Annotated in this window: 95 protein-coding genes, 1 tRNA gene, 1 rRNA gene and 1 pseudogene (1 of these 98 running past the window's edge); 23 read left to right on the top strand and 75 right to left on the bottom strand. The window is 62.7% G+C overall.

The features are described from left to right. From OPU96_RS15940 to OPU96_RS15925, 4 genes are all read right to left on the bottom strand, one after another. On the bottom strand, positions 1–47 hold the 5' portion of the coding sequence (locus OPU96_RS15940) for a glycoside hydrolase (protein ID WP_498559335.1). It extends 2,128 nt beyond the left edge of the window; only the first 47 of its 2,175 coding nucleotides appear in the window; it begins with the start codon at positions 45–47; its stop codon lies beyond the left edge, outside the window. Between the two features lie 215 nt (positions 48–262). Further along, entirely contained in the window at positions 263–3,322 is a 3,060-nt protein-coding gene (locus OPU96_RS15935) for an efflux RND transporter permease subunit (RefSeq protein WP_192298492.1), read from the bottom strand. Further along, positions 3,319–4,389 (bottom strand): efflux RND transporter periplasmic adaptor subunit, encoded by a 1,071-nt coding sequence (locus OPU96_RS15930; RefSeq protein WP_498559334.1) that lies wholly within the window; start codon positions 4,387–4,389, stop codon positions 3,319–3,321. The genes OPU96_RS15935 and OPU96_RS15930 overlap by 4 nt, the downstream gene beginning before the upstream one ends. Beyond that, positions 4,386–5,468: an efflux RND transporter periplasmic adaptor subunit gene (locus tag OPU96_RS15925; protein WP_192298494.1), complete on the bottom strand. Its 1,083-nt coding sequence runs from the start codon at positions 5,466–5,468 to the stop codon at positions 4,386–4,388. Before OPU96_RS15925 ends, OPU96_RS15930 begins: the two co-directional genes overlap by 4 nt. A gap of 121 nt (positions 5,469–5,589) precedes the next feature. On the opposite strand from OPU96_RS15925, the gene OPU96_RS15920 reads away from it, so the two are divergent. After that, positions 5,590–6,750 carry an AAA family ATPase gene (locus OPU96_RS15920; RefSeq protein ID WP_305391860.1) on the top strand — a complete coding sequence of 387 codons (1,161 nt, stop codon included), beginning with the start codon at positions 5,590–5,592 and terminating at the stop codon, positions 6,748–6,750. Between the two features lie 134 nt (positions 6,751–6,884). Here the strand turns inward: OPU96_RS15920 and OPU96_RS15915 are convergent, their stop codons facing one another. From OPU96_RS15915 to OPU96_RS15865, 11 genes are all read right to left on the bottom strand, one after another. After that, entirely contained in the window at positions 6,885–7,739 is an 855-nt protein-coding gene (locus OPU96_RS15915; protein WP_305391859.1) for a transporter substrate-binding domain-containing protein, read from the bottom strand. After that, a complete protein-coding gene (locus OPU96_RS15910; RefSeq protein ID WP_192298497.1) occupies positions 7,736–8,512 on the bottom strand; it encodes an amino acid ABC transporter ATP-binding protein in 777 nt (258 codons plus the stop codon). The genes OPU96_RS15915 and OPU96_RS15910 overlap by 4 nt, the downstream gene beginning before the upstream one ends. Continuing rightward, the gene (locus OPU96_RS15905) at positions 8,509–9,168 is read right to left on the bottom strand and encodes an amino acid ABC transporter permease (protein WP_498559333.1); all 660 of its coding nucleotides are present in this window, start codon (positions 9,166–9,168) and stop codon (positions 8,509–8,511) included. Before OPU96_RS15905 ends, OPU96_RS15910 begins: the two co-directional genes overlap by 4 nt. Then, the gene (locus tag OPU96_RS15900) at positions 9,149–9,814 is read right to left on the bottom strand and encodes an amino acid ABC transporter permease (RefSeq protein ID WP_065941074.1); all 666 of its coding nucleotides are present in this window, start codon (positions 9,812–9,814) and stop codon (positions 9,149–9,151) included. Before OPU96_RS15900 ends, OPU96_RS15905 begins: the two co-directional genes overlap by 20 nt. A 286-nt stretch (positions 9,815–10,100) precedes the next feature. Further along, a complete protein-coding gene (locus OPU96_RS15895) occupies positions 10,101–10,883 on the bottom strand; it encodes a MetQ/NlpA family ABC transporter substrate-binding protein (RefSeq protein WP_192298499.1) in 783 nt (260 codons plus the stop codon). Between the two features lie 144 nt (positions 10,884–11,027). Then, the gene (locus OPU96_RS15890) at positions 11,028–11,948 is read right to left on the bottom strand and encodes a sigma 54-interacting transcriptional regulator (protein ID WP_192298500.1); all 921 of its coding nucleotides are present in this window, start codon (positions 11,946–11,948) and stop codon (positions 11,028–11,030) included. 49 nt (positions 11,949–11,997) lie between these two features. Then, the gene (locus tag OPU96_RS15885) at positions 11,998–12,579 is read right to left on the bottom strand and encodes an alpha/beta hydrolase (protein ID WP_192298501.1); all 582 of its coding nucleotides are present in this window, start codon (positions 12,577–12,579) and stop codon (positions 11,998–12,000) included. Positions 12,580–12,895: 316 nt separating this feature from the next. After that, positions 12,896–13,297 carry an ExbD/TolR family protein gene (locus OPU96_RS15880; RefSeq protein WP_124526239.1) on the bottom strand — a complete coding sequence of 134 codons (402 nt, stop codon included), beginning with the start codon at positions 13,295–13,297 and terminating at the stop codon, positions 12,896–12,898. A gap of 1 nt (position 13,298) precedes the next feature. Then, entirely contained in the window at positions 13,299–14,021 is a 723-nt protein-coding gene (locus tag OPU96_RS15875) for a MotA/TolQ/ExbB proton channel family protein (RefSeq protein ID WP_192298605.1), read from the bottom strand. Between the two features lie 51 nt (positions 14,022–14,072). Then, positions 14,073–14,885 carry an energy transducer TonB gene (locus OPU96_RS15870; protein WP_192298502.1) on the bottom strand — a complete coding sequence of 271 codons (813 nt, stop codon included), beginning with the start codon at positions 14,883–14,885 and terminating at the stop codon, positions 14,073–14,075. A gap of 240 nt (positions 14,886–15,125) precedes the next feature. Next, positions 15,126–15,977, bottom strand: coding sequence for a LysR family transcriptional regulator (locus OPU96_RS15865; protein WP_498559332.1), 852 nt, complete (start codon positions 15,975–15,977; stop codon positions 15,126–15,128). 108 nt (positions 15,978–16,085) lie between these two features. Here OPU96_RS15865 and OPU96_RS15860 point away from each other — a divergent pair, with 108 nt between their 5' ends. Then, entirely contained in the window at positions 16,086–17,255 is a 1,170-nt protein-coding gene (locus tag OPU96_RS15860; protein WP_498559331.1) for a CynX/NimT family MFS transporter, read from the top strand. A 98-nt stretch (positions 17,256–17,353) separates the two neighbouring features. After that, positions 17,354–18,289, top strand: coding sequence for a LysR family transcriptional regulator (locus tag OPU96_RS15855; RefSeq protein ID WP_226456689.1), 936 nt, complete (start codon positions 17,354–17,356; stop codon positions 18,287–18,289). Here the strand turns inward: OPU96_RS15855 and OPU96_RS15850 are convergent. Then, entirely contained in the window at positions 18,180–19,274 is a 1,095-nt protein-coding gene (locus OPU96_RS15850; RefSeq protein ID WP_226456688.1) for a fatty acid desaturase, read from the bottom strand. The two genes, OPU96_RS15855 and OPU96_RS15850, sit on opposite strands and share 110 nt — an antisense overlap. A 100-nt stretch (positions 19,275–19,374) precedes the next feature. On the opposite strand from OPU96_RS15850, the gene OPU96_RS15845 reads away from it, so the two are divergent. After that, positions 19,375–20,379: an AraC family transcriptional regulator gene (locus OPU96_RS15845; RefSeq protein WP_498559330.1), complete on the top strand. Its 1,005-nt coding sequence runs from the start codon at positions 19,375–19,377 to the stop codon at positions 20,377–20,379. 123 nt (positions 20,380–20,502) lie between these two features. Here the strand turns inward: OPU96_RS15845 and OPU96_RS15840 are convergent, their stop codons facing one another. Together OPU96_RS15840 and OPU96_RS15835 are read right to left on the bottom strand one after the other, a co-directional pair. Then, a complete protein-coding gene (locus OPU96_RS15840; protein WP_305391854.1) occupies positions 20,503–20,868 on the bottom strand; it encodes a response regulator transcription factor in 366 nt (121 codons plus the stop codon). Positions 20,869–20,906: 38 nt separating this feature from the next. Then, positions 20,907–21,593 (bottom strand): Crp/Fnr family transcriptional regulator, encoded by a 687-nt coding sequence (locus OPU96_RS15835; protein WP_226456684.1) that lies wholly within the window; start codon positions 21,591–21,593, stop codon positions 20,907–20,909. Between the two features lie 83 nt (positions 21,594–21,676). Between OPU96_RS15835 and OPU96_RS15830 the strand changes: the two genes are divergently transcribed. After that, complete coding sequence (locus OPU96_RS15830) at positions 21,677–22,204, top strand: Mpo1 family 2-hydroxy fatty acid dioxygenase (RefSeq protein WP_226456683.1); 528 nt, start codon at positions 21,677–21,679, stop codon at positions 22,202–22,204. Positions 22,205–22,331: 127 nt separating this feature from the next. On the opposite strand, the gene OPU96_RS15825 is transcribed toward OPU96_RS15830, so the two are convergent. From OPU96_RS15825 to dibA, 6 genes are all read right to left on the bottom strand, one after another. After that, entirely contained in the window at positions 22,332–23,312 is a 981-nt protein-coding gene (locus tag OPU96_RS15825) for a sulfate/molybdate ABC transporter ATP-binding protein (RefSeq protein ID WP_463985073.1), read from the bottom strand. Between the two features lie 3 nt (positions 23,313–23,315). Beyond that, positions 23,316–24,188, bottom strand: a complete 873-nt coding sequence (gene cysW, locus OPU96_RS15820; RefSeq protein WP_226456682.1) for a sulfate ABC transporter permease subunit CysW — start codon at positions 24,186–24,188, stop codon at positions 23,316–23,318. A 13-nt stretch (positions 24,189–24,201) separates the two neighbouring features. Further along, positions 24,202–25,020, bottom strand: coding sequence for a sulfate ABC transporter permease subunit CysT (gene cysT, locus OPU96_RS15815; protein WP_192298513.1), 819 nt, complete (start codon positions 25,018–25,020; stop codon positions 24,202–24,204). A 198-nt stretch (positions 25,021–25,218) separates the two neighbouring features. Continuing rightward, complete coding sequence (locus OPU96_RS15810) at positions 25,219–26,229, bottom strand: sulfate ABC transporter substrate-binding protein (RefSeq protein ID WP_226456681.1); 1,011 nt, start codon at positions 26,227–26,229, stop codon at positions 25,219–25,221. Positions 26,230–26,303: 74 nt separating this feature from the next. Further along, complete coding sequence (gene oscA / locus OPU96_RS15805) at positions 26,304–26,486, bottom strand: sulfur starvation response protein OscA (RefSeq protein ID WP_003170956.1); 183 nt, start codon at positions 26,484–26,486, stop codon at positions 26,304–26,306. A gap of 317 nt (positions 26,487–26,803) precedes the next feature. Beyond that, the gene (gene dibA / locus OPU96_RS15800) at positions 26,804–28,717 is read right to left on the bottom strand and encodes a phosphodiesterase DibA (protein WP_498559329.1); all 1,914 of its coding nucleotides are present in this window, start codon (positions 28,715–28,717) and stop codon (positions 26,804–26,806) included. Positions 28,718–28,883: 166 nt separating this feature from the next. On the opposite strand from dibA, the gene desA reads away from it, so the two are divergent. Then, positions 28,884–30,068, top strand: coding sequence for a delta-9 fatty acid desaturase DesA (gene desA / locus OPU96_RS15795; protein WP_192298516.1), 1,185 nt, complete (start codon positions 28,884–28,886; stop codon positions 30,066–30,068). Between the two features lie 188 nt (positions 30,069–30,256). Then, entirely contained in the window at positions 30,257–31,258 is a 1,002-nt protein-coding gene (locus OPU96_RS15790) for a GGDEF domain-containing protein (protein WP_226456679.1), read from the top strand. A gap of 136 nt (positions 31,259–31,394) precedes the next feature. Here the strand turns inward: OPU96_RS15790 and OPU96_RS15785 are convergent, their stop codons facing one another. The 4 genes from OPU96_RS15785 to gabD all read right to left on the bottom strand — a co-directional run bounded on the left by OPU96_RS15785 (position 31,395) and on the right by gabD (position 36,111). After that, positions 31,395–32,603, bottom strand: a complete 1,209-nt coding sequence (locus OPU96_RS15785; RefSeq protein ID WP_192298518.1) for an HDOD domain-containing protein — start codon at positions 32,601–32,603, stop codon at positions 31,395–31,397. An 86-nt stretch (positions 32,604–32,689) separates the two neighbouring features. Beyond that, the gene (locus tag OPU96_RS15780) at positions 32,690–32,941 is read right to left on the bottom strand and encodes a hypothetical protein (protein ID WP_498559328.1); all 252 of its coding nucleotides are present in this window, start codon (positions 32,939–32,941) and stop codon (positions 32,690–32,692) included. Between the two features lie 264 nt (positions 32,942–33,205). Then, on the bottom strand, positions 33,206–34,483 hold the full coding sequence (gabT, locus tag OPU96_RS15775) for a 4-aminobutyrate--2-oxoglutarate transaminase (RefSeq protein ID WP_226456673.1): 1,278 nt from the start codon (positions 34,481–34,483) through the stop codon (positions 33,206–33,208). 185 nt (positions 34,484–34,668) lie between these two features. Next, positions 34,669–36,111, bottom strand: a complete 1,443-nt coding sequence (gene gabD / locus OPU96_RS15770; protein ID WP_017734500.1) for an NADP-dependent succinate-semialdehyde dehydrogenase — start codon at positions 36,109–36,111, stop codon at positions 34,669–34,671. A gap of 371 nt (positions 36,112–36,482) precedes the next feature. Here gabD and OPU96_RS15765 point away from each other — a divergent pair. After that, positions 36,483–36,559, top strand: a tRNA-Arg gene (locus OPU96_RS15765). Between the two features lie 57 nt (positions 36,560–36,616). Here OPU96_RS15765 and OPU96_RS15760 read toward each other — a convergent pair. The 3 genes from OPU96_RS15760 to OPU96_RS15750 all read right to left on the bottom strand — a co-directional run bounded on the left by OPU96_RS15760 (position 36,617) and on the right by OPU96_RS15750 (position 39,367). After that, entirely contained in the window at positions 36,617–37,210 is a 594-nt protein-coding gene (locus OPU96_RS15760) for a hypothetical protein (RefSeq protein WP_305391845.1), read from the bottom strand. After that, the gene (locus OPU96_RS15755) at positions 37,207–37,779 is read right to left on the bottom strand and encodes an RNA polymerase sigma factor (protein WP_498559327.1); all 573 of its coding nucleotides are present in this window, start codon (positions 37,777–37,779) and stop codon (positions 37,207–37,209) included. The genes OPU96_RS15760 and OPU96_RS15755 overlap by 4 nt, the downstream gene beginning before the upstream one ends. A gap of 76 nt (positions 37,780–37,855) precedes the next feature. After that, entirely contained in the window at positions 37,856–39,367 is a 1,512-nt protein-coding gene (locus OPU96_RS15750; protein WP_498559339.1) for a vWA domain-containing protein, read from the bottom strand. A gap of 805 nt (positions 39,368–40,172) precedes the next feature. Between OPU96_RS15750 and OPU96_RS15745 the strand changes: the two genes are divergently transcribed. Further along, entirely contained in the window at positions 40,173–41,441 is a 1,269-nt protein-coding gene (locus OPU96_RS15745) for a M10 family metallopeptidase C-terminal domain-containing protein (protein ID WP_498559326.1), read from the top strand. A gap of 84 nt (positions 41,442–41,525) precedes the next feature. On the opposite strand, the gene OPU96_RS15740 is transcribed toward OPU96_RS15745, so the two are convergent. From OPU96_RS15740 to OPU96_RS15720, 5 genes are all read right to left on the bottom strand, one after another. Then, positions 41,526–42,176, bottom strand: a complete 651-nt coding sequence (locus OPU96_RS15740) for a DUF799 domain-containing protein (RefSeq protein WP_498559325.1) — start codon at positions 42,174–42,176, stop codon at positions 41,526–41,528. Then, complete coding sequence (locus OPU96_RS15735; RefSeq protein WP_192298535.1) at positions 42,173–42,535, bottom strand: DUF4810 domain-containing protein; 363 nt, start codon at positions 42,533–42,535, stop codon at positions 42,173–42,175. Before OPU96_RS15735 ends, OPU96_RS15740 begins: the two co-directional genes overlap by 4 nt. Before the next feature lie 29 nt (positions 42,536–42,564). Beyond that, the gene (locus tag OPU96_RS15730) at positions 42,565–43,236 is read right to left on the bottom strand and encodes a CsgG/HfaB family protein (RefSeq protein WP_192298536.1); all 672 of its coding nucleotides are present in this window, start codon (positions 43,234–43,236) and stop codon (positions 42,565–42,567) included. A 44-nt stretch (positions 43,237–43,280) separates the two neighbouring features. Continuing rightward, the gene (locus OPU96_RS15725; protein WP_226456637.1) at positions 43,281–43,862 is read right to left on the bottom strand and encodes a hypothetical protein; all 582 of its coding nucleotides are present in this window, start codon (positions 43,860–43,862) and stop codon (positions 43,281–43,283) included. Positions 43,863–43,933: 71 nt separating this feature from the next. Further along, on the bottom strand, positions 43,934–44,437 hold the full coding sequence (locus tag OPU96_RS15720) for a hypothetical protein (protein ID WP_498559324.1): 504 nt from the start codon (positions 44,435–44,437) through the stop codon (positions 43,934–43,936). A 154-nt stretch (positions 44,438–44,591) separates the two neighbouring features. Between OPU96_RS15720 and OPU96_RS15715 the strand changes: the two genes are divergently transcribed. Together OPU96_RS15715 and OPU96_RS15710 are read left to right on the top strand one after the other, a co-directional pair. Further along, a complete protein-coding gene (locus OPU96_RS15715) occupies positions 44,592–45,203 on the top strand; it encodes a hypothetical protein (RefSeq protein ID WP_226456634.1) in 612 nt (203 codons plus the stop codon). A 3-nt stretch (positions 45,204–45,206) separates the two neighbouring features. Next, positions 45,207–45,794 (top strand): hypothetical protein, encoded by a 588-nt coding sequence (locus tag OPU96_RS15710; RefSeq protein ID WP_498559323.1) that lies wholly within the window; start codon positions 45,207–45,209, stop codon positions 45,792–45,794. Between the two features lie 1,145 nt (positions 45,795–46,939). Here the strand turns inward: OPU96_RS15710 and OPU96_RS15705 are convergent. The 21 genes and pseudogenes from OPU96_RS15705 to OPU96_RS15605 all read right to left on the bottom strand — a co-directional run bounded on the left by OPU96_RS15705 (position 46,940) and on the right by OPU96_RS15605 (position 79,170). Then, positions 46,940–47,539: a hypothetical protein gene (locus tag OPU96_RS15705; RefSeq protein WP_498559322.1), complete on the bottom strand. Its 600-nt coding sequence runs from the start codon at positions 47,537–47,539 to the stop codon at positions 46,940–46,942. Continuing rightward, positions 47,536–48,324, bottom strand: coding sequence for a signal peptidase I (lepB, locus tag OPU96_RS15700; RefSeq protein ID WP_192298542.1), 789 nt, complete (start codon positions 48,322–48,324; stop codon positions 47,536–47,538). The genes OPU96_RS15705 and lepB overlap by 4 nt, the downstream gene beginning before the upstream one ends. Positions 48,325–48,333: 9 nt before the next feature. Further along, on the bottom strand, positions 48,334–48,636 hold the full coding sequence (locus tag OPU96_RS15695) for a hypothetical protein (protein ID WP_192298543.1): 303 nt from the start codon (positions 48,634–48,636) through the stop codon (positions 48,334–48,336). Positions 48,637–48,720: 84 nt separating this feature from the next. Then, positions 48,721–51,309, bottom strand: coding sequence for an autotransporter family protein (locus OPU96_RS15690; protein WP_498559321.1), 2,589 nt, complete (start codon positions 51,307–51,309; stop codon positions 48,721–48,723). 616 nt (positions 51,310–51,925) lie between these two features. After that, a complete protein-coding gene (gene pgaD / locus OPU96_RS15685) occupies positions 51,926–52,408 on the bottom strand; it encodes a poly-beta-1,6-N-acetyl-D-glucosamine biosynthesis protein PgaD (RefSeq protein ID WP_498559320.1) in 483 nt (160 codons plus the stop codon). A 2-nt stretch (positions 52,409–52,410) separates the two neighbouring features. Further along, a complete protein-coding gene (pgaC, locus tag OPU96_RS15680) occupies positions 52,411–53,751 on the bottom strand; it encodes a poly-beta-1,6-N-acetyl-D-glucosamine synthase (protein WP_192298546.1) in 1,341 nt (446 codons plus the stop codon). 2 nt (positions 53,752–53,753) lie between these two features. Then, the gene (gene pgaB / locus OPU96_RS15675) at positions 53,754–55,751 is read right to left on the bottom strand and encodes a poly-beta-1,6-N-acetyl-D-glucosamine N-deacetylase PgaB (RefSeq protein ID WP_226456626.1); all 1,998 of its coding nucleotides are present in this window, start codon (positions 55,749–55,751) and stop codon (positions 53,754–53,756) included. Positions 55,752–55,763: 12 nt separating this feature from the next. Then, positions 55,764–58,244, bottom strand: a complete 2,481-nt coding sequence (gene pgaA, locus OPU96_RS15670; RefSeq protein WP_498559319.1) for a poly-beta-1,6 N-acetyl-D-glucosamine export porin PgaA — start codon at positions 58,242–58,244, stop codon at positions 55,764–55,766. Positions 58,245–58,533: 289 nt separating this feature from the next. Then, positions 58,534–60,030, bottom strand: coding sequence for a YdgA family protein (locus OPU96_RS15665; RefSeq protein WP_226456624.1), 1,497 nt, complete (start codon positions 60,028–60,030; stop codon positions 58,534–58,536). 147 nt (positions 60,031–60,177) lie between these two features. After that, on the bottom strand, positions 60,178–60,810 hold the full coding sequence (locus tag OPU96_RS15660) for an NADH:ubiquinone oxidoreductase subunit N (protein WP_192298550.1): 633 nt from the start codon (positions 60,808–60,810) through the stop codon (positions 60,178–60,180). A gap of 94 nt (positions 60,811–60,904) precedes the next feature. Continuing rightward, positions 60,905–62,347, bottom strand: a complete 1,443-nt coding sequence (locus tag OPU96_RS15655; protein ID WP_498559318.1) for an efflux transporter outer membrane subunit — start codon at positions 62,345–62,347, stop codon at positions 60,905–60,907. Next, entirely contained in the window at positions 62,344–63,216 is an 873-nt protein-coding gene (locus OPU96_RS15650; protein ID WP_192298552.1) for an efflux RND transporter periplasmic adaptor subunit, read from the bottom strand. The genes OPU96_RS15655 and OPU96_RS15650 overlap by 4 nt, the downstream gene beginning before the upstream one ends. Then, positions 63,213–63,422 (bottom strand): DUF1656 domain-containing protein, encoded by a 210-nt coding sequence (locus OPU96_RS15645; protein WP_010214247.1) that lies wholly within the window; start codon positions 63,420–63,422, stop codon positions 63,213–63,215. Before OPU96_RS15645 ends, OPU96_RS15650 begins: the two co-directional genes overlap by 4 nt. Further along, the gene (locus OPU96_RS15640; protein WP_226456621.1) at positions 63,419–65,497 is read right to left on the bottom strand and encodes an FUSC family protein; all 2,079 of its coding nucleotides are present in this window, start codon (positions 65,495–65,497) and stop codon (positions 63,419–63,421) included. Before OPU96_RS15640 ends, OPU96_RS15645 begins: the two co-directional genes overlap by 4 nt. Further along, complete coding sequence (locus OPU96_RS15635) at positions 65,494–65,904, bottom strand: MarR family winged helix-turn-helix transcriptional regulator (RefSeq protein WP_192298554.1); 411 nt, start codon at positions 65,902–65,904, stop codon at positions 65,494–65,496. The genes OPU96_RS15640 and OPU96_RS15635 overlap by 4 nt, the downstream gene beginning before the upstream one ends. Positions 65,905–66,053: 149 nt before the next feature. Further along, a pseudogene (locus OPU96_RS15630) lies at positions 66,054–66,587 on the bottom strand (Fic family protein); the annotation flags it as partial. Between the two features lie 186 nt (positions 66,588–66,773). Beyond that, positions 66,774–67,019 (bottom strand): DUF2789 domain-containing protein, encoded by a 246-nt coding sequence (locus tag OPU96_RS15625; RefSeq protein ID WP_192298555.1) that lies wholly within the window; start codon positions 67,017–67,019, stop codon positions 66,774–66,776. A 116-nt stretch (positions 67,020–67,135) separates the two neighbouring features. After that, a complete protein-coding gene (locus OPU96_RS15620) occupies positions 67,136–68,650 on the bottom strand; it encodes a TolC family protein (RefSeq protein WP_192298556.1) in 1,515 nt (504 codons plus the stop codon). A gap of 41 nt (positions 68,651–68,691) precedes the next feature. Continuing rightward, the gene (locus OPU96_RS15615) at positions 68,692–76,479 is read right to left on the bottom strand and encodes an Ig-like domain-containing protein (RefSeq protein ID WP_498559338.1); all 7,788 of its coding nucleotides are present in this window, start codon (positions 76,477–76,479) and stop codon (positions 68,692–68,694) included. A 138-nt stretch (positions 76,480–76,617) separates the two neighbouring features. After that, positions 76,618–77,460 carry a sulfotransferase family protein gene (locus OPU96_RS15610; RefSeq protein ID WP_442962223.1) on the bottom strand — a complete coding sequence of 281 codons (843 nt, stop codon included), beginning with the start codon at positions 77,458–77,460 and terminating at the stop codon, positions 76,618–76,620. 108 nt (positions 77,461–77,568) lie between these two features. Next, on the bottom strand, positions 77,569–79,170 hold the full coding sequence (locus OPU96_RS15605; protein ID WP_498559317.1) for a glycosyltransferase family 39 protein: 1,602 nt from the start codon (positions 79,168–79,170) through the stop codon (positions 77,569–77,571). A gap of 201 nt (positions 79,171–79,371) precedes the next feature. On the opposite strand from OPU96_RS15605, the gene OPU96_RS15600 reads away from it, so the two are divergent. Together OPU96_RS15600 and OPU96_RS15595 are read left to right on the top strand one after the other, a co-directional pair. Further along, on the top strand, positions 79,372–79,959 hold the full coding sequence (locus OPU96_RS15600; RefSeq protein ID WP_226456618.1) for a phage tail protein: 588 nt from the start codon (positions 79,372–79,374) through the stop codon (positions 79,957–79,959). A 170-nt stretch (positions 79,960–80,129) separates the two neighbouring features. Then, positions 80,130–80,438 carry a hypothetical protein gene (locus tag OPU96_RS15595; protein WP_226456617.1) on the top strand — a complete coding sequence of 103 codons (309 nt, stop codon included), beginning with the start codon at positions 80,130–80,132 and terminating at the stop codon, positions 80,436–80,438. On the opposite strand, the gene OPU96_RS15590 is transcribed toward OPU96_RS15595, so the two are convergent. From OPU96_RS15590 to OPU96_RS15575, 4 genes are read right to left on the bottom strand one after another with little or no spacing between them, the layout of a single operon-like run. Then, positions 80,414–80,929: a GNAT family N-acetyltransferase gene (locus tag OPU96_RS15590; protein WP_192298562.1), complete on the bottom strand. Its 516-nt coding sequence runs from the start codon at positions 80,927–80,929 to the stop codon at positions 80,414–80,416. The two genes, OPU96_RS15595 and OPU96_RS15590, sit on opposite strands and share 25 nt — an antisense overlap. A gap of 16 nt (positions 80,930–80,945) precedes the next feature. After that, positions 80,946–83,042 carry a site-2 protease family protein gene (locus tag OPU96_RS15585; RefSeq protein WP_498559316.1) on the bottom strand — a complete coding sequence of 699 codons (2,097 nt, stop codon included), beginning with the start codon at positions 83,040–83,042 and terminating at the stop codon, positions 80,946–80,948. Next, positions 83,042–84,361 carry an efflux RND transporter periplasmic adaptor subunit gene (locus OPU96_RS15580; RefSeq protein ID WP_498559315.1) on the bottom strand — a complete coding sequence of 440 codons (1,320 nt, stop codon included), beginning with the start codon at positions 84,359–84,361 and terminating at the stop codon, positions 83,042–83,044. Before OPU96_RS15580 ends, OPU96_RS15585 begins: the two co-directional genes overlap by 1 nt. Then, positions 84,358–85,068 carry an efflux RND transporter periplasmic adaptor subunit gene (locus OPU96_RS15575; protein ID WP_498559337.1) on the bottom strand — a complete coding sequence of 237 codons (711 nt, stop codon included), beginning with the start codon at positions 85,066–85,068 and terminating at the stop codon, positions 84,358–84,360. Before OPU96_RS15575 ends, OPU96_RS15580 begins: the two co-directional genes overlap by 4 nt. Before the next feature lie 224 nt (positions 85,069–85,292). On the opposite strand from OPU96_RS15575, the gene OPU96_RS15570 reads away from it, so the two are divergent. Together OPU96_RS15570 and OPU96_RS15565 are read left to right on the top strand one after the other, a co-directional pair. Further along, positions 85,293–87,458, top strand: a complete 2,166-nt coding sequence (locus OPU96_RS15570) for a PA5441 family protein (RefSeq protein WP_498559314.1) — start codon at positions 85,293–85,295, stop codon at positions 87,456–87,458. Next, positions 87,455–88,159, top strand: a complete 705-nt coding sequence (locus OPU96_RS15565) for a DUF3142 domain-containing protein (RefSeq protein WP_498559313.1) — start codon at positions 87,455–87,457, stop codon at positions 88,157–88,159. The genes OPU96_RS15570 and OPU96_RS15565 overlap by 4 nt, the downstream gene beginning before the upstream one ends. 72 nt (positions 88,160–88,231) lie before the next feature. Here the strand turns inward: OPU96_RS15565 and OPU96_RS15560 are convergent, their stop codons facing one another. From OPU96_RS15560 to OPU96_RS15505, 12 genes are all read right to left on the bottom strand, one after another. Beyond that, on the bottom strand, positions 88,232–88,801 hold the full coding sequence (locus OPU96_RS15560; RefSeq protein WP_192298570.1) for a hypothetical protein: 570 nt from the start codon (positions 88,799–88,801) through the stop codon (positions 88,232–88,234). A 149-nt stretch (positions 88,802–88,950) separates the two neighbouring features. Continuing rightward, entirely contained in the window at positions 88,951–91,401 is a 2,451-nt protein-coding gene (locus tag OPU96_RS15555) for a TonB-dependent siderophore receptor (protein ID WP_498559312.1), read from the bottom strand. A 92-nt stretch (positions 91,402–91,493) separates the two neighbouring features. Then, positions 91,494–92,444: a FecR domain-containing protein gene (locus OPU96_RS15550; protein ID WP_498559311.1), complete on the bottom strand. Its 951-nt coding sequence runs from the start codon at positions 92,442–92,444 to the stop codon at positions 91,494–91,496. Further along, complete coding sequence (locus OPU96_RS15545) at positions 92,441–92,950, bottom strand: sigma-70 family RNA polymerase sigma factor (RefSeq protein WP_226456610.1); 510 nt, start codon at positions 92,948–92,950, stop codon at positions 92,441–92,443. The genes OPU96_RS15550 and OPU96_RS15545 overlap by 4 nt, the downstream gene beginning before the upstream one ends. Positions 92,951–93,024: 74 nt before the next feature. Further along, the gene (locus OPU96_RS15540; protein ID WP_498559310.1) at positions 93,025–94,470 is read right to left on the bottom strand and encodes an efflux transporter outer membrane subunit; all 1,446 of its coding nucleotides are present in this window, start codon (positions 94,468–94,470) and stop codon (positions 93,025–93,027) included. After that, a complete protein-coding gene (locus OPU96_RS15535) occupies positions 94,467–95,525 on the bottom strand; it encodes an HlyD family secretion protein (RefSeq protein WP_498559309.1) in 1,059 nt (352 codons plus the stop codon). The genes OPU96_RS15540 and OPU96_RS15535 overlap by 4 nt, the downstream gene beginning before the upstream one ends. 14 nt (positions 95,526–95,539) lie before the next feature. Beyond that, positions 95,540–97,075, bottom strand: a complete 1,536-nt coding sequence (locus tag OPU96_RS15530; protein ID WP_305391826.1) for an MFS transporter — start codon at positions 97,073–97,075, stop codon at positions 95,540–95,542. A gap of 276 nt (positions 97,076–97,351) precedes the next feature. Beyond that, positions 97,352–98,272: a LysR family transcriptional regulator gene (locus tag OPU96_RS15525; protein WP_192298577.1), complete on the bottom strand. Its 921-nt coding sequence runs from the start codon at positions 98,270–98,272 to the stop codon at positions 97,352–97,354. Between the two features lie 53 nt (positions 98,273–98,325). After that, complete coding sequence (locus tag OPU96_RS15520; protein ID WP_192298578.1) at positions 98,326–99,174, bottom strand: ABC transporter permease; 849 nt, start codon at positions 99,172–99,174, stop codon at positions 98,326–98,328. 13 nt (positions 99,175–99,187) lie between these two features. Beyond that, the gene (locus OPU96_RS15515; RefSeq protein WP_192298579.1) at positions 99,188–100,039 is read right to left on the bottom strand and encodes an ABC transporter ATP-binding protein; all 852 of its coding nucleotides are present in this window, start codon (positions 100,037–100,039) and stop codon (positions 99,188–99,190) included. Between the two features lies 1 nt (position 100,040). After that, complete coding sequence (locus tag OPU96_RS15510; protein WP_498559308.1) at positions 100,041–101,066, bottom strand: ABC transporter substrate-binding protein; 1,026 nt, start codon at positions 101,064–101,066, stop codon at positions 100,041–100,043. 14 nt (positions 101,067–101,080) lie between these two features. Further along, entirely contained in the window at positions 101,081–101,974 is an 894-nt protein-coding gene (locus tag OPU96_RS15505; protein WP_305391823.1) for a TauD/TfdA dioxygenase family protein, read from the bottom strand. 332 nt (positions 101,975–102,306) lie between these two features. Between OPU96_RS15505 and OPU96_RS15500 the strand changes: the two genes are divergently transcribed. The 5 genes from OPU96_RS15500 to OPU96_RS15480 all read left to right on the top strand — a co-directional run bounded on the left by OPU96_RS15500 (position 102,307) and on the right by OPU96_RS15480 (position 108,922). Then, positions 102,307–103,017 carry a GntR family transcriptional regulator gene (locus tag OPU96_RS15500; protein WP_498559307.1) on the top strand — a complete coding sequence of 237 codons (711 nt, stop codon included), beginning with the start codon at positions 102,307–102,309 and terminating at the stop codon, positions 103,015–103,017. A 349-nt stretch (positions 103,018–103,366) separates the two neighbouring features. Beyond that, the gene (locus OPU96_RS15495; protein WP_226456603.1) at positions 103,367–104,125 is read left to right on the top strand and encodes a DUF3050 domain-containing protein; all 759 of its coding nucleotides are present in this window, start codon (positions 103,367–103,369) and stop codon (positions 104,123–104,125) included. Further along, positions 104,122–105,069, top strand: a complete 948-nt coding sequence (locus OPU96_RS15490) for a diiron oxygenase (RefSeq protein ID WP_498559306.1) — start codon at positions 104,122–104,124, stop codon at positions 105,067–105,069. The genes OPU96_RS15495 and OPU96_RS15490 overlap by 4 nt, the downstream gene beginning before the upstream one ends. Further along, positions 105,066–108,443, top strand: coding sequence for an amino acid adenylation domain-containing protein (locus tag OPU96_RS15485; protein ID WP_498559305.1), 3,378 nt, complete (start codon positions 105,066–105,068; stop codon positions 108,441–108,443). Before OPU96_RS15490 ends, OPU96_RS15485 begins: the two co-directional genes overlap by 4 nt. A 20-nt stretch (positions 108,444–108,463) precedes the next feature. After that, entirely contained in the window at positions 108,464–108,922 is a 459-nt protein-coding gene (locus tag OPU96_RS15480; protein WP_226456600.1) for an SRPBCC family protein, read from the top strand. A 37-nt stretch (positions 108,923–108,959) separates the two neighbouring features. Here the strand turns inward: OPU96_RS15480 and OPU96_RS15475 are convergent, their stop codons facing one another. Then, positions 108,960–110,840, bottom strand: coding sequence for a methyl-accepting chemotaxis protein (locus tag OPU96_RS15475; RefSeq protein WP_192298587.1), 1,881 nt, complete (start codon positions 110,838–110,840; stop codon positions 108,960–108,962). A 280-nt stretch (positions 110,841–111,120) separates the two neighbouring features. Here OPU96_RS15475 and OPU96_RS15470 point away from each other — a divergent pair, with 280 nt between their 5' ends. The 3 genes from OPU96_RS15470 (at position 111,121) to OPU96_RS15460 (ending at position 115,196) form a co-directional block, all read left to right on the top strand. Continuing rightward, positions 111,121–111,636: a sigma-70 family RNA polymerase sigma factor gene (locus tag OPU96_RS15470; protein ID WP_498559304.1), complete on the top strand. Its 516-nt coding sequence runs from the start codon at positions 111,121–111,123 to the stop codon at positions 111,634–111,636. Continuing rightward, a complete protein-coding gene (locus OPU96_RS15465) occupies positions 111,633–112,616 on the top strand; it encodes a FecR domain-containing protein (protein WP_498559303.1) in 984 nt (327 codons plus the stop codon). The genes OPU96_RS15470 and OPU96_RS15465 overlap by 4 nt, the downstream gene beginning before the upstream one ends. A gap of 93 nt (positions 112,617–112,709) precedes the next feature. Continuing rightward, positions 112,710–115,196 (top strand): TonB-dependent siderophore receptor, encoded by a 2,487-nt coding sequence (locus tag OPU96_RS15460; RefSeq protein ID WP_498559302.1) that lies wholly within the window; start codon positions 112,710–112,712, stop codon positions 115,194–115,196. 72 nt (positions 115,197–115,268) lie between these two features. On the opposite strand, the gene rrf is transcribed toward OPU96_RS15460, so the two are convergent. Continuing rightward, positions 115,269–115,343 (bottom strand): 5S ribosomal RNA (gene rrf / locus OPU96_RS15455); the annotation flags it as partial.

Raw genomic sequence — 115,343 nt, 5'->3', positions numbered from 1 at the left:
GAGATGAGGAATGTACAGAGCAGCAAAAGGTGACGATGCCAGTTCATTTTCTTCGACCGTTTGAGGTGAAGGTCGAGAGGGTAGAACACTGCACAGCCTCAAACGACCGCAGTCAATATTTCAGGAGGTTTCCCACAAGCCAAAAGGCATGCGCAGACCCAAATGTGGGAGCGGGCTTGCCCGCGAAGGCGGTGGATCAGTCAGCACACTTCTAACTGACAGACCGCTTTCGCGGGCAAGCCCGCTCCCACATTTTTTGACCTTATTCGGCCTGTTGCTCCTGTTTCGGCTCGCGGATCTTGTACCAGGCCACATACAGCGCCGGCAGGAACAACAGGGTCAACAACGTGGCAATGATGATCCCGCCAATCATCGCGTAGGCCATCGGCCCCCAGAACACTTCGCGGGCGATGGGGATCATGCCCAGGCTCGCCGCCGCCGCCGTCAGCAGGATCGGTCGACGTCGATGTTCGGTGGCCTCCACCACCGCATCCCACGGGGTAAAACCCGCCTGCTCATATTCATCGATCTGCGTCACCAGGATCACCGAGTTGCGGATGATGATGCCGATCAGCGCGAGGATGCCGAGGATCGCCACAAACCCCATCGGCGTGCCCGTGGGGATCAGCGCCAGCACCACGCCGATCAGCCCCAGCGGCGCGACGCTCGCCACCAGGAACATCTTCTGCACGCTGTGCAACTGGATCATCAGGAACGTCGCCATCAGGAACAACATCAACGGCACCACGCTGGCAATCGGGCCTTGGGCCTTGCCGCTTTCTTCCACGGTGCCGCCGGTGGCGACCTTGTAGCCCACCGGCAAACCGGCGCTGAATTTTTCGATGGTTGGCGCCAGCTGTTTGACCAAGTCGGTGGGCTGCATCTCATCGCGCACCGAGGCCTTGATGGTGATGGTCGGCTTGCGGTCGCGGCGCCACACCAGCGGTTGCTCCAGCTCATAGCGCACGGTGGCGAACGCCAAAAGCGGGATAGAGGTGCCGTTGGGCGTGACGATCTGCAGGTTCTGCAAGGTTTCCGGCGTACCGCGCTCGGCGTCTTCGGCGCGGCCGACCACATTGATCAGGTAGATGTCGTCGTGCACCTGGGTCACGGACGCGCCACTGACCACGCTGTTCATCAGTTGCGCGACGTCTTCCGAAGAAAACCCCAACTGCCGCGCCTTGTCCTGGGCGATGTCCACCCGCAGCACTTTGCCTGGCTCGTTCCAGTCGTAAATGATCTCGCCCAGGTGCGTATTTTTGTCCAGTAAGGTCGCCAGCTCGATCGCGTGTTTGCGCACCTGGTCAGTGTCTTTGCCCGACACCCGATACTGAATCGGCCGCCCCACCGGCGGGCCCATTTCCAGCGGTTGCACAAAGCTGCCGATACCGACGAAGTCGTCGCGCAGGCGCTTTTGCAGACGCGCGATCAGGGCGCCGCGCTCTTCCAGGCCTTTGCTCACGATCACCAACTGCGCGTAGTACGGGTTCTCCAGTTGCTGGTCCAGCGGCAGGTAGAAACGGATCGCGCCCTGGCCGATATAGGTGCTCCAGCGGGCAATGTCCGGGTCGTCCTTGATGATCGCCTCAAGACGGTCCACGGCGCGGCGGGTCTCATTGATCGAGGCGTTTTGCGGCAGGTTGAGGTCAACCAGGATCTCCGGGCGGTCCGACGATGGAAAGAACTGGTTCTGCACAAACTGCATGGAAAACACCGACGCCACGAACAACGCCACGGTGATGCCGATAGCCCACCAACGGTTGCGCATGGCCCACAGCATGCCGCCGTTGAACGCGCGGCCAATCCGCCCCGGCTCGGCATCGTGGGGTTTCACTTTGGCGCTGAGGATATGCACGCCAATCACCGGCGCAAACAGCACCGCCACCACCCAGGACACCAGCATCGCCACGGCAATCACCGCGAACAGGGTGAAGGTGTACTCGCCCGCCGAACTGGCATTGAGGCCAATCGGCACAAAACCGGCGACCGTCACCAAGGTGCCGGTGAGCATCGGAAACGCCGTCGACGTGTAGGCGTAAGTCGCCGCCTGTTCCTTGGTTTCGCCTTTTTCCAGGCGCGTGATCATCATCTCCACGGTGATCATCGCGTCGTCCACCAACAGGCCGAGGGCGATGATCAACGCGCCCAACGACACACGCTGCATGGTGATGCCGCTGTATTCCATGAACACGAACACCAGCGCCAGCACCAATGGAATCGAGCACGCCACCACCAGCCCGGCGCGCAGGCCGAGGCTGATAAAACTCACCACCAGCACGATGATCACGGCTTCGAACAACGCGCTGGTGAAGCCGCCGACAGCCTCCTCCACCACTTCGGCCTGGTCAGACACCTTGTGCACGCCGACGCCCACCGGCAGGTCGGCGGTCAGCTCATCCATGCGCCCGTGCAGGGCCGCGCCAAACGCCTGGATATTGCCGCCCTTCTGCATGGCGATGGCCAGGCCGATTGCCGGTTGGCCGTTGAACCGGAACAGCGGCCGCGCCGGGTCGACGTAGCCACGGCTGATCTCGGCGATATCCGCCAGCCGGTAAAAACGATCGTTGAGCCGCAGATTGACGTCGGCCAGGTCCTTCTCCGAGGCGAACTGCCCCGAAGTGCGCACGGAAATCCGCTCCGGCCCGGCCTCGATCACCCCGGCGGGCGTCACCGCGTTCTGCGATTGCAGGCTCTGCACCACTTGGCGCTGATCGATGCCCAGCGCGGCGAGTTTGCGCGTGGAGAAGTTCAGGTAAATCACTTCGTCCTGCTGGCCGATCATCTCGACCTTGCCCAGCCCCGGCACCGAACGGATCTCGGCGCGCACCTGCTCGACGTAGTCGCGCAACTGGCGCATCGACAGGCCGTCGCCGGTAAACGCGTAGACCGAGCCGAACACATCACCGAACTCGTCGTTGAACGACGGCCCCTGCAAACCCTGGGGAAAGGTGCCGCGAATGTCGTCGATCTTCTTGCGCACCTGGTACCAGATTTCCGGGATGGCCTTGGCGCTGGTGGTGTCCTTCAAGAAGACGAACACCGTGGACTCGCCCGGCCGCGTGTAGCTTTTCACGTAGTCGAGGGAGTCGAGTTCCTCGAGTTTTTTCTCGATGCGGTCGGTGACCTGCTTGAGGGTTTCTTCCTGGGTCGCGCCCGGCCAGCGGGTCTGGATCACCATGGTTTTGATGGTGAAGGAAGGGTCTTCCTCGCGGCCCAGGTTCATGTAGGAGAACACGCCCATCAGCAGCGCGACGAACATCAGGTACCAGACGAAGGACTGATGCTTGAGCGCCCAGTCGGATAAGTTGAAGCTGCCTTTCATCGCGGGCTGTCCTCGTCGATTTTGACTTTCTGCCCGGGTTTCAGGCTGTTCACGCCGGCGGTGACGATACGTTCACCGGGCTGTACGCCACCGCTGAGCACGGCGCTGCTGGCGTCACGGCTGATGACGCTGACCTCACGCGGCTGTACGGTCTGGTTCTGGGTGTCGAGCAGCCAGATGCGGCTCTTGCCGTCGACCTGCTGCAAGGCGCTCAGGGGCAGTTCGATACGCGGCGCGATGGCGCTGCTCAAGGTCACGCTGATTGCTGTGCCGAGGCGGAACGCGGGCGGCGTCTCGGCCAGGCTCAGGCGCGCGCGACGGGTGCGGGTGGCGCTTTGGGCCTGGGGTTCGATCTCGCGCACGATGGCGGTGGTGTTGACGCTCGGGTCCAGTTGCCCGGCAACCAGGAACACCACGTCATGGGGCAGCCGTTCGGCGAGGCCTGCGGGCAGGTCGATCACCGCTTCCTTGATGTCCGGGCGCGCCAGGGTCACCACTTGCTGGCCGGCGCTGACCACCTGGCCGGCCTCGGCGCTCCACGCGGTGACGATGCCACCGTGGTCGGTGCGCAACTCGGCGTAGTTGAGCTGGTCCTTGGCCTGGTTGACGGCGGCCTGGGCTTGATCGAGGGAGGCCTGGGTGGTTTTCAGGTCGGTCTGGGCGATGTCCAGTTGGGCCTGGGCGCCGACGCCACGGTTGAACAGTTCCTGCTGGCGCCGCGCGTTGGCCTGGGCATTGATGTATTGCGCCTGCACGCGCGCCAGGTCGCCTTGGGCGGCGCGCAGTTGGTTTTGCTGGTCGGTGGGGTCGAGGACGGCGAGCAAGGCGCCCTTCTCCACCTCTGCGCCGACATCCACGGCACGCCGGGCGATACGGCCGGGCACACGGAACCCCAGGTTGCTTTCATAGCGGGCCTGGATAGTGCCGGCGAAGCGGCCGAGGGTTTCCTGGTCTTCGGCTTTCACTTCCATGGACAACACCGGGCGCACGGGCTCGGGCGCGGGTTCCTGCTTGGAGCACGCCGCCAGCAACAGGCTGGCGGCGAGTACGGCCGTCAGGTGCTTCATGGCTGGGCTCCTTGCTGGGCGATCTCGACGAGCATGCCGGGGTGCAGCAGTTGCCCACCGGCTACCACGACTTTTTCGCCGCCCTTGAGGCCGTCGCCGATGATGACTTTGCCGGTGAGATACCGCGCCACGCTGACCTTGTGCAACTGCGCCTTGCCGTCGCCGTCGACCAACCAAACAGCCGGTTCGTTGAGGTCTTTGGTCAGGGCTGACCAGGGCAACTCGATGCTGGGCCTGGCCGGGCCACTGGCGGTGGCGCTGACCACCGAGCCGAGTTGCATGCCCTTGGGCAGCGCCTCCAGGGCAATCTTCACCTGAACGGTGCCGGTGTTGGCGGCCACGGCCGGGGTGACTTCGCGGACTTTGCCTTGGGCCTTGATGCTGGGGTTTTCCAACAGGCTGACAGTGATCGGCGCATCCGGCGGCGGCTCCATCAGCAGCGATTCATACACGTTGAACACCGCATCGCGTTCGCCGTCGCGGGCCAGGCTGAAGATCGGCACGGTGGCCTGCACCACTTGGCCGACTTCGGCCTGACGCGCAGTGATCACGCCCGGTGCCTCAGCGATCAACGCGGTGTAGCCCAGTTGTTCGCGGGCGTTGGCCAATTGGGCTTGCGCGGCGGCCAGGGCGCTTTGGCTGCTGCGCAGCGCGGCCTGGGCGGCGTCGTATTCGCTGCGGCTGGTGTAGCCCTTGGGCAGCAGCTTTTCCTGGCGCACAAAGGCGGCGGCCGTCTGCTTGACCCGCGCCTGCTCGGCCACGACCTGGGCCTGGGCGGAATCAACGTTGGTCTGCAAATCCTTGGGATCGAGCTTGGCCAGCACCTGCTTGGCGCTGACGCGGTCACCCACGTCGACCATGCGCTGGATGATCTTGCCGCCGACGCGGAACGACAGGTCGGTCTGCACACGGGCCTGGATGTCCCCGGTGAGGGTGACCGCTGCGGCGAAATCCGCCGGTTGCACGGTTTGGACAAAGACCCGTGAATGCTGTTTGGGCTCGGCCTTTTCCTCACCGCAACCGCTTAACAGCGTCAGTAGGCCAAGTCCGAAAATACAGGTGCAAATACGACCGCCCATGCAGGCTCCTTTGCGTGATGCGATAAACCAGATGTGTATGCGACTGTGAGCTTAGTTGAGGGTTCCTAAACTGCATGCAGGCTCCCATACTCCAGCGGTTCCCCCCATTGATTGAAGACCCATGCTCAAGACCCTCGCGGTGGCCAATTACCGCTCGATCAATAAATTGGTGGTGCCCCTGGACCGCTTGAATCTGATCACCGGCCCCAATGGCTCCGGCAAGTCCAACTTGTACCGCGCCCTGCGCCTGCTGGCCGAAACCGCCCAAGGCGGGGTAATCAATGCACTGGCCCGTGAGGGCGGGCTGGATTCGACCTTCTGGGCCGGGCCGGAGACTATCACCCGACGCATGCGCAACGGCGAGGCGCCAATAGAGCCCACCGTGCGCCATAAGGTCAAACGCCTGCGCCTGGGATTTGCCGCCGAAGATTTCAGCTACGCGATCTCCCTGGGCCTGCCGGAACTGACCCAGTCCTATTTTTCCATGGACCCTGAAGTAAAAAAGGAATGCATCTGGGCCGGCCACGTCTACCGCCCGGCCAGCCTGCTGGTGCAACGTTCCGGGCCAATGGTGCGTGCCCGCGACGGCCGCGCCTGGGATGTAGTGGCCCAACACACGCCGAATTACCACAGCCTGTTCGATCAGGTCGGCAGCCTGCGCGGCTCGCCGGAAGTGCTGTTGCTGCGCGAAAGCATTCGCGGTTGGCGCTTTTATGATCACTTTCGCAGCGACGTGGACGCGCCGGTGCGCCAACCGCAACTAGGGACGCGCACGCCGGTGCTGCACCATGACGGGCGCGACTTGGCGGCGGCGTTGCAGACCATCCGCGAAATCGGCGACCCCGAGGCGTTACAGAACGCGGTCAGCGATGCGTTTCCCGGCGCACGCCTGAACATCCAGCCGTTACAGGGCGGGCGTTTTGCAATTGAGTTTTATCAAGAGGGCTTATTGCGGCCGTTGTCGGCGGCGGAGTTGTCCGACGGCACCTTGCGTTATCTGCTGCTGATTGCTGCACTGCTGACGCCACGGCCACCGACCATGATGGTGCTGAACGAGCCGGAAACCAGCTTGCACCCGGATCTGTTGCCGGCGTTGGCGCGCTTGATTATCCAGGCGTCGCGCCAGTGCCAGGTGTGGGTGGTGTCCCATGCCAGCCGGTTGATTGCGGCGTTGCAGCAGGATGAGGGGTGCAATTCGATTGTGCTGGAGAAGGTGTTGGGGGAGACCCAGATTGTGGGGCAGGGGATTCTGGATGCGCCGGCTTGGCATTGGCCGGAGTAAGTTGTGACTGGGAGGGCCTCTTCGCGAGCAAGCCCGCTCCCACATTTGACCGAGTTCTTCCTTTGGAATGCGGGAAAATGTGGGAGCGGGCTTGCTCGCGAAAGCGGTAGTTCAGTCACCACAAAAGCAAAGGATCAACCCTGCCACTTGCCCCCTTCAACAATCACGCTCTCAGGCTTGGTGTCATCGCTCAGCTCTTTACGCACATATTGGTCATACAGCTTGAGCAGGAACTTCTCCTCACCCAACTTCGCCAACTCGGCATTCACCCAGTCACGCAGCTCAACGTTGCCCTTCTTCACCGCCGGCGCAATCGGCGCTTCATCGCCGAGCTTCTCTTCCAGCACGCGGTAACCCGGGTTCTGCTTGGCCCAGCTGAACAGCACCAGGTTGTCTTGCGCATAAGCGTCACCACGACCCGCCGACAACGCTTGCAGCGACTCGGAGTTTTTCTCGAACTTGAGCAGTTTCCAGTCCGGGTGGTTCTTGGTCAGCCAGATGTCGGCGGTGGTGCCGGTGGTCACGATGGTGGTGCGGGTCGCCAGGTCATCCAGGCTTTTCACCGCGCTGTCGTTGGGCACCAGGGCCTGCACCGCGACTTTCAGGTTGGGGTTGGTGAAGTCCACCGCCTCCTTGCGCTCCGGCGTCACGGTCATGTTGGCGAGGATCAGGTCGACCTTGTCGCTTTGCAGGAACGGAATGCGGCTGGCCGGCTCGACCGCGACGAATTCCACCTTGTTTTCATCGCCCAGCAGATCCTTGGCGAATTGGCGGCCGATGTCGGTATCGAAGCCAACGTAGCGTCCGGCTTCGTTGACGAAGCCGAACGGCGGCTTGTCGGTGAACACGCCGACGATCAGCTTGTCGCGCGCCTTGATCTTGTCGATGTAGCTCGCGGCAGCGGCGACGGGTTTGGCCGGCTCTTCGGCCTTTTTATCGCAGCCGGCCAGTACGGCGACGGCCAACAGTGGCAGCAGTAGTTTTTTCATAGCAGCTCCAGTTCCTTGGTTTTCTTGGGCAGTGTTGAGACAAAGGAGAACTTCTCCAGGAACTGCTGCGCGCGTGCGGTTTGCGGGTTCGTAAAGAATTCTTCGGGGGTGTTGTGTTCGAGGATGCGCCCGGCCTCCATAAACACCACGCGGTCGGCGACGGCGCGGGCGAAGGCCATTTCGTGGGTGACGATCAGCAGGGTCATGCCATCGCGGGCCAGGCCCTGGATCACTTCCAGCACTTCCTTGACCATTTCCGGGTCGAGGGCAGCGGTGACTTCGTCAAACAGCATGACTTGCGGGTTCATGCACAACGAACGGACGATGGCGATGCGTTGCTGCTGGCCGCCGGAGAGCTGGCGCGGGAAGGCGTCGCGCTTGTCGGCCAGGCCGACGCGTTCGAGGAGTTTTTCGGCTTGCTCGCGCGCTTCGCGGGGGTCACGTTTTTGCACTTTCAGCGGGCCGAGCAGGATGTTGTCGAGCACGCTCATGTGCGGAAACAGGTGGTAACTCTGGAACACCATGCCGATGTCCTGGCGCACCTGGCGCCAGTCGGTGCTTGTGTCCAACAGCTCGTTGCCGGCAAAACGCAGGCTACCGCTGTGGGCCACTTCCAGCCCGTTCAGGCAGCGCAGCAAGGTGCTTTTGCCGCAGCCGCTGGGGCCGAGGATCACCACGACTTCGCCGCTGCGCACACGCAAGTCGATGCCCTTGAGCACCTGCGTTTCGCCGAAGAATTTGTTGAAACCCTGAAACTCGATCAATGCGCTCATGCTTGGGCCCAGCGCCGTTCCAGCACCTTGGAGGCGGCCGACAACGGGTAGCAGATAAAGAAGAAAAACAGAAACAGCACGCCGTAAATCAACACGGATTCGTAGGTGCGTTCGATGATTTGCTGACCGACCTTGATCACGTCCACCACGCCGATCAGCACCGCCAGGGAACTGGTCTTGATGATGCGCGTGTAGACGTTGATGGTCGGCGGCGTCATGCGCTTGAGCGCCTGGGGCAGCAGCACATAGCCGTACAGCTGCGGGCCTGACAGGCCAATCGACAAGCCCGCCTCTCGCTGGCCACGGGGCAGCGAATGCAACGCGCCGCGCACCACTTCGCCGACTTCACTGGCCCCCCACAGCGACAGCACCAGCACCGCACACCAGAAGCTCGGAATGCTCAGGCCGAAGAAAATCGGCAGGCCGAAAAACAGCAGGTACAGCCACACCAGCACCGGGATCGCGCGAAACAGCTCCAGGTACACCCGCAACGCCGCGTTGAGCAGACGCTTGTTCAAGCTGCGCAACACGCCATACACCACGCCGCCGACGGTGCTGAAGGCGATGCTCAAGAAGGAAATCGACAGGGTTTGCGCAGCGCCCTTGCCCAGTTGCGGCAACGACACCCACAGCAACTCAAGACCCGAACTGGCCATGCTGGAGCCTCCTTTCCAGGCGGCTGAGCAGCAGCGACAGCGGCAAGAACAGCAACACGCAGATCAGCGTCAGCACGGCGAGCATCTCGTAGGTCTTGTAGTAGAGCGCGATGTAGCTCTTGGTGGTGTAGAGAATCTCTGGCACCGCCACGGCGGACACCACGGTGGTCTCCTTGAGCAGGAAGATGAAATTGGCGAACAGCGCCGGCAGGCTGAGAATGCCGGCCTGGGGCAGGATCACGTGGCGCAGCAGTTGCCAGTCGGACAGGCCGATGGACTTGCCCGACTCGATCTGCGCCAGCGGCACCGCTTCCACCCCGGCACGCAGTACTTCGGTGAGGTAGGCGCCGCCGAGGAACGTCATGGTGATGATCGCCGCCCAGAACCCGGAGATATTCAAGCCCAGGGCCGGCAGCGCGAAGTAGACGAAAAACAGTTGGATCAGCAGCGGCGTGTTGCGCGCCAGCTCCACGTACAGCGCCACCAGGCGCGACAGGTACGGCGTGCGGAACACCAGCAGCGCAGCGTTGATCAGCGCCACCAGCAGCGAGGTGGCAATGGCGATCAGGCCGACTTGCAGCGTCACCCCGACGGCGTTGAGAAACGCCGGCAGGGTGCTGAGGATAAACGCGAAATCGAAGGTCATCGGAAGTCCAAAACGCCACAGGGGTAATGCGGCGTGCGCGGTTCGAGCCGGCGTGGGTAACGCCGGGTAGCGCAGACTTTAAAGGTATAAAAAAGAAATTTTAAATACCCAAATAGCATATTCATATCACGCAAAAAGCTAACCCTTGCAAACCTACACAAATCCCCTGTGGGAGCTGGCTTGCCTGCTCCCACAGCTTTGATTGCATTCCAAATTTCAGGCAATAAAAAACGCCGACGCTGTAGGAGCCGTCGGCGTTGAAACCTTGAAGGGGTTTTGGGCTACATCAGAACGCAGGCACTACCGCGCCGTTGTACTTTTTCTCGATGAAAGCTTTGACTTCCGGGCTGGTCAGGGCCTTGGAGAGCTTCTGGATCGCGTCGCTGTCCTTGTTGTCCGGGCGAGCCACCAGGAAGTTCACGTACGGCGACTTGGCGTCTTCGATGATCAGCGCGTCCTTGGCCGGGTTCAGACCCGCTTCCAGGGCGTAGTTGGTGTTGATCAGGTCCAGGTCAACCTGGTCCAGCACGCGTGGCAGCAGGGCCGATTCCAGCTCCTTGAATTTCAGGTGCTTGGGGTTGTCCTTGATGTCTTTTGGCGTGGACAAGGCATTGGTCGGGTCTTTCAGGGTGATCACGCCGGCTTTCTGCAGCAGCAACAGGGCGCGGCCGCTGTTGGAGCCTTCGTTCGGGATGGCCACGGTGGCGCCATCTTTGAGCTCGGAAATGTTTTTGATCTTTTTCGAATAACCGCCGAAGGGTTCAACGTGCACACCAACCACGGTGACCAGGTTGGTGCCCTTGCCCTTGTTGAAGTTTTCCAGGTACGGCAGGGTCTGGAAGTAGTTGGCGTCCAGGCGCTTCTCGGCGACCTGTACGTTGGGTTGTACGTAGTCAGTGAAGACTTTGATTTCCAGGTCCACGCCTTCTTTGGCCAGGGTTGGCTTGACCAGTTCGAGGATCTCGGCGTGCGGGATCGGGGTGGCAGCAACCACCAGCTTCTCGTTGGCCTGGGCGAAGCTTGCAGTCAGGGCAGCCGTCAGTGCGGTAAACAACAGAACCTTTTTCATGCAGTGTCCTTAATTCCGGGGCGTCGGTGACGGCCGCTTGTTATGTGGTGTGCCAGCGATGTGCTATCGCGGCGTGAAGCGGACAATACCTAGATTTTTTATTCCCGAACAATATCTTTTATTCACGTTGATATTCCATTTTGTTCATGTAGCTGCTTTTTGAGATAGAAAGTTGCGCAAGCTTTCCCGTTCAGCGGCGCTGGCGTTATTGAAAATCCGCTGCACCTGCTCAAGGGGCGATCCGGCCACGGGCAGATTCAAATGCTCGGGCAAGATCTCGTCGCCACTGCTTACCAGCAAGGCAAAGTGAATGACGTTTTCCAGCTCGCGGGTATTGCCCGGCCAACTGTGTTGTTCCAGCACCTGCTGGGCCGCATCGCTGATCAGCGGCACCGGCAGGTCCAGGCGCTGACTGTAGATGCCGAGAAAATATTCGGCCAGGGACAGGATGTCGCCAACCCGCTCGCGCAGTGCTGGCAACTCCAGCTGGCCTTCGCTCAGGTAATGGAACAGGCGCTCATTGAACTTGCCCGCCGCCACGGCCTGGGCCAGGTCGATGCTGGTGGCGGCCACCAGGCGCACATCCACCGGGCTTGGCTGATGGGCGCCGACGCGGGTGACTTCGTGGTTTTCCAGGGCGGCGAGCAATTTGACCTGGATCGGCAGCGGCAAGTCGCCGATCTCGTCCAGATACAAGGTGCCGCCGTTGGCCGATCCGAACCAGCCGGCCCGGCTGCTGGCCGCGCCGCTGTGGGCACCGGCGGCGTAGCCGAACAGCTCGGCGTCGGCGTAGGTCGGGCTGATCGCACCGCAGTTGACCGACACAAACAAGCCGCCGCGATCGCTGCCACGGTGGATATGCCGCGCCAGCAACTCTTTACCGCTGCCGGTCTCGCCGCGAATCAACACGGGCAAGGCGCGGGGCGCGAGGCTTTCGAGGTCTTCGCGCAACTGGCGCGAGCGTGGGTCGACAAACACCAGCGCCTTGGCGCGGATGCTCAACGGGCTTTTATCGGCGTCGGGAAAGGTCAGCAATGGCTGGCCGTAGGTTTCATGCAGACTCATGGCAGGCTCCCGCCCCAGATCCACTCAGGGACGGGGCGTTGAAAAGTGTTCAGGCACTGCGCCGGGCGTGGTGCTCGAGGCGGCTTTGCAGACGATAGAGGTAGGCGAAGCCCTGTTCCCAGCGCTGGTGGCCGGACTTCACGTTGATATGCCCGGCGCCCGCGAGGATGCCGGCTTCGGCGCCCCAGTGACGCGCCAGCTCCAGGGCCCGCGGGGCGCTGACAGCGGCGTCGTTGTCGGAGCTGACCACTTGGCTCGGAAACGGCAGCAGGTCAGTGGGAATCGGCGCGAAATTACGCAAGGCAGGCGAGCAGGCAGGCCGTTCGACATCGGCCGGGGCCACCAGCAAGGCACCGCGCACCTGGCGCAAGAACTGCACCGGGGCAGTCGCAGCCCAATGCGCCACGGTGATGCACCCCAGGCTATGGGCGATCAGGATCACCGGCGTGCTGTCGGCGGCGATGGCCTCGGCCAGCGCGGCCACCCAGTCTTCACGGCGCGGGGTCAGCCAGTCGGCCTGTTCCACGCGTGCACTGTTGGGCAGGCTGTTCTGCCAATGACTTTGCCAATGATCTTCTGGCGATCCTTGCCAGCCCGGCACGATCAGATAACGAATCGACTCGCTGTGCATGGGTGTGCCCTCCTGCAGCGTTTAACGTTGTAGGACAGTATAGGGACGAGGTTTATATTCGTTAAGGAATAAGAAGCTATTTATTAATAACCAAAAACTTAAACCCAATAAAGATCCAAATGTGGGAGCGGGCTTGCTCGCGAATGCGGTGGGTCAGCGATGAGGATGCCGACTGGCACACCGCATTCGCGAGCAAGCCCGCTCCCACAGGGGCCCTCATTCCAGGCTGGCGTTTGTGTTGCTGGTTAAATTCCAGGCAAAAAAAAGGCCGCACCCTGCCAAGGAGACGGCCAAAAACTTGTCGAGGCTTTTGCAATCAACGGGCGGTAATCACCGACAACTTGGTAATGCCCGCGCGTTCGATCGACGCCATGGCTCGCGCCACTTCGCCGTAGTTCACACCATCGTCAGCCTGCAGTTGCACCCGCACATCGGGGTCCTTGGCTTTCGCCGCCTGCAGGTTGAATTCCAGCAGGTCCGGCTGGATTTCGTCCTTGTTGATAAACACTTTACCGGCGCCGTCGATGCTCACCACCAGCGGGTCCTTCTGCTCCACCGGGGCCACGGCCTCGGTCTTGGGCAGGTTGATCGGGATCGCGTTGGTCAACAGCGGCGCGGTGACGATAAACACCACCAGCAGCACCAGCATCACGTCCACCAGCGGCGTGACGTTGATCTCGCTCAGCACCTCATCACTGTCTTGCGTGGAGAAGGCCATCTCAGGACGCCTCCTTCACTTTCTGCGGGTTGCCGGCCGCGGTTTTGTTCAGGGTCGGGTGCAGCAGCACGCGGAACGAATTTTTCTGCGCCAGGCTGTAGAAGTCGTGGGCAAAGTCGTCGAGGTCCGCAGCCGTCAGCTTGAGACGGCGCAGGAAGTAGTTGTAGACCAGCACCGCCGGTACGGCGACGGCGATACCTACACCCGTGGCCACCAGCGCGGCACCAATCGGGCCGGCCACGGTTTCGAGGCTGGCGGAACCGGCGGCACTGATGCCCTTGAGCGCTTCCATGATGCCCCACACGGTGCCGAACAGGCCGATGAACGGCGAGGTGCTGCCGATACTGGCGACCACGGCCAGGCCGGTCTCCAGGGAACGGCGCTCACGCACGATCTGTTGGCGCAGGGCGCGTTCGAGGCGGTCCTGGTGGTTGATGGCCTGGCTCAGGTCGGCAGCGTGTGGCGTCTCGCCCACCTGGATCGCGGCGTAACCGGCCTGGGCCACACGGGCTGCGGCGCCGGGTTGGGTTTCTGCCAGCTCGGCAGCTGAGTCGAGGCTCGACGCCGCCCAGAACTGTTTATGGAACTTGCGATCCTGCGCCTTGAGGCGACCGAACTGCACGCCCTTGAGCAGGGCCAGGCCCCAGGTGGCGACCGAAAAAACCACCAGCAGCCAGATCACCGCGCTTTCGATGGATTCAAGTGGAGATGCTAATGCCATGATGTCTTCCCTCTGTGCAGGTCGCGGCGTGTGCAACACACCGCAGCCGAATAGTTAGTGAATCTTGAAATCGATCGGGACGCTGACCCAGCCGTTCTGGGCGACGTCGCCCTGCTTGGCCGGTACGAAGCTCCAACGTTTCACCGCAGCCAGCGCGGCGTCGTCGAGTTGCTGGCGACCGCTGCTCTTCTGGATCTGGATCTCACCCGGCTTGCCACTGGCCAGCACCTGCACCCGCAGCAACACCGTGCCTTCCCAGCCACGGCGCTGGGCCAGTGACGGGTATTCGGGCGCCGGGTTCTTCAAATACGCGGCGTTGGCCGAAGCGGGCGTTACCGGCGCCGGTGCCGGTGGCGCAGGCGGCGCGGGCGGTGCCGGGGTCGGGGGTGCGGGCGGCGGCTCGACCGGTTTGGGGGCGGGCTCAGGCTTGGGCACCGGCTTCGGCACGGGCTTGGGTTTTGGAATCGGCTTTTTCGGCGCCGGCTTGGCGGCCAACTCATCCACCACGGGCGGCGGTGGCTCGACCACAGGCGGCGGCGGTGGTGGCGGCACAGGCGGTGGCGGTTCGACCACCGGCGGCGCCGGCTGGGAAAATTCGATGGTCATCGGCGGAATTTCCGGCGGCACGATCGGCAGCACCGGTGTCGGCTTCTGCGCCACCCAGTAGATCACCGCAGCGTGCAGGGCCAGCACCAGCAAACCCAGCAGAATGCCTTCGCGACGGCTGGAGAAACGCTTGGGGGTTTGCTGCGTGCGCAGTTGCCCCAGCGGCGCGCGATGCGGCCGGCCAAGGTCGACCAACTCACCACCCGGTGCCTGGCGCCATTGCGCCTCGTGTGCACTGGCGGCGGTCTGGACATTGCCCATGGATTCACTCCCTACGGTTTTCAAACAAAAAACCGACGGGCCTGCGTTGGAAGGCCGTCGAGGACTGAATCATCGGGGCCAGACGCTTATCTCTTAAAGTAATCTTTAAAGTTATACATAGACCGAAACTGCATAACCGAACCGGACTGAAACGCCAAACCCTCGCCGTTCGTGGCCTGGCGCCGAGGTGCGTTTTTTCAATGCTTTACAGGCATACAAAATATTCAGCAAAGGCATGACTCAACACGGGCTGTTTGCACATAAATCGAACAACTCGCTCTGTAGACACTGCCCCGCCGCCCCCAGGCCGCTGCGCGCATACAACGCCAGGCGCACGCCCTGCACCGCCGGCAGGCCGCTGTCCTCACCCAGGATCTGGTGCCCGGCCTGCACCACCCGTACCGGCAGCAAGCTGATGCCCAAGCCCGCCGCCACCGCCGCACACACACCTGCCAGGCTGGCGCTGGAATAGCCGATGCGCCAGCGCCAGCCGCCGACTTCCAGGTGTTGCAGCATCTCGTTGCGGTACAGCCCGCCCACCGGGAACGCCACCAGCGGCAGCGGCTCGCGGTCCAGGCACGGCATGCTGCGGCTGTCGACCCAGCACAATGGCTCCGGCCACGAGGCCAGGCAGTCATCGCTGTCGCCCATTTGCTTGACCAGCAGCACGTCAAACTCACCACTGCGGTATTGGCGCTGCAACTCGGGGCCAAGGCCACTGGTGACTTCCAGGCGCACCCGTGGATACGCCCCGACAAACGCCGAGAGCAGCGGCAGCAGGCGCTCGGAGGCGAAATCCTCCGGCACGCCCAGGCGCAGCACGCCGTCGCTTTGCTGGTTGATCAGCACGTCGGCGGCCTCTTCATGCAGCGCCAGGATGCGCCGCGCATAGGCCAGCAAGCGCTCACCCTCGGTGGTGGCGACCACGCGGCGCTGATCGCGGTCGAGCAACTGGCAACCGGCGAAGTCCTCCAGGCGGCGGATCTGCTGGCTTACGGTGGATTGGGTCAGGTGCAGGCGCTCGGCGGCGCGGGTGAAGTTGCCGCAGTCCACTACGGCAACAAAGCTGCGTAACAACACGGGATCGAACATGGCGCTCACCATTCAACTTGCCACTGATTGGCATGGTTATATTTAATTTCAGAATACCTGCGGCGCTGCCCATACTCACGCCTCATTTACCTGCCGCAAGGGCGCCGCATGACCCTCAATAAATCCTTCGCCGGCTGGGGCCTGCTGATCGTGTTGGGCCTCAACCTGCGGCCGATCCTCAGTTCCATCAGCCCGTTGCTCGGCGAAATCCGCCTGGCCACCGGCCTGAGTTTCCAGAGCAGCGCCCTGCTCACCAGCCTGCCGGTGATTTGCATGGGCCTGGTCGCACTGGTCGGCGTGCGCGTCGAGGCGCAACTGGGCGAGCGGCGCGGCATCGCGTTGGGCCTGATGATGATTCTGCTGGCGTGCCTGGTGCGCTGGCTGATGGGCCAGGGCGCGGCGCTGCTGGTGACGGCGTTGGTGGGGGGTGCGGGCGTGGCGCTGATCCAGGCGTTGGTGCCGGCGATGATCAAGCGCGAATTCCAGCACCGCGTGCCAGTGGCGATGGGCGTGTATTCGGCCTCGTTGATGGCCGGCGGCGGTTTGGCGGCGCTGCTCAGCCCGCTGGTGGCCACGCAGTTCGGCGCTTGGCAGGCGGGGCTCGGCGTGTGGCTGCTGCCCGCGCTGGCGGCGTTGTTGCTGTGGGCCTGTTTGCCCCTGGGCGCGGCGAAAAGCGCCAGGCACATACCGGCGTTCAAGGGCCTGCGCAACCGCCGCGCCTGGCTGCTGGCGTTGTATTTCGGCTTGGTCAATTGCGGCTACATGAGCCTGGTGGCGTGGTTGCCGGCGTTCTATCAGCAACTGGGTTGGGGCGTGCTGCCCAGCGGTTCGTTGCTGGCGTTCATGACCATCTTCCAGGTGCTCGCCGCGCTGTTGATGCCGGTGCTGGCGCAACGCGGCATCGACCGGCGGCCGTTGCTCGGCATCAGCCTGCTGGCGCAGACCATCGGCTACCTGGGGCTGATCATGGCCCCGCTGCAATTTCCCCATGTGTGGGTGGCGCTGTGCGGCTTCGGCCTGGGCGCGTGTTTTGCCCTGAGCCTGCTGCTGACCCTCGACCATCACCGCGACCCGCGCCAAGCCGGGCAACTGGCGGCCTTCGTGCAGGGCGTGGGCTTCCTGATCAACGCGGTGTCGCCGTGGATGACCGGCTGGCTGCGCGAACTCAGCGGCAATTTTGTCAGCGCCTGGGTGGTGCTGACCGTCACCGCCGTGGCAATGCTGGTGGTGACGCGAGTGTTCAGCCCGGCCACCTACCGCACGGCAGCCGCTCTATAGATATGCATTTAAGATCTAGATAAAACAAACATGCTTCATTGACGGAATAAGCGAGCCCCTTAAAATCCCGGTTTCCCCTCTTGGACGCCGGGCGCCCCATGGATCTTCGCCAACTGCGCTACTTCATCGCGCTCAACGAGCACCGCAGTTTCGTGCGTGCCGCCGACGCCATGGGCATCACGCAACCGGCGTTCAGCCGCAGCATCCAGGGCCTGGAGCAGGAGTTCGGCTGCGTGCTGGTGGACCGCGCCCACAAGGAGCTGCGCCCCACCCCCGAAGGCCAGGTGGTGCTGCAACATGCCCTGAGCCTGGTGCAAGGCGCGGCGTTGCTCAGCCACGAAGTCACGCGCATGACCAAGCTCGACGCCGGTGAAGTACGTTTTGGCAGTGATGGGGCGGCGGCGGTCAATCTGGTGCCCCAGGCCCTCGCGCGGTTTATCACCACCTACCCCAAGGTGCGCAGCGCGTTGCAGGTGGATAACTGGGAAAAACTCGGGCGTAGCCTGAGCCGCGAAGAGATCGAGTTTTTTATCGCCGATGTGCGCCACTTCGAGGCCGACCCGAACTTCCAGACCCGGGCCCTGACACCCCGGCGCAGTGTGTTTTTCTGCCGCGCCGGGCACCCGTTGCTGGCCAAGGACAGCCTGTCCACCAACGACCTGTTCGGCTACCCGCTGGCCACGCCGCTGATCGCGCCGGGCATTCGCAAACTGCTGGCCAACCTCAGCGGGCGTATCGACTTTGTGCCCGCCATCGAGCTTGAGCAGTTCTCGACACTGGCGAGCATCGTGCGCCAGTCCGATGCGATTGGCCTGGGCGCCGAAGAAGCCTTCGTCGAAGCGTTCGCCAGCGGCGCGTTGCAGGTGCTGCACTGGCGCAACCTGCCCCACGCCCTCGACAGCCTGAGCAACCGCTGCGGCGTGATCAGCCGCGCTGGGGTGCGCTTGTCGCCTGCGGCGAAGGCGTTGATCGAGACGCTGCAGGCGGTGGAAAGCCAAGCCGATTGGCCCGCGCAAACGTCCCGAAATCATTGAAGCGTACGCCCATCTGCGCCATGACCTGATGCGCGACCCTGGCGGTCAGTTGGCGGATGTAAAACGGCTCCTTGACCACAAAATGGTGGATGCCGTGGGTGCTGCCGAAGTTGAAGCAGAACGCCTGCAGCGGCCACAGCCACCACGGGTTCAGCACCTGGGTCTGCTGGATCACGTTGCCCGGCTCCACATCGCCGTAGTAGTGCATGTTGGAGCTGACAAAGTGCAGGCAAAAGGTGCGCAGCACGTTGGGGCCGATGATCACCACGGCGGCGATGTCGATCACGTGCATCATCTGCAAGGTGCCGGCCGACCACTCGATGGGCGCCCCCAGCAGGCTGGCGATGCCATTGGCCGCGTGAAAGCCGAGGAACACATACCACGCGCCCCAATGCAGCAGCGCCAGCGGTGCGTAGACCAGCAGCGCGCGCTTGAGGATGCTGAGTTTGTGCTTCCAGGTTTTGGCCCGCAGCATTCGGATAAACGCCGACATGACGTTGTCACCGACCATCAACAGCCGCGCCAGCCCCCAGGGTTCACCGTTGGTGATGGCGCGCTCCTCCATGTCGGCCTCGGTGCCGGAGACCTTGTGGTGGTTCAGATGCAGATGACGGCGGACCCACGGGTTGATCGTGCTCGGCCGCGCCAGCCAGACCAGGCCCATCATCAGGTTGTGGGGGATGCGCTGCTTGCGAAAGTACATGCTGTGGATCAGGTCGTGTTCCAGCTCGTGGGTCAGCGAGGCGAGGAACGCATTGATCAGCAGGCACGCCCACCAAGCCACGTGACCGCTGATGTAGAGCGCCGCCGAGCCGAGCATGCCGAGCAACGCAAAGGCCAGGATGCCGGCGCCCAGGGCGTCCTGATGCAGCAGCCAGGGGTGCTGCTGGCGCAGGCGCACGCCTTCGGCCAGCACTACGTCACGGATATGCGCCGCACGCTGTTGTGCGTTCATCTGTTGGGGACTTGCAGAAGTACCGTCCATGCTTCCATCCTCTGGTTATCGATGGATGCATCCTGGCCCATGCGGTCCCCCAGGGCATCAGCTCCACACGCCAACCTGTTGACCGCAAGCGCCAATCACCATGCCCGAAGCCACTTCCCTCGCCAGCTGGACCCGCGCCCTGCGCAAGCAACTCGACGCCCTCGGCCTCGACAGCGCCGCGCTGTGCATCGCGGCCGGGATCGACCCGCAGCTCATGGACGATCCCAATGCGCGCTACCCGCTGTCGGCCACCACACGCCTGTGGGCGCTGGCGGTGCAGGCCAGCGGCGACCCGGCGATCGGTTTGCGGGTGTCGCGGTTTGTCAGCCCCACCACCTTTCACGCGTTGGGCTATGCGCTGGTGGCCAGCGGCAGCCTGCGCGAGGTGTTCGAGCGCATCGTGCGGTATCACCAGGTGGTCAGCGATGCCCTGACCCTGGAGCTGAGCGGGGATGGCGAACGCTACCGTTTTCGCCTGCTGCAACCGCAGGGCAGCCCGGCGCCGGCGTTCGAAGCCATCGATGCGTTTGCGGCGATCTATGTGCGCACCTGCCGCAATCGCCTGGGGCGTGACTATGCACCGCTCGCCGTGTACTTGCGGCGCCCGCAGCCGGCTGACCCCACGCCGTGGCACACGGTGTTTCGCGCGCCGGTGTTTTTTGCCGCCGAGGAAGACCGCCTGGAATTCGCCGCCCAGGACTTCGACAGCCACCTCGACGACGCCAACCCCGAGCTGGCCGAACACAATGAAACCGTGCTCAAGCGCACCCTCGCGCAACTGCAACCGCTGACCTGGGAGCGCAGGGTGCGCCGGGTGATCGAAGCGCAACTGCCCGACGGCGAGCCGAGCGCGGAGCGGGTTGCCCAGGCGTTGCACTTGAGCCTGCGCAGTTTGCAGCGGCATCTGGCGGATGAAGGCTGTCGGTTTGATGCGCTGCTCAACGAGTGCCGGGAGAATCTGGCGTTGCTGCACTTGCGGGACCCGCAATGCTCATTGGCGGAGATCAGTCATTTGCTCGGGTTTGCCGATACCAGCAGTTTCAGCCGCGCGTTCAAGCGCTGGACGGGGGTGACGCCGGGGCAGTTCCGGGATGGGTTGCGGTAGCGGGACTTATGGGGGGGTTGAGGGCCTCATCGCGGGCAAGCCCGCTCCCACATTTGATTGCATTCCAAGGTTGGAACCCGGTCAGCTGTGGGAGCGGGCTTGCCCGCGATGGCGCCAGTACCGTCAACGCCCACGATCACGCCGTAACACGTTGCGCACCCGCGCCACCAACGCCTTGGCCGCGAACGGCTTGAGCAAGTAGTCATCCTCATGCAGTTCCAACCCGCGCAGGCGGTCTTCAATTCCACCGGGCGTGGTCAGGAACAACAGCGGCGTGTCGCCCTTCTGGCGAATCGACTGCTGCAACTTCCAGGCATTCAGCCCCGGCAGCATCACATCCAGGATCACCAGATCGTACTCGCTGCTTTCCACAAAGCGCTGGGCCGCCATGCCGTTGGCCGCGACTTCCACGCTGTAGCCCGCCTCGTTCAGGCCCTGGGCCATCTGCTGTGCCTCATCGGATTCATGTTCCACTAACAGCACGCGCATAACACACCTCGATTGATCAGGCCTGCAGGCTAACACCCTCAGGTGTGAGCCGCCTCCCGCAGGCGCTCGGCGTCGAGGATTTCGATTGCGCCGTAGCCCAGGCGCACGATGCCCCGGGCCTGCAGGTCCTTGAGCAGGGCGTTGGTGGTCTGGCGTGACAGGCTGAGCATCGCGGCGAGGTCTTCCTGGGGCAGTTGCACGCTGCGCCGTGAGGGCTCGATGTCGCCGTAGCCCGCGACCATCATCAGCAAACGATGGGCCAGGCGCACCGAGGCGGGCATCAGGCTCAGGTGTTCCAGGCCGATAAAACTCAGGCGCAGTTTCTGGCTCATCAGCAAGGCCAGGTCGCGCCAATACCGAGGGTTTTGCTCAAGAATGCCGAGCAGCGCCTGCTGCGGCACCTGCAACAGCGTGCACGGCCCGACGGCGCTGGCGTCGTGGGTACGCGGCAGGCCGTCGAACAGGCAGATTTCGCCGAACCAGAACGGCGACTCCACCAGGCTCAATACCGCCTCCTTGCCGTGTTCGTTCACCGCGCTGATGCGCAGGCTGCCGTCCAGCACCGCATACAGGCCGCAGGGCGGATCACCGCGCTTGAACAGGCATTGCCCAGCTACCAGCGAGCGCAATCGGGCGTGAGCCAGCAAGCTATGCTGAAACGCTGTAGGCAGGTGGCTGAACCAGTGACCGGCGGCGAGCCGCGCGTGCCATTGAGCTGCGTCCATGGGAACTCCAGAGATTGTCGCCCAGCTGACAGTCAGGCAACGACTGACAGAGCATGATCAAACATCCTACAGGAGGAACAAGAATGAAAAGCCTCGTCGAGCATCTTAGCCAATACGCCGCCTACCACCGCGACCCACGCAATATCGCCAGCCACTTTATCGGCATCCCGTTGATTGTCGTCGCAGTGGCCGTGCTGCTGTCACGCCCGGAATGGGCGGTGGCTGGGCTGTGGATTTCACCGGCGGTTCTTCTCGCGTTGTTCAGCGCAGTGTTTTACCTGCGCCTGGAACTGGCGCTGGGTGCACTGATGACGGTGCTGATGGGCTTGTCGGTGTGGGCCGGGCATGTGCTGGCGGCGCAGAGCACAGCGGTGTGGCTCGGCAGCGGCATCGGGATGTTTGTGGTGGGCTGGGTGATCCAGTTTGTCGGGCACTACTACGAAGGCAAAAAGCCCGCGTTTGTGGATGATGTGTCGGGGTTGATCGTCGGGCCGTTGTTTGTGGTGGCCGAGTTGGCGTTTCTGCTGGGGCTGCGCCATGACCTCAAGCAGCAGATCGAAGCACGGTCGGGCCCTGTGACGCGCCGCGATCTTGAGCCGAGAAAGGTCTAGATGTGGGAGCGGGCTTGCTCGCGAAGGCGGTGTATCAGTACCAACTGCATTGACTGACACACTGCATTCGCGAGCAAGCCCGCTCCCACAGTCTGGTCCCATTCCAGATTGGGCCGGCGGCGGGTTCTTAGGCTTTTTGCCAGACCTTGGGCTTGAAGAACAGGGTCTCGCCACGGGCCAGACCCGTGAGGCTGTCGTGGTCTTTAACCACTTCAGCTTCGATCAGTTCGCTCTGGCCTTCCACTTTCAACGTTACCCGCGTGGTCGCGCCCAGGGGGCGGATGTCGCGCACTTCGGCGGCGTGGTGGTCTTCCAGTTCATGACGCGACAGCGACACTTCATGCGGGCGGAACAACACATGATTGTCTTCGCCCAGGTGCAGACGGTTCGAATCACCGAGGAAGTGATAGACGAAATCGCTGGCCGGGTTTTCGTAGACGTCGCCCGGTGAGCCGATCTGCTCGATCACGCCCTTGTTCATCACCACGATACGGTCGGCAACTTCCATGGCCTCTTCCTGGTCGTGGGTCACGAACACCGAGGTCAGGTTGATGTCTTCGTGCAGGCGCGCCAGCCAACGGCGCAGTTCCTTGCGCACCTTGGCGTCGAGGGCGCCGAAGGGTTCGTCGAGCAGCAGCACTTTGGGCTCCACCGCCAGGGCGCGGGCCAGGGCGATACGCTGGCGCTGGCCACCGGAGAGTTGTTCCGGGTAACGATCCGACAACCAATCCAGCTGCACCATGTTCAGCAGTTCGTGGACCTTGCTGGCGATCTGGCTTTCGTTCGGGCGCTGGTTTTTCGGTTTCATGCGCAGGCCGAACGCCACGTTGTCGAACACGGTCATGTGCCGGAACAACGCGTAATGCTGGAACACGAAGCCGACGTTGCGATCACGCACGTCGTGGCCGGAGACGTCTTCACCGTGGAACACGATGCTGCCGTCATCCGGGGTTTCCAGGCCGGCGATGATGCGCAGCAAGGTAGTCTTGCCGCAGCCGGAGGGCCCGAGCAACGCCACCAGCTCGCCACTCTGGATGTCCAGATTGATGCTGTTCAGGGCCTTGAAGGCATTGAAGTTCTTGCTGACATTACGCACTTCGATCGACATGACTTATTCCTCACCGGCACTTTTGCGCAGGCGGTTGATACGGTTCTCGCTCCACTGCTTGAGCAGCAGGATAAAGAGCGCCAGGATCAGCAGCAGGCTGGCCACCGCAAACGCGGCAACGTGGTTGTATTCGTTATAGAGAATCTCGACGTGCAGCGGCAGGGTGTTGGTGACGCCGCGGATGTGGCCGGACACCACCGACACCGCGCCGAACTCGCCCATGGCCCGCGCGGTGCACAGCACCACGCCGTAGATCAGGCCCCATTTGATGTTCGGCACGGTAACGTGCCAGAACATCTGCCAGCCGTTCGCACCGAGCAGCCGCGCGGCTTCTTCTTCCTGGGTGCCCTGCTCTTGCATCAGCGGGATCAGTTCACGGGCCACGAACGGCACGGTGACGAAGATGGTCGCGAGCACAATGCCGGGCAAGGCGAACACGATCTGGATGTCATGCTCCTGCAACCACGGGCCAAAGAAGCCCTGGGCGCCGAACATCAGCACGTAGACCAGGCCCGCAATGACCGGCGACACCGAGAAAGGCAGGTCGATCAGCGTGACCAGGATGCTCTTGCCACGGAACGAGTACTTGCTCACGCACCACGCGGCGCTGACGCCAAACACCAGGTTGAGCGGCACCGAGATCAATACGGCGATCACGGTGAGTTTCAACGCCGACAGCGCGTCGGGTTCAAGGATCGCGGTGAAGAACGACCCCAGGCCGTTCTTCAGGCCCTGGGTCACCACGATCAACAGCGGCAACAGCAGGAACAGCACAAACACCAGCCAGCCGAGGCCGATCAGGATACGTCGTGACGTCGCGCTGCCACGGCGGGCGGCGTTGGCCGAAGACGCGGCGGAAATAGACGATTGGGACATGTTCCGCGCCTCCTTATGGACGTTCGATGCGCCGCTGCAACAAGTTGATCAGCAGCAGCAAGACAAAGGAAACCACCAGCATCAACACCCCGATGGAGGTGGCGCCGCGGTAGTCGTATTGGTCGAGCTTGACCATGATCAGCAGCGGCAGGATCTCGGTTTTCATCGGCATGTTGCCGGCGATGAAGATCACCGAGCCGTACTCACCGACGCCACGGGCAAACGCCAGGGCAAAGCCGGTCAGCCAGGCGGGCAGCAATGCCGGCACCAGGATGTAGCGGAACACCTGCAACGGCTTGGCGCCCAGGCAGGCGGCGGCTTCTTCGACTTCGCGGGGGATGTCGGCCAGTACCGGCTGCACCGTGCGCACCACGAACGGCAGCGTGACGAACGTCAGCGCCAGGGTGATGCCAAGGGGGGTGTAGGCGATCTTGAAGCCCAAGTCAGCGGCGAACTGGCCGACGAAGCCGTTCGGCGTGTACAGCGCGGTCAGCGCGATACCGGCGACAGCTGTGGGCAAGGCGAACGGCAGGTCGATCATCGCGTCGATGATCTTGCGGCCGGGGAAGGTGTAGCGCACCAGCACCCAGGCCAGCAGGGTGCCGATCACGCCGTTGATCAGCGCGGCGTACAACGCGGTGCTGAAGCTCAATTGCAACGCCGCCAACACGCGCGGTGCGGAGATGATGTTCCAGAACTGATCCCAGGTGAGTTGGGCGGCGTGTACAAACATCGCCGCCAGGGGGATGAGTACGATCAGGCTGAGGTACACCACGGTGTAGCCCAGCGTCAGCCCGAAGCCGGGTATGACGGGGGAGATACGACGCGACATAAGAGTCCTTGGTTAGCGGGGAAGATACCACTGTAGGAACAAGCCTTCTGTGGGGCTGGCTTTTCGGTGGAAGCTGGGCTTGCCCGCGATGCAGGCACCTCGGTGTGTCAGTCACACCTTGGTGATGCTATCGCAGGCAAGCCAGCTCCCACACAAGCCAGATCTCACAGAAAAACGGGTTACTACAGGTAGTGTTGCTTACTGCGCCGTGTAGATCTGGTCGAACACGCCACCGTCGTTAAAGAACTTCGGCTGGGCAGTTTTCCAGCCGCCGAAGTCTTTGTCGATAGTCACCAGGTCCAGTTTCGGGAACTGTTGGGCGTATTTGGCGGCGACTTTGGCATCGCGTGGGCGGTAGAAGTTTTTCGCCGCAATCTCCTGGCCAGCCGGGCTGTACAGGTGTTTCAGGTATTCGGTGGCGATCTCGGTGTTACCCTTTTTCTCGGCGTTCTTGTCGACCACGGCAACCGGTGGTTCGGCAAGGATCGACAGGGATGGTACGACGATGTCGAACTTGTCGGCGCCGCCGTCTTCCTTGAGTGCCAGGAAGGCTTCGTTTTCCCAGGCCAGCAACACGTCACCCTGACCGTTGTTGACAAAGGTGATGGTCGAACCGCGAGCGCCGGTGTCCAGCACAGGCACGTGTTTGAACAGCTCTTTCACGTATTCCTGGGCCTTGGCTTCGCTACCGCCGGTTTTAAGGCCATAGGCCCAGGCGGCGAGGAAGTTCCAGCGGGCGCCGCCGGAGGTTTTCGGGTTCGGGGTGATCACCGACACGTCTTTTTTGATCAGGTCGCCCCAATCCTTGATGCCTTTGGGGTTGCCCTTGCGCACCAGGAACACGATGGTCGAGGTATACGGGGTGCTGGCGTCCGGCAGGCGGGTCTGCCAGTTTTCCGGGAGGGTCTTGCCTAGCTTGGCGATTTCGTCGATGTCACCGGCCAGGGCCAGGGTCACGACGTCGGCACGCAGGCCGTCAATCACGGCGCGGCCTTGCTTGCCCGAACCGCCGTGGGATTGCTGGATCTTCACATTGTCGCCAGGGTGAGCCTGCTTCCAGTAGCTGGTGAACTCAGCGTTGTAGTCCTGGTACAGCTCACGGGTCGGGTCGTACGAGACGTTGAGCAACTCGTAGTCCTTGGCAACGGCGGAACCGGCAAACACGGCGCTGGCCAGGGCGGCCAGGGCATAACGGCGAATCGACGACATAGAAGCTCCTGAAAATTCTGGGTGTTGGCTTTTTCTTATAAGTGCGGGTCTAGCATGCGAATCGCCGTTGCTGCTCAGCTCGGTTTGTTACCCGGGTTCTGCAGGCGGAATTTTTCTTTGCGTTCGATCTGTACCACTTGCGCGTTGTGCACAGTGATTTCCACCGCGCCGAACCGCAGATCGCGCAACGCGCTCTGGATCTCACGCAAAATGGCTGCTTCGTCCTGGCCGTCGACGCTACGTAGAGATGCGCTCATGGTCTCGCTCCTGAAATGAATAGTGCCTCGCAGTGGCGGCACTGCTTGCGGCGTGAGAGCGATAGTAGATAAGCGCAGATATTCTTAAAAATACTATTTAAGAATGTTTATATAACCAGAAAGAATTTTCTGCTGGGACGTGGGGTTGCGCGGGACTTTCAGGCGTCGACACTGGAATCAAGCCTTGTATAGAGCCCAATGTGGGAGCGGGCTTGCCCGCGAATGCGGTCTGTCAGTGACAGATGTGTTGTCTGATCCACCGCTTTCGCGGGCAAGCCCGCTCCCACACAAGCCCGCGCCCCCAGTTTGACTGTATTTCAAGTCTGGATCGGGGGGGCGCGTGACCAATCGATTTGGTCAGCCGGCACCGGCCGGCCAAACCAATAGCCCTGCCCCATATCGCAATCCTCGGCCAACAGAAACCGCGCCTGCTCCACCTGTTCGATCCCCTCGGCATGCACTTGCATGCCCATGCTTTTCGCCAAGGCAATCACCACGCGCACGATGGCGGCATCATCCTCATCCCATGGCAACCCAGCGACAAACCCCTGGTCGATCTTGAGCTTCTGCACCGGCAGGCGCTTGAGGCGCAGCAGTGAGGAATAGCCGGTGCCAAAATCGTCGATGGCCAGGCGCAAACCCAGTTCGCGCAGGCGGTGCAGTTGCTCCAGGGCCACTTCGGGGTCTTCCATCACTGCGCTTTCGGTGACTTCCAGCTCCAGATACGCCGGGTCCAGGCCAGTTTCGTGCAGCACTTGGGCGACCTGGTCGTACAGCTCGCGCCGGGCGAACAGGCGGCTGGAAACGTTGACCGCGATAAAGCTCAATGGCACGCCGTCCGCCAGCCATTGGCACATCTGGCGGCACGCCTGGTCCAGCACCCAGGCGTCGATGTCGGCGATCAGCCCGGTGCGTTCGGCGATGGGGATGAAATCCCCCGGGGGCACCAGGCCGCGTTCGGGGTGTTCCCAGCGCACCAGCGCTTCGACGCCCACCAGGCGGCTGTCTTGCAGGTTGTGCACGGGCTGGTAGTAGACGCGCAACTCGTGCTGGTCGAGGGCGCGGCGCAACTCGCTGGCGATTTCCACGCGGTTTTGCGCGTGGGCGGTGAGCTCTTCGGTGTACAACGCGTAGCTTTCGCGCCCGGCGCTCTTGGCCTTGAACAGCGCGGAGTCGGCGTTGCGCAGTAGTTGTTCGGCGCTCAGGGCGTCGCTGGGGAACACGCTGATGCCAATGCTGGCGCTGATGAACAACTGGTGGCCGTCGAAGATGAACGGTTGTTTCATCGCATCCAGCATGCGTTGCGCCACGCCGGCGGCTTGCGCGACCTGTGGACAACTTTCCGCCAGCACCGCAAATTCGTCGCCGCCCAGGCGCGCCAGGGTCACACCGGGGCCGAACAGTGCCTTGAGCCGTTCGCCCACCTGTTTCAGCAGTTGATCGCCGACGGCGTGGCCAAGGCTGTCGTTGATGATCTTGAAGTGGTCCAGGTCCAGCAGCAGCAAGGCACAGCCACGCTTGTGCACTTGCGCCGAAGCGAGCGCCTGCTCGGCGCGGTCGGTGAACAGCAGGCGGTTGGGCAGGTCGGTGAGAGGGTCGTGGTGCGCCAGGTGGGCCAGTTCGCGTTCGGAATGCTTGATGGCGCTGATGTCGGAAAATACCGCGACGTAGTGGCTGACATGGCCCTGATCGTCCTGCACGGCGCGGATGGTTTGCCACTGTGGATAAATCTCGCCGCTTTCGCGTCGGTTCCAGATTTCCCCGCTCCATTCGCCGGTGCGCCCCAGGGTATGGAACATCTGTTGGTAAAAACTCGACGAATGGCGCCCGGATTTGAACAGGCTCGGCTGCTGCCCCATCACATCTTCACGCCGGTAGCCGGTGATCTCCATGAAGGCCCGGTTCACGTGCACGATCAGGCCCTTGGCGTCGGTGACCAGCACACCTTCGCGGGTGCAATCGAACACGGCGGCGGCCTGGCGCAGGCGTTCGCGGTTTTCCTTGAGGGGTTGATCCTGCAGGCTGGTGCGGTCGAAGCGCCGGCAGATCAGGTAAATCGCCAAGGCGCTGAGGGCCACCCATACGTAGCCGCGCATCTGCATCCAATGGCTCAACTGGCTCGGTTCATCGAGAAAGTTGATCAATACCTGGCGACTGAGCTGGAGCCAGGCAATGGAAACCAGTAGGTATACCAGCCCTACGCGTAGGGCACCTCGGTATGAAAACAGCATATGCTCAGTAATCCTTACCAAAAAAACAGAATCGTCCTACAACCGATGCGGATTATAGAGTAAGAAACATCCAGTCACTCCTATCTGAAAGGGCGGCTGGTTTTCTCTGTGGGCTTAGTGATAATGCGTGAGCTGTTTTTTTCTTTATCTGAGGGCCATACAGCCTATGTGGTACAACGGTTTTCTTGACTTGTCAGCCTGGCAACTGGTGGCAGTCACTCTGTTGATGACCCACGTGACCATCGTTGGGGTCACCGTCTATCTACACCGTTATTCAGCCCATCGTTCCCTGGAACTCAATGGCGGCCTGAAACACTTCTTCCGCTTCTGGCTGTGGCTGACCACGGCGCAGAACACCCGCGAGTGGACGGCCATCCACCGCAAGCACCACGCCAAATGCGAAACCGTCGATGACCCGCACAGCCCGGTGATCAAGGGCTTGTCCACGGTATTGCGCAAAGGTGCCGAGCTGTACCGCGCCGAAGCGGAAAACCCCGAGACCCTGCGCATCTACGGCAAGAACTGCCCGGACGACTGGATCGAACGCAAACTTTACACCCCCTACCCGCTGCTGGGTGTGGCGATCATGGGCGTGATCGATCTGCTGCTGTTCGGCACCATCGGCATCACCATCTGGGCGATCCAGATGATGTGGATCCCGTTCTGGGCCGCCGGTGTGATCAACGGCCTGGGCCATGCCGTCGGCTATCGCAATTTCGAATGCCGTGATGCGGCGACCAACCTGGTGCCGTGGGGCATCATCGTCGGTGGCGAAGAGCTGCATAACAACCATCACACCTACCCCAACTCCGCCAAGCTATCGGTGAAGAAGTGGGAGTTCGACCTGGGCTGGGCCTGGATCAAAGTGTTCAGCTTCCTGCGCCTGGCCAAGGTGCAGCGCGTGGCACCGATTGCCCACCGGGTCGAAGGCAAGGGCCACCTGGACATGGACACCGCCATGGCGATCCTCAACAACCGCTTCCAGATCATGGCCCAGTACCGCAAGTTGGTGATCGGCCCGCTGGTCAAGCAAGAGCTGGAAAAGGTCGATCATTCGGTACGCCACCAGTTCCATCGCGCCAAGCGCTTGCTGTCGCGCGAGACCAGCCTGCTGGATGAGCGCCATCACGTGCGCATCCAGAGCATGCTGGAGCACAGCCACGCCCTGACCGTGATCTACGAGAAGCGCCTGGCGCTGCAACAGATCTGGCTCAAGACCAGCAGCAACGGCCACGATATGCTCGCCGCGATCAAGGAATGGGTACACGAGGCAGAGGCCAGCGGCATCCAGTCCCTGCGCGATTTTGCCCACCAGTTGAAGACCTATTCGCTGCGTCCTGCGGCAGCCTGACGGTGCAGTGGGAGGGCCTGCCCTCCCACGTATCGGCTTTTTGGCGTCATTTACCGGGCACCGGCAATCGGTGCTGTTGACGGAACTTCACTGCAATTCCCCTCTCTCAATGAACACTTCGCCATCATGGTGGCCCCTTGTAGTGACCGCTGCTTCATCCTGCGGCGCGCCCAGAGAGAGTTGTGCCGATGGTTCACGAAAAGCCCTATCTGCCCGATACCCCCACCACTGAACCGCCCCTTCCGACGGCGGCGGCAACCCTGCTGGCGCTGGTGCATGCCCAGGGTGAAGTCGAGCGGCTGAGCGAGCGCGAGCAGCTGTTGAGCTCGCTGCTGGTCAGCGTCAACGCCGTGCTGTGGGCCATCGATTGGGAAACGCGCCGCGTGCTGTACGTGAGCCCGGCCTATGAGCGCGTGTTCGGGCGACCCGCCGGATTGCTGCTGGCCGACCATCGGGAATGGCGCAACAGCATTCACCCCGAAGACCTCGACTACGCCGAACACAGCCTGGCCCGCGTGCTGGAACAAGGCACCGTGGAAGACCGCGAATACCGCATCATCACCGCGGACGGGCAGATCCGCTGGCTCAGCGACAAGTGCTACATCAACCAGCAGGTCGAGCCCGGTAAGCCGGTGATCGTGGTCGGCATGGCCGAAGACATCACCGAAAAGAAGCAGCTGGAACTGGAACTGCACCGCCTCGCCACCACCGACGTGCTGACCCAGAGCAGCAACCGCCGGCACTTCTTCGAATGCGCCAACCAGGCGTTCGACAGTGCCTGCGCCCAGGCCGCGCCGCTGGCGTTCCTGCTGCTGGACATCGATGACTTCAAGGACATCAACGACACCTACGGCCACCTGGAGGGCGATCAGGTACTGCGCCGCATCGCCGAGAGCGGTCGCGGGGTATTGCGCCGTGGCGACCTGTTCGGGCGCATTGGCGGCGAAGAATTCGCCGCCGTACTGCCCGGTTGCGCGCCAGAGATGGCGTTGCAGGTGGCCGAGCGCCTGGGCAGGGAGATTCAGGAGTTGAGTTTCAACTATGAAGGCCAGGCATTCAGCGTGACCGTCAGCCAGGGCTTGGCCAGCCTGGACGAACAGGACTCGACCCTGGACAGCCTGTTCGCCCGTGCGGATGCAGCGATGTATGAGGCCAAGCGCCAGGGCAAGAATCGCGTCGTCGCCAGCTAGACACAGATCCAACGGTGAAGCAGATCCAATCTGGGAGCGGGTTTGCCCGCGATGGCGGTGGGTCAGCTAAAAATTTGCTGACTGACACACCCTCATCGCGGGCAAGCCCGCTCCCACATTTGGATCTCACTGTTCTCTAGGCCTTGCGCACCCGCGTCAGCTCCGACAGGCCCATCTTGAGCAACCGCGCGGTCTTGCCATTGGCCAGTGCTTCCAGCCCTTCATGCTCGGTCAGGCGCGCCATCTGCGCCGCCAGGTTGACCACCAGCGCATCCCGCGCATACACCCCGCCTTCCAGCGAATAGATCGCCGCGATCAACTGGCGCAATTCATGGGGCAAGCGCCAACGCGCGCGCAGTGCCGAGCCATAGGCGGCGCCGAAGGTGTAGAGCGACTCGCCAATCGCCTCGTCGTCCAATGCCCCGCCTCCCTGGCGCCAGTCCTCCAGGCAGCGCAGCAGCGCCAGGTCACCGAGCCGATGCAGCAGGCCGGCGGCATAACAGCGCTCGTGATCGAGTTCCAAAAGGCGCGCCAGGCGTCGGGCGAAGTCGGCGGTGTCCTGGGAAAACTGCCAGTGCCGTTCGGCATACGCCACCAGCCCCGGGTCGCCCAGCACCACGTTGTGCTTGAGGGCCAGGCCGAGAATCAGGTTCATGCTTTGCCCCGCCGCCAGCTTGTGCAACGCCGCTGGCAAGGTCTGTACCGGCGTGCCGTGATGGCCAGCGCTGTTGGCGGCGGCGATCAGCACAGCGGTGATTTGCGGGTCCGTGCGCACCAGGTCTTCCAGGCGCTTGAGATCCAGGCCGTCGGGGCCAAGGCTCTTTTGCACTGCCGCTTTCACATCAACGCGCAGCGGCGCGCCATCGCAGGCGTCGCGACGACGCTCCAGGAACACCGGCAACGTCATGCCCGGCGCCAACGGCGGGATCTCGCAATACACGCTCTCGCCTTCATTGAGCAGCAGGTCCTGCAGGCGCTGGGTCAGGCTTTCCATGTTCAGGGGTTTGGTCAGGTACGCCGTGGGCGCCAGGGGCAGGGCTTCACGCACGCTGGCGGTGTCATTGCGACTGCTCAGCAGAATGAACGGCAGCGCCGGCGTACGGCGCTGCTGACGCACGTGGCGCAGCAGACTCAGGCCATCGACGCCCGGCAGCTCCCAATCGGCCAGGATCAGGTCGTAGGCCTTGTCCCGCAGCAGCGTAGCCGCTTGCAGACCATCGGCACACACGTCCAGCCGTGCGTCACAGCGCACGTTCAACAACACTTGCTTGAGCAGGTCCAGTGACCAGGGGTCTGCTTCAGCGATCAACACTCGGGGTACAGCGGGTAGATCAACAGCCGTCATCCTGCACGCTCCATCGGCAATGCTTGCACCTTAGTCAATGCGCACACGTACGTACAATGAACGTGGCTAAAAACCACCAACCCCATTCAAGGCATCGGCTTGAAAACCGGCTTTCGCCTCGGCCCCGTCTTGAGCGAATCATTCAGCGCCATGATGCGCCCCGTATCCCATTCAGCTTGCATCGCATGGTAGAGGCCAGGATCGATGCGTGACTGATGCAACCTGAGGGCTTCGGACATTGCTTCTGCAATACGCTCGATGACGAGCCCCGGTTTCTCCACACCACAATGCTTGCGACCGAACTCGATCAACTGCTGGCGATCCGGATAGGTCTTCACTTTGTTCAGCTTGATCGCCAGGGTGATCTGCGCACGGATCGGCGAGGGATTTAAGGTCTATCCGCTTGTCGACCACTTCCAGCGCCATGCCCAACGCTGAAATGCCCCTGAACACGGTATTCATCGCCACATTCTCCCCCGCCTCCAGATCAATGATCGTCTTGCGGTTGTAATGGACATTTCAACTGCCTTGCGTCAGCTAAATCTGCAGGCAAAAAAAACCCGCCGAAGCGGGTTTTTTCTGTCGATCAAGTCAGCGTCCGCTTACAGCTCGGAGAAGCACTCTTCGATGATCGCCAGGCCTTTGTCCAATTGCTCGTCCGGCGCGGTCAGCGGGACCAGTACGCGCAATACGTTGCCGTAGGTACCGCAGCTCAGCAGGATCAGGCCCTTGTCACGCGCCTTGGCCACCACGGCAGCCACGGCCGCAGCGTTTGGCTTGTGGGTGTCGCCGTTGTCGAACAGCTCGACCGCGATCATCGCGCCCAGGGCACGTACGTCGCCGATCACCGGGTACTTGGCCTGGATGGCTTTCAGGCCAGTGACCAGACGCTCGCCAACGGCCTTGCTGCGGTCCAGCAGGTGCTCTTCTTCGAACACTTCCATGACCGCCAGCGCAGCGGCGCAAGCGATCGGGCTGCCGGCATAGGTGCCGCCCAGGCCGCCTGGGGCGATGGCGTCCATGTATTCAGCCTTGCCGCACACACCGGCCAGGGGGAAGCCACCGGCGATGGATTTGGCGAAGGTGGTCAGGTCGGCAGCAACGCCCATCTGTTCCATGGCGAAGAACGTGCCGGTACGGCCGGCACCGGTTTGCACTTCGTCGGCGATCAGCAGGATGCCGTGCTTGTCGCACAGTTCGCGCAGGCGCTTCATGAAGGATTTTGGCGCGACGTAGAAACCGCCTTCGCCCTGCACCGGCTCGATGATGATGGCCGCGATGTCACGCGGCTCGGCATCGTTCTTGAAGATGCGTTCGATGCTGGCGATGGAATCGTCGTCGCTCACACCGTGCAGTTCGTTCGGGTACAGCGCGCGGAACACGCCGCCTGGCATCAGGCCCATGCCGGCCGAGTACGGCACGACTTTACCCGTCAGGCCCAGGGTCATCATGGTACGGCCGTGGTAGGCGCCGGTGAAGGCGATCACGCCAGCACGGCCAGTGGCGGCACGGGCGATCTTGACAGCGTTTTCAACGGCTTCGGAACCGGTGGTGACCAGCAGGGTTTTCTTGGCGAAATCACCTGGCACCTTGGCGTTCACTTTCTCGCACACTTCCACGTAAGGCTCGTAGGCCAGTACCTGGAAGCAGGTGTGAGTCAGCTTGTTCAGTTGCTCGGTCACGGCAGCGATGATTTTCGGGTGCACGTGGCCGGTGTTCAGCACGGCGATACCGCCGGCGAAATCGATGAACTCGCGACCTTCAACGTCGGTCACGGTGGCATTCTTCGCGGAGTCGGCGAAGATCGGGTGAATCTGGCCAACACCGCGCGGTACAGCGGCTTCGCGGCGTTTCATCAGGGATGCGTTGGTCTTGCTCATAAAGTCCTCATTCGCCACTCATCGGGTGGCGGGGTCCAAGGAATACGTGACGGGGAGGCAACTGCGGCAGCATGCGATGATCGACTGCCACAGCGTTCCCGGCCACTACGAATAACGTCTTGAAACACGCAAAGGGTCAGCGCTCTCGTGCCCTTTGCGTTTGCAGCAATGCCTTGCCGGGCGGGTCAGATGCCCAGGCAGAGGTATTTGATTTCCAGGTAGTCCTCGATCCCGTACTTGGAACCTTCACGGCCCAGGCCGGAGGCCTTGATGCCGCCGAACGGCGCCACTTCGTTGGAGATCAACCCGGTGTTGACGCCAACCATGCCGTATTCCAGGGCTTCGGCCACGCGGAACACACGGCCCAGGTCGCGGGCGTAGAAGTACGAGGCCAGGCCGAATTCGGTGTCGTTGGACATCGCGATCACTTCGGCTTCGTCTTTGAAACGGAACAGCGGCGCCAGCGGGCCGAAGGTTTCTTCCTTCGCCACAGCGGCATTTTTCGGCACGTTGGTGAGGATGGTCGGCTCGAAGAAATTGCCTTCCATGACCTTGCCGCCCGCCAGCAACGTAGCGCCTTTGCTCAGGGCATCGGCGATGTGTTCCTGCACCTTGGCCACAGCCTTTTCGTCGATCAGCGGGCCGGTGGTGGTGCCGTCTTCCAGACCGTTGCCGATCTTCAACTTGGCTACCGCCACTTTGAGTTTTTCGGCGAACGCGTCGTACACCGAATCCTGAATGTACAGGCGGTTGGCGCAGACGCAGGTCTGGCCGTTGTTGCGGTACTTGGAGATGATCGCGCCTTCGACGGCCTTATCCAGGTCGGCGTCGTCAAACACGATGAACGGCGCGTTGCCGCCCAGTTCCAGGGAGACTTTCTTGATGTCCTTGGCGCATTCGGCCATCAGCTGGCGACCGATTTCGGTCGAGCCGGTGAAGGACAATTTACGCACGATCGGGTTGCCGGTCAGCTCGCCGCCGATGTCGCCAGCGCTACCGGTGACCACGCTCAGCACGCCTTTCGGAATACCGGCACGGTGTGCCAGTTCAACCAGGGCCAGGGCCGAGAACGGGGTTTGCGAAGCGGGCTTGATGACCATGGTGCAACCGGCGGCCAGGGCCGGGCCGGCTTTGCGGGTGATCATCGCAGCCGGGAAGTTCCACGGGGTGATGGCAGCGGTCACGCCGATCGGCTGCTTGATCACGATCAGACGCTTGTCGGGCTGGTGGCCGGGAATCACGTCGCCGTAGATGCGCTTGGCTTCTTCAGCGAACCACTCGATAAAGGACGCGGCGTAGACGATTTCGCCCTTGGCTTCGGCCAGCGGCTTGCCTTGTTCGAGGGTCATCAGGCGCGCGAGGTCGTCCTGGTTTTCGATCAGCAGTTCGAACCAACGACGCAGCTTGTTCGCGCGCTCCTTGGCGGTCAGCGCACGCCAGGCCGGCAAGGCGTTGTCGGCGGCTTCGATGGCGCGACGGGTTTCCGCGGCGCCCATCTTTGGCACGGTGCCGAGAATCTCGCCCGTGGCAGGGTTGTTGACCTTGATGGTCTGACCGTTGTCCGCATCGACCCAAGCGCCATCGATAAAGGCTTGCTGGCGGAACAACTGGGCATCTTTAAGCTGCATGTCGGGTTTCCTTAACAGCACCGCGCGCACGCGGAGCGAATTAGAGTTGTTGAAAGGCGCCTTGTGGGCTGCCGTCAGGGAAATCAGCCCCAGCGCGCGGACTCAGGTGAAGCGCACGCGGGAGACAGAGCGTTTGAAATCTCAAACGAATCCTAGGATCAATGGGGGTACAGGGCAATAGTCTGTTCGAAAAAAAGAACGAAAACGGCGCTTTTGCCGAAACTTTCGGATCAGCGTGATTGGGCAGGGTTCCACCGCAATGATCGGCGGTGCCCGGCCCAGGGCGTCAGCGCGCGGATTTCCTACGTTCCAGCGGCCAAAAACCAGCATGGACGCCCAAGGGCGACATGGGTATGATGTCGCCCGCACAAGCATCCGTAGCTCAGCTGGATAGAGTACTGCCCTCCGAAGGCAGGGGTCGTGGGTTCGAATCCCGCCGGGTGCACCAGATACAGACAAAAAAGCCCCAGCTCCAACGACCTGGGGCTTTTTTGTGGGCGTTGAGTCAGCGCAGTTTCAGCGCCTCCAACCGCGCCGGCAAATCCTCCTCGGGAAAGCGTTCGTGCAACGCCAGCAGCCTCTCATCTGCCGCTCTGCTCTGCCCCACCGCCCGCAACCGCACAATCTCCCGCAACCCCTCCTCCAGCGAAGGCAACGCCACCGGCGCACGTTTGCTGAGTTTGGCGGGGGACTCGTCCGCCATCGAGCCCATGACCTGCGCACTCTCGGCCTGTGGCGCAGCAGCCATCCGGGCCACCGGCGCCGGGGCGGACATCATCGGCGGTGGTGGGCTGGCGACCTCTTCGTGGAGTGCGGAGAAGGTCGCGGTGGAGATTTCCGGCTGCGGCACGGGCGAGCGCATGACCACGCCGATCATCAATGCCAAACCGGCGACGGTGGCGAATGCCATTTGCCAGCGTGGTCGTTGGCAGGCGTGCAGCCAGCGTTGCCACAGGCTCGGCTGTGGTGCCGGGGCTTCGCGGCGGGCGGTGGCGAGGATGAAGGCGTCGAGGGACGCGGGCGGTTCGCCGGTGCTGTGTTGACGCAAGTGCTGGATGAGCACGTCGTCAGAATCCTGGGGGTGTCGAGAGTCGGTCATGCGGGTATCTCCTCGGCCAGCAACCGGCGCAGTTTCTGCTGGGCGTAACGCAGGCGGCTTTTTACGGTTTCCAGCGGGGCTTTGGTGAGGGCGGCGATTTGCGGCACTTCGAGGTCGCCGTGCAGGCGCAGCAGGAAGACTTCGCGCTGGTCTTCGGGCAGGTCTTGCAGCGCGGCGTCGAGGCGCGCCTGGTCGCGGCTCAGGCTCAGTTGTTGCTCGGGGCCGGGGCTGGCGTCGGGCTGGGCGTGCAGCTGTTCGTCGTAGCTGTCGTGCAGCGGGTTGTGGATGCCGTGCTTGCGCCAGTAATCGATCAGGCGGTTGCGGGCAATCTGAAACAACCACGTACGAAAACTCGCCCTCCCCTGTGGCTGGGTAGTGCTGCGGATCAGGCTGAGCCAGGTCTCCTGGTAGATTTCCTCGGCCAGTTCGGCTTTGTTGCTCAGGGACACGAGGAATCGGTACAGGCCCTGGCGATGTCGCGCGTACAAGGCCTCGAACGCGGCACTGTCACCGGTCCGGTAGCGGGCCAGCAGCGATTCGTCGCTGGGCAGGTCATCTGGAACGGCCATGTCGATGGCGAACTCCTTTCTGAAAGTCGACGGTGAATCAAGTGTGGGAGGAAGCAACCCCCTCCCACATCGGGCATCAATGTTTGAGGCTTTGCGCCAATTCCACCAATTGCACGAACTCATTGCGCAGCCCGAACGGGTCATCGCCCCGTGCCGAGCGGGCCAGTGCAACGATGTCGTGCAGGCGCATGCTGCCAGTGTAGCGACCATCTCCCTTGAGCTGTTGGGCGAAGGCGGCCACGGCGGCGGCGAAGCGCAGGTCATCGCTGGCCTGGACGGGTTGAGCGCCGATGGGGCGCTCGATCAGTTGGCTGTCACCGCCCGCGGCGGGTTTGTAGCGCACGCGCAGCATCGCCAGTTCAACGGTTTTGCTTTCGGCCTTGGGCTCTGCGGCATAGCGCAGCGGCTCCAGCCAACCCTTCTCGCCCTTCGGCACAATTTCGTACAGCGCAGTTACGGTATGCCCTGCACCCACTTCTCCGGCGTCGACCTTGTCGTTGTTGAAATCCTCACGCTTCAGGGCGCGGTTCTCATAGCCGAGCAACCGGTATTCGCTGACCCGTGCCGGATTGAACTCCACCTGCAATTTCACATCCCGCGCCACCACGGCGAGGGTCGAGCTGAGCTGGTCGACCAGCACCTTGCGGGCCTCGCGCAGGTTGTCGATGTAGGCGTAGTTACCGTCGCCGGCATCGGCCAGCTGTTCCATCAGGTGTTCGTTGTAGTTATCCACACCGAAGCCCAGGGTCGTCAGGGAAACCCCGCTTTTGCGCTGGAGCGTGGCCATCTGCTTGAGGCTGTCGAAGTCGCTGACGCCTACGTTGAAGTCACCGTCGGTGGCCAGCAGGATGCGGTTGATGCCGTTGTCGATAAACCCTTCGCGAGCCATCTGGTAGGCCAGTTCGATGCCCGAGGCGCCCGCGGTCGAGCCGCCGGCGGTGAGTTGCTCGATGGCATTGCGGATCTTGGCCTTGTCGCGGCCGGAGGTAGGCTTGAGCACCACGCGGGACTCACCGGCGTAGACCACCAATGACACGCGGTCCTGATCGCGCAGTTGATCCACCAACAATTTCAGGGTGCTTTTCACCAGCGGCAAACCTTCGCGGCGGTCCATGGAGCCGGACACGTCCACCAAAAACACCAGGTTGGCTGGCGCCAGGTCTGCCACGGCGCGGTCGGACGCCCGGATGCCGATGCGCAACAACTGGGTGTGCGGGTTCCACGGCGTCGGGGCGAGTTCGGTGGTCACTCCAAAGGGTGAGCCATCGGTGGGTAATGCGTAACGGTAGGGGAAGTAATTGACCATTTCCTCCAGTCGCACAGCCCCCTCGGGCGGCAGGCTGCCCTGATTGAGGAAACGTCGTACGTTGGCGTAACTGCCAGTGTCCACGTCAGCGCTGAAGGTCGAGACGGGCATTTCGGCGACCCGCTGCACCGGGTTGTCCGGCAGGCGTTCGTACTGCTCCCCAGGCTCGTTACGAGATGGATTGACCCGCTCGTCACTCATCATCAACGGCGCCGCCATCGGCGCTGGCGCCACACCCTTGACCAGTGCGCCTTCGAGGCGTGCCTGCGCGACGCTGGGCATCACCGTCGCGGCTTCTTCGTGGGGCGTGGCGGTGTCTTGGGACGTGGGCACGCCACAGCCTGCCATTGCCATGCAAGAGGTGATGGCAAGGCCTTGTGCGACAGGGCGCAGGAGCGGCAAGAAAAGACGGGGCATGGCGGCTGAACCTCGGGGGTGAATGATGTGTTCACTCCTTCAGACGCAACCGGATCGGGGCTCGGGTTAAACATAGAGGATTTTTCTTAAACCAGCGCTCGGGAATGGCGCTGTCCTGTAAGTGCGTGTGTGGTTCTTTTGTTGTCCATCGGACGCGATCAGGAAAAACCCCAAGACAAACAAAATAGGAACCCGCTCTGCCCCGCCTCATCTGCAAAAAAACAGACGCCACAGCTCACTGCAACAACTTACGACAGCATCGGATAAACCACCATTGGGTAACACTTGAGCGATTGGCAGTGGTTTTCAGCGGTGAGAACTTGGTCCTGCGCAAAAGGACTTTGCCTACAGACTTTCACCAAGGAAAAATCAAGCAGCGTGTGACGGTAACACAATGAAAATACATTCTGGCGTGCCTACTTTTTTCGCTCCCTACAGTGCACCTCCAAGGCCACAACGTTTCTTTAGGCCCTTCTCTATTCCGCCGATTTTTCGCCCCTTTATCCGACCATTTGTCACTCACCCCTGGCTGCGACCTTTTAAGCCCCCAATGCCTCGCCCAATGCTTCGCCCGACCCCTCTGCCCGAGAACAGGCCCGTGCGTCCCGAGCGCCTTACGCTTCCCCCAGGCCCCGACAAACCCAGCCCCCACACCTGGGATGGCAAGGACATGACTCAACGGCCAAATGACCCTCACATCGCCCGGGTGAACAAACGCTCCTACGATAATCAGCAGATCATCGAGCAGCTCACACGCAACGTGCCGACGTGGCAGGACAAGAACCAGAACAACACCACCGAAATTTCAGTTTCATTCAACCCAGGCGGGTTCAACGAGTACCAGAAACAGGAAGCACGACGCTCTTTAACCTCTTGGAGTGATGTCGCCAACCTGCAATTCACCGAAAACGGAGGGCCCTCCGAAGGCCGGGTGACGTTCGGAATTTCAAACCGGGTCCGCACCGCACAGGGCACATATCCGACACCCTATGGAGGAGGCGGTGGCGCAACGCTCTACAACTCCCGCATGGCCACACGCACAGTGATGACCCACGAGATCGGGCATGCCCTCGGCCTGAAACACCCCGGCAACTACGACGGCAGCGCCTCGGAAAGCCAGCGCGTGTATGCCCAGGATTCCACCGCCCACACCGTCATGAGCTATTTCGGCGATCAGAGCAGTGGCAAACAGCTCGGCGCCAAGCCCCTCGCACCGATGATGGATGACATTGCCGCGATCCAGAAAAAGTACGGCGCCAATTATCAGACCCGCAAAGAAGACAATACCTACGGCTTCAATTCCAATACCCAGCGGGATTACTACACCCTCAATTCCGCACAGGACCGGATGATCGCCTGCATCTGGGACGGTGCCGGCAATGACACCCTGGACGTATCCGGCTACAGGTCCAACCAGGTCATCAATCTCAAGGCCGGTGCTTTTTCAGACATTGGCGGGCTCAAGGGCAACGTGTCCATCGCCAGGGGCTGCACCATCGAGAACGCCGTCGGCGGCGCAGGCCACGACGCGTTGATCGGCAATGAAGCCAACAACCGGCTCACCGGGGGCCTGGGGGCGGACCAGATACGTGGCGGCGACGGCGCGGATACCTTCGTCTACAACGACGCCCGTGACTCCACCCCCGAACAGCCCGACACGCTCATGGACTTCACCAGCGGCACCGACAAGATCGATGTGTCCGGCGCCCTGCAAAAAGCCCGGGTCTCGGGACTGAATTTTGTCCAGGCCTTCAGCGGCAAGGAGGGCGAAACGCTGCTGACGTATGACCAAGCCACCGGCAAAGGCAGTGTCTCCATCGACCTGAATGGCAATGGCCGCGCCGATCTGCTGATCAAGACGCATGGGCAGGTCAAACCCGAGGATATTGTTCAAAGCGACGTACGCAGCCGTAATCGCTGGAACAATCGACATGGCTGAAAACGCCGAAAAAACGCCATCCACAACGACAAAGGCCCTCCCCGATCATTGCCGGGAAGGGCCTTTGCCTGCGGTGCCGAGGGTTTAGTCAGTACCGTACTTCGGGTTACGCGGACCGTACAGGATCCCCGTGCGCTGGCCCGGCGACAGCAGGCGCGCGCTGGTGATGCCGGCAATCGGATGCGCCGCGTCGGTGGAGCTGTTGATCACCTGCTTGACCGCTGCCGTGATCAGCATGCCCACCAGGCCGCCGCCGTTGTTGTTGCCTTCCTCGCTGGAGGCCCGCGCCGAGCCGGTCCACAGGGTGGTGCCGGTGCGCAGGTCGACCAGTTTGGCCGAGGCCGTCACTGCCGTGTCGCTGGTGATCAGCATGTACTTGGTGCCGTACTCGGTAACGGTGATGTACAGCGCCGCGTCCGCACCGAAGATGTCATGCAGCTTGGTCGGTGGCAGTGCCTGGATGTCGTTGGCGGTGGTCAGGCCGTTCTGGCGGAAGGTTTCGTCCACCAGGGCAATCGGCAACACGTAGTAGCCGGCTTCGGCCAACGGGTAGGTGACTTGCGACACCAAGCTGTAGGACGCCTGCACTTCCGGCGACTCATTGAGCGGCGGCAGCACCAGGATCGACTTGGGGCGCGACTGTTTGTACGCGGTGTAATCGATGGTCTTCGGCGCAGCGCAACCGCCGAGCAAGGCCAAGGCCAGCAGGGCGCCGGTGAGTTTCAACAGGCTCATTTGGTGGCGACTCCGGTCTTGGCGTTTTTCAGCAGGAAGTCCATGTACGACGCGGACTCGGGGAACAATGCCTTCTCGGTGCGAAACTCCTGCACCATCTGGTCATCCTTGCCCATGCTCAGGTACAGCATGCCCAGGTGGGCGTGGTAACCCGGCGGGGCCTTGCGGCCACTGGCGTTGATCTTTTGCAGATCCCGTTCCAGCGCCTCGACCTGTGCTTCCTTGGGCTCGCCCTTGAAGTACTCGTAAACCTGCGGCTGGTAGCTTTCCCATTGATACAGGGGCTGGGGCGCCGTGTGGCACCCGGCGACTACTGCGGTTGCTGTCAGCATCAGCGCCAACTTCACTGCCTTGCTCATCCGTGTACTGCTCCTTGAGGTGTTGCTGATCAGTTGCGCGGGTTCCAGGCGCCGGCGTTGATGCCGTCCACCAGGCGGTTGATGGCTTCGCGCATGGCCAGGTCGAGGACCTTGCCATTGAGGGTGGAGTCGTAGCTGGCGGTGCCACCGAAGCCGACCACTTCACGGTTGGACAGCGCGTATTCACCGGCGCCCTGGGTGGAATACACCACTTCGGAAGTGTTGATGTTGACAATGTTCAACGCGACTTTGGCGTAGGCCACTTGCGTCTTGCCGCGGCCCAGGATGCCGAACAGCTGGCGGTCGCCGGTTTCCTTGCGGCCGAACTCGGTCACATCGCCGGTCACCACGTAGTCAGCGCCCTTGAGCTTCTGCACCGTGCCCTTGATCGCGGCTTCCTGGGAGATTTCGCCCATGTTGTCGCGGTCCAGCACGCTGAAGCGGTTGGTCTGTTGCAAGTGGGTGATCAGGATGGTCTTGGCCTGACCACCGAGGCGGTCGACGCCATCGGAAAAGATGCCGCGCATGTAGCTGGAGCGGTTGTCGAACTTGCCTACGGCGATCGGTACACGCACGCCTGAATAGGCAACGTTGGCGCTGGCGACTTGCTCCACCGGCAGCGCGCGGTTGCTCTCGGTGGCGCAACCGGCCACGGTCAGAAGCGCTGCGGCGGTCAGCAGGATTTTGGACAGTGCTTTCACAGGGTGCTCCTAGAGTGAGAAATCAGCAGGTGCAGCAGGTAAAACTAGCGGGTGGGGATGTTGCGGATGTCGTTGACGATGTCGCGGCTGTAAACACGGAAGTAGAAGCCTTCGACACTGGAGTTACTGTTATTGGTCACCAGGGCGCCCATGGTCTTGTACTGCTCGAAGTTGCCGATCACGCCGCCGGGCACTTGGTCATAGAGGGCCTTGGAAAAGTGAAGAACCTCGGCGCCGTTCTTCTTGACCGTGACCTTGTAGCTGAAATCGACACTGAGCAGCAGTTTGTTGTCGTCGACGATCAGTGTGGCGAGCCCGCCTTTCGAATCCTGGATATGCCGCGTGTAGACAATGCTCATATCCAGCAGATAGTCGGCCTTGTCCTTGCTGGTGGCGTAGCGACCTGCTTCGAGCAGGCGGTTCACCATATCGACACCCAACGCTTTGCGAACCTTTTCGTCGGACAGGAAGCGCTCGTTTTTGCCCACCACCTCAACGTCGAGCGTGTCGAGCCAGTAGGTTGCAGTCTTGGGAATGGTGACTGGCGCCGGTGAGATGTAGTACTCCGGCTGGGAGGCACAGCCAGCCATGAGGCAGGCGGCGAAAAAGAGGACAAGCGCGCGCATGTAAGAATTCATCCCTGAACAGTATCGAGCTTTAAACAATCGGCGGCATTTTACGGAGTTGAGAGGGGTTCTCAAGGGATTTCTGAGCCCAGGCCGCCCGTTTTGCTGCCGTCTGTCGGCTCCGGCAGGGCAATCAGCGCCATCAAGGCGCAGGCTGCAGCACCAATGAAAAACGCCGAAATCAGCGCTAAGGCATTGTCTGTAAAAACAAAACCCTTGGTGCTGCCGCGCATCACCAGGTAGTCCAGCCACGTCAGCCACACAAATGCGACCGCCCCGTCGCTGAGCCCGATAATCGTATAAGTGCGGCGCCCTTTGCTGAACGCGCACAAGGTCACGAACAGCGCAAAACCCAGGGCGGGCAACAGGTACACCACCTGCGCCAGTACCGGCGTAGTGACAAACACCATCCAGAGTTCCAGCCCATGCACTTCCCCGAGTGCACGCGGGTTGCTGAACAGCTGTGCCAACGTGGCGACAAACACCACGGGGCCTGCGGCCAGCCCAAACACAAAGGGCATGAACCAGAAGGCGAAGAACACTTTCAGGTGGGGATATTTGTTTGGCTTCATCATGATTTTTTACGAGAACGGGCCGTGACTGTACACCGCCGCCCTGACGCTCGAAACCCGGCCGTGCGCGGCGCCCGCGATAAAAGCTTGTTCATTCAAGTTCTGCGCCGAGGGGTCGAGACAGTGGCTTGGTTCGTTCTTTTTATAGGGAAATTGCGTGTTTAAACTCCTCCTGCGGGCTACCGCCCTGATCGCCGCGCTGTCGATGACCGGCTGTGTGTCCTACACCGTCACCGGCCCTGTCGGCGCCCCGCTCCACCCTGCCGCTGTCAGCAGCCCGCGTAGCGCGCAAATCGCCGATGTCGCGGTAACTGCCGCCGACATCAACGACGCCAACAAGACCGCCATCAGCCGCTCCCTGACCGTGCAGCTCAATCAATACGTGCGCAGCGCCGGTTACTTCAAACAAGTCACCGAATACCCTACGCGCCTGGGCGAAAACGATGTGTCGCTGAAATTCAACATGACCTCACTCAAGGGCCACCGTGGCGTGCACCCGGCCTACGTGCCCGGTGCGTTGCTGACGCTGACGATCTGGATCTGGGTCAACGGGCCGATCTTCGTCGACACCTTTGACGTGGCCGGTGACCTGACGATCGTCGACCGCGACGGCAAGCAACTGGCGAGTGCCAAGCAAGAGGTCAAGTTCGAGCGCAACGTCGGCCTCTACGGGCGTGAATACTGGGCACCGACCATGGGTGCCAAGCAACTGAATGAATTGGTGTCGCAACTGCTCGACAGCGCCACCGCCAAGCTGCCCAAGGAGTAAGTCATGAAAGGATTGATCAAACACAGCCTGGTGCTCGCTGCCGCGTTGCTGAGCGGTTGCGTTTCGTACTCGCAACACGAATTGCCGGCGGTGCAGACCTGGCCACCGAACGCCAACGTGCCGGCGCAGAAGCCGACGGCGTACGTACGCACCACCGCTCTGCACCAGGTCAACAGCGGCCCGGGCAACGCAGTGGCTGGCGCCCCGGCGCTGCTGTGGGAAAAGGCCGTGGCCGACTCGTTTCGCCAGTCCAATCGTTTTTCGCGGGTGAGCACCGACAAGGTCGACTCGGATATTTATGCCGACGCCACCCTGTCCAACAACGAACAGTTCAGCATGGCCTCGGCGATCATCACCGGCGCGACCTTCTTCATCATCCCGTCCACGGCGAAGAACACCTTCACCCTGGAAACGGTGTTCAAAGACAAGGATGGCAAAGAGCTGGGTCGCGTCAAAAAAAGCGAGTCGGTACGCACGTGGATGCATTTGGTGCTGATCGTGGGTATTCCATTCCAGACCGATACACGGGAAGTCGTGGAGGCGTTGACGCGCAGTACGCTGGATGAGGCGGTGCAGCGCAAGTTGCTGTAAGTCGGTTCAGGCAACCTCTCTGCCAGCAGCACCGCCGCCTTCGCAGCCTCGCTAAAGCTCGACAACTCCCACAGGGATTGGCAGTGCCTGGGCAATCTCCAGCCAAACACTGACAGCCCAGCACCCCCCAATCACCTGTGGGAGCGGGCTTGCCCGCGAAAGCGGTAGTTCAGGCAACATCTCCACCAGCAGCACCGCCGCCTTCGCAGCCTCGCTAAAGCTCGACAACTCCCACAGGGGATTGGCAGTGCCTGGGCAATCTCCAGCCAAACACTGACAGCCCAGCCCCCCCCCCAATCACCTGTGGGAGCGGGCTTGCCCGCGAAAGCGGTAGTTCAGGCAACATCTCCACCAGCAGCACCACCGCCTTCGCAGCCTCGCTAAAGCTCGACAGCTCCCACAAGGGATTGGCAGTGCCTGGGCAATCTCCAGCCAAACACTGACCGCCCAGCAACCCCAATCACCTGTGGGAGCGGGCTTGCCCGCGAAAGCGGCAGTTCAGGCAACTCCTCTGCCAGCAGTACCGCCGCCTTCGCAGCCTCGCTAAAGCTCGACAACTCCCACAAGGGATTGGCAGTGCCTGGGCGATCTCCAGTCGAACGCTGACCACCCAGCAACCCCAATCAACTGTGGGAACGGGCTTGCCTGCGAAAGCGGTGGTTCAGACAACACCTCTACCAACAGTGCCGCCGCCTTCGCAGCCTCGCTAGGGCTCGACAGCTCCCACAGGGGATTGGCAGTGTCTGGTCTATCTCCAGCCAAACACTGACAGCCCAGCAACCCCAATCACCTGTGGGAGCGGGCTTGCCCGCGAAAGCGGTAGTTCAGGCAACATCTCCACCAGCAGTACCGCCGCCTTCGCAGCCTCGCTAAAGCTCGACAACTCCCACAGGGGATTGGCAGTGCCTGGGCGATCTCCAGTCGAACGCTGACCGCCCAGCAACCCCAATCACCTGTGGGAGCGGGCTTGCCCGCGAAAGCGGTGGTTCAGACAACACCTCTACCAACAGTGCCGCCGCCTTCGCAGCCTCGCTAGGGCTCGACAGCTCCCACAGGGGATTGGCAGTGCCTGGTCTATCTCCAGCCGAGCACTGACAGCCCAGCAACCCCAATCACCTGTGGGAGCGGTGGGTCGACCAACCGATTTACTGAGGCCGGCACACGTTGTATGCCTGATTCTCGGCAACTTCCTCCATGTGATGCCCTATCACCGTATTGAGCACCAACTGCCGCTCCGACTTCCCGGTGGGGCGGTACGCCGAGCCCTGGGCATCGGTCTGGATCTTGAAGCCGCTACCCGCCAGTTGCTTGACCAACTGCAAGCGTCTGGCCTGATCACCGTTGCCGCGATGATCGCTCGGCGACAGGAAAATGATGCGTTCGCGCTGCAACAGCCACACCGGGCGGTCACTGTGCTCGCTTTCAAACACGTAGGCGCAGTCCACCGCCGCGGCCGGGAAACTGGCCTTGCGCACATAGTGCCCGCTCTCATAGCCCACCAACGTCACCAGCCCGGGCTGCACCACGGCAATCGCGTCCTCGGTCTGCACGCCGTTTTGAATGCCGTAGTTCGAATACGCCCAACGCAATGGAATGAACTGCGCCGCCGTGGCGCCAAGCGCGAGGTCGTTGTTGATCCGCGCCTGATCTTCGGCGCCGCGATAAGGCACGCCCTGGCAGCCGGAAAGTGCGGCCAGGCAGAGCAGCGTCAAGGTTCTGGTGAACATCCGAGAAGTGCTGATCATGGGAATCGCGTCCCGATCCGCGCCCGCTCGCTGGAGAACCAGATCCCGGTGATCTTGCCGACCACATCGGCTTCGGCAACCTGGCCCATAAAGCGACTGTCGTTGCTGTTGTTGCGGTTGTCGCCCAGCAAATAGACGTGACCCGGTTCGACTTTAAGCGGCGCCAGTTCCATCGACGCAGCGCCGTTCACGCTATCCGCCGGTGCGTGGAACAGGCCGAGGTTTTCGCCATTGTGGATCAGCTCGCCGTTGACGATGGCCAGGGTATCGCCGCCCACACCGGCGACGCGCTTGATCGCCTCGGTGCCGTTCCAGCGATACACCACGATGTCGCCGACTTTCGGCGCACCCGGCTTGAGATCGGCGATGACGTAGTCGCCCACCGACACCGTCGGCGACATCGACCCGCTCGGAATGTAGTAGTTCTTGAAGCCCAGCAATGGCACCCGCAGCACTTCCAGCAGCACGAAGGTCAGCACGATCAGCACGCCCACATACAGCGCGTGGAAGCGTTTGCGCGGCACGTCCGGCGGGCCATCGTAGCGCTTGGCCAACACCGCCGAGACGATGGCTGAACCAAGCTTGACCGCGACCACAAAGGCGAAAAACACGTACAGCCCGATAGGCGAGGCGATCAGACCGCATGCACCGAGCAAGATCACGCCGCCGTACATAAACGCGGCGACCCAGATCGCCCATTTGACACGGCCCACGTAGACCAGCCCCCAGCCCGCCACCAGGCAGGACATCAGGAAGGCTTGAAGGGGGAGTTTTGCGGGTTTCATGGCGGGTCCTTAAGGAAAATTGGTGTCCACAAAGTGTTGCGCGAAATCTTCAGCGTTGATCGCGGTGCCAGCGTTGGCGAACTTCTCGACGTTGGCCTGCCATATTGCCCGGATCTTGTCGGCAACGGTCGCCGGGAAATCCATTTGCACCTCGATCACGGACTGCCAACTGCCCGACGTGCCATACACCTCATGCAGCTTGGGTTCCATGGCGCGCAAGGTGGCCTGCTGCTCATCACTCAGCTCACCGATGGCGGCCAGGACATAGCACTCCAACAGCCGCAGGAATGGCTTGCCTTCATATCGCCTCATAATCCCTCTCCAAAATCACACCGAACCCCATGGCGAGGGAGCTCCCTCGCCACAGGTACCGTGTTTACCCTTGATTGGGCAAGGTTAGAACGCGTACCGCGCCTTGAGCATCACCCCATCAGTGTCAAACCCACTGCGCGCCTGGCGCGTGTAGCTGGCGCCAACGGTGAAGTCCGACACCTGGTAATTCACGCCCACGCTGGCTTCGTAGCTGTCACGCGCCACCGACGCGCCGGTGACGGTAAACGCCGAACCACCCAACACATAGTTGGAGGTTTGCGCGACACGATCCCCCATCAGGTCGTGATACGCCATCAGTGTCGCTTCCGGCTGCAAGCTGCCCGCGCCCATCGGCAGGTTACCCGCCAGGCGCACACCGGCGCCCAACTCGCCTACTTCATAGCGCTGCGAACGTGTGCTCAGCGCGGCCGACGAACCCTTCTCGTCGTAACCGTCCATGCGCACGCTGGCATAACGCGCAGCCACACGAGGCTCGATCACCACCGCCTGCGACGGCTTGAAGCTGTAGCCGCCGATCACACTGGCCGACAACACATTGCTGTCGTAGCTGCCCTTGGCCGTGGTGCCGGCGATGTGGCGTTTGCTCTGGTTGTCGTTATGGCCGTAGCTGAGGCTGCCGTCGACAAACCAGTCTTGCAGCGACCAGTTACCGTACAGCGACAGCGCGTGGCCCTCGACGTCAGTCTTGTTGCCCAGGTCGGAATGGATGTTGGAATTGAGGTAGCTGTAGGCCACCCCCAGGGTGGTGGTGTCGTTGACGCGACCGTCCACACCCACCGCCATGCCGCTGCTGTTGGCCGAGTAGCCGTTGGCGCCGCCGCGACCGTCCTGGTCCATGTTGCTGCTCAGGCCCTGCACCCACACGCCACCGCGCTGTTGTTGTTCACGTTGCTCGGTGAGGCGGTTGAAGATCGCGCCGTTGACCACGGTTTGCCCGGACAAGGCCACGTCCAGCGCACCGCGATTGACGTCCGGCTTGAGCTGGTCGCTGATCTGCGCCAGTCGCTCGGCCGTACCGGCGTTGGCCAGGGCCTGGAACACCTGGTCATCGCTGCCGAGCTGGCTCAACACACCATTCTTGAAGCGGTTGACCGCCGTGGCCGACGCCGCGCTGGCGCCGACGGCGGCGAGGTCTTGCTGGACTTGCCCGTCGGCCTTGACCGCCACCACGGCCTTGACCGTCTGCGCATCGGCCGAGTAGCTGAGCACGTCGAGCAGTGCCGAAGAACTGCCCACCGACAAGCCGTTGTCTTGCACCTGGGTGGCTTGCAGCAGGGTGTATTGCGTGCCGTCGCGGGTGCTGGCGAAATCGCCGGGGTTGGCGCTCACGGTCAGCTTCGAGGCGTTGGCAAAGGTGGCGGTGCCGTTGACCGTCAGGTAGGCGCTGGTCGGCACCACGCGGTCGGACAGGTGCATGTCGATGCCCGCACCGTTGGCGACGTTGAGGTCGCCAGTGACGCTGGTGCCCTGCGCAGAGAGGTTCAGCGAGCCCGAGTTGATCGAGACTGGCGCGCTGATGCGCGTGCCGGTGAAGTTCGCTTGGCCGGCGACGTTGACCGCGTTGAGGTTGAGCAGGTCGCCGACGATGGCGCCGCCGGTCCAGTTCAGCGTCGCCAGGTTGGCGGCGTCCACGGCAACCCCGGAGTTGCTGCGAATTTCGCCGGCTTGCTGGTTGATCTCGAACGGCGAGGTCTGTTCGCTGGCGTTGACCAGGATCGCGGTGCCGTCTGCGGTGATGGTGCCGCGGTTGACGATGCCTCGGGCACCGCTCGCACTGTTGGCAGCGAAGGTGGCACCGCTGAACTCGAAGGCACTGGCATCGGTGCCCTTGGCTTCAAGCGTGCCGGTGTTGAGGATGTAATCGATGGTGCCGTTGTAAAACAGCACGCCGCGCGCCGCGCTGCCGTCGGCAGAAACCAGCCCACTGTTTTCGATACGCAGCGCGCTGGTCGCGGTTTCCACTTCAATGCCCAGGGCGTCCTCACCCGTGGCGATGATCGAGCCGGAGTTGAGGATCTTGCCGCCGATGGTGGTCGGGGTGGCGCCGTCGACATCAAGGATCAAACCCGTGGCGCCACGGCCATCCATGTTGATCACGCCGGTGTTGGAAACGTCGCCGCCAATGGTGGTGCCGTGCAGGTAAATGCCTTCGCCACCGCCCACGAAACCCAGCGTCGGTGCATTCGGCAGCGGCGCCGTCGAGCGGATCGTGCCCGAGTTGATCACACTGCCGCCAATGGTCGCGTCACCGATCTCCAGCCCTTCATAACCGCCATGGCTCATCAGGATATTACCGGCCTGAATCACATCCCCCGTGATGGTGCTGGGGGGCAGGTTGTTCGGGCCGGTCCAGTACATCGGGTCGATGGCCATCGCACGGATCGTTTTGCCTTGCGAGTCCAACGTAATGTCGGCGCGGTTGATCAGCGAACCCTGGATGTGGGTATCGGTAAAGCCCAGGCCCGCTGGCAGGGTAGTGCTGGGGTCGACCACTTGGGAGAGCTGCCCGGTGATGGTCACAGGCTCATTGAAGGTCTCACTGGCCCAAATATTCTTGCCCTGCCCCAGGTCGAACTCCACGGCCAGCAGCTGGGTGCTGATCGCGCCGACCATGAGGGCCAACAGGGTTTTCTGGAACGGCTTGCGCTTCATTTCTAACTCCATGAACTACGGGTCATTGCCGCCAATACGCCCGACGGCAGTAGGTAAAACGAGTGAATGGATCAATTGATCCGCGTGCATTCCCCCCCAGGTGCCCACCTAAAACCCAGGCGCACGAAGACGCACCGCAAGGGGCGGTGGCAGGCAGGGGAATAGAGGGGAGAGGTTCACATCAATCCTTAATGTCATTTGAAAACGCTGCAGTCCATGCAGCCCGACCGCGTGTGGGTGGGCGGGGTAGAGACCCCGAGATAAACGAAATGTTCAAATGGTGTAAAGGTGGGAGCTGGGTTTGTGAACGGGGTCGCAGACACGGCGCGTGAGGTTCTGCCTCACCTGAGCGGTCAAGCGACTGAGCACTGGGCCAGAGGGCCGCTTTGAGGAGGTTTGGCTATGGCCTGATCTAGGTCGCCTTGCCGAAATCCAGAATGAACCCCGACAAATAAGCCAGAAACCTGACGGGACTGTAGTGAGCGGGCTTGCCCCGCGCTGGGCGGCGCAGCCGCCCCAAACGGGACGCCGCGGTGTTTCAGAAAGACCGAGGTGTCTGGACCTGGGGCGACTGCGCCGCCCAGCGCGGGGCAAGCCCGCTCACTACGGGCTTAGATCAACTGGCGTCCTTGTTGCGATCCTGGTCGGGCACCAGGGTCAATGTGGGTTTTTCCACGTCGCGGGAGACGTGGGATTTCACTTCTTCCACACCGCCCTCTTCGTCGTTGTGGATCACCAGCACACCGGGTTTGCGCAGTTGTTCCAGATCACCCGCGCCGAGCTTGAAGCTCTCGCTGAGGTGCGTGTCGCTGAGCGCGTTGGCCTCGGCGCGGCGCTGGGCGTATTTGCGGCCTTTGCGTTGCTGGTAGCGCGCCCAGGTGACCAGGATCAGCGCGTTGAACAGCGCGATCCACAGATAGATCTGCAACGTGTTGAGCGCCGCAAAGATGGGCGCCTCGATGCGCGGCCCGCCGTGGGTCTCGAGCATCGCGCCGATCCCGCGTGCCAGCAGCCAGATCAACCCGGCCCAGGCGGCCAGGGTCAGCACCACGTCGACGATCCACATCACGGTGTTTTGGCGAGTTCTGACCAGTTTCATGATCACACCTCCTCGTTGGCGGGTTTGATCCCACGATCCGGGCTGACCCAGCGCGCGCGCTTCTGGTGCTGGTTGAACAGCACCTTGGGAAAGCTGACCAATGTAGTGAACAAGCTGACCAGCCAGAACACCATCGGATACCACACGGTCCAGAACAGGGTTTTCCACAGGTCTTTTTCGTAGCGCCGGTCAATCAGGATGCTCACGGCAAACTGCACCAGGCACACCATCGCCAGCACCAGGCCGGTAAACGCCGGGGGCACCAGGGAGTCCACGGCAATCGCCGGTGGCAGCACCATGAATTTGCCCAGGCCCCAGAAGATCACCGAGAGCAGGAAGGTGAACGCCCAGCCGGTGGACAGGCAGTATTCGAACAGCAGCGGCCACAGGTAGCGATGGCGCCATTGCCAGATGCCACGGATGTTCTTGAACAGCACTTCGGCGCCGCCCTGGGCCCAGCGCAGGCGCTGTTTCCACAGGCCGCCGACGGTTTCCGGCATCAGGATCCAGCACAGCGCACGCGGCTCGTAGAAGATCGCCCAGTGATCGAGTTGCAGCTTCCAGCTGACGTCGATGTCCTCGGTGATCATGTCGGTGCTCCAGTAGTCGATGCGGTCCAGCGCCTTTTTACGGAACGCCACCACCACACCGGACACCGTGAAAATGCGCCCGAACACCCGCTGCGTACGCTTGATCAAACCGATGATCGAAGAGAACTCGCCCACCTGCACCCGCCCGATCAAGGTCGACCGCGTACGAATGCGCGGGTTGCCGGTCACCGCGCCCAGGCGTGGGTTGTCGAGCATCGGCGCCACCATATAGGCCGCCGCATTGCGGTCGAGCAATGCATCGCCGTCGATGCACACCAGGAACTCGCTGCGCGCTGCCACGGCGCCCATGCGCAAGGCCACGGCCTTGCCCTGGTTCTGCGCCAGGTGCAACACGCGCAGGCGCGGGTGTTCCAGGGCGAGGGCATCGAGCACGGCGGCGGTGTTGTCCTTGGAGCCGTCGTTGACCGCGATCACTTCGATGTTCGGGTAGACCTGGTCCAACGCCGCATGGATGGTCTCGGCCGCGTTATCGCCCTCGTTGTAGCAGGGGATGATGATCGAGATCAGCGGGTTGCCGGCCAGGGTCGGCGCCGGGGTGTCTTCTTCCCACGGCCAGTGGCGCTCCCAGTGCAGCCAGAAATACAGGCCGCCGGCGATCCACAGTGCCGACATGAACAGCGGGTAGAAGAACACGAAGTCCATCAGGAACTGCCCGGTGACCAGGAAGATCAGGCCCAGGGGCACGCCCAATACCAGCGCCAGTACGAATATAGCCAGGATTCTGTCGAACATGGTCAAGGGTTCCATTGATTGGAAAGGGCCGGACGCACGGTCTTCAGGTCCGGGGAGTTTTCCAGGAAGTTGTCCGGGTAGTAGCCAAAACTGGTGACCCCCTGGCGCTTGAGCACACCCATCCATTGCGCCATCTGGTCGCTGTCGATGTCCGGCGCGGCCTTGGTGCGCCAGTCTTTGGCTTGCAGTTCAAACACGGTTTTGTTCAGCGCACCGGGGCGCGCCTTGACCGTGGCGACCAGTTTTTCCAGCCAGGCGTTGGACGTCTTGTACTCCTGGCCTTCCATCAACGGCATGGCCATCGGCGCGGTCCAGTCGTAGGTCTGGAGGAAATCATCGAGGTTCTGTGCGAACCAGGCTTCGCTCTGCGGATTGAGCATCGGCTCGGCGAAGATATTGCGCGCAGTCAGCACCTGCGGCCCGGCAATGGCGCGGACTTTGCCGGTCAGCTCATTGGTGAAGTCGATCAGGTAGCGGCTCTTGAAACGGGTCCAGCGCTGCATCACGGCCGGGTCGGCGCGCAGGGCTTCGATGCTGCCGGGCAAGCCTTGCGCGACATAGGCCTTGAGCGCGGCGGGGCTGGCATCTTCGAAATCGTTGAACACTGCGTCATCGTGATACAGCACACCGTCGATGGCGCTGTTGCGCGCCAGGTCCTCGTAGATCTCGCCGATGATCTTGCGCACTTGCGGGTCGAACGGCGACAGGCGCTGGTATTGATCCGGGTCGAGGCCGATTTGGCCGGTTTTCGGGTCCCAGCGCGTCACGCGCGGCAGCTTGGGATCGAGGGCGAAACTCAGCACCGGCATCCACGCATACACGGCGGCATGGGCACGGGTGTGCAGTTGCCAGGCAACGCGGTTGAACAGGTCGGCGCGCACCGGCAGGTGACGGTTGGGGAAGTACACCGAGTGCACCAGGCCGTCACCCTTGGGGTCGGCGAAGGCTTGCAGGAAGACCGTGCTTGCGCCCATGTCCAACACGCGCTGCACCAACTGGTCGAGGTTGCGCGCTTGCTGGGCTGCGTCCGGGTCATACACGTTGTCCAGGTCCACATGCATCACCCGCAGCGGCGCCGGGGTTTGCACCGCGACCATGCTGTTGGCGAAGTGCTCGCCGTCCGGGTCGGAGGCCACCAGAAAGCGCGGGCTGTTCATCAGGTCGCCGAGATTGTCGAGGCCGTCTTCCAGGGTCAGGGCCATCTGGTAGCCCTGTTCGGCGACGATCGACAACGTGGTGCCTTTGGCGGCGCCGTATGGCCACACCCATACCCGTGGTTTTTTGCCGGTGACGGCCTGGATCTTGTTGGAGATCGCCGTGACGTCCGCACGCATCCGCGCCTGGAACTGCGCCTGGGTTTCGTAGCGGCCGGTGGCCGGGTCATAACGCAGCGAGGCCGCCGCCGGTTCCAGGTTGCCCTGGGGGTTGGCGAGGATCCCGGTGTGGCTGGCATCGGTGTGCGCGGCCACTTCCACCAGGCCGGACTGCGACACTTCACGGATCTGCTGCCAGGTCAGGAATTCACCCCGTGGACGTGGCACACCGGCAAAATCCACGGGTTTATCCAGCGGCGTATCGATCCAGTAGCCCACCGGCGCCAGCACGGCATGCCAGTTATAGGCGCGCAGAATCGGCATCACGCGGGTGTAGAAGCTTGAATAGCCGTCATCGAAGCTGAGCATGATGGCTTTGGGCGGCAACGGTGTGCCGCCACGGCGGGCGGCGAGGATCTGATCGACGCTGACCGCCTGGTAGCCGTTCTCGCGCAGCCAGGCCAACTGCTCGATCAAACGTTCGGTGCGCACCGCCACCACCGCCTGATCGGGGTCGCGGTCCTCGACGTCGTGGTAGGCAATGCCCAGGAAGTGGTTCTTCGGCCACGGCAATTCGTTGGGCGCGATCGGCCGCTCGGCGGGTGGGGTGAAAGGCGCGGGTTGCTGGGCACAGGCACTGGCCAGCATTACGCCCAGGATCAACAAGCAACGGCTGAGGACGGTCATGGTCAGGCTCTTCTAGAAACGGTAAGTGAGGTCGACGAGCAGGCGCAGATCGCGTTCGCGATTGCCGTCGTAAGGTCGGCTGATCAGGCTCAGGTTGGCACCGGCTTCCAGCACGTCATTCCAGCGGTAGCGTTGGCCGTAGCCCACCAGCCCGATGCCGCCGGTGGAATAATCCTGCTGGCTATAGGTACCCGCACCGACCTGGAACTGCTGACTCCACTGAGTCTCGTAGCGGTGATAGAGCACATGATTGATGTTGATGACCGGCAGCACGGTGAAGTCCGACTTCGGGTTGAAGTACACCGTGTCTTCCTTGCTGTTGCGGCTGGCGCCGACCTCCAGGCCCAGGTCCACTTGCACCCGTGGTGAGCTGTAGAGGCCTTCGCGGCCGCTGAGCAGGGCTTCGAAACGGTCGTTGCCGTCACTGAAATGGGACGGGCTGAGGGTCAGTTTCCACTCGCGGCTTTCATTGGCGCGCCAGCGCACAAAACCGCTGCCGCCGTTGGCGGTGATCCCGGCATTCAATGCCCGCAGTGGCGTGGTGGACAGCAAATAACCGAGGCTACCGCCGTATTGCCAGTTGTCGTTGATGTCACGGGCAATCGACACCGCGGCACCTTGCTTGCTGCCATCGCCGTAGGAATGGTTGGAAACTTCGGCCTCCAGGGTCATGTCGCGGGTACGCCGTTCGACGCCCACGGTCTGCCAGCGGTGATGGCCCGTGCCTTCTTCAAAGTCGGCGGTGGCGTAGCCGGCACCGGCGAACAGGCGCCAGTCTTCGTCAATCGGTGGCGTGTAGATACGGCTTTCAATGCCCCAGTCACGACTGCCCGAGACGGCACCGGCCGCGCTGTCGCTACCGCCACCAAAGCTCTTGCCGGTGTAGGCCTCGACGCGCAGCTCGGCCATGTCGTGCACATCGCGCAACCGGCTCAGGCGCTGCACCTGACGGCTGTCCGGGTTGCGAGCGAGCACGTCGTCGGTAAGCACGTCGAGCTGGCGCCACTCCTGCAAATCCATCGCGGTGTAGGCCTGGCTGACTTCCAGGCCGATGTCACGCGGCACCTGGGCTTCGGTTTCCTTGAGAATGCCTTCGGCGCGCCGTGGCAAGTCGCGGGCGCGGTACATGTCGGCCTGGGCCAGGCGCAGGCCGACGTTGCCTGGGGCCTTGTCGACTAACGCGTCCAGGCTCGACTCGCTGCCCGGCAGGTCGCCGCCGTACACGCCGGACTGGGCCGACAGTTGTTGCGCATCCATCCAGGCGTCGTTGGGATTGCCGATGGGCAAGCCCTTGAGTTCAACCCGTGGCTTCTGGCTGGTGGCGAGGCCTTTGGCGACTTCGACCGCCTCTGTGCCCCGGTCGCTTTCCTGCAAGGCGTAGAACAGCGCCGTGGTGTCTTCGACCCGATCATCCGGCTCGGCATCCGGCGCACTCAGGGCCTGACGATACAGCGGCTCGGATTTTTCCGGCTGGCGCTGATCGAGGTACGACGCGGCCACCCAACGCACGGCATAGGTGGGCAATTGCACGCCTTCGGCGGTGAGGGTTTCGTACTCGCGGATCACTTCGGCGGTACGTGCGCGGGCCTTGAGCGCGCCCAGGCGGTCGATGCGCCAGCGCACTACGTCGTCGTGGGCGCTGGCGTCCGGGGTCCAGCGGGCGAGCAGTTTGTCGTAGTCCTGCAGGGCGCGGTCGGCGACGACATAGCGTTCGTTTTCCGAACGCGTGGCGAACTCGGCCATACGCACGCGTTCGGCGGCGAGGTCACCTTCCAGGCGACGCTGGGTCACTGGGTCGACCAGGCCCGGGCGCTTGGCCGACAGGCGCAGGGCCGGTTCCGGCATGCGGGCCTTTTGCAAGGCGACGATGTATTCGCGGGCAACCTCCGGTTTATCCCCGGCATGCAGGAAGGCCTGGTCGAACTCGAACAGCGCGTCATAGTTAAAGCCCGCGCGGGTCAGCGCGTAGCCCAGGGCCATGCGCCGGTTCGGGTCAACAGGCTTGGCGGCGACCAACGCACGGGCGCGTTGCACGGCTTCGGTGGTTTTGCCGCCGTCGGCCTGGGTCAGGGCCAGGCCCAGTTGCAGGTCGACATTGTTCGGGTCACGCAGCAGCGCCTGGCGATACACCGCCTCGGCCTGGGCCCACTGCTTCTGATTGCGATAGGTGCGCGCCACGGTGGCGAGCGCCTGGGGCGTCAAGGTGCGATTTTTACCCTGAGCCTCGTACACCTTGAGCACTTCGGCATCCTGCCCTGCCCAACCGGCGACAACCAGGTGATCACTGACCTGGCCCGGCGTCTGGCGCTCGGCAGGCAACTGGCGCAATTGCGTCAGGGCCGGCGTGAAATTGCCGTTTCGGGCCTGAATGATCAGGGCATCGTAGGCAGGGTCGGCCACGGCGAAGGCTGGCACCAATAACTGGCTGCACAAGGCTGCCCCGATGAGCAGTCGCAACCGGCCTGAAGCACTGAGTGGTAGGTTTCGCAGCATATCGTGAGCTTCCTTACACACGGAAAGCTGTAACGATAGGTGGTCCTGAGCGATTTGCATCAGGGTGTCGGCGTCTAGTGACCCGACCTAGCTTTCCTGTAGGAACTATCCCTTAGGAAAGTAGGGAAAAGGCCAATTCATAACAATTGTTCAGAATTGGTGGGGAATCTGAAAAGCCAATGGGGGGACGGACTTACCTGTGATAACGGGGTCAGTGTCGACTGTTTGACCCCGTTCACACGCACGCCCGCCCCCCCCCATTATTTATTTGCGGGTGATGGCGAAATTTTTACTGCGCGCCGCTCACCGCACCGGCTTTGGCCAACACGAAACCAATGAATTGCTCAACGCTCATCTTCTGGCCGTTGAAGGTCACTTCGTTGTTGGCGTAGTGCAGCTGGGACACCACGTCATTGCCGACCAGGGTCGCCAGTTGGGTGCCGACGGCCATGCCGCTGACCATTTCAGAAGCCATCTGCGCTTGCTGCTCGACGGCTTTCGGATCGGTCACGCCACCGGCCTGGGCTTGCAGGGCGGCGATATCGGCGATCATGGGCTTGGACAGGGTCAGGTTGGCATCCAGCAGCGCAATGATCTGCTTGCCCAGCTCAACAGGTGGCAGCTCCATGGACGCAGGCTTGGCCAGGTCCAGGACCAGGTTGAACTTGCTTTCGCCGTGGGCGGTTTTCAGCGACAGGTTTTCCAGCGCCACTTGCGGCTTGGCGGCCAGCAGTTGGTTGACGTTGGCTTCGGCCAGGGTCTGCTCGGCTTCGGTCAGTTGCAGTTCCGGCACCGGTTGCCCGGCAGCGGCGGCGGCTTGCACCGGCTGCATCTTGTCCTGGTACAGCTTGGTCAGCAGCAGGCCCGACGGCACGTCGATGTTCTTCACGCTCACGGCCATGGCGGCGGAGCCGACCGGTTTGCCCTGGAAGCCGATCGCGTCGATCTTGTAGTCGACGCGGCCAGCCATGTTGTTGTCTTTGACGTCGCTGGTGTCTTTCTGCTCGAAGCCCTTGAGGGTCAGCACGGTTTGTTGCGGGCCGAAGGTCAGCTTGGTGTCGGTCAGTTCAACGGTGTTCTGCCCGGTGTAGAAGCCGAAGGTGGATTTTTCCAGGTTGCTGGCCACGGTCAGGCCGGACAGGTCGGCGGCGAAGGGCGTGCCGTTGCCATCGACGGCGTTCAGCTTGAGGCTGTTCATGAAGCCGTCGACCTTGACCTTCTTGCCTTCGGCGCTGCTGTCGAAGTCCAGGTTCAGACCGGAGAAGCTGGCACTGGACGTGTCGTCCTTGTACTCCAGTGGCAGCAATTCGAGATTACCGCTGACCGAACGGCTGTAGCCGATATTGGCCACGCCCTTGAGCGGCGACACGTCTTTGGCGGCGGCGAACCATTTTTCGGTGGTGGCGTTCTTTTCCAGCGCGTAGTGACTGGTGGCCATGACCGGCAGCCACTTCAGCGACACCAGACGCGAGAACGGCAGCGGGCCGTGTTCGATGTGGTCGACGAAGAGCAGTTCCGGGTTCGGGTTCTGCTCACCGAAGAACGAGCCCTGGGCCTTGAGGCGATAGTGCGCGGTACTGCTGAACAGGCCACGGTCGAGGGAGACCAGCTCCAGGTCCAGACGCCCGTCGACGCCGGCCATGGAACGTTGCAGTTCCTTGTTGGCGTCCTGCACCGCCGTTTGCAGCACCGGCTCCAACTGCTTGCCGGTGTACCAGGCACCGCCTGCACTGACGACGCCAACGGCGACAACAAAACCCAAAAGAACTACGGCTGGCTTATTCATGAAGTGACCTGATCAAATCCTGTGAGAAGTGGGCTGTCTTCCTTGAACCCTGAAAGGGTTGGCTCAAGCCCGCCAAAAGCGGGGGAAGATTAGCACTGGCGGCCGCGAACGGCCCAGCTTTTCAGAGGGGTCAGGCCAGCAGATGGTTCACGAGTATTCCGAGTCGATCTCATCGAGCTGGTGATCAAAACTCTTCAACCGCGCCGTCCAGGTGTACACCAGCACCTCAAACTCGCGGTGGATCACCGCATTGCCGGGGGTGTCGGCCTTGGGGTCGCAGAAGTCCAGTTGGTAGCGCTCCCGCGCCATTTGCGCGGCGACGTCGGACAATTCCCGCGCATTATTCAGCCAATGCCTACCGTCGGCGACTTGCTGATCCAGGGCCACGCACTGTTTTTTCAGGGCTTCGAGGCTTTTTTCCAGGGGCGTGCCAGTGAGTTCACCCATGACTTCCTGGAAGGTGCGCCCAGGCTGCCAGTAGCTGCCCCAGAAATAGCGGTCGAATACGGTTTCGACGCGGCGCAGGGCGACCTTGGTGTCCCAGATCGCCACGCGGGTCTTGCCCTGTTCGAGCAGCCGACGTTTGATCCGATGGTTCTGGTAGGACGCCCAGGCCACCACGCCGATGGATAAGGTACCGATCACCAGGCAGGCGCTGTCGAGGAACACCATGGCCTTGTCGATTTGATGGGCGAGCATGACGCCATAGAAGTAGGCAGCCGATAACAACACCAGTGCGAAGAACACGCACCAGAAAGCGGGAGCATAAGGGTTTTTCATTATTGGAATCCCCATGAGCAAACGCGAGCAGTGTCAGGTGAGCGCCGTTGCCTGAAAAGCCACGGCGTTCACCTGACAAAGCATAGCTATTCGCTCAGGGTTTGCTGGCTTGTGCCGCTTGCGCTCGTCCGCTTTCCCAACCGCCGCCCAAGGCCAGGAACAGATCGATCTGGCTCATGGCAACCTGGGTGTTCGCCGCCGCCAGTTGCGCCCGTACATCGGTGTAGGTGCGGGTGGCTTGCAGGTCGGCGAGGAACGACGCGCGGCCGGCCTGGAAGAAGCGGTGCGTCTGGTCCGCCGCTTCCTTGGCCGACTCGCCGGCTTCGTTCAAGGCGTCGCGACGCTGCAACTGCGCGGTGTATTGCGCCAGGCCCGTCTGGGTTTCGCGGATGGCGTTGAGCACCACCCCATCGAAATGCGCCAGGGCGCCCTGGGTCGCGGCTTCGGCTTCGTGGATGCGTGCGCGGGCGCCGTTGGTCGGCACGGTCCAACTGATCAGCGGGCCGAACCCCCAGCGGTTGGTCGGTGCAGTGCCGAGGTTTTCCAGAATGCCGACGGTGCCGACCGTGGCGCCGATGCTGATGTCCGGGTACAGCGCGCCGGTGGCCACGCCGATACGCGCCGTCGCTGCCGCCAACTGGCGTTCGGCCTGGCGCACATCGGGACGCCGCTTGAGCAGCGCGGCGCCGTCGCCCACCGGCAGTAACTGAGCGATGTGCGGCAGCTCGGCACAGCTGCCGGTGCCCGCCGGCAATTGATCCACCGGCTTGGCCAGCAGCATCGACAGACGGAACAGACCGGCCTGGCGCGCCGCTTCGTAGCGCGGCATGTCGGCGCGCAAGGATTTGTATTGGGTTTGCGAGCGGGTCACCTGGGTTTCATCGCCGCGCCCGGCGTCGCGCAGGCGCTGGGTCAGGGTGGTGCTCTGAGCTTGCAGTTGCAGGGACTCGTTGGCAATCGCCAGTTCTTCGTTGGCCGCGCAGACCTGGGTGTAGGAACGCACCACATCCGCCACCAGGGTGATGCGCGCAATATCGGCGGCGGCCTGGGCGGCATCAGCGCTGGCCTGGGCGCTTTCGATCCCGCGCTGCAAGGTGCCCCACAGGTCGAACTGGTACGACGTGCTGATGCCGACACTGCCGATGTTCGCCACCGGCACTTTGTCTGCCAGCAAGAACGCCTCGCCGGATTCCTGCAAGCGCTGGGCCTCGGCCTTCACCCCGGCATTCCAGCCACCGGCGGATTCCGCCTGCTGCACCTGATACCGCGAACGCTGCAGGTTGGCGGCGGCCACGCGCAGATCGGTGTTGGAGGCCATGGCCTGGCGCACCAGTTCGTCCAGGCGCGCGTCGTTGTACAGTTTCCACCAGTCGGCCGGCACCGGCGCCGACACCACATTGTGGCCCTCGCCCGCGAGCTGCCCTTGCAGATCGCCGCGCTTCACCGCCGCTGCATCCGGCAGTTTGTAATCCGGGCCCACCGCCTGGCAGGCCGACAGCAACAACCCCAGCGCAGTAATGGCCAGCCGTTGCTTCATGGCTTGTCTCCAATGATCGACACCGTGGCCGTGCGTCCGGCGATCATGCGGAAGTCTGCCGGCACCTCGTCAAACGCGATGCGCACCGGAATCCGCTGGGCCAGGCGCACCCAGCTGAACGCCGGGTTGACGTTGGGCAACAGGTTGGCGCCGCTGCTGCGGTCACGGTCCTCGATACCGGCGACGATGCTCTGCACATGCCCGTGCAAACGGGCGTTGTCGCCGACCACCCGAATGTCCACGCCCATGCCGACGTGGATGCCGTCGAGCTTGGTTTCTTCGAAGTAACCGTCGATGTGGAACGAATTGCTGTCCACCACCGACAACACCGGACGCCCGGCGGTAACGAACTCCTGGCTGCGCGGCGCACGGTCGTTGACGTAGCCGTCCACCGGGCTGCGGATCACCGAGCGGTCGAGGTTGAGCTGAGCGGCGTCCACCGTCACCTGCGCTTCAGCCAGCGCCGATTGGGCACGGGCAACGCGGGACTGGCTTTCTTCCAGTTGCTCGCTCGGCACCAGGTTGCCCAGGCCACGGTTGCGTTTGTATTCGCGGTTGGCCTGGGCCAGGGTTTCCTGGCGGTCGGCGACGGCGGCCTGGGCTTGGCGCAGGGCCAGCTTGAAGCGATCCTGGTCGACGGCGAAGAGCACCTGGCCCTTGGTCACCAGCTGGTTGTCACGCACCTCGACTTGTTGGATCAGCCCGGACACGTCCGGGGCGATCTGCACGATGTCCGCGCGGATGTGCCCGTCGCGGGTCCACGGCGCAAACATGTAGTACATGACCATGCGCCACACCACGACGACCGCAAAGGTCACGATCAACAACGTGAGGACTACACGGCCGATGGTCAAAAACGGTTTTTTCATGTCATCAGGTATCGACTGAGTGAGTCCACCGCGCCCAGCAACAGCGCGTAGAGCCCCACGTTGAACAATGCCCGGTGCCAGACCAGGCGGTAGAAGTGGAGACGGGTCAACAACCCGTGTACCACCAGAAACAACACGTACGTAATGCCCATCAGCACCAGCAGCGTGGGCAGGAACACCCCGCTGATATCCAGATCACCGATCATAAAGGCGCTCCATCGGGTAGCGGCGCTTGCATCTCGGCGCCGCCAATGAACTCCACACCGGGCAACAACGCCAGGCGCAGGCCGGCCAGTGCGTGCAGCAGGTGCACGCGGGTATCGTCTTCGTCTTGCAGGCCCTGGCCGTTGAGCGCACGACGCGTGCGGTCGAGGGTCATCAGCAGACCGCTCGGCGCGGGCAAGCGTTCACCGGCCTTGAGGCAGGCCTTGAAGTAACCGCCGACACCTTCGACCACCTGGTTGAGCAGCACCCGTGGCACGCCAAGGATGCGCGGCGAGTAGGCCAGCAGGTCGAGCAGGTTCAGCGCCACGCGCAGGTCACGCAGGGCGATGCCGGTGTCCTGGCCGATGATCGCCAGGCGCGGCAGGTGCTGCATCAGGCGGTCGAGCATTTGCGCGGCGAGGTGACGGTGTTCGTTGAGGGTCGCCGGTTCAGTCATGCCGACAATGTCGTGCCAGCTGAAACGGGTCAGGCGCTTGGCCGCCAGTTCGGCACCGAAGGGTCGCGCGATCAGGGTCCACACAAAGGCGAACAACAAGCCTACGGGCCCGGCCAGGTTGACGTTGGCGAAGTTGAGAAAGTCCGCGTCATACGCCCCCTGGATGCTGATGAACGACGAGGTGTTGACCAGCGTCAGCAGCATGCCCAGGTAGAAACGCGGCTGCACGGTGAGCGTGCCGATGCAGATGAACGGCAACGCGAACGCCAGCACCAGCATCGGAAAATCGTGCAGGTTGGGCAGCACCAAAAACAGATAAAGGCTGGCGAAGAGCACCGACATCGCGGTCCAGAAAAAGAATCGATAGATCTGCGGCGCGGGGTCGTCCATCGAGGCGAAAAAGCTGCACGCCACGGCGGCAAGGATCACCGCGCTGCCGCCGTCGGTCCAGCCCAAGAGAATCCACAATACCGAGGCGACGATGATCGCGGTGACGGTGGAAAACGCCGAGTAAAACATCAGGCCACGGTCGAGGAACGGGGTCAGGCGACCGAGGCGCCAGTGGCGGTAGACGGCGCGCCAGGTAACCTGGCTTTCGCAGGCGATGGCAGCTTGCAGGCTGCGGCAGTCTTGCCACAGGTCGATCCATTCGCCGAGGCGATAGAGGGCGTTGGAGAACAGCAGCGTGTGGCGTTCGTCCAGCGCTTCGCCGCTGGGTTGCAGGGCTTCGAGTTGGTCGCGCAGGGCGCGCCAGCTGTCCAGCGTGGGGTTTTCTGCGCTGCTTTGCAGCCACTGGTTGGAGGCCTCCAACAGCGGCGTCAGTTGCTCGAGGTACTGCGGCGCACGCTGTTCGACGGCGTAGAGCGCGTCGTCGAGTTCTTCCACCACGGGCAGCAGGTGAATCATGCGGCCGCGCAGTTCCTTGGTGTTGCGCACCGTCTGCGGCCGCGCGCCTTCATGGGGCAACTGGCCGATCATCAGCTCCAGGGTGTTGAAGGTGGCGACCATGCCGCCGCGCAGGCTGCTGACTTCTTCTGGCGTGACGTTGCGTGTCAGAAAGCGTTGGCTGTAGACCTGGGCGTCGGCAAACCATTTGCTCACCGAGCCATCGAACACCGGCGCCAGGCGGCGTGGCCAGAACATCGCGCCGACCACAGCGGCGACGGCGATGCCAAGGAAGATTTCTTCGGTGCGCGCTTCGGCCACGTCCCACACGGCCAGCGGGTTATCCACCACCGGCAGGGCGATCAGCGGCAAGGTGTAGCCGGCCAGCATCAGCGCATAATTGTTGGCGGTGCGCAGGTGCATGGAGAGGAACAGCAAGATGCCGGTCCACAAGGCAATCACCACCACCAGCACATAGGGCGACTGCACGAACATCGGCACAAAAAACACCGCCGCCGCCGCGCCCATCAGGGTGCCGATGGCGCGGTACAACGCCTTGGAACTGGTGGGGCCGACAAACGGGCTGGAGACGATGTACACGGTGGCCATCGCCCAATAGGGGCGCGGCATCTGCATGAGCATGGCGATGTACAGCGCGATCATCGAGGCGGCGAAGGTGCGCACACCGTAGAACCAGTCGCGGGCCGGCGGGAAACCGGTAAAGAATCCGTTCAAAGGCTCGCCGCCTCGAAGGCCCGCAGCACGCGCAAGGCGGCTGCCATATCGTCGGGGGCGATGTCCGCCAGGACTTCCTTGCGCAGGCGCACCAGTTGCACTTCCACCGCCTGCACCAGCTCACGGCCACGCTCGGTGAGGCTCAGGGCCTTGGCGCGGCGGTCGTGAATGTCTTCGGTGCGGCACACGTAGCCGCCGTTGCACAACTGGTCGAGCAGGCGCACCAGCGACGGGCTTTCCATCCCCGAAGCCTGGGCGACTGTTACCTGATGCACACCGTCGCCGAGGCGGCCGATCATCAACAGCGGCACCGCGCAGGCTTCGGAAATGCCGTAGCTCACCAGCGTGGTCTGGCAGATTTTGCGCCAGTTACGGGCGCCCACCACCATGCTGCTGCTGAGGTTCATGTGAAGTTGTTCGAGGGATTGAGGCACTGGATAGTTCGCATACAGTTAGTTTGCTAACTATCAATATGGTGGATGAACGGAAGGCCGTCAAGTTTTGAAACACTTTTGCGGATGAGCGGAAAAATGAGGACAGGATTTCCCCAATGCCGTCAGTCAAGAACCAGAAAGAACAAAAAAGTAACTTCAGCAATCTCATGCAAAGCCCGCCCCACCTCCTCCTCGATAAATCCAAACACCTCCTCCCCCACGCTGTACTGAAACTGTTTCTGCGATGCCTGGATACCTTGCCGTCATTGTCCAGGCACATCATCACCAGCTTCGACAGATCACTGCCACGCACGTCAAAGCGCAGATTCACGGCCTTGATCACACGGTCACAACGATCGAGAAACTCGATTTCTTCACGCAGCTCTACCTCTAGCGCGCGGCGGACCATATTCGACGCAGCGGGTCGCGTCCCAGTAACGGTAGACCGTAGGGTGGCCGCTGAAGTCGAAGACCATTTGCTCGCCGTCCAGCCAGGTGACGTTCCACAAGTCCCGGGGCGGTTGGAAGAACGTCTTGAGCGCCTCCAGGCAGGCCTGTTCTTCGTGTTTCATCGCAACGGAAACCGGCAGCAGCAGGCCGTTTTCCAGGGCGCCGTAGTGGCAGAGGATTTGGTGGATCAGCAAGCGCGACAGGCGGCGAAGGCGAACAGGCTAGGGTCGAGTACAGCGTCTGCGGCAGGTGCAACGCTTTGGGGGACAGCGAGGCAATGACTAACCCGAGACATCGCGCAACCTCAGAAAAAGTTCACTTGCGCGATTAAAGCCCCGTTTTTTTCAACCCTCATCAGTTTTTTTCAACTTTTGTGGTTTTCGCGCAGTTTTTTACACCCCCCGCCCCTTCCTCAACAACACGTCCAACTCATCCACCAACTCCGCCCAGTCCGCATCCTTGCGTTTCTCCTCACGCAAAAACGCGCTCTGGCTGGGCGTCCAGAAAAACGCATCGGCCAGTTCCAGCTCGGGTTTGAGCGGCGAATGAACCACCAAGAATTTATCGATACTCTGCGCGTCATCCGGCAGTCCCAGCTGCTTGAACAACGACGACAAGCTATGCACAGGCGATTCCATGACAGATTCCTAAGAAGATGAGTCACCCGAGTCTAGCCCAGATGAACGCCCTGCCACGACCGCTCGACGCACCGATACGCTGACGGCGAGTGCGACTCGCCGTCAGCACCCGCCGATTACTTGACCACGGCAGGCGCCACCGGCGCGGCGATGTTGCCCGCCGCCCACGCCGACTCGCGACCGGCCAGGGCGGTGGCGATGCTCTGCACGCGGTCGGAGTCCAGTTGCTCGGGCAGCGGGTCGAGACCGGCGCTGGCGAAGATCTGGCCGTAGGCGTTGCGCAGGTCGGCGTAGGCCAGGTCGCGGCGCAGGTCGGCTTGCAGGGTGTTGAGTTCGCCCTGGATCAGGTCGAGCTCGCCGAGGCCAGCAGCTTGGTGACGGTTGCGCAGTTGGGTGAGGATCTGCCCGTCGATATTCGCCAGTTGCTCGTTGGTCTTGAACTGACGCACGGCGTCCTGGTAGTTGGCGTTGGCCACGTAGATCTGCGCCAGCACCGCGATGGACATCGCCTGGCGGCGGGCGGTGGCGACTTCTTCGCCGGCCTTGGCCACGTCGATGGCGGCCGGGGCCGAGATCACGTTGAACAGGTTCCAGGTGACCTTGGCACCGTAGTCGGCCCAGCGGTTGTCCACCAGGAACGAGTTGCTGTCGTAATGCCCGCCGGCGCTGAATTCCAGGCCCGGCAGCAGGCGCAGCATGGCTTTGCGGGTTTCGGCGGCGCTGATGCGGGTCTGGTAGTCCTGCTCGCGCAGCTCAGGACGGTTGGCCAGGGCTTCCTGTTCCAGGCTGGCGAGGTTGACCTTCAGTTGCGGCACGCTGTAGTCGTCCGGCGTGGCCAGCTTGAGCTCGGTGCCCATGGGCAGGTTGATCAAGGTCGCCAGCTCGGTCTTGGCCAGGGACAACGCGCGGCGCTGCTCCTGCAATTGGCGCGTGGCCTCGATCAGTGAACGCTGGTAGCCGAGGGCTTGCACCGGGTCGCCGATGCGTTGCTCGCTCATGCTTTGGCTGTTGCTCTGGGCCTGGTCGACCCGGGCCATCAGGCTGTCGATCTGGCCGAGCAAACGTTCGGCCGCCACGGCGCGCCAGTAGGCCGAGCGCACGTCTTGGACGATGGTGTTGATCACCTTGCGGCGGCGTTCCTGGATGATCAGGCGTTGGTCGCCTTGCTGCTTGGCGCTGATGTAGCTGACGCCAAAGTCGAGCACGTTCCACACCATGGTCAGGTCCGCCACGCGACGGTCGCGGTCCTGGGAGGTGGACGGTTCCAGGGACTGGGTGCCGGTACGCACACTCTGGCTGCTGGAGGCGTTGGTGTTGTTGCGCCCGGCATAACCGGCCGACAGCGCCATGCGCGGCAGCATGTCAAAGCTGGAGAGGTCGGATTGACGCTTGGCCAACGCCTCTTCCATCACCTTCAAACGGCCTTCGAGGTTGTACTTCACCGCGCGGGCCATGGCCTGGTGCAGGGTCAGCGGGCCGCTCAGCGGTTCCTGATCCTTGTACATGCCCTGCAGGTCGCTGCGAGCGCGCTGCTCGCTGACACTGCGTTCAATCGGCTTGCTGGTGACCGCACAACCGCTGATCGCCAGCGCCAGCAAGCTGGCGCCGAACAACTTATGACTTTTATTCATCCTTGGACTGCCCCTGTTCCCGCGCCTTGAATTAAGTGTGTTCAAGCCTGCATTCCGTTGATGCCGACCTGTTGCAGTGCGTGCGCCAGATCAATCACCTGGCGTTGTTGTACGTCGTTGATCTGCTGCAATTGTTGACCCAGGGTCGGCGCCCCCAACGTGCCGCCCGAGCCTTGGATCGATTTGCTGTCGAAGGCCTTGAAGCCACCGTCGTCACCCTGGGTTTCGCGGTTGAACAGGCCCGATAACGTGCTTGAGCCAAACACCCCGCCATCGCCGCCGCCAAACCCGAGGAACCCGGAGGCACCCGCCGCATTGCCGCCGTCCGTGCTGAACACCTGGGCGATATAGCTTGGCGCCAGAGCGTTGTTGCGGATAAAGATGTTGCCGATCGGCGGCAAGCCGCCGCCCGAATCACGCTGCTCGAACAGCGCCGGGAAACCAATCGGCGAGCCCAGGTTGCCGCTGGGCAGACCAAAGATGATCGGTTGCAGCGGCGCGTCCGGCGCCCCCGGTGGCGCCGTCGGGCCGGTGACACGGAACAGCGGGTCGCCGGTCAGCGCGACGGTGTTGATCGCGTAGTTGCCGGAGTTGCTGAAGCCGCTGCCGGCATTGCCCGCCGCATCCGTCACCAGGCTGGTGTCGAGGGTGATGAAGTTGCTCGGATCAAAGAGGTTGGCCGTCGGCGTCAGGGTGGCGGTCCAGGTCTTGCCGCCATCGCTGGTGGCGAGGTTGGACAAGGTGCCGTTGGCCACGCTCAAGTCATCCAGGTCAAAACCACTGACTTTTTCACTGAAGGTGAACGTCACGGTGGTGGTCTGGCCGACGGTCAGGTTCGGGTTGGCCACGGAGATCGTCGCGGTTGGCCGGTCGGCGTCGAGCGCATAGTTGTTGGAAATGGCGATGCCCGCACCGGCGTTGCCCGCTGCGTCGTTCACCAGGCTGGCATCCAGCACCACCAGGTTGGTCGGGTCGGTAATCGCGACGGTCGGCGTCAAGGTGGCAGTCCAGGTCTTGCCGCCATCGTTGGAGACGAGGTTGGACAACGTGCCATTGGCCACGCTCAGATCCGACAAATCAAAACCGCTGACCGCTTCGCTGAAGGTTACGGTGACCGTGGTGGTTTGCCCGATGCCGAGGACGGCGTCGGCCACGGTGATGGTCGCGGTCGGCCGCTGGGTATCGATGCTGTAGTTGTTGGAGGCGGTGGTGCCGACGCCGCTGTTGCCCGAGGCATTCGCCACGCCGCTGTTGTCCAGCACGATGAGGTTGCTGGTGTCGGTGATATTGCTGGTCGGCGTGAACGTCGCGGTCCAGGTGACGCCGCCATCGCTGCTGCTCACCGCACTCAGGCTGCCGTTGGCAAGGGTCAGGTCGGCGTTGGTAAAGCCGCTGACGGCCTGGCTGAAGGTAATGGTCACCTGGGAGGTTTCACCCGCCTTCAGTTGCGTGTCGGCCACCACGATGGTTGCCGTCGGCACCTCGGTGTTCACCGCATAGTTGGCGGAGTTGGTGGTGCCGGTGCCGCTGTTGCCCGCCAGGTCGGCGATGCCGGTATTGTTCAGCACGATCAGGTTGGTGGCGTCGGTCACACTCAGGGTCGGCGTGAACGTTGCCGTCCAGGTGATGCCGCCGTCGCTGCTGCTGACGTTGCTCAGGCTGCCATTGGCCACGCTCAGGTCGCTGTTGTCGAAGCCGGTGACGGCCTCGCTGAAGGTGATGGTCACCAACGAGGTTTCGCCCGGACGCAGGTCGCTGTCGCTCATGACAATCGTGGCTGTCGGCCGCTGGCTGTCGACGCTGTAGTTGTTGGAATCGGTGGTGCCGGAGCCGGCGTTGCCCGCCAGGTCGGCGACGCCGGTGTTGTCCAGGGTGATCAGGTTGGTGGTGTCGGTGATGCCGGCCGCCGGGGTAAAGGTGGCTGTCCAGGTGATACCGCCGTCGCTGCTGCTCACCGCGCTCAAGGTGCCATTGGCGATGGTCAGGTCGGCATTGGTGAAACCGCTCACCGCCTCGCTGAAGGTGATGGTCACCTGCGAGGTCTGACCGACGCTGAGGGCCGTATCCGCCACCACGATGGTCGCGGTAGGACGCACGGTATCAATCGCGTAATTGTTCGAGTCGGTGCTGCCGCTGCCGGCGTTGCCGGAGGCGTTGGCCACGCCGCTGTTGTCCAGGGTGATCAGGTTGGTGGCGTCGGTGATGCTGCTGGTCGGGGTGAAGGTCGCAGTCCAGGTGATGCCGCCGTCACCGCTGGTCACGGCGCTCAGGGTGCCGTTGGCGATGGTCAGGTCGGCGTTGGTGAAACCGCTGACGGCTTCGCTGAACGTGATGGTCACCAGCGAGGTTTCACCGATGCTCAACGCAGGGTTCGCCACCACGATGGTGGCTGTCGGCAGCACGGTGTCGATGCTGAAGTTGGCCGAGTTGGTGGTGCCCGCGCCAGCGTTGCCGGCCAGGTCGCTCACCCCCGTATTGTTCAGGGTGATCAGGTTGGTGGTGTCGCGGATGCCCACGTCCGGCGTGAAGGTGGCCGTCCAGGTGATACCGCCGTCGCTGCTGCTCACGCTGCTCAGGGTGCCATTGGGGACGCTCAGGTCGGCATTGGTGAAACCGCTGACCGCCTCGCTGAACGTAATGGTCACCGCCGAGGTTTCGCCGGCGCTCAAGCTCGCGTCGGAGACCACGATGGTTGCCGTCGGGCGCTGGGTGTCGATGGCGTAGTTGCTCGAATCCGTGGTGCCGCTGCCAGCGTTGCCCGCCAGGTCGTTGACGCCGGTGTTGTCCAGGCTGATCACGTTGCTGGTGTCGGTGATGCTGGCGAGCGGGGTCAAGGTCGCGGTCCAGGTGATACCGCCGTCGCTGCTGCTCACCGAGCTCAAGGTGCCATTGGCAATGGTCAGGTCGGCGTTGGTAAACCCGGTGACCGCTTCGCTGAAGGTGATGGTCACCAGCGAAGTTTGACCGATGTTCAGTGTCGTCTCCGAGACCACGATGGTGGCCGTCGGACGCGCGGTATCCATCGCGTAATTGTTCGAGTCGGTGGTGCCGCTGCCGGCGTTGCCGGAGGCGTTGGCGACACCGGTATTGTCCAGGGTGATGAGGTTGGTGGCGTCGGTGATGTTGGTGGTCGGCGTGAAGGTCGCGGTCCAGGTGATGCCGCCATCGAAGCTGGCCACGCTGCTCAAGGTGCCGTTGGCGATGGTCAGGTCGTCGTTGGTAAAGCCGGTGACCGCTTCGCTGAAGGTGATGGTCACCAGCGAGGTATCGCCGATTTTCAGGCTACTGTCGGCCACGACGATCGTTGCGGTTGGGCGCACGGTGTCGATGGTGAAGTTACCCGAGTTGGTGGTGCCCGTGCCGGCGTTGCCGGCCAGGTCGCTCACGCCCGTATTGTTCAGGCTGATCAGGTTGGTGGTGTCGTGGACACCCGCGGTCGGTGTAAAGGTGGCGGTCCAGGTGATACCGCCGTCGCTGCTGCTCACGGCGCTCAGGGTGCCATTGGGCACGCTCAAGTCAGCGTTGGTGAAACCGGTAACCGCCTCGCTGAAGGTGATGGTCACCAGCGAGGTTTCACCCGCGCTCAGGGCCGAATCGGCGACCACGATGGTCGCGGTCGGGCGCTGGCTGTCGACCGCATAGGCGTTCGAGGTGGTGGTGCCGGAACCGGCGTTGCCGGCGGTGTCGACCACGCCGGTGTTGTCGACGACCACATGGTTATTGCCCTGGGTGATGCCTGCCACCGCCGTCAGCGTCGCGGTCCAGGTGATGTTGTCGCTGGTCGACAGATTCGACAGCGCGCCGTTGTCGACCGTCATGTCAGCCAAACTGAAGCCAGTGACGGCCTCGCTGAACGTGATCGTGACCAACGACGTGCCGCCAATCCCCAGCGCGTTGTCGTTGACCACCACCGTGGCGGTGGGCCGCTGGGTATCGACGGCGTAGTTGTTGGAATCCGTACTGCCGCTGCCGACGTTCCCCGAAGTCGCCGCCTGCACCCCCGTGTTGTCCAGGGTGATCAGGTTGGTGGCGTCCGTCACATTGCTCGAAGGGGTGAACGTCGCGGTCCAGGTGATGCCGCCGTCGACGCTGTTCACGGCGCTCAGGGTGCCGTTGGCGACGGTCAGGTCGGCGTTGGTAAACCCGGTGACCGCTTCACTGAAGGTGATGGTCACCAGTGAGCTGGCGCCAACGTTCAAGGCCGGATTCGCCACGACGATGGTCGCCGTAGGCGCCACGGTGTCGATGCTGTAGTTGGCCGAGTTGGTGACGCCCGAGCCCGAGTTACCGGCCAGATCGCTCACCCCCGTATTGTTCAGGCTGATCAGGTTGGTGGCGTCGTTGATACCCGCGGTCGGGGTGAAGGTGGCGGTCCAGGTGATACCGCCATCGACGCTGGTGACGGCCGTGAGGGTGCCATTGGCAACCGTCAGGTCGGCGTTGGTGAAACCGGTAACGGCTTCGCTGAAGGTGATGGTCACCAGCGAGGTTTCACCGGCGTTCAGCACCGGGTCGGCCACTACGATGGTCGCGGTCGGACGCTGGGTGTCGATGGCGTAATTGTTGGAGTCGGTGGTGCCGCTGCCGACGTTGCCCGCCAGGTCGGCAATGCCCGTGTTGTCCAGGGTGATCAGGTTGGTGGTGTCGGTGATGCTCGCGCTGGGTGTGAAGGTCGCGATCCAGGTGATACCGCCGTCGCTGCTGCTGACCGCGCTCAGGGTGCCGTTGGCGATGGTCAGGTCGGCATTGGTAAAGCCGGTGACGGCCTCGCTGAACGTGATAGTGACCTGCGAGGTTTCACCGATTTTCAACGCGCTGTCGGCCACCACCACCGTCGCGGTGGGCCGCACGGTATCAATGGCGTAGTTATTGGAATCCGTGGTGCCGCTGCCGGCGTTGCCGGCCTGGTCGGCAATGCCGGTGTTGTCCAGGGTGATCAGGTTGGTAGAGTCGGTGATGCTGCTGGTCGGCGTGAACGTCGCGGTCCAGGTGATGCCGCCATCAAGGCTGTTCACAGCGGTCAGGGTGCCGTTGGCGATCGTCAGGTCGGCGTTGCTGAAGCCGGTCACCGCCTCGCTGAAGGTGATGGTCACCAGTGAGGATTCGCCGATTTTCAGGCTGCTGTCCGCCACGATGATCGTCGCGGTTGGGCGCTGGGTGTCAATGACGTAGTTATTGGAATCAGTGGTGCCGCTGCCCGTGTTGCCTGCCAAGTCGCTGATGCCGGTGTTGTTCAAGGTGATCAGGTTGGTGGTGTCATTGACGTTGCTGCTGGGGGTGAACGTGGCGGTCCAGGTGACGCCGCCGTCGCTGCTGGTAAGCGACGACACGATGCCATTGGCAACCGCCAGGTCGGCGGTGGTAAAGCCGGACACCGCCTCGCTGAAGGTGATGGTCACCGAGCTGGTTTGACCGATGCTCAGGGCAGTGTTCGCGACCACGATGGAAGCGGTCGGCCGCACCGTGTCGATGGCGTAGTTGTTGGAATCCGTGGTGCCACTGCCGGCGTTGCCCGCCAGGTCGGCGATGCCAGTGTTGTCCAGGGTGATCAGGTTGGTGGCGTCGGTGATGCTGCTGGTCGGCGTGAACGTCGCGGTCCAGGTGATGCCGCCATCAAAGCTGTTCACAGCGGTCAGGGTGCCGTTGGCGATCGTCAGGTCGGCGTTGCTGAAGCTGGTCACCGCTTCGCTGAAGGTGATGGTCACCAGTGAGGATTCGCCGATTTTCAACGCGGTGTCGGCGACCACAATGGTCGCGGTTGGCCGCACGGTGTCGATCGCGTAATTGGCCGAGTTGGTGGTGCCCGCGCCAGCCAAGCCGTCGTTGATCGCGACCACCCCTGTGTTATCGAGGGTGATCAGGTTGGTCGCATCGGTGATGTTGCTGGTCGGCGTGAACGTCGCGGTCCAGGTGATGCCGCCATCGAGGCTGTTCACAGCGGTCAAGGTGCCGTTGGCGATCGTCAGGTCGGCGTTGGTGAGACCGCTCACCGCACGGCTGAACGTGATGGTGACCAGCGAGGTATCGCCGATTTTCAACGCGGTATCCGCCATCACGATGGTCGCGGTTGGCCCCGGGGAATAAGCCGTGTTTACCGTGCCGCCGTCATTGAAGATGTTGTTCACGGCCGCTACGGAGGCGCCCGTGGAACCGCCGCCCAAGGCAGGGCCACCGGAGCCGCTGCCACCGACGTTGCCGCTCATGGCCGCAAAGTTGGCAGCCGTCATCAACAGCGTGCCTTTGTTCCAGATCGCGCCGACGCCTTTGCCGGCCGCGCCGCCCGGATCGGCGGAGCCACCCAGGCCACCACCGCCACCACCGCCGCCGCCGGCAGCGATGTTGTTGGTAATCACCGACGTGCCGACAACGGTCAGTGTGCCGGTGCTGCCGTTGTAGATACCGCCGCTGGCCGAGGCGCCCGCCCGGCCAGGTTTGTCCCAACCGGAGCCGCCGCCACCGCCGCCAATGGAAATCGTGCCATTGTTTGCCGTACCACCGGCGCCGCCACTGCTGTAGTCGGCCGCGCCCACGCCGCCCGCGCCGCCGGTGCTGCTGCCGCCCCTGCCGCCCATGTAGTTGGGGTTATAGCCGCCGCCGTTGCCGCCGGTGTTGGCACTGCCGGAAGTGCCGCCATACACGCCTGTACCAAAGCCGGAAGTACCACCGTGACCACCGGCTTGCCCGCCGAGCGCGCCGCCACCGCCACCGCCACCACCGACCGCGCCACCGACATAAGGCGCAGTAACCCCGCCACCGCCACCGCCGCCCGAGGCTGCGTTGCTGGTCACCGTGACATTGGTCAAGGTCAGGTTACCGTAGTTGACAATGCCGCCGCCCATGGCCGCCGTTCCGTCGGTCCCCGCCGCAGCGCCGTTGCCGGCGGCCAGGCCCTTGGTGATGATCAGCCCATCCAGGGTCGCGGTGACGCCGGAGTTGACCTTCAACACCTGGGTTTTGTACTCCCCGCTGATGGTCACGTCTGCCACGCCATCATTGTTGCGATCGCCGTCGATGGTGAGGTTCTTGGTGATGATCAGCTGGCTGTTGAGGTTGACCGTCATGTCGGCACCGAAGGCCACGGTATCCCCCGACACCGCGTCGCTCAGGGCCTGACGCAAGCTGCCGACACCACTGTCGCCGTTATTGAGCACCGTGATCGTCGCCAGGCTGTACTGATACCCCGACATGCTGCCGTAGGACAGCGCGGTGTGGCTCTCGATGGAGCCGGTGGCGATTTCCAGGGTCCAGTCGCTGCCCGCGCCGGTGCGGTTGGTGGACGCGGCAATATCGCGCCCGGTCAGCTGCGCCAGGGAGTCGACAAAGTTGACGCCCTTGTCGCCCGCCGCCGTGTTGCAGGCGTAGATCAGGATGTCGCCGCCAACGTTCATGTCCTGGCCGATCTGCGCCAGCACGTCGCTGCGGGCCGCGACGTTGTCTGCCGACAAATAGGTGTTGCCCAGCCACAGGTCCCCGGCGTTGCCGTGGGCGATGATCTGCACCGAGCTGACGCCCTGGTGGCTGCCCAGGTAATCGGCGATCTGTTGCAGGCCGTCCTTGCTCGCGTCCAGTTGCACCACCTGGGTGCCGGGGGCGACGCCTTTGAGCAGCTCGGCAGAGTCCTTGACCCGCGCGTCGACGAACACCACGGTTTCACCCGGTACGGCGACCGGGGCCGGGGTCACGGGCGCATCGGTTTGCGCATGGGTTTCGCTGCCGGTACCGGCGGGCTCGGTGGTCGGCGCCTTGGCGGCCGCATCGGCAGCCGTGGCGTGACTGTCGGCCTGCGCCACGTCAGCCACTGTGGCGGCGACCGCGCCGTCGAACAGCATGCGTGGTTCCAGGGACATGATCATCGGCGTCGCCTGAGTGAGGGCGCCTGTTGTCGTTTGCCGTGCCTTACCTTTGCTCCACCACATGCTGCTCACCCGCTTGTCGAATGCTGATACCCGCAAATAAAAAAGCCGTGATCAACTGATCGCGGCGTCGGCTTTGGTGCGAATCACATTGGCGGCGCTCAGGCTGCCGTCACGCCAGAAATCCATATGGGCGAACTGCTCGAACAGATCCGGCGGCAACAGGCTGCGGCGCGCTTGCAGCGCCACCCGTGGCTTGACCCGATGCAGGCCGGCCACGCCCAGGTCCTGGTCGAAATCCGGGGCGTCGTAGCTGAGGTTGTCGAAGTCATGCTCGAACCACGGCTCGCCGATAAATTCATAGACCAGCCGCATGACCCGCTCGGGGGCCTGGGCCAGCAGGTCGTAGTCGACGATCAGCATCGAGTCGGCGTGTTCGCCGTAGTACGCCTCTTTGAGCGCCGACCACGCATACCCGACCATGCGGTTGCGCTGGGCCAGGGTCTCGACGCGGCTGTACACGGTATTGCGCTCGACATCGTCGTTGAACAGCTTGGTGTTTTCGAAGGGATTGGCGCGGTACAGGCGCTCCAGGCTGTCCATGATCCACGCGACATTGCGCACGCAGGCGATGACTTTGGCTTGGGGAAACAGGTCATGCAGCGCCGGCATGCGCGCGCACCACTGGCGATTGGTGTCGAACACCACCGGCGTGGAGGTTTTGTCGGCGTAATAGGAATCAAACAGGCCGCGCAGCAGGCGGCGGCGGGTGTCGGCGTCGATCACCGAGCCAAACTCGCTGCCGGCGCTGCACTGCCCCAGCACACCATTGAACAGGGTGCCTACCGGGCTGCTCATGCCCGCATGAAAGCGCGGGTTCTGCAGCAGGATGGCAGAGAGTAGGGTCGAGCCGGAGCGCGGCAATCCGGAAATAAAGTGATACGGCAATCCATTCACCACTTTTTGTCAGACAATTCCTTTTGTCAGCGCAGCGTAGCTCAGGATTGATACAACCACTAGTGGGTAAATGCCACTATTTGCAGTCGATTTAATACCGATTCGAAATTAACGACATGCCTCAGGCTGCAAAGAAACAGGCCCCGTACACAGCACAAATAGCCGCGCCCTCGCCCCGCCGCCATCTTGCTGCAATACCTGGCGCCAACCGTCGGGGATCGGCGCGAAATCGTCGGGCATTTCATTGCTGCTGATCAGCCAGACGCGGCGGGTTTCGGCGGGTAAAGCCGACAGACGGTCGAGGTAAATGCGTCCGCCGTCCTGATCCACCAACGTCCCGAAGCCATAGGCATTCGGCCGGGTCGGGGTGCCGTCGGGCTTGGGCGGGGTGTAGAGCTGCAACTGGGCGTCGGTCTGGTCGTAATACACGTAACTCAAGTACCACATCATGTCGCTGAGTACGATGCGGTCGTCGTCCTGGTAATTGCGATTGACGAACTCCACCGGCACGTTGAACTGGTCATGCACATCCACCGTGGCATTGTTCTTCAACCCCAGCAGTTCAACGCCGACAAACACCACGAACAACGCCGCCCCCAGCCACGACAGACGGCTCGGCAAACGATCGATGGCCAAGGCCATGAGCAGCGGCAAGCCGATGGCATACACCGTCAGGTAACGTTCGATAAACACAGGCGATACAAACGACACGCCATACACCAACAGCACCGGCAGCAGCAGAAACAGCGCCAGCAGGCGCGCCGGCCGCAGGTTTTCGCGGTCTTTCCAGGCAGTCACCGCAACCACCGCCATCAGCGCTAGCGGGAACAGCCAGAACAGCGGCGCCCAGAAGCCGAGGCCTTCATCCTGCAGTACGAACTGCCAGATCATCGAGGGCACGGAGATCAGCGTAACCGGGTCTTCCCAGCCAATATCGCCGCCGACCTTGAGCTGCTCGACATGCTGGACCAGATCCAGCAGGTTCGGCAGCCAAGGCAGGTACAACACGACAATCGCCACATTGGCCCACCACCATGCCGGACGCGCGAGCAAGCGCTGGCCCGGCGCCTGGGAACGGTACAACAGGCCCAGCCAGGCCCAGTGCACCAGCACACACAACGCCGTGAAGTAATGGGTATAAAAAGCGGCCGCCATCAGCAGCACATAGGCCACCAGGCAACGCGTGCGCGCGGGCTGGCGCACCCAGTACACCAACGCCAGCGTGGCCCCCAGCAGCCACACCGCCAACAGCGAATACATGCGCACTTCCTGGCTATAGCGCACGGCGCTGGGGAACAGCGCCAGCAGCACGCCCGCCAGCAAGGCAGCGCGACGCGTGGACAGCAGCCGCATCAGCCACATTCCCAGGCCTACGGCGAATACGCCGGGGATCGCACTCATGCCGCGAATCGACCAGATGCCGTCGCCAAACACCTCGATCCAGCCGCGCAGCATGAAAAAGTACAGCGGCGGGTGCACATCATGGGCCGCGTGAAACCACAGGTCGTCAACGGCGTATTCGCTGAGCAGCAGGCTTGAGCCTTCGTCGCCCCAGATCGCCGCCGCCGTCAGGCCATAGAACCGCACGGCCATGGCCAGCGCCAGGATCGGCACCCACCATAGCCGGCTCAGCCAGCCGCTGCCTTCCCAGGCCTGCGCCACGGCAAATGTACCCACTTTTTCGTCTTGCTCGACCACAGACCGTCGCACCTCAAATCCCCTGACACTGCCGGTTTCCCCGGCAAAAATTGCGCATGCGCCAACAGGCGCAACTCTAGGGCATAAGCCTGGGTTTCGCTCGCGGTTTCGCATTGGCCAGGCGCTGCGCAAAAGTGCGTCTACGCTCTGCGATGACGCCGGATCGATTGGCGCCACTCCATACCTAAGAGCTCACACAAGGATTCGCGACTCATGGAAGTATTTATCGGCACCATCCAGTCTTTTGCCTTTAACTACGCCCCCAATGGCTGGGCGTTATGCAACGGCCAGGTCTTGGCTGTGCAACAGAACGCCGCACTGTTTGCGTTGATCGGCACCTTCTACGGCGGCAACGGCCAGTCCACCTTCCAACTGCCGAACCTGCAAAGCCGCTTGCCGATGGGCATGGGCCAAGGCACAGGCTTGTCGGCGCGGGTTATCGGCGATTTTGCGGGCACCGAGTCCGTCACGCTGCTGGCCGGCAACCTGCCCGCCCACACCCATGGCGCGGGCACGCTCGCCGGCAGCACCACGGTGCAACTGACCAGCGTCGTCAGCAACTCGGTGACGGTACCTACGCCGACCAATGCCTATATCGGTGCTTCCGGCCCAGGCCCCGGCAGCGCGACGATCTATTCCGATCAACAAGGCGCCAACCCGGTGCCGCTCAAGGGCGTCAGCACCACGGTGGTCGGCGACACGGCGGTTGCCGGCCAGAGCCAGGCCTTTGCCACCCTGAACCCTTACCTGGCGATCAACTTCAGCATTGCCCTGATCGGGCTCTACCCTTCACGCTCTTGACCCGCCCCCAATCAACCCCGCATTGGTAGTGAGCGGGCTCGCCCCGCGCTGGGCGGCGAAGCCGCCCCAATCGGTCCGCCGCGGTGTTTCAGACAAACCGAGGAGCCTGGATTTGGGGCGGCTTCGCCCCCCCAGCGCGGGCAAGCCCGCTCACTACGAGGAGCCAAAGCATGTTGAATTTTGTCACTCTGGAACATTTTCGTCCTCTGCTGGCTCAGCCCAGTGTGCTGTACCTGCCAGATGGCTCGGCGTTGCAGATCCAGGTCCAGGGGCTGCGCCCGGCGCCGGAGGCCAGCTTGCCGGGCAGTGCACGGGAGGGCTTCAGTGTGTCGCTCAATAGCCTCGGGCCGACGGATTTCGTCGACGGCTTGTGCCGCCTGCCCTTGCCGGATGTATGCCTGGAACACGTGTTCGTATCCCGCGAGCCGGCCATGGGGCGCGACGGCGAGCGCGGTTACTTCTGCATCGTGTTCAACTGAGACGGGTACCACACCAGCCGTTGCGCGGCCGGTGTCTGTTCTTCCACGCGAAACCCCAGCGCCAGGTAATGCTGGCGCGCATGGGGGTTGCTCGCCCACACCACCGTCGCCACCGGGCAACACACTTGGGTGGCGGCCTGCTGCACGCTGTGCAGCACCGCCCGGCCGAAACCCTGGCCACGTGCGGCAGGGATGAACGCCAGGTACAGCACGCGGATTTCATTGGCGCCGAAGTCGGCACTCAAGGCACCGATAGGCGTGCCGAGCTTTTCCACCACGTAATGCAGGGCGCCTGGAAACTGCTGATCCATGCCCCGCTCCTGCACCTGGAACTGCTGGGCGATGACCTCTTCAACGACCTCTTGCTCGCCGTCGATCCACTGCAAATCCGCGCGCGCCGAATGGTAGAGCTTGTGCAAAAACGGCCCATCGCTGGCCCGTGATGGGCGCATCGCCAAGCCCTGCGCCAATCCGCCATTGTTGTTCATCATCGCCTGCCACTCCTTGTCAGAACCCGCTTTCCCTAACCCCCAACGCCGCCGCCCGCCGCCAGGCCGTGCCCAGCACCGACTCACTGCGCCCTTGCAACAGCACCACGCCGCGCAACGGTTGCCGGGGTGTCTCGATCGCCTCCAGGCTTTTGAGGCGCGCACCATACTGCGCCTGCACCGGCGCCGGGCGCTGGTTTTCGTCGCGGCGCACGGCAATCGGCCCGTGATGGTCGGAGGTCAGCGCCTCCTGATCCAGATAAGCCACGCCGTTGGCGTCGATGTCGGTCAGTTGCACCGGGATCGCGGCGTGCATCGGGTCATCGGCGATAAACCGCCCGGTCGCCCCAGGCCCGACTCGCCACAGCTGCGCCTCGGCCAGGTAGCCGCGCAGGCGCGCGCCCTCTTCCACCACCCGCACCAGCGCATCCTTGGGCGACAGCCAGCGACCCACGCTCAATTGCGGCAGCACATCGCGTACCGTGCCCCCATGGGGCGCACGCAACAGCAGGCGTTCGCGCTGGGCAGCGAGGCCACGGTATTCGGCCAGGGCCTGGGACAGGCGCTGATCGTTGATCCCGGCGTCGGCCGCCGTTTCACTACGCCCGGCCTGGCGGCGCATCTGCAACTGCAGGATCTCGACTTCGCGACGCACGATGCTCTGGCGCGCGTCGAGGTCCGGCGACTCCAGTTCGATCAGCACCTGGCCCTGGGTCACCGCCTGCCCGTCCACCACCCGCAGCGCCTTGACCCGCGCCGCTACCGGCGCATGAGACGCGCTGACGCGACCGGCCTCAAGCATGCTCGGCAGCTCCACCGCGCTGCGCCACGGCACCACCAGCGCCAGCACGATCAACCCCAATCCGAGACTGCTGAGCAACACCCGAGGTGTATGGGCCTGGCTGCGGCGGCTCCACCACTCACGCCACTCCTTGTAGATCGGCAGGCAGATAAACCACGCCAATTCCACCAGCATCAGGAAGATCCCGAGCAGCTTGAAAAACAGGTGATACACCGCCAACGCGATCCCGAGGAACAGCGCCGCGCGCCACAGCCACGCCAGGTAGCCCCACCACAACAGGCGGCGCCGCATCGTCGGCGACCACGGTTCCGGCGCCGGTTCGCCATAGCCAAACAGCAGCTCCCGCAGACGCCAGCGGCACAGTGCGAAAGCGCGGCCTTGCAGGTTGTCGACGCCCCATAAATCGCTGATCAAAAAGTAACCATCGAAGCGCATGAACGGGTTGAGGTTGATCGCCAGGGTGGTCAGCCAGGTGGCGCTGGCCAGCATGAACGCCGCCGTGCGCGCCGGTCCGTCCGGCAGCAGCGACCAGGCCAGCAAGGCGATGCACGCCAGCAGCAGCTCGGCCATCACCCCGCCGGCGCCGATCATCAGGCGCGCGCGGCGATCATTGACGCGCCAGGCGTCGCTGACATCGGTGTAGAACATCGGCAACAGCACCATGAAGGCCACGCCCATGCTCTGCACCCGACAGCCGGCACGCTTGGCCATGAACGCATGGCCGAATTCATGGCACAGCTTGGCGAAGAACAGCGCCACGCCAAACGCCAGGGCGCCGCCGAGGCTGAACAGGTGCGGGAAGGTCGCCAGGAAGCGCTGCCAATCGCGCGCCACCAAAAAGACCCCGAGGCCGAGGATCATCGGCAAACCGTAACGCAACAGGCCCGGGCCAAAGCGTGCCAGCCACGGCCAGGCGCGGTTGAGAAACGCGTCCGGGCGCCACAGCGGGATGCGGAAAAACAGGTATTGATGCAGCAGCACCTGCCACAGGCCCTGCTTTTGGGCGGCGGCTTTATACAGGTAGCTGGCGCGTTGCTCCGGGTCGAGGGCAGCGATCAGGTCATGGGCGCGCAGAAAGCTCAACAGCTCGCTGACCTCGCTGTCCCCCAAGGGCAAGCCCGGCTCGCGGTTGGCCGCTTGCAGGACTTTTTCCGCATCGCCCAGGGACCAATGCCGCAGCAGGCGGATAGCCGTAGCGCCCAACTTGAAATAGCGCCCACGCACCGGGTCGGCGAGGGTCCAGCGCGGCGAACCGTCCAATGCCGCGCCGGCGCTGGACAGTTGCAGGTCGTCACGCAGCCTGGGCAGGCTCATCACAGGCCCACGCTTTGACGCAGGCCCGCCAGCGGTCGACGCAGCAAGTACAGCGCCAGCGGCGCGCGGTCGCCATACAGCTTCGCGGTGCCACGCAGACCGATGCGCGGCGGCGCGTCATCGAACTGCGCATCCAGGCGATAGGCCAATTGCCCGCCCGGCGTAGGCTGCGCCTCGTACGCGGCACGTTGCAGGGTGGCGAGGTGGCGTTGCAGCGGGTCACTGTCGAGGAACAGCGCGACCTGCGCGTTGGGCGCCAGGGCAATCGCATCGCCCACCGCCAGTTCGATGCGCAACTCGGCCTGGCCGGGGTCGGCGATCTGCAACAGGCGCTCGCCGGTTTGCACGGGTTTGCCGGTCCAGCGCTCGGCGTCGGCGAACACCGCGATGCCGTCGCGCTCGGCACGCACCTCGCTGCGCTTGAGCAGCTCGCGGGCGTAATCGCGTTCGGCGCGTTTTTGCTCGACGCGCGCGGCCAGCAGGTCGATGCGCGAGCTGGATTCGGCATCGGCAAACGCACGTTGGGAATTGGCCTTCAACTCCGCTTCCGCCACGCCCAGGGCCCGCGCCGCCACGTCCGCCTGGGCGGTCAGAGTGGTGCTTTCGAAGCGCAGCAGCAGGTCGCCGGTTTTCACGCTTTGGTTGGGTTTGACCAGGAACTCGGCAATCACCCCGTCCAAGGGCGCCGCGACGACTTGCCCGGCCAGTGGCACCACTTCGGCAGGCGCCAGCACCGATTGGCGCACCGGGATCAGCAGCATCAGCAACAACCCGAGCACCACCGCCACCTGACGTTTGCGGGTCAGGCGCAGGCGCCACGGCTGGCGCGGTTGCAACGCATGCCAGGCATGGCTGTAGGTGTCGCCCAACTGCGCCAGCAAGACTTGCTCGGCCGGGTTCCACGGCGTATCCCGCGCCAGCCACAGGCCACCAAACACCTGGCCTTGGGGGTTGATCAGCGGCAACCAGAACACATGTTCGGCCGACAGGCTCTGCCAGTCGGCGCGCACCGCGTCGCTCAATAGCTCGGCGGGCACCACGCGCGCGGTCTGGCCGAGATCCAGCTTGTGCAACTGCGCCACCGCCTGCTCGACAAACGCCACGAACGGCGCGTTCGGGTCGACGCTGCTCACCGCTGTGACCGCCTGCACCTTGCCCGCGATCAACAGCGCGGCGTGGCGATAGCCGAACAGCGCTTGCCCATCGTTGACCAGGCTGTAGGCCAACTGCTCGGTGGTGCGGGCGGCGCGGGTCTGGCGTTCGAGGTCGAGAAACTGCGCGAACACCCGCTCGGTGTTCCCCGCCATCGGTGCGTTCATTGCAACTGCGCGAAGTGGGCGGTACCGCTCATACCCGCCATCAAACCGGCGGCATTGGGCAGGGTAGCGACCAGCAGCAGCGTCTGGCTGCCCTCATCGATGCGCGCGCCGAGGCGTTTGACCGTGGCATTGAACGCCTGGCCGGTTTCGTCGGGGGTGAAATTGAAGGTCTGCCCGGGCTTGAGTTTGCCCATCCAGCGCGACGGCACCAGCAGGTGGATTTCCAGGCTGCGGTTGTCGACGATTTCCAGCAGCGGCGCACCCGCCGACACGCTTTCATAACGCTGGACCTTGCGCTGCACCACCTGGCCGTCATACGGCGCCAGCACGCTGCAACGCTTGATCTGCACCTGATAGACCTGGGACTGGGCCTGGGTCTCGGTGAGCTTGGCCTCGGCCCGCGCCACTTCGAAACGCCCGACGGAATTGAGCGAGGCCAGCTGTTTGTTGTGCGCCAGTTCTTCACCGGCGCCACGGCTGGCGGCCTGGGCGGCGTTCAGTTGGGCCTGGTAGGCCGAACAATCGAAGCGCGCCAGGGTGTCGCCCTTCTTGAACGACTCGCCTTCGCTGAACGGCAGTTCGACGATGCGCCCCGACAACTCACTGGCCAGCATCGCCTGGTCGCGGGCCCGCAGCACACCGCGCGCTTCGCTGGTGGCACTGGCGGCAGTCGCCGGCGGCTGATCCAGCAAGGGATCTTCAGCCATGGCCAGCGGCGCCACGCCCAACAGGCAGGTAAAACCCAACATCAGTGCATTCAATTGCTTCATACGGTCAACTCCCTGACATACAGCGCAGTCTATGTCAGAGAAATTAAATTGCCACTACCCTCAATCGGACAAATCTACGATTTGTGTAGGGCTTCACCGAAGCGATTGTCGGATCAAGCTATGATTGCCGCCCTCCAAGGACTCAGGATCAAGGACACGTCATGCGCATCGGTTTTCTGTCACCCCTGGCACTGGCTCTGCTGGCCAGTGTTTCCCTGCCCGCAGCGGCCAGTTCCGACAACTTTTGCTTCCCTGACTGGCGCGTCGCCCGCAGCAGCCTCGACCGTTGCAACAACCTGCCGTTCCTGAGCCCGGGCAATGACAGCCGGGCCAACCTGCGCCTGATGCTTGCCGACAAAAAAGGCGCGCCGCTGACGCCGAATGCCTTGGACGAAGATGACCTGGCCCAGGGTTTCGGCGCGGTGCCGTTTCCACAGTACCGCCTGGCCCTGGCCTCCAACGGCGAGACCGAACCTGACTCCGACGATTCCCCTACCGCCGAACTCGACACCCTGCTCGAGCCCCTGGGCATCAAGCGCGAAGACTACAAAACCGCCGGTGAAGGCTTCGTCAGTGGCGAAGGCAGCCGCTGCCGCAGCAACGACGACAGCAGCGCCACCGCGTTTATCCGCCAGGTCGCCAAGGCCGACATGCCCCAGGCCGAGCGCGAACTGCTGGCCAAGGCGCGCCTGCAACTGCTCACCACCTGCGACTGGGACGGCCCGGTGGTCGCGGACCCGCAGCAGATCCAGTCCACCGACGGCCAACTGTTTCGCACCTACCTGCAAGCCGCCGCCGACTTCTACAGCGGCCGCTTCGCCGAGGCCGAGCGCGGCTTCAGCGCCGCCGGCAGCGCCACTTCGCCGTGGCTGAAAGAAACCGCGCGCTACATGGTTGCGCGCAATGCGCTCAACCAGGCCCAGGCCAACACCTATGACGAATACGGCGTGCCCGACCTCGAACGTGTGGATAAAACTGCGCTGGCCACGGCCGAGCAAGGCTTCGACGGCTACCTGAAGACTTATCCACAGGGCGAATACAGCGTTTCTGCACGCGGCCTGCTGCGTCGCGTGTACTGGCTGGGCTTTGACAGCGAGAAGCTGGCCGCCGCGTTTACCTGGGCGCTGACTGAAGCCAGCGACGCGCAGCGCAACGTATCGGTGGATGAACTGGTGGAAGAGGCCGACCTCAAGCTGCTGATGTCCAGCGGCGACACCGTCAACACGCCGATGATCCAACTGGTCAGCGACCTGATGGTGATGCGTGGCGGCGAGCAACCGGCGCTGACCCGCGCCGACCTGGAAAAACAAAAGTCGGCGTTTGCCAGCGACCCGGCGCTCTACGACTACTTGCTGGCCGTGTGCGCGCTGTTCGTCGAGCAGCAACCGGACGCCGCCTTGAAGCAATTGCCGCAAAGCGTGCCAGCGAGCCTCAACTACTTCGCCTTCAGCCAACAGACCCTGCGCGCCCTGGCCATGGAAGCCAAACAGGACTGGAAAGGCGCCGAGGCGCTGTGGCTGCAACTACTGCCGCTGGCGAAACTGCCACTGCAACGCGACCAGTTGGAATTGGCCCTGGCCATGAATTACGAGCGCAGCGGCCAGCTGGCCAAGGTGTTTGCCGCCGACTCGCCGATCAGCGCCAACCAGGTGCGCTACATCCTGCTGCGCAACGTCGCCGGGCCTGAACTGCTGCGCCAGCAGATCGCCCAGGCCCGCGACCCGCTGGAACGCGAAACCGCGCAATTCGTGCTGCTCTACAAAAACCTGCTGCGCGGCCAGTTCGAAAGCTTCGCCGACGACCTCAAGCAACTGCCTGTGCCTGCGTCCGAAGACAAACTCGGCACCAGCCTGGGTTATGTCTACGGCGGCAACCAGACCCTGCGGCTGTTCCAGTGGAACGGCGACAAGGCCGAATCCGGTTACGTCTGCCCGAGCATCGCGCAAACCGCCGAGGCCTTGCAGGCCGACGCCAAGAACCCACAGGGCCTGAACTGCATCGGTGAGTTCATCCTGCGCAACAGCCTCGACGGCATGCCGCTCGAACAAGCCCGCGCCGCCGGTAGCCTGGGCAGCACCGCATCGGACTTCAAGGGTGAAACCTTCTCGCGCCTCGACGGCTACCGGCAGGTGATCGGCGACGCCAAGGCGCCAAAGAATGACAAGGCCTACGCCTTGTTCCGCGCCATCAACTGCTACGCACCGGCCGGCTACAACAGCTGCGGCGGCAAGGACGTCGAGCCGGCGGTGCGCAAAGCCTGGTTCCGCCAGCTCAAAAGCGGCTTTGCCGACACCCAGTGGGGCAAATCGGCGCAGTACTACTGGTGAAGCCGCTGTGGCTCGCCTGGCTGCTGCTGGCCAGCCCGGCGTTCGGCGCCGTCGACGCCCGCGACTATGACGCCTTCTGGCTGTGGAGCGGCGTCGCACCGCAGCCGGTACTTAAACAGGCCAACACCCTGTACATCCTCCAGGGCCAGATCAACGCCAACCGCCGCGCCCCCGAACGCGGCGCGCAACTGATCGCCCAGGGCATCGGCGTGCCACGCCTGAGCCGTGGCGACATCTGGGTGGTGTACCGCGCCCACACCCTGCGCTGGCCGGAGGCGGTCTACAGCCAACTGCTCGGCCAGGTGCAACGCTGGCGCGACGCGGGCAACCCGGTGGTCGGCATCCAGATCGACTTCGACGCCCGCACCCAATACCTGCACGAGTACGCCAGCTTCCTGCGCGACCTGCGCCAACGCCTGCCGGCCGAGCTGAAACTGAGCATCACCGGCCTGCTGGACTGGAGCAGCAACGCCGACCCGGCTGCCATCGCCCAGCTCAAGGGCGTGGTGGATGAGGTGGTGGTGCAGACATACCAGGGGCGACACAGCATCCCGGATTACGCGGCGTATCTGCCACGGATGAATCGCATGGGGCTGCCGTTCAAGGTCGGCTTGATTCAGGGTGGAGCGTGGGAGGAACCGGGGTATTTGAAGGGGAGCGAGTGGTTTCGGGGGTATGTGGTGTTTTTGCAGAATCGTTGAAGGCGTCTTGCCTGAAAAACCCCATGCAACAAACCGGCGTCCACGGTTCATTTGAACCGTGGACACTGGGTTCTACAGAAAAGGGAAATACAGCGCTTCGATTACTGCAAACGCCCAGAAAATCATGCCGATGAGAATCCAGATGCCATTGGCCCACGTCAAACGACTGTTGGCCTGGCCCTGGGGATCATTTTCCAGATGGTTCACCGCCTGCTGGATTTGCACGGACAATGCAGCCTGCACGATGAGCAGGCAGAGGCTGATCTTCAATCCGTTGAAGGGCGAAACATACCAGAGGAAGGTTAAAGGCAAGAACGTGCAGGTGATCCAACCTAAGGCAAAACACCGCGGCCACCATCGATAAGGTCGCTCTTTCAAATCAAGCACACGTTTGATGTTCATCGCCAACGCGTAAATGAAAAAAACCGAGAAAAAAGCCCGCACCAACGGCAGCACTCGAGCCCCCGTTGCGGCGCGATAAAGGCTCCAATGTTTGTAGGACCAGTAAAAGCTATAGAAACCCTGGGACAACAACACCATCAGTAATAGTTTGCGCGGCGCTACCACGAAAAACGTAGGTTGCAGCGCGGCAGGCGGGCTTAGATTGGCTTGCGGAGGGGCATAGGGGTTATCGAATGGCATGGACTCTTTTCCTTGATAAGTCGGCGCCAGAGGCTAATGCGTAACCCCGCCCAATCCGTCAGCGTGAGCAAAATCAAGAGTGCTCCTACACGCCACTTCCTGTGGCGCCAGACTCTTCCTACACACCAGCCTGCATCCGCAGAGTCTGCCTACCAGTCGTAGGTCACGCTCGACACCGCCGTCCGCCCTTCCCCGTAATAACAATCCAGGTCACTGGTGCACTGCGACAGGTAGGTCTTGTTGGTGAGGTTCTGCACGGTCAGCGCCAGTTTCACGCCCTTGAGTTTCAGCGGCGAGCGGCTCAGGTCGTAGCTCAGACTGGCGTCGTAGACGCTGTAGGACGGCACGCTGAAGGCACCTTCGTAGTAGTCGCCCAGGCTTTGGCGGGCGTAACGCACGCCCAGGCCTGCGCCGAGGCCGGCCAGTGGGGTGTCGCCGAGCACGTTGTAGTTGACCCACATCGACGCGGTAAGCGGTGAGATGCCGGCCGGGTGGCGGCCCTGGCGGCCTTCTTCGTCCTTGGTGTATTTGATGTCGTTGCGTGCAGCCGAGGCGATGATCTCCCAGGCATCGTTGAGCACGGCCTTGGCTTCCAGTTCCACACCGCGTGAGCGCATGGCGCCGCTCTGGGTGCTGAACGTGTCATTGGGGTTGGTGGTGATGACGTTTTCCTGGTCGAGTTGGTAGACCGAGGCCTGCACAAAACTCTTCTGGCCAGGTGGTTGGTATTTCACGCCGACTTCGTATTGCTTGCCGGTAGACGGATCGAACGGCTTGCGGTCGACGTTGGTGCCGGTCAGCGGCAGGAAGGATTCGGAGTAGCTGATAAACGGCGCCAAGCCGTTATCGAACAAGTACACCAGGCCCGCACGGCCGGTGAAGGCTTCGTCCTTGCTGGCGAAGCGTGTTTTTTGCATCGGTTCTTTATTGACCACGCTGGCCCAGTCGTAACGGCCGCCGAGCACCAGCGCCCATTTGTCCCATTTGATCTGGTCCTGCACGTACAGGCCGGTCTGGCTCAGGGTGCGGTCCCAGCGGTACGGCTGGCGGTAGTCGATGTGCTGGCCGTAGACCGGCTTGAACAGGTCGATCGCCGCGGCGGTACGGTCGTAGAGGCCGTGGAACAGCGAGCCGGAGTGGTAGTAATCGAGGCCAAAAATCATCGTATGGGACAGCGCGCCGGTGTCGAATTCGGCCTGGGCGATGCTGTCGACGCCAAACACTTTGTTGTTCTGCGCCCAGTCCACTGCGTAACGTTGCAGGTAGCGTTGGTCCTGCACCCCGGTGGCGGGGTTGGCGACGAAGGCGTAGCCGTGCAGTGGCGCGGTGTAGCGGTCGTCGACCTCGGCGTAGCGGGCGTTTTGCTTGAGGGTCCAGGTGTCGTTGAGGCGATGGGCAATCTCGTAGCCCAGCACATACTGCTCGCGGTTGTACTGGTTGACGCCCGGCTCGCCGAGAAACAGGTCGCGCTTGATCTTGCCGTTGGGGTTGGCCCACAGGGTGCCGGACGCCGGCAGGCCTTGGGCTTCGGGCACGCCTTTGTCTTTCTGGTACTGGGCGAACAGGGTCACGCTGGTGTCGTCGTTGGGCCGCCAGGTGAGGCTGGGGGCGATGAACTGGCGTTTGTTTTCGACGTAGTTGATTTCGTCCTGGCCATCGCTGAACAGGCCGGTCAGGCGATAGAGAAACTGCCCTTGTTCATCCAGCGGGCCGCCGAGGTCGATGGCCGCGCTTTTGTGCTCGTAGGTGCCGGCCTCCAGCACCACTTGGTGCACCGGGGTTTCGCTGGGGCGCTTGCTGACCATGTTGACGATGCCGCCCGGTTGGTTCTGACCGTACAACACCGAGGCCGGGCCCTTGAGCACTTCGATGCGTTCCAGGGAGTACGGTTCGATCTGCAACGCGCCGCCGGTGCTGCCGCCGCCGTAGGGCAGGTGCAGGCCGTCGAGGTACAGCGGGGTCGGCGAGAAGCCGCGCGAGGTCGGCTCATCGAACAATTTGACCCGGTCCGCAAAGCCGCCCGCCGCCATGCCCGGCGTGTAGAGCAACGCCTGGGTCACGCTCTGGGCACCGCGCGCCTTGATCTCGGCGGCGCTGATCACGTTGATGGTCTGGGGGATTTCCACCAGCGCCGAGTCGGTCTTGCTGCCCGAGGCGCTGCGCGTAGCGACGATACCGTCCACCGGGCCCCAGGCGCTTTCCCGGGCTTGCTCGCCGCTGATCTGGGTGGCGCCCAGTTGCAACGGGCCGCCGCCGGAAATCGCCTGCAACGACCAACCGCCCTGGGACTGCATCGCCACCAAGCCGCTGCCCGCCAGCAACTGCTCCAAACCGGCGCCCACCGCGTAACGCCCTTGCAGGCCGGCGCTGCGCTTGCCTTCGGTGAGTGAGGCGTCCACCGAGAGCAAAATCCCCGAGGCGCTGGCGAAGCGGTTCAATGCCTGGTCGAGGCTGCCCGCGGGAATGTTGTAGGCGCGCTGTGTTTCGGCGCTTTCAGCGGCTTGAACCAGGCTCGGCAGCAGGGGCACGGCGGCCAGCAGGCCGACAAACACGCCACGGCGCAGGGCGCGGGCCAGGGGTTGGATCTGGTGATGCGGCATTGCAGGACTCCCCGTGAGATCGCTTCTTGATTGGCTTTCAAGAGGTATCCCGAGCGGGATGCAAAAACCGACAAGTGCTTGGCAAACTTTTTTCAGACCCGTGCCTTGATCGTCACCCAGTAGCGCGTCACCGCCTGCACCTGTACCGGTAACGAGCGCTCCAGCGCGGCGAGGATCGCGTCGGTGTCGTCCAGCGGAAACACCCCGGTCAGCAACAGGCCGGACACCGCCTGATCACAGCGCAACAGCCCCGGACGATAGCGGCTCAACTGCGCGACAAACGCGCCCAGGGGCTGGCGTTCGGCGATCAGGCGGTGCTCGGTCCAACTGCTGGCATTGGCGTCCACCGCCGTCAACGCCGTGCTCTGCCGAGGGTTGAACCACAGGCTGTCGCCAGCCTTCATCTGCACCGCCGCGCCGTGCAGCGGGGTCACGCGCAGGCGGCCTTCGTAGAGGTCGACGCGGCTGCCACCGGACAGTTCGCGCACGCCAAAACGGGTACCCAGGGCCTGCACATCACCGGCCGGGGTTTCGACGATCAACGGGCGCACCGGGTCGTGGCCGCTGGTCAGTAGCACCTCGCCACGGATCAGGCGAATGCGGCGTTCGCTGGCGCTGAAACGCAGGTCCACCGCGCTGTCGCTGTTGAGGTCCAGGCGTGTGCCGTCGCTGAGGGTGACGTGGCGGATCTCGCCGGTGGCGGTGCGGTGTTCGGCGAACGCGGCCTGCCAGGGTTCGCTGCGCTGCACCAGGTAGCCGCTGCCGCCGGCCACCAGCAACAGGCCGAGCAGCTTGAGGGCGGCGCGGCGTTGGGTGTCCGGGGTGTCACGCAACACGGCGCGGGCGCTGTCGACGGGCACGCCACCGAGGGTTTGCTGCAAGTGCTGCAAACGTTGCCAGGCGCGGCGGTGTTCCGGATCGGCGGCCTGCCACTGGGCGAAGGCCTGGCGTTGTTCACCGTGCAGGTCGCCACCCCAATGCAGCATCAGCCATTCGCTGGCTTGCTCGACAATGGCCGGGGCGATGGGCGCGTCGTGTCTCATTCGGCGTAGGCCACTTGGTAGCAGGCGACGATGGCGCGGGTCATGTACTTCTGCACCGAGCTGAGGCTGACGCCCAGGCGCTCGGCGATCTGTGCGTAGCTCAGGCCTTCGAACTGCGACAGCAGGAAGGCACGGCGCACGTTGTCGGGCATGCGGTCGAGCATCGCGTCGATCTGCATCAGGGTTTCGAGGATCAGCGCGCGGGTCTCCAGGCTCGGCGACTCGGGCTCCGGCAGGTGCGCGATGCTGTCCAGGTAAGCGCGCTCGATGCGCAGGCGCCGCCACTGGTCGATCACCAGGTTGCGGGCGATCTGTGCCAGGTAGCTGCGGCTTTCCTTGTCGCCGGGAAAGCGCCCGGACACCAGCAGGCGCAGGAAAGTGTCCTGGGCCACGTCGGCGGCATGCTCGCGGTCGCCCAGGCGTTTACGCAACCAGCCTTGCAACCAGCCGTGATGGTCGCGGTACAGGAGGTGAAGCTGTTGCTGGCCGTCAGTCGCGGTGTCCATGAAAAAGCTCAGATACACTATTGAGAGCAATTATCATTACAGTTTATTTCGCGACTGACAAAAACTCTTTGTCCTCACCCCCCGGCGGTGTGCAGCGGATACACCGATTCCCAACCGCCGCCCAACGCTTTGTACAGCCCGACCATGGCCAGGGAGACGCTGGTCGAACTCTCCACCCACTGCTCCTGCGTGGCCAGCAATGCGCCTTGCACGGTGAGCACGTTGACGAAATCCACTACGCCTTCGACGTACTGGTGTTGCGCCGTGGCCAGGGCAATCTGGTTCTGGCGCACCGCTTCGGCGAGGCTGTCGCGGCGCAGTTGGCTGGCGTTGTAGAGGGTCAATTGGTCGTCGATCTCATGCCAGGCGCGCAGCACGGTTTGCTGGTACGCCAGCGCCGCTTCCTGTTGCTGGGCTTCGCGCAGGTTCAACATGCCTTCGAGGCGCCCACCATTGAACAGCGGCAGGCTGAACTGCGGGCCGAAGGCAAAGGCGCGTGAACCCCACGAGCCGAAATCCGACAGTTGCATGGCCTGGGAACCGAGGTTGCCGGACAGGGTGATGCGCGGGTAGAAATCGCCCTTGGCCACGCCGATATTGGCGGTGGCGGCGTGCAATCGGGCTTCGGCCTGGCGGATGTCGGGGCGACGTTCGGCAAGTTCCGAGGGCAGGCCAATGGCGACCTGGCGCTGGGTCTGCGGCACCGCGGCATCCGCTGACAATTGCGCATGCAGCGCTTGCGGCGCCTCGCCCATCAGCAGGCTCAGGGCGTTGATCAACTGGTCCTGGCGCTGTTGCAGATCCGGCAGGCGCGCTTCGATGGTCGCGACCTGGGCGGCGGCTTCGGCCACGTCCAGGTCGGTGGCCACGCCGTCGGCCAGGCGCAGTTGCGAGAGCTTGAGACTGTGGCGTGCCACGTCGAGGTTTTGCTCAGTGACGGCGCGGGTATTTTGCACGCCGCGCAGCTGGATATAGTCCTGGGCGGTTTCAGCGAGCACCGCGAGCAGCACGGCGCGACGGTCGTTTTCGGCGACTTGCAGGGTGGCGTCGGCGGCTTCGGTTTCGCGTTTGACGCGGCCCCAGAGATCCAGCTCCCAGGACGCCGAGAACCCCGCATCCCACTGGCTGAACGCGGCGCGGCCGTTCTCGCCGGACGGGTCGTTCAAGCCTTTGCCACTGTTGCGTTTGCGCTGGTAGGCGCCGCTGGCATTGACGTTGGGGTAACGCTCGGCGGTGGTGACCTGGCGCACGGCGCGGCTTTGTTGCAGGCGGCTGCTGGCGAGTTTCAGGTCGAGGTTGTCGCTGAGCGCGCGGCGGGTCAGGGCCGAAAGTTGCGCGTCGTGGAACACATCCCACCAACGCTCCTGCAACGGATCGCTGACGGCACGGCTGGCGGCTTGACGGCCTTGGGGCTCGCTCCATTGTGTGACCTGAGGGGCCTGTGGCCGTTGGAAGTCCGGGCCGACGCTGCAGGCACTCAGGCTGATAAGGCTCAGGGTGAGCCAGGCAACACGCTTCATTGCTGGGCCACCTCATGCTGCTTCGCGACCGGCTGCGTATCGACGGTGGCTTCCACCGACATGCCCACACGCAGGCGTGCGGTCAGGGCCTGGCCCGGCTCCAGTACGATCTTCACCGGGATGCGCTGTACCACCTTGGTGAAGTTGCCGGTGGCGTTGTCCGGCTTGACCGCCGCGAACGTCACCCCCGTGGCGGGCGCGAGGCTTTCCAGATGGCCGTTGAGAGCCTCGCCGTCGAGGCTGTCGACGCGCACCTGCACGGCTTGGCCGGCGTGCATGTGGGAGAGTTGGGTCTCCTGGAAGTTGGCCACCACGTAGGCTTCGGCCAACGGCACCACGGCGAGGATCTTGCTGCCTGGCGTCACATAGGCACCCACCCGCACCGCACGCTCGCCGACCACGCCATCCACCGGCGCGACGATGCGCGTGTACGACAGTTGATAACTGGCCATTTCCAACGCGGCCTGGGCGCGCTTGAGCCCGCCTTCGGCGGCGTCGCGCTGGGCGCTGAGGATTTCCACCTGCTTGCGTTCGGCCGCCAGCACCGCCGTGGCATTGGCCAGGCGCGCGGTGGCCTGGTCGATGCGGGTCTTGGCCTGCTGGGCGTTCTGCACGGTGCCGGCGCCAACTCCGGCAAGGTGGTTGTAGCGGTTCAGTTCGTGTTCGGCGAAGGCCATTTCGGCGCGGTCTGCCGCGACGGTGGCCTGGGCCTGGGCGATCACCGAGCTTTGGCGCTCCAGGGTCGCGCTGGCGTTTTTCAGTTGGGCCTGGGCGACCAGGGTGTCGGCGTCGGCAGCCTGGGCGGCGGCGCGGAAATCGCGGTCGTCGATCAGCGCCAGCAGTTGCCCGGCCTTGACCCGCTGGTTGTCTTCCACCAGCACTTCCTTGATGAAGCCGGCCACACGGGGCGCAACCAGGGTGAAGTCGGCGGCGACGAAGGCGTCGTTGGTGCTCTGGCGCTTGCTGCCGAGCACACCCGGCGCAACCAGGTAGACCAGCACGCCAACGGCAAACACGGCGATAACGGCGACGGCAATTTTGTCTTTGCGTTTCATGAACAGTCCTTTAATCAAGTCGGTGCACGGGGCGGGAAGATCCGCGTGGGCATCCAGAAAATCAGCAGGATCAACGCCACCGCGACCGCGGCCATGACGACATACAGATCCGAAGAGGTCAGCACCACGGCCTGCTCGTGCAGGCGGTGCGCCAGGCCCGGTGCGTCGCCGTCGACCAGGGGCGAGTTGCCCAGGCGGTCGACCAGCATGGTCGAGTGCAAGTGCAGGCGCTGGGTGGTCAGTGTGTCGAGCACACCCGTGGCAATCACGGCGGCCAGGCCTTTGACCGTGTTGAACCAGGCCGAGGCGAACGGCCCGTCCATCGGCTGGATACTGCCGGTGGACAGCATCAGCAGCGGCAGCACGGCCATCGGTTGCCCGAAGATTTGCAGCAGGTACAGCCCGTAGAAATCATCGCGAATCCATTGCGAAGTCAGCTGCGAACTGCCCAGGCAACACAGCACCAGCATGCCCAGGCCAATGCCCAGTACCCAGCGGCAATCAACCCAGCGCAGGTTGCACAACGCCGCCACCAGCGGCAGCGCGATCAACTGCGGCAGCGCCATCAGCAGCATCACCGGCGCGGTCTGCAGCGGGCGATAACCCTGGACCTGGGCGAGGAAACTCGACGGGATGATGATCACCGAGGTCAGCACCATCAGCACGCCGGCCAACACGATCAGGGCAAACGCCAGGTTGCGCAGGCCGAGCATCTGCAGCTTGAAGAACGGCATCGGGTGCGACCATTCATTGAGCATGAACAGCACCAGCAAGAGCGTGCCGCCGCTCAACAGGAAGGTGATCAGGCCCGACTCGAACCAGTCCAGGCGATTGCCCTGGAGAATGCCGATCACCAGCATGCAGATCGCCGGAAAACCCAGCAGCAGGCCGCGCCAGTTGAATTGCTTGAAGCGCTCCAGGCGCAGCGGGTCCTGCGGCAAACCGTAGGCCACGGCGGCCATTGCCAGCAGACACGGCGCGACGATCTGCCAGAACGCCCATTGCCAGCCGACGTATTCGGTCCACAACGCCGCCAACGGCGTGCCCAGGCTTGGGCCGAAGGTGGCGGTAAGTGCGTAGCCGGCCAGACCGTAGAGCTTGACGTTGGCCGGCAGGAAGCGCAGCGCGACGGTCATCAGCATTGGCGGCAATGCTCCACCGGCCAGGCCTTGCACGGTGCGCAGCAACAACAGGCTTTCGTAGTTCGGCGCGAACGGGCACAGGATGCCCAGCACGGTGAACAGGCCGATGGCGCACAGGGTGAAACGGCGCAGGGAAAACGTCACCGAACACCAGGGTGCAAAGGCCATGGCCGCGACTGACGTGGCGGTGTAGGCGGCAACCAGCCAGGTGCCTTCGTCAAAGCCGATGTACAGCGCACCGCGGATGTCGGCGAGGGCGACCTTGGTGACCATCTCGTTGAGACCGGACACCAGCACGGCCAGTAACACGCCGACCAGGCCGAGGATGATGCGCGGGCCGAACACGGGAGGGCTGATGCTGACGGGTTTGGCTGCGGCCGCGAGGGTGGGGGCAGCGAGGGAAGTCATGAACGGGAAACTCGGAATGATCAATACCCGAGCAGTTTAATCAGGCACACACATGACAAAAAGTTACATGTCGGCAGCTTATAAGTGCACCAAACGCAACTCTCAAACCCAACGCAGGTTCCTGTGGATGCTGGCTTGTGTGGGAGCGGGCTTGTGTGGGAGCGGGCTTGTGTGGGAGCGGGCTTGCTCGCGAATGCGGTGGGCCATTCACGTAATGTGTTTCTGACACTCCGCATTCGCGAGCAAGCCCGCTCCCACATTTTGACCGAGTTCACTTTAGGTGGGTTGGGCTTCCAGCCAGGTAGCGTGACAGCTCTCGCGCAGGGTCTCGCGCAGCCATTTGTGCGCCGGGTCCTTGTCGAAGCGTGGGTGCCAGGATTGCGCTAACACCAGGGTCGGCAGAGAGATCGGCAACGCAAACGCGCGCAGCGGCAACTTCAGGCGATTGGCGCTGTAGAGGGCTTCCTTGGGCACCGGCAGGATCAGGTCGGAGTCGGGCAGCATGAACATCGCACCGTGAAAACCCGGCGCGATCATCGCCACGCGGCGCTCCAGGCCCTGGGCGTTCAGCGCGGTATCAATCGGCCCACGGGCGATGCCGCGCCGCGAAATGCTGATGTGGGAGTAACTGGCAAAACGCGCGGCGGTGATTTCTTCATCGAACAGCGGGTGGTCTTGTCGTGCCAGGCCGACGAAGGTGGTGGAGAACAGGTTCTGCACCTTCACTTCGGGGCTGGAGGGCATGGTGTTGCTGACGCGCAGGTCCAGGCGCCCTTCGCGCAGCGCTTCGTCGTCGGTGTCGCCCTCGGGCACGAAGCACAGCTCGCACAGCGGCGCCACGCGTTCCATGGTGTCGAACAGGCGACCGCCATACACGCCGATAAAAAAGTCGTTGGCCCGCACACTGAAGCGGCGGCGCAAGGTACTCAAGTCGACCTGGTCCGCCGAACGAAACAGCAGCGCCGCCTGTTCCACCACGTTGCGTACCTGGGCTTGCAACTGCAACGCCTTGGGCGTCGGCACCAGGCCGCGCCCGGCGCGCACCAGCACCGGATCGCCGACCGCTTCGCGAATGCGCGTGAGGGTGCGGCTCATGGCCGCCGGGCTGAGGTTCATGCGGCGCGCGGCGCCGACCACGCTGCCCTCGTCGAGCAAGGCGTCGAGGGCGACCAACAGGTTCATGTCCGGTAGTTGCATGCCAAGCACTCGTGATGACTAAGGCGTGAATGGGCTGCAATCGTAACAGGTGATCAGCGTTGCATGCCCCAACGCTTCACGGTGAGCCGCTCGAAGGTGTCGAACACCAGGTTCTCCACAAGCAGGCCGATCAGGATCACCACCGCCAGCCCGGCAAACACCTTGTCGGTGTAGAGCTCGTTGCGGTTCTGGAAGATGTACCAGCCCAACCCGCCCTTGCCGCTGGTTGCACCGAACACCAGCTCGGCAGCGATCAGCGTGCGCCAGGCAAATGCCCAGCCGATCTTGAGGCCGGCGAGGATCGACGGCAGCGCCGCCGGAATCAGGATGAACAACACAAAGCGCATGCCCTTGAGGCCGTAGTTGCGCCCCGCCATGCGCAGGGTTTCGGACACGCCGAGAAACCCCGAATAGGTGTTCAGCGCCAACGCCCACAACACCGAATGCACCAGCACAAAGATCAGGCTGTTCTGCCCCAGGCCGAACCACAGCAGCGCCAGCGGCAACAGGGCAATCGCCGGCAACGGGTTGAACATCGAGGTCAGGGTGCTGAGCAAGTCGCGGCCCAGTTGGGTCGAGACCGCCAATGTGGTCAGGGCAAATGCCAGCACAATGCCGATCAGGTAGCCCTTGATCAGCACCACCAGCGAGATGCTCACCTTGCTCAATAATTCGCCGCTGAGCAGGCCGTCGTAGAGCGCGTGGAAGGTCTGCAGGAAGCTCGGCAGCAGCAGGTCGTTGTTCTGGTAGCGTGCGACGCCTTCCCAGAGGATCGCCAGCACGATCAGGATCAGGCCCTTGCGCAGCCAGCCTTGTTGCCAAAGGCGTTGGCGCAGAGGCAGCTCGCGCTCCACCGGGACGCTGAGCAAGGGTTCGAGGTGTATTTCGTATTCCTGGCGCATGAGAAGTGGCCCCTTAGTAGGCGATGCGGATGTCAGCAAAACCCAGTTCGGGCTCGGCCTCGGTGGCTTCATCGAACAACAGGCGATGAATCCGCCGCGCCGAGTGCTGGAATTCCACGCCGCCAAGGCTGTGCAGGTCGTATTGATGGCTGTGGATTTCCGCACGCACGCGCCCCGGATGCGGCGACAGCAACAGGATGCGATTGCCCACCACCAGCGCTTCTTCGATGGAGTGGGTGACGAACAGCAGGGTGAAGCGCACCTCTTCCCAGAGCAGCAGCAATTCTTCCTGCATCTTGCGCCGGGTCAGGGCGTCGAGGGCGGCGAAGGGCTCGTCCATCAACAGGATTTTCGGCTGCATGGCCAGCGCGCGGGCGATGGCCACGCGGGCTTTCATGCCGCCGGACAGGGTGTGGGGATACGCGTCGGCAAAGGCGGTGAGGCCGACTTTATCGAGGTAGTGCAGCGCACGGTCTTCGGCTTCGGCGCGCTTCAAGGTCTTGGACGCCAGCAGCGGGAACATCACGTTCTGCTTGACGGTTTTCCACGGCGGCAACTGGTCGAACTCCTGGAACACCACGATGCGATCCGGGCCCGGTTGTTCGACCTTTTGCCCGAGCAGGCGGATCTCGCCTTCGCAGGGTTTGATAAACCCGCCAATGGACTTGAGCAATGTGGATTTGCCGCAACCCGACGGGCCGAGCAGCACATAGCGGTCGGCCGGATCGATCTCGAAACTGACCTGGTGAGTGGCACGCACCACGCGCTCGGGCGTGCGGTATTCCAGGCTGACGTTATCCACCGCCAGCAACGGCAAAGGAGTGTGCAGGTTGCTGGCCGTGTGGCCTTGCAAGAGCGCGTTCATCTCAACTTCCTTGCAACGGCTTGGCGTCCTGGAAGAAGTAGTCCTTCCACGATTCAGGCTTGTTCTTGATGGCGCCGACGCGGTAGAGGAACTCCGCCAGCGGGTAGGTGTTTTTCGGCGTGATGCTGAATTCGAACTGTGGGTTGTCGATGATTTTCAGCAACTCGGCACGGTCGATCTTGGCCTTGGTCACGCGGATGTAGGTGTCGGCCGCTGCGCCTTTGTCGTTCTGGGCGAACTGCGCGGCTTCGGTCAGTGCGTCGATGAAGGCCTTGTAGGTTTTCGGGTTGTCGTTGCGGAATTTCTCGGTGGCGAACAGCACGGTCGGCGAGTTCGGGCCGAGCAGGTCGTAGGTGTTCAGCACCACGTGTACGTTGGGGTTGGTCAGGGCCTGGTCCTGGAACGGCGGGTTGGAAAAGTGCCCGGTCAGTTCGGTGCCGCCGGCGATCAATGCGGCGGTGGCGTCAGGGTGCGGGACGGCGACGGTGTATTTGTCGAGGCGGTTGAATTCCTTGTCGCCCCACTGCTTGGCGGCGGCGTATTGCAGGAAGCGTGATTGCACGGAAACGCCTACCGCCGGAACGGCGATGCGGTCTTTGTCGGTGAAGTCGGCGATGGTCTTGACCTTGGGATTGTTGCTCACCAGGTAGTAGGGGAAGTTGCCAAGGGAGGCGACAGCCTTGACGTTCTGCTTGCCGCGGGTGCGGTCCCAGATGGTCAGCAGCGGGCCGGTGCCGGCACCGGCAATATCGATGGAGCCGGACAGCAACGCGTCGTTGACCGCCGCGCCACCGGACAATTGGGTCCAGTCGACCTTGATGTCGATGCCTTCCTGCTTGCCGTATTTCTCGATCAGGTTCTGGTCGCGCACCACGTTGAGCAACAGGTAGACGATGCCGAACTGCTCGGCGATGCGGATCTCGCCTTCAGCCTGCGCTGCCGCCGGTGCAACGAAGCTGCCGGCCAACAGGCTGACACCCAGGCCGACGGTCGCGGCCAGGCGTGCAAAGGGAATTTTCCTGGACATGGTCATACTCCGGATCAGAAAGGCGCGTCGCCCTGGATGGTGGTGCGAAAGAGTTTGCGGCGCAGGTGGCTCGGGCAACCGGCGGCCAGGTGGATCAGCGAGCGGTTGTCCCAGAACACCAGGTCGTGGGGCTGCCATTGATGCCGATAGATGTTCTGCGCCAGCACGCTGTGGGCGTAGAGCTGGGCCAGCAGGTCGCGGCTTTCGTCTTCCGGCAGGCCGACAATGCGGGTGGTGAAGCCTTCACTGACGAACAGCGCCTTGCGGCCGTTTTCCGGGTGGGTGCGCACGATCGGGTGGACCACTTCGGCAACCTGAGCGAGTTGCTCGGGGGTCAGGGTGGGACGCCAGTTGCCTTCGAATTTGCTCTCGCTGTAACGCGCCGTGTAGGAGTGCGCGGCGCTGCGGCCTTCGACGGCTTGGCGCAGGTGCGCGGGCAGTTGGTCCCAGGCTTTGTGCATGTCGGCGAACAGCGTGTCGCCGCCTTCGGCGGGCAGTTCCTGGGCGTGCAGCATCGAGCCCAGGCTCGGCAGTTCTTTATAGGACAGGTCCGAGTGCCAGAACTTGCCCGCGTCCCCCAGGCCGATGGATTGGCCGTTTTCGATGATGTTGGAGACGATCAGGATTTCCGGGTGGTTGGCCAGCAGGAACTGTTTGAGCACGTGGATCTGCAACACGCCGAAGCGGCGGCTGAAGGCGATCTGTTGTTCGGGGGTGATGCGTTGGTCACGGAACACCACGACGTGGTGGTCCAGGTGCGCGCGATGGATGCGGGCGAAATCTTCGTCGCTGACAGGTCGGGCCAGGTCCAGGCCGATGATCTCGGCGCCGACGCTACCGGGCAGTGGGCGAATCTCGAAAGCTTGGGCGGTGGAGGTCGCTGTTGGAACAGTAGAGGTGGCGGACATGAGGTCACTCCCGGTCAGACAGGGAAATGACTTTATAGATATAAGAACTGCATTTTAAATACCGTTAGCGAATATGCATATGCGCAATCCAGCGGGACAACTCCTTGCCGTATGGCGGTCAAGGCATAAACGAGGGCGACGCCGCGTTCAGTTCATAGCACTATGACGCTGGCGTGTAAGACGCTGCAAATCCTTGATGTGGGCGCCTGGAACCGCGTGTTTAGCCACTTACAAGCCGCAAATCTTGCCTGTTTGACAAGCCATTGGGCAGTCTCTAGTGTTCTTTGGATCCAATTGTTTCAACCCATTCTAATAAGGAGGACAGCGTAGTCGTGACGCAGAAGCCGAACCCTTTGAGCAGTATCAAAGTCAGCGGACCCATTCCCGCCCATCTTGCCCGCTCCGTGATTGAAGAAACCTTGCGTAATGCGATCCTCGATGGCCGATTGCCTTGTGGTACTGCCATGCGCCAGCAAGAGCTGGCCAGCCTGTTCGGGGTCAGCCGCATGCCGGTGCGCGAGGCCTTGCGTCAGCTCGAAGCCCAATCATTGCTGCATGTGGTGACGCACAAGGGTGCCGTGGTGGCGCCATTGATCGAAGACAATTCGGCGGAGACCTACGCCCTGCGCATGCTGCTGGAGTCTGAAGCGCTGCGCTTGTCGATCCCGTTGCTCACCGAGGCTGACATCGCCGAGGCAGACGCCTGCATCAGGGCCCTGGAGCGGGAAAAAGACTATTGCGAGATGGGCCGCCTCAATCGCCTGTTCCACATGGCGCTGTATGGCAAGGCCCCCAATCAGCGTCTGCTTACGTTGGTGGAACACGGTTTGAACGAGGAAGAGCGCTTCCTGCGTTTCAACCTTGAGGCGATGGGGCTGGGCGAGACGTCCCAGGAAGATCACCGTGAACTGCTGAGCCTGGTGACGCAGAAGAAAGTCGACGAAAGCGTGCTGACGCTGCGCAATCACCTGACCCGAGGCATGGAAGTGATCACCACTTACCTGGCCGGTCTTGATGCCGCTGGCAAGAAAGACCCACGCTAGTCGGTTCAACGCCGCGCGGGGCAACTTTCCAATTAAGGAAGCCCCGCAACTAAACCCATAAACTTAATTAAGCCCGCAACCAACCGGGAAGTTTCCCACATTTAACCCTGCAAGTTACCCACGCCAAGTAACTTCCCGAAAAAACATCTCATACATTCATAAGCTCATCCAAGTGTTTAATCGGCTTATCATCTTTCGAATAAACCAAACACTCCAGCCGGCCGTGCCAGCGTGCGCATGAGCCGGTGCCGTATACGGTTTGTTTACGCGTTATCAACGCCACTCTCGTCTGTAAAAGAATAGCCACCACTGCTGTCACTGCAGTTGCAACAACTCATAGGCATCAACCATGCATCAAGTTTCGCTGGAACAAAAAAGGTTACGGCTGTGCAGTCATCCGTTATTTATCGAAATCAATTCACTCAGCAAGTTACAACTTTTCATGCAAAGCCATGTATTCGCGGTCTGGGACTTCATGACCCTCACCAAGCGCCTGCAACGGGACCTGACGTGCACCCGGCTACCCTGGCTCCCACCGACCGACCCCGAAGCGGCACGACTGATCAATGAGATCGTGTTGAGCGAGGAGTCCGACCAGCACCCCGACCGCGGTCATTGCAGCCATTTTGAGCTGTACCGGGACGCCATGGTCGAAGTCGGCGCCAGCACCGTCGCGATCGATACCTTCATTACCCTGCAACGCCAGGGCGTGGACGCCGGTACCGCGCTGCAACGGATCAACGTCCTGCCGGGGGTGGCGCGCTTTGTTGCCGCTACCTTGCACATCGCGCTGAACGCGCCGACCCATTGTGTGGCCGCGGCGTTCCTGCATGGCCGGGAGAGTGTCATCCCGGCCATGTTCGAACGCTTGCTGCGGGGCAGTGAAATCATCAGCCGCCAGGCGCCCACCCTGAGCCAGTATCTGCGCCGTCATATCGAGCTGGACTCCCAGGACCACGAACCGGGAGCCCTGCGTTTGCTGCAACGCCTGACCGGCGCAGACCCCCAGCGCCAGCAGCAAACCGAGGATACCGCCCTGGATGTGGTCAACAGCCGCATTGCGCTGTGGGACGACATACATGCTTCATTGCAGGAGGCACATCCATGAACTTCAGCGACTACCAAAGCGCTGCCGAAGACTGGGAACGCCACGCCACCATCCGCACCCGCCCGCGCCGCATGCTGGAAGACGACGACAAACTGATCTACCCGCTGGCGCGCCAGCCACTGGCGCTCAGTGCAACCTTTACCGAGCAGTGCCCGCAGTGGCGCGATTTCGTGCTGACCCAGAGCTTCTACAAATACATCAACGACGTGGTGATTTTCGAGACCGAGATCGTCGACAAGACCGCACGCAGCATTGCCAAGAACCGCTTCTCGCTGCCCTTCCCGCCCGCCTGCCGCTACGACGCGATGACGGTGGTGGTGGATGAGGACTATCACGCCCTGGTCGCACTGGATTTCCTGCAGCAGGCCGTGACAATGACCGGCCTCCAGCCGCTCGAGCTGCCGTCACAGATCGAACTGAGCCGCGCCCTGCCCCTGGCGCAGGCCTTGGCCCCGGCTCACCTGCGCGATGCCGTGGAACTGATCGGCGTAGCCATCGCCGAAAATACCATCACCCATGATGTGGCGGCGTTCGCCAAGGACCACAGCATCAAGGCCTCCGTCCGTGGCTTGATGGCCGATCATCTGTGCGACGAAGGCCGCCACGCGCAGTTCTGGACACGCCTGGTGCGCCTCTACTGGCAGGCGGCAAGCGCAGCCGACCGTGACACCATCGCCCACACCCTGCCCACGTTCCTGGCGCACTACCTGACCAACGACCTGCAGCAGCGCTTTGACCTGCAACTGATCGAACACCTGGACGTTGACGCGAGCGTGCGCCACGCCCTGCGCAATGAAATAAACGCGCTGGTGTTCCCGATTACCCGCCAACACCCGCTGGTCGGCAACATCATGGGGTTCCTGCACCGCAGCGGTTTGCTGCAGACGCCCAGCGTGGCCCAGGCGCTGGGCGACTACCTGCCGTGCGCCGGGAGCCCGCGATGAGACGCCTGATGATTGGCTGGGTCGGTGTCAGCAAAGCGCTGGAGGCCGTGAGGCAATGGGTCGAGCAGTACGGTCATGGGCCTGGGCATGAGTTGGCCGATCTGGTGATCGAAGACGGCAGCCAACCGCTGCCGACACACCTGGCGCACGCGCCGCGGCTAAGCCTGCGCCTGGGCGTTGGCCCGCTGAACGAATCCGGCCTGCCCGCCCTGCAACTGCGCAGCTATGACCGTGAACAGCGGTTGCTGGCGACCCAGGACGTGCCCGAAGAGCCCAGTGGTAACGGCCAGCGCTTGCATCGACAGGCGACGGACACGCTGGCGCAATGGGTTGCCCTGCACGTCAGCGGTCTTGCCCGCGACCCTGGGTACCTTGCCCAGCCAACCTGCGCCAACCGTTGGCCGGAACAGGGCTTGCAAGGCCTGGACGCGCTGGCATTCATGCACAGGTTCAATCGCACCGCTGACCCAACGCTGCGGCAAGCCGCCCAGGTGCCGATGATCGAACGGTTGCAGGCCAGCCTGCGGACCTTCGCCGGGCGGCCGGCCCTGAATATCGCGGGCGAGGTGCTGACTTATCGGCAATTGCACCGTCAGGCATTGGCGATCCAGCAGCAGTTGAGGCCACTGCTGGCCGATCTCGAAGTACCGGCAGTGGTCGGCGTGTGCCTGGAGAAATCCGCAGCGCTCTATGGGAGCCTGCTTGCGCTGCTGGGCTGTGGCGCGGTGTACCTGCCGCTGGCACCGGAGCATCCGCCACAGCGCCAGCAGGCCCTGCTGGAAAGCGCTGGGGCCAAGGTGTTGCTCGACGACGGCCGACACCCGCTGCGCGGGCAATTCGTTGCGCTGGATGTGAGCCGCGCCGGCGACGCGGGCATCGACACCACGCAATCGTTGCTGCTGCAGCGCCCCAACCTGGATGCGCCCTGCATGGTGCTGTTCACCTCAGGCACCAGCGGCCGCCCCAAGGGTGTATTGCTCAGCCAAGGCAACCTCGCACATTTCACAACATGGTTCACCACTCGCATGGCACTGGATGAAGAGAGCCGCGTGCTGCAGTTCGCCTCACTGGGGTTCGACGCTTCGCTGATGGATATTTTCCCCAGCCTGATCGCCGGCGCGCAGTTGATCGTGCCCAACGAGGCGCAACGGCTGGATCCCCATCAGTTGGTCGCACTGATCCGCGAGCAACGCGTCAGCCATGGGTTCCTACCGCCGGCGGTGCTCAGCCTCCTGCCGCCCGATCTGCCCCTGGGCCTGCAACACCTGCTGACCGGCGGTGAAGTCTGCGAGCCCCACGTGATCGAGCGGTTGGCTGGCCAGTGCCAATTGCACAACCTCTACGGCCCCACCGAAGCCACGGTGCTGGTCACCCATCGGCGGCTGCAAGCGGGGGACAGCAATTGCAACGTGGGCTGTCCCATTGCCAACAGCCAGGTACTGATCCTCGACGACGACCTGCAACCGGTGGACGAACAGGTGATGGGCGAGTTGTACATCGTCGGTCCTGGGGTAAGCCTCGGGTATGTGGATGCCGCGCAATCGAGCGATAACCCTTTCGTGACCCTGGCGCTGCCCGACGGCCAGGCTGTGCGGGCGTATCGCAGTGGAGACCTGGCGCAGTGGACCGCTGACGGTATCGTCCTCGGTGGCCGACGCGACGGGCAGGTGAAGATCCGCGGCTTCCGGGTCGAACCGCAGGAGGTGGAGCAATGCCTGCGCGACAGCCGGTTGTACCGCCAGGTGGCGGTGGTGGTGGATGCCGAGCAGAGAATCCGTGGCGTTGTCGCCCGGCCGGAACCCGGTGCCACACTGTGCGCACTCAAACAGCACGCACGGCAGTGGCTGCCGGATTATCTGCAACCGGACGTGTGGACGCAGTTGCCAAGCCTGCCGTACGCCAGCAACGGTAAGGTCGACCGCCAGGCGTTACTGGGCTTGCCGGTTCAAGCCACGTCGATCGGCTCGGACCAACCCGCGCAAACACCTCTACAAACGCAGCTGGCAGATCTGTGGAGCGAACTGTTGCAAGTGCCCGTGGCGCAGTTGTCGATCGACGACAGCTTCTTCAACCTCGGCGGCCATTCGATTCTGCTCTCGACGTTGTTGCTGCGCATCCGCGAGCGGTTTGGGCGCAGCCTGGCATTGAACCGTTTCTTCGAAGTGCCGACGATTCGCACGCTCGCGTTGCTGATGGCAGATGACGTGTTGCCCTGCGCACCGTCCGGCCAGGCCGTGCGCGATGCGCAACGGAGTGTGTCGGTGCGGATGCTGGCCGATGACCGTGCGGGCGACTGCCGCAAGGTCATCGTTACGGGCGCCAACAGTTTTATCGGCGTGCATATCGTCGAGGCGTTGCTGGCCGGTGGTGCCACGCAGGTGGCGTGCCTGGTGCGCGAACTGCCGGGGCATTCGGCCCTGCAACGCTTCAACCAGGCCCTTTGCGAATACCGCTTGGAACACCTCGACCTGAGCCGGGTGCGGGTATACCCCGCCGACATCAGCCAGCCGCGATTAGGCCTGGACGACGCGGTGTACAACGAGCTCGCCAGGGGCTTTGGTGCACTGGTACACAACGCCGCGCAGGTCAACCATGTGCTGGACTACGGCGCACTGGCCGGGGATAACGTCGAACCCGTGCTGGAATGCCTGCGCCTGTGTGAAACCGGGAGCAAGAAGGTGTGCAATTTCATCTCGACGCTGTCGGCATGCAGCGCTATGGACGCCGCAGGACACATCCTCGAAGCGCCCGCCGCGAGCAGCCTGCCGCTGTACATCAAGAACGGTTACAACCTGTCCAAATGGGTTGCCGAGCGCCTGATCGGCCGCGCGGTGGCGCAAGGCGCCTGGGTGAATATTCATCGCCCGGGAAACATCAGTTTCAACAGTCGCAACGGGGTGTGCCAACCCCAGAAGAACCGCCTGATGTTGATGCTCAAGGGCTCGCTGCAATTGGGTTTGCTGCCGCGCTTGGCGGTGAACTACGACTTGATGCCGGTGGATTTTTTCGCGCGTTTTCTCGCGTTCCACTGCGGCCGATTTGAGTGCGGGCGAAACGTGTTCAACCTGCATAACCCGCAGCCCCTGAGCTGGGACCACTATCTCGATGCCTTCAGCCTCGCCGGCTTCCGGTTCGAGCGTGTCAGCGTGGCCTGCTGGCAGCACGCACTGCACACCGTCAGCGCCGACAACGCGTTGTTCGGTGTGTTGGGTTTTTACCTGGAAGGCCTGGGGGAAGACATCGGCGACACCTCGATGATCCATCACGACAACGCGCGGCGGGGGGTGCAGGCCATGCACGCGCAGTACCCCGAAAAAAGCCCGGCGTTGTTGCGCAAGGGTTGCGACTACCTCAAGGCCATCGGCTTTCTCTGAACCCTACCAGGACATCCCCCATGAAACCGCTGCAACCCGATACATTGATCCGCAACCCCGACAGCGCACCGCAGGTAGCCTCGGTGGTAGTCGCCTGCGAAGCCACCCGGCTGTGGGGCTTGGTAGGTCAGTTCGCAGGCTTCGATAAGTTCATTCCTGCCCTCTCGCACATTACGATGACCGGCGAGGGCATCGGCGCATTGCGTACGAAATTTTTCCGCGATGGGCACTGCGTCGTCGAGCAACTCAACAGCCGTGACGACGACGCCATGTACATGACCTGGACCGCCCTCTACAACACGTTGGGAATCGCCAGGCTGTGGGCGTCAATGCGTGTGGAAACACTGGGCGAGCGATGTGCCAGGGCGACCTGGACCATTGTTGCCGAGCCGGTAGATGCGGCGCAGGCGGGGTTTGAGCAGTTTGTGCAGACGTTTGCCGACAGCGCCCTGGAGAACGTACGGCGGATGCTCGACTGAGCGGCAGGAGCGAGAACACTCGCTCCTGCGCACATCGTCAGATCTTGAAGCTATCGACCAGTTGCTTCAAGCGACTGGCCTGCTGGGACAACGCGTCGCAATCCTTCAACGTTTCGTTGAGATTGCTGACGCCTTGCTGGTTCAGCAGGTTGATCTGGTTGATGTCGACGTTGAGGGTTTCCACTACGGCGGTCTGCTCTTCGGTGGCAGCTGCGACCGATTGGTTCATGCCGTCGATCTCGACAATCCGCTGCGTCACGCTGACCAGGCGCTCACCGGCCTGGTTGGCCACTTCGACGCTTTCTTCGCTGGAAATCTGGCTGGCGTTCATGGTGGTCACCGCTTCACGCGAGCCCACTTGCAGCGAGGTGATCATCTTGTGGATCTCTTCGGCCGACTCCTGGGTACGGTGCGCGAGGTTACGCACCTCGTCGGCAACCACGGCAAACCCACGTCCGGCTTCACCGGCACGGGCGGCTTCGATTGCGGCGTTGAGCGCGAGCAGGTTGGTCTGCTGGGAGATGCCTTTGATCACATCGAGAATGTGGCCAATGTTGTCGGTGCTCGCATTCAGGGTTTCGATCTGCGTGCAGGACAGGCTGATCTTTTGCGAGAGTTCCGACATCGCCAGGATGGTTTGCTCCACCACTTTGCGTCCATCGTCGGCCTGTTCACTGGCACCGCTGGCATGCTGCGAAGCATCGGCGGCGTTGCGCGCGATTTCCTGGGTGGCGGCCCCCAGTTCGTTGATCGCCGCCGCCACGCTGTTGGTGCGGGCGCTTTGCTCGTCGGAACCGATGATCGACGCGTTGGACGAGGCCATCACGCGCTGGGACAAGTCATGTACCTGGCGCGTCGCCGATGACACTTCGGAGATGGACGCGTGGATACGTTCGACGAACTGGTTGAACGCACTGCCGACCTCGCCAAACTCGTCTTTGCTGGTCACGGCCAGGCGGCGGGTCAGGTCGCCCTCGCCCTGGGCAATGTCCTGCATGGCAACGCCCATGGTGGTCAGGGGTCGCAGCAACACTTGGATCAACAGGCTCAAGAGCACGGCAATCGCCACTACGGCAATCAGCATCGCAATCAACGCGGAGGTGCGGAATTTGCCCAGAGGTGCGTAGGCCTTGTCTTTGTCGATCGACAGACCGATGTACCAGTCAGCGCCAGGCAAGCCGCTGATCGGGGTGAACGACAGGATGCGATCCTGACCGTTGAGCACCACGTCCTGGTTGAGCTTCTCGATGCGCAGTTGGGCGCCCGGGTAGATGTCCTTGAGGTTTTTCATCACCTGGTCCTGGTCCGGGCTGACGATCACCTGACCGTCACCGCTGACCAGGAATGCGTGGCCGATGCCGCCGAAATCCACCGAGTTGATGATCTTCACCAGGGTTTGCAGGCTCAAGTCGCCGCCAACCACACCGAGCAATTCACCGTTCTTTTTCACCGGCATGGCGATGGTCACGATCTGCCCACCCACGGCGGCCATATACGGCGGCGTGAGCATGGGTTTACCGGCGGCTACAGCCTGCTTGTACCAAGGGCGCTGACGCGGGTCGTAGTCGTCGGGCATCTTGGCATCAGGGCGCTGGGTGAATACGCCGTTGGTTTGGCCGACGTAGGTGAACTGGAAGTTCGAGGTGAAGGCCGGTTGATCGACCAGGCCCGGAAGGTCAGCCCCCGCGCCTTGGTGCGCGATGTTTTGCGTAAGGTTTTCTAGCACCAGAATTCGCCCGCTGAGCCAGTTTTGCACGCTGCTGGCCGTGAGTTCACCGGATTGCTGGATAGACGACTCCAGGTTTTGCTTGATGGTGCTGCGCTGCAGGTAGTCGTTGTAGAGCGTGAATAACGCGAACGCTAAAACCACGACGCCTGACGCGGCCAACAGAATTTTATGACTGAACTTGAGATTCATTTCATCGACTTCTTTTTGCCAAAGGGGGGTTAGCGTGCCGAGTGGAGCATTCCATGTTGCGGCATAGATCGTCTTTGTAGCCGCTCTATTTCGGTGCACGCATGGCTCATCAGGCTTTCGGCCAAATCAGGGTAAAACTTAGGCCGCTGTAAGGTGTTTCCTCATTTTATGTAGGAAACCGACAGGCGGTTGCCGTACAGGGATCAGAGTTGCAAATTTTTTCAGCCTCCCAAACAATGCGACTAATTATCATTTGTAACGTTTGGCCGAGCCCGTGTGAATGGCATCCTCCGAGTACATCCCGTGTGAAAGTGTCGTGCAGACGCTTTACCACACCCATCACAACTGGCTGAACACCTGGCTGCGCGGGCGTTTGGGCAATGCCGCGGATGCTGCCGACCTGGCGCAGGACACCTTTGTGCGTCTGCTGCAGAAGACCGAACGTTTTGAACTCAAGACGCCGCGTGCGTTTTTACGCACCATCGCCCGCGGCCTGGTGATTGATCACTGGCGCCGCGAAGAAATCGAACGGGCTTACCTTGAGTCCATCGCCCATCTGCCCGAGGGATTAGCGCCCAGCGCTGAAGCCCGTGCGCTGGTGCTGGAGTTGTTGGAAGAAGTTGCTCGACTGCTTGAAGGACTGAAGCCAAAGGTACGCAAGGCATTTCTGCTGGCGCAGTGCGATGGACTGACTTACAAGCAGATCGCGCAGCAGATGGGCGTGTCGCTGCGGTCCGTCGAGCGTTACGTTGCGCAGGCGCTGTACCACTGCTATGTGCTGCGGTATGAAACATGACGCCGATGAACAACGCGGTGCGCCCAAGCCCCAGTCCCGAGGCGGTCAAGCAAGCCATCAACTGGTCGCTGCGCTTGCGCAACAACCGCGCCAATCCAAAGCTGCGCGCGCAATGTGCAGACTGGCGTGAGGCTCACGGCGACCACGAGTTGGCCTGGCAGCGGGTGCAGGCGTTGCAGCAGGAATTGAGTGGCCAACTGGCGGCGATTCCAGGGGCGCATGCGGCGCTGGAAAACAGCGCACAGGGCTTGGGCCGACGGCAGGCGCTGAAGGTGTTGTCTGGCGTGCTGCTGGTGGGTACGGCGGCGTGGGTAAGCCGGGATCTGACGGGTTGGCAACGCTGGACCTGCGACCTCGCGACTGCCACCGGCGAACGCCGTAGCGTGCAATTGCCCGACGGGACTCGCTTGCAACTCAATACCGACAGCGCCGTGGACCTGCATTTCAACCCGCAGCAGCGATTGATCACGCTGGTACGTGGGGAGGCCCTGGTGACGTGCGGCGCAGTTCGGTCGACGCCTTTGCTGCTGCAAACGCGGCATGGCTTGTTCGAAGGCATCGACGGCCGCTTCGCCGTTCGACAGGACAGTGCCTGCACGCGGTTGAGCGTGGTCAGCGGCAATGTGGTCATTCATTCACCACATGGGGCAAAAGGGCTGTCGACCCAGGTGCACGCAGGAGAAAGCTACCTCGTGCGTCAGACCGAAGCTATCCCCGCCGCGCCTTTGGACATGGACATTGGCGCCTGGGCCGATGGACTTATCGTGACACGCGGCATGCGCCTCGACGCTTTCCTGGCAGAAGTCGGGCGTTATCGTCATGGCTACCTGGGTTGCTCGGCAGACATCGCCGATTTGCGGCTATCGGGCGTTTTCCGTTTAGAGGACACCGATAAATTGTTGACGATCCTGCCGCAAACGCTGCCGGTTCAATTGCGCTACCGCACCCGCTGGTGGGTGAGCCTGGATCGATCAGCCTGAACTTCAAGGTTTTTTTGGCGGCTTTTTTCCGTGAGTCCGGCTTAGACAGTAAGCCTTTCAATCTGCCCTCACCGGCCTCTACGGACCTTGACCATGACTGTGCGTTTTCCCTGTAATTCTTCCTATTCATTGCTGAGTAAAGCCGTACGTGTGGCGCTGCTATCGACAGCGATGGGCCTACACATATTGCCCTTCACTGCCATGGCCGCAGACGCGAGTGCCGAACGCCCCCATCAACGCTATGAGATCTCCGCAGGCCCACTGACCGAGGTGCTGAATCAGTTTGCCCGACAGGCCGGCATCATGCTTTCCAGCACACCTGCGCACACCCAGGGCCTGCATTCGGCAGGACTGCGCGGCGACTATTCGGCCAGAGACGGCCTGAATCTCTTGCTCCGTGGTTCTGGGTTGCAGGCGGTTTCCGAGGATGACGTCAGCTTCACAGTGCAAGTGACGCCGGAAGATAGCGCACTTACCCTGCCAACCACCGACATCAAGGGCTTTGCGCTGGGTAATGCCCTGGGCAGCATGGAAGGCTACAACGCGACTCACAGCCAGATTGCGACCAAAACCAGCGCCGCTTTGCTCGAGACCTCGCAAACCGTCTCGGTGGTCACGCGCGAGCAGATGGACGACCAGGGCTCCCAGACGGTAGCCCAGGCCATGCGTTACACACCGGGCGTATTGACCAACCCCTATGGGGCGACACACCGGTACGACTACGTGGCAATGCGCGGCTTCAACGACGGCTCGGTAGACAACATTTACCTGGACGGGCTCAAGTCCATGGGCGACAGCGGCACCTACAGCACGATGCAGGTTGATCCGTATTTCCTCGAGCGGGTGGATATTCTCAAGGGCCCGTCTTCGGTGCTGTACGGGCGCAGTTCGCCGGGCGGGCTGGTGGCACTGACCAGTAAGAAGCCGTTGTTCGAGCCCTATCATCAAGTACAAGCGACTGTAGGAAGCAACGGGCAACGAGGCATGGGGTTTGACTTCAGTGGGCCTGTGGATGACGACAAGCGGATTGCCTACCGACTGACAGGTTTGACGGATAAGTCCGACACCCAGTTTGACCACGCCAAAGAAAAGCGCTTTGCACTGGCACCGACCGTGAGCATCGACTTCACCGATGATACGTCGCTTGTACTCCAAGCGTACCTCCAGCACGACCCTGATGGGGGTTATCACGGGGGCATGCCGGCAGATGGTGCGTTGCATCAGCGTAACGGCCAGCGAATCTCCAGCCATTTCTTCGAAGGTGAACCTGGGCTCGACGGCTACAAGCGTGATCAGCAGTCGTTTGGCTATCAATTTGAACATCGCTTCAATGATGTCTTCACTGCGCGGCAGAACTTTCGCTATCTGGACTCCAAGGTGCGGCTGGATCAGGTCTACGCCTATGGTTGGAGCACGCCGACCGGCAACAAGCTGAACCGCTACTACTCCGGAGGGGACGAGAAGCTGCATGCGTTCATCATCGACAACATGCTACAGGCGGAGTTTTTTACCGGCGCAATCAAGCAGACCGTATTGATGGGGGAGGATTATCAGCGACGTAAAACCGTAGTGGACTGGACTAGCGGATCGCTGCAACCGATCGACGCGTTCAGCCCTGTTTATGGTAATTCGGCGATCAGCTATTACAGCCCGACCAGCTACCTACGACGGCTGGAGCAGACCGGTGTCTATCTGCAAGACTTGGTCGAAATGGATAAATGGCGGTTTTCCCTCGGGCTGCGCCAGGACTGGGTAGAGACTTCCGACGAGAACCGAGTCGCTGAGACCGGGCGGCCGGCAGGCACGCAAATCAGTGATAAACGGACCAAGCTGACTGGGCGTGCAGGTGCGTTGTATCTGTTTGATAACGGCCTGGCGCCCTACGTCAGCTATTCCGAATCCTTCAATCCCAACTCCTATTCCGATAGCACAGGTAACCCGTTGGCGCCTACTGACGGGACGCAGTGGGAGGTGGGGCTGAAGTATCAGCCGCCGGGTACAGACAACCTGTTTACCGCGTCGTGGTTTCGCATCGATCAGGAGAATCTGGCGACCAAACTACCGCAGGAGAACTTCTATCGTGCTGTAGGTGCTGTTCGCTCGCAGGGGCTTGAGTTGGAAGCACACATGCAAGTGAGCGAAAACCTGAAGCTGTTGGGCAGTTATACCTTCACTGACATCAAATACACGAAGTCGATGGTGAGTACTTTGAGTACGGCTGACAATCTGATCGAGAACGAGGGTAACTCTCCGACCCAGGCACCTCGCCACATGGCATCGGTGTGGGCTGACTACGCATTCAATAGTGGAGCCCTGGACGGATTACGACTCGGGGGCGGCGTGCGGTATGTGGGCTATAGCTGGGCGGATGCGGAAAACACGATGAAAGTCCCGTCCTATACCTTGCTTGATGCTTCGGTGGGGTATGACCTGGGCAAGATCGGATTGAAGGGCGTGGATGTACGGATCAATGCCAACAATCTGACCAATGAGACGTACGTGGCGTCGTGTGCCAGCCTGAACTTCTGTTACCTGGGGGAAGAGCGCAATGTGAGCGCTACAGTCAGCTATCAGTTCTGATCCGTTACGGTTCAAGGCCCTTAAACGACAAAACCCCTGTCTGCGTTAGCAGACAGGGGTTTCGGAATTCAATCTTGACGATGACCTACTCTCACATGGGGAAACCCCACACTACCATCGGCGATGCATCGTTTCACTGCTGAGTTC

This window comes from Pseudomonas sp. RP-B7 (assembly GCF_059803535.1).
Note: the sequence above shows the minus strand (reverse complement) of the source record. Positions and strands in the feature narration are given on the sequence as shown.

Excerpts from the sequence above, each read along its gene's own strand:
- OPU96_RS15935 (WP_192298492.1), bottom strand. The coding sequence starts at position 3,322 with ATGAAAGGCAGCTTCAACTTATCCGACTGGGCGCTCAAGCATCAGTCC.
- OPU96_RS15930 (WP_498559334.1), bottom strand. The coding sequence starts at position 4,389 with ATGAAGCACCTGACGGCCGTACTCGCCGCCAGCCTGTTGCTGGCGGCG.
- OPU96_RS15925 (WP_192298494.1), bottom strand. The coding sequence starts at position 5,468 with ATGGGCGGTCGTATTTGCACCTGTATTTTCGGACTTGGCCTACTGACG.
- OPU96_RS15920 (WP_305391860.1), top strand. The coding sequence starts at position 5,590 with ATGCTCAAGACCCTCGCGGTGGCCAATTACCGCTCGATCAATAAATTG.
- OPU96_RS15915 (WP_305391859.1), bottom strand. The coding sequence starts at position 7,739 with ATGAAAAAACTACTGCTGCCACTGTTGGCCGTCGCCGTACTGGCCGGC.
- OPU96_RS15910 (WP_192298497.1), bottom strand. The coding sequence starts at position 8,512 with ATGAGCGCATTGATCGAGTTTCAGGGTTTCAACAAATTCTTCGGCGAA.
- OPU96_RS15905 (WP_498559333.1), bottom strand. The coding sequence starts at position 9,168 with ATGGCCAGTTCGGGTCTTGAGTTGCTGTGGGTGTCGTTGCCGCAACTG.
- OPU96_RS15900 (WP_065941074.1), bottom strand. The coding sequence starts at position 9,814 with ATGACCTTCGATTTCGCGTTTATCCTCAGCACCCTGCCGGCGTTTCTC.
- OPU96_RS15895 (WP_192298499.1), bottom strand. The coding sequence starts at position 10,883 with ATGAAAAAGGTTCTGTTGTTTACCGCACTGACGGCTGCCCTGACTGCA.
- OPU96_RS15890 (WP_192298500.1), bottom strand. The coding sequence starts at position 11,948 with ATGAGTCTGCATGAAACCTACGGCCAGCCATTGCTGACCTTTCCCGAC.
- OPU96_RS15885 (WP_192298501.1), bottom strand. The coding sequence starts at position 12,579 with ATGCACAGCGAGTCGATTCGTTATCTGATCGTGCCGGGCTGGCAAGGA.
- OPU96_RS15880 (WP_124526239.1), bottom strand. The coding sequence starts at position 13,297 with ATGGCCTTCTCCACGCAAGACAGTGATGAGGTGCTGAGCGAGATCAAC.
- OPU96_RS15870 (WP_192298502.1), bottom strand. The coding sequence starts at position 14,885 with ATGGGCAATGTCCAGACCGCCGCCAGTGCACACGAGGCGCAATGGCGC.
- OPU96_RS15865 (WP_498559332.1), bottom strand. The coding sequence starts at position 15,977 with ATGTTCGATCCCGTGTTGTTACGCAGCTTTGTTGCCGTAGTGGACTGC.
- OPU96_RS15860 (WP_498559331.1), top strand. The coding sequence starts at position 16,086 with ATGACCCTCAATAAATCCTTCGCCGGCTGGGGCCTGCTGATCGTGTTG.
- OPU96_RS15855 (WP_226456689.1), top strand. The coding sequence starts at position 17,354 with ATGGATCTTCGCCAACTGCGCTACTTCATCGCGCTCAACGAGCACCGC.
- OPU96_RS15850 (WP_226456688.1), bottom strand. The coding sequence starts at position 19,274 with ATGGACGGTACTTCTGCAAGTCCCCAACAGATGAACGCACAACAGCGT.
- OPU96_RS15845 (WP_498559330.1), top strand. The coding sequence starts at position 19,375 with ATGCCCGAAGCCACTTCCCTCGCCAGCTGGACCCGCGCCCTGCGCAAG.
- OPU96_RS15840 (WP_305391854.1), bottom strand. The coding sequence starts at position 20,868 with ATGCGCGTGCTGTTAGTGGAACATGAATCCGATGAGGCACAGCAGATG.
- OPU96_RS15835 (WP_226456684.1), bottom strand. The coding sequence starts at position 21,593 with ATGGACGCAGCTCAATGGCACGCGCGGCTCGCCGCCGGTCACTGGTTC.
- OPU96_RS15830 (WP_226456683.1), top strand. The coding sequence starts at position 21,677 with ATGAAAAGCCTCGTCGAGCATCTTAGCCAATACGCCGCCTACCACCGC.
- OPU96_RS15825 (WP_463985073.1), bottom strand. The coding sequence starts at position 23,312 with ATGTCGATCGAAGTGCGTAATGTCAGCAAGAACTTCAATGCCTTCAAG.
- cysW (WP_226456682.1), bottom strand. The coding sequence starts at position 24,188 with ATGTCCCAATCGTCTATTTCCGCCGCGTCTTCGGCCAACGCCGCCCGC.
- cysT (WP_192298513.1), bottom strand. The coding sequence starts at position 25,020 with ATGTCGCGTCGTATCTCCCCCGTCATACCCGGCTTCGGGCTGACGCTG.
- OPU96_RS15810 (WP_226456681.1), bottom strand. The coding sequence starts at position 26,229 with ATGTCGTCGATTCGCCGTTATGCCCTGGCCGCCCTGGCCAGCGCCGTG.
- oscA (WP_003170956.1), bottom strand. The coding sequence starts at position 26,486 with ATGAGCGCATCTCTACGTAGCGTCGACGGCCAGGACGAAGCAGCCATT.
- dibA (WP_498559329.1), bottom strand. The coding sequence starts at position 28,717 with ATGCTGTTTTCATACCGAGGTGCCCTACGCGTAGGGCTGGTATACCTA.
- desA (WP_192298516.1), top strand. The coding sequence starts at position 28,884 with ATGTGGTACAACGGTTTTCTTGACTTGTCAGCCTGGCAACTGGTGGCA.
- OPU96_RS15790 (WP_226456679.1), top strand. The coding sequence starts at position 30,257 with ATGGTTCACGAAAAGCCCTATCTGCCCGATACCCCCACCACTGAACCG.
- OPU96_RS15785 (WP_192298518.1), bottom strand. The coding sequence starts at position 32,603 with ATGACGGCTGTTGATCTACCCGCTGTACCCCGAGTGTTGATCGCTGAA.
- gabT (WP_226456673.1), bottom strand. The coding sequence starts at position 34,483 with ATGAGCAAGACCAACGCATCCCTGATGAAACGCCGCGAAGCCGCTGTA.
- gabD (WP_017734500.1), bottom strand. The coding sequence starts at position 36,111 with ATGCAGCTTAAAGATGCCCAGTTGTTCCGCCAGCAAGCCTTTATCGAT.
- OPU96_RS15760 (WP_305391845.1), bottom strand. The coding sequence starts at position 37,210 with ATGACCGACTCTCGACACCCCCAGGATTCTGACGACGTGCTCATCCAG.
- OPU96_RS15755 (WP_498559327.1), bottom strand. The coding sequence starts at position 37,779 with ATGGCCGTTCCAGATGACCTGCCCAGCGACGAATCGCTGCTGGCCCGC.
- OPU96_RS15750 (WP_498559339.1), bottom strand. The coding sequence starts at position 39,367 with ATGCCCAGCGTCGCGCAGGCACGCCTCGAAGGCGCACTGGTCAAGGGT.
- OPU96_RS15745 (WP_498559326.1), top strand. The coding sequence starts at position 40,173 with ATGACTCAACGGCCAAATGACCCTCACATCGCCCGGGTGAACAAACGC.
- OPU96_RS15740 (WP_498559325.1), bottom strand. The coding sequence starts at position 42,176 with ATGAGCCTGTTGAAACTCACCGGCGCCCTGCTGGCCTTGGCCTTGCTC.
- OPU96_RS15735 (WP_192298535.1), bottom strand. The coding sequence starts at position 42,535 with ATGAGCAAGGCAGTGAAGTTGGCGCTGATGCTGACAGCAACCGCAGTA.
- OPU96_RS15725 (WP_226456637.1), bottom strand. The coding sequence starts at position 43,862 with ATGCGCGCGCTTGTCCTCTTTTTCGCCGCCTGCCTCATGGCTGGCTGT.
- OPU96_RS15720 (WP_498559324.1), bottom strand. The coding sequence starts at position 44,437 with ATGATGAAGCCAAACAAATATCCCCACCTGAAAGTGTTCTTCGCCTTC.
- OPU96_RS15710 (WP_498559323.1), top strand. The coding sequence starts at position 45,207 with ATGAAAGGATTGATCAAACACAGCCTGGTGCTCGCTGCCGCGTTGCTG.
- OPU96_RS15705 (WP_498559322.1), bottom strand. The coding sequence starts at position 47,539 with ATGATCAGCACTTCTCGGATGTTCACCAGAACCTTGACGCTGCTCTGC.
- lepB (WP_192298542.1), bottom strand. The coding sequence starts at position 48,324 with ATGAAACCCGCAAAACTCCCCCTTCAAGCCTTCCTGATGTCCTGCCTG.
- OPU96_RS15695 (WP_192298543.1), bottom strand. The coding sequence starts at position 48,636 with ATGAGGCGATATGAAGGCAAGCCATTCCTGCGGCTGTTGGAGTGCTAT.
- OPU96_RS15690 (WP_498559321.1), bottom strand. The coding sequence starts at position 51,309 with ATGAAGCGCAAGCCGTTCCAGAAAACCCTGTTGGCCCTCATGGTCGGC.
- pgaD (WP_498559320.1), bottom strand. The coding sequence starts at position 52,408 with ATGAAACTGGTCAGAACTCGCCAAAACACCGTGATGTGGATCGTCGAC.
- pgaC (WP_192298546.1), bottom strand. The coding sequence starts at position 53,751 with ATGTTCGACAGAATCCTGGCTATATTCGTACTGGCGCTGGTATTGGGC.
- pgaB (WP_226456626.1), bottom strand. The coding sequence starts at position 55,751 with ATGACCGTCCTCAGCCGTTGCTTGTTGATCCTGGGCGTAATGCTGGCC.
- pgaA (WP_498559319.1), bottom strand. The coding sequence starts at position 58,244 with ATGCTGCGAAACCTACCACTCAGTGCTTCAGGCCGGTTGCGACTGCTC.
- OPU96_RS15665 (WP_226456624.1), bottom strand. The coding sequence starts at position 60,030 with ATGAATAAGCCAGCCGTAGTTCTTTTGGGTTTTGTTGTCGCCGTTGGC.
- OPU96_RS15660 (WP_192298550.1), bottom strand. The coding sequence starts at position 60,810 with ATGAAAAACCCTTATGCTCCCGCTTTCTGGTGCGTGTTCTTCGCACTG.
- OPU96_RS15655 (WP_498559318.1), bottom strand. The coding sequence starts at position 62,347 with ATGAAGCAACGGCTGGCCATTACTGCGCTGGGGTTGTTGCTGTCGGCC.
- OPU96_RS15650 (WP_192298552.1), bottom strand. The coding sequence starts at position 63,216 with ATGAAAAAACCGTTTTTGACCATCGGCCGTGTAGTCCTCACGTTGTTG.
- OPU96_RS15645 (WP_010214247.1), bottom strand. The coding sequence starts at position 63,422 with ATGATCGGTGATCTGGATATCAGCGGGGTGTTCCTGCCCACGCTGCTG.
- OPU96_RS15635 (WP_192298554.1), bottom strand. The coding sequence starts at position 65,904 with ATGAACCTCAGCAGCAGCATGGTGGTGGGCGCCCGTAACTGGCGCAAA.
- OPU96_RS15625 (WP_192298555.1), bottom strand. The coding sequence starts at position 67,019 with ATGGAATCGCCTGTGCATAGCTTGTCGTCGTTGTTCAAGCAGCTGGGA.
- OPU96_RS15620 (WP_192298556.1), bottom strand. The coding sequence starts at position 68,650 with ATGAATAAAAGTCATAAGTTGTTCGGCGCCAGCTTGCTGGCGCTGGCG.
- OPU96_RS15615 (WP_498559338.1), bottom strand. The coding sequence starts at position 76,479 with ATGCTGTTCGACGGCGCGGTCGCCGCCACAGTGGCTGACGTGGCGCAG.
- OPU96_RS15600 (WP_226456618.1), top strand. The coding sequence starts at position 79,372 with ATGGAAGTATTTATCGGCACCATCCAGTCTTTTGCCTTTAACTACGCC.
- OPU96_RS15595 (WP_226456617.1), top strand. The coding sequence starts at position 80,130 with ATGTTGAATTTTGTCACTCTGGAACATTTTCGTCCTCTGCTGGCTCAG.
- OPU96_RS15590 (WP_192298562.1), bottom strand. The coding sequence starts at position 80,929 with ATGATGAACAACAATGGCGGATTGGCGCAGGGCTTGGCGATGCGCCCA.
- OPU96_RS15585 (WP_498559316.1), bottom strand. The coding sequence starts at position 83,042 with ATGAGCCTGCCCAGGCTGCGTGACGACCTGCAACTGTCCAGCGCCGGC.
- OPU96_RS15580 (WP_498559315.1), bottom strand. The coding sequence starts at position 84,361 with ATGAACGCACCGATGGCGGGGAACACCGAGCGGGTGTTCGCGCAGTTT.
- OPU96_RS15575 (WP_498559337.1), bottom strand. The coding sequence starts at position 85,068 with ATGGCTGAAGATCCCTTGCTGGATCAGCCGCCGGCGACTGCCGCCAGT.
- OPU96_RS15570 (WP_498559314.1), top strand. The coding sequence starts at position 85,293 with ATGCGCATCGGTTTTCTGTCACCCCTGGCACTGGCTCTGCTGGCCAGT.
- OPU96_RS15560 (WP_192298570.1), bottom strand. The coding sequence starts at position 88,801 with ATGCCATTCGATAACCCCTATGCCCCTCCGCAAGCCAATCTAAGCCCG.
- OPU96_RS15555 (WP_498559312.1), bottom strand. The coding sequence starts at position 91,401 with ATGCCGCATCACCAGATCCAACCCCTGGCCCGCGCCCTGCGCCGTGGC.
- OPU96_RS15550 (WP_498559311.1), bottom strand. The coding sequence starts at position 92,444 with ATGAGACACGACGCGCCCATCGCCCCGGCCATTGTCGAGCAAGCCAGC.
- OPU96_RS15545 (WP_226456610.1), bottom strand. The coding sequence starts at position 92,950 with ATGGACACCGCGACTGACGGCCAGCAACAGCTTCACCTCCTGTACCGC.
- OPU96_RS15540 (WP_498559310.1), bottom strand. The coding sequence starts at position 94,470 with ATGAAGCGTGTTGCCTGGCTCACCCTGAGCCTTATCAGCCTGAGTGCC.
- OPU96_RS15535 (WP_498559309.1), bottom strand. The coding sequence starts at position 95,525 with ATGAAACGCAAAGACAAAATTGCCGTCGCCGTTATCGCCGTGTTTGCC.
- OPU96_RS15530 (WP_305391826.1), bottom strand. The coding sequence starts at position 97,075 with ATGACTTCCCTCGCTGCCCCCACCCTCGCGGCCGCAGCCAAACCCGTC.
- OPU96_RS15525 (WP_192298577.1), bottom strand. The coding sequence starts at position 98,272 with ATGCAACTACCGGACATGAACCTGTTGGTCGCCCTCGACGCCTTGCTC.
- OPU96_RS15520 (WP_192298578.1), bottom strand. The coding sequence starts at position 99,174 with ATGCGCCAGGAATACGAAATACACCTCGAACCCTTGCTCAGCGTCCCG.
- OPU96_RS15515 (WP_192298579.1), bottom strand. The coding sequence starts at position 100,039 with ATGAACGCGCTCTTGCAAGGCCACACGGCCAGCAACCTGCACACTCCT.
- OPU96_RS15510 (WP_498559308.1), bottom strand. The coding sequence starts at position 101,066 with ATGTCCAGGAAAATTCCCTTTGCACGCCTGGCCGCGACCGTCGGCCTG.
- OPU96_RS15505 (WP_305391823.1), bottom strand. The coding sequence starts at position 101,974 with ATGTCCGCCACCTCTACTGTTCCAACAGCGACCTCCACCGCCCAAGCT.
- OPU96_RS15495 (WP_226456603.1), top strand. The coding sequence starts at position 103,367 with ATGCATCAAGTTTCGCTGGAACAAAAAAGGTTACGGCTGTGCAGTCAT.
- OPU96_RS15490 (WP_498559306.1), top strand. The coding sequence starts at position 104,122 with ATGAACTTCAGCGACTACCAAAGCGCTGCCGAAGACTGGGAACGCCAC.
- OPU96_RS15485 (WP_498559305.1), top strand. The coding sequence starts at position 105,066 with ATGAGACGCCTGATGATTGGCTGGGTCGGTGTCAGCAAAGCGCTGGAG.
- OPU96_RS15480 (WP_226456600.1), top strand. The coding sequence starts at position 108,464 with ATGAAACCGCTGCAACCCGATACATTGATCCGCAACCCCGACAGCGCA.
- OPU96_RS15475 (WP_192298587.1), bottom strand. The coding sequence starts at position 110,840 with ATGAATCTCAAGTTCAGTCATAAAATTCTGTTGGCCGCGTCAGGCGTC.
- OPU96_RS15470 (WP_498559304.1), top strand. The coding sequence starts at position 111,121 with ATGGCATCCTCCGAGTACATCCCGTGTGAAAGTGTCGTGCAGACGCTT.
- OPU96_RS15465 (WP_498559303.1), top strand. The coding sequence starts at position 111,633 with ATGACGCCGATGAACAACGCGGTGCGCCCAAGCCCCAGTCCCGAGGCG.
- OPU96_RS15460 (WP_498559302.1), top strand. The coding sequence starts at position 112,710 with ATGACTGTGCGTTTTCCCTGTAATTCTTCCTATTCATTGCTGAGTAAA.